Here is a 113,427-nt window from a genome sequence, read left to right as displayed (position 1 = left end):
GTCCCATCTCCTCCGGCACCACAGGCAACCGAAGTTTAACGAGTCAACCTGACGGCTACCTGAACAGCGGCAATCTCTTCTGCAAGTGGGCCTAGGTGCGCCGCCTTCAGGCTGCTGTCAGGAGATCGGCCTAGTCTGACAATGTGACCCTAATCTGGATTCACCTGGAGAAGACCATGAAAACGCCACTGCTTGTCACCACCGCACTGGCCGCCACCCTGACGGCCACAATGACCCTCGCCGATGACGACTGCCGTGACACGGTCGCCGACTGGCAGCCTCGCGACGTCCTGCGCCAGAAGCTCGAGACCAAGGGCTGGGAAGTACGCCGCATCAAGGTCGATGACGGCTGCTACGAGGTCGAGGGCCTCGATCAGGACGGCAACAAGGTTGAGGCGGACTATACTCCGGCATCGCTGCGCCTGCGCAAGCTGGAAATCGAGTACGAGGAGGATGCGGCGATACCCGACAGCCTATACAGCGGCGATAGGGATAGGGATTATGACGACGATGACGACAGAGAGGATAGCCGTCGACGCTCGAGTACCCGCACCGTCCCCAACGGCGACATCGTCAGCGGCCGGCCGTCCGTGCGCATCGAATAATTCGTCGCCTACACCTCACACTGGCGCCCCTTCCTTGCACGCCTCCCGGGGCGCCACAGCCCCCTGGCCGACGGCAGACTGAACGGATTGTCTTCCAGCCTTCAGGTGGCCGTCAGCCACCGACGTTAGATTGCCCCTACCGATACGTCATGGAGAACAGACGATGAAAAAGCGCACCCTTGCTCTCGCCCTCGGCCTTGCCGCCGCAATCGCGTTGCCGGCTCTGGCACAGGCGCGCGAGGTGACCTTTACCACCGAGTTGAAAGACTACGGCGGCGATGGCGCCTATGTAGCGCTCTACCTTACCGATGCCGACGGCCGCTATCAGGACACGCTCTGGATCGCCGGAGAGAAATCGAAATACTACAAGCACCTTCGCGACTGGGCACGGGGCAGCGGCCAGCGCAGCGCTGAATATGACGGCCTGACCGGTGCCAGCGTCGGCAGCGGACGCTCCCTGACCCTCACTCTCGATCTTGCCGATGAGCTGATCGATGCGGGGTACGAGGTGCGCGTGGACACCGCCGTCGAAGACATGCGCGACAATCGCGCCGACGTCGTCGTCCCGCTGACCACCGCGGGCGCGGGCCAGCCGGTCTCCGGCCGTGGCTATGTGCAGTCATTCCACTACACCTTCTGATTCTGACCGAACAGGGAGCACAAATACCATGCTACGCCAGCTTCATTCGCTACCCGGCTTGGTCGCGGCGCTGTTCGTCATAGTTCTCACAGTGACCGGGGCAATTCTGTCGCTCAACCCGGCCCTCGAGCGGGCGGAGACCACGGTGCTCGCCGCCGGGCAGATCAGCGTCGCCGAACTGGCCGGCAGGGTAGCGGAGTATTACCCGGGGGCCGAGCAGATCGAGCGTACGCCCTCGGGCACCCTCATCGTCTATTACACCCGAGACGATCAGGTGGGAGCCGATCGCGTGGACCCGAGGACCGGACAGGCCATCGCAGCCTATGAACCGTCGTCCTTCTCGCGCTGGGTGAAGAACCTGCACCGTTCCCTGCTGCTCGACACGCCCGGCCGCGCGGTGGCGGGCATCACGGCGCTGGCGATGGTCGTGCTGGCAATCTCCGGTGCGCTGCTGCTGACCGCTCGCCTGGGTGGATGGCGCCAGCTGCTGCGCCCGGTGCGCGGCACCCTGAGCCAGCGGCTGCATATCGAACTCGGCCGAGCGGCGCTTCTCGGCCTGCTGCTGTCGGCGCTGACCGGGACCTATCTCTCCGCCACCACCTTCGGCCTGGGCTCGGAGGGCGTGGAGGCCGAGCCCGAATTCCCGCTGGAGGTCAATGGCGGCCCTCCCGCCGCCATCGATACCCTGTCGGCCTTGAAGACAACGGACTTAAGCGACCTGCGCGAGCTGGTCTACCCCTACCCGGACGACCCCACGGACATGTATTCTCTGGGCACCGATCAGGGCGCCGGCTATATCGATCAGGCCAGCGGCGAGTGGCTCTCCTACCAGCCCCATGACGCCACTCATAAGTTCTATGAATTCATCTATATGCTGCATACCGGCGAAGGCCTCTGGTGGCTTGGCCTGATCCTCGGCCTGGCCGCCCTGACGGTGCCGGTGATGGCCGTGACTGGTTCGATCATCTGGTGGAAGCGTCAGCGCTCGAAGCCGAAGCTCGCCGCCAACAGCGGGCCGAACGCCGCGGACAGCGTGATCCTGGTCGGCAGCGAGAGCAACACGACCTGGGGCTTTGCCAAGACCCTGCACGACAGCCTGGTTCGAGAGGGCCACCGTGTGCATACCGCCCCCATGAACCGTCTGGCCTTCCGCTATCGCGGCGCAAAACGGCTGTTCATCCTCACCGCGACCTACGGCGATGGCGATGCGCCGGCCTCGGCCAGCCGCTTCCTCGCGCGGCTCGAGAAGATCACCAGGGCGCCGGAGCTCCCGGTCGCCGTGCTGGGCTTCGGTGATCGACAGTTCCCGCAGTTCTGCGGCTTCGCGAAGGAGGTCGAGACGGCGCTCACCGCCAAGGGCTGGCCGCAACTGCTGCCGCTCGACACCATCGACCGGCAGTCAACCCAGGAGTTCGCTCGTTGGGGCAACACGGTCGGCAAGGTGCTCGGCATCGAGCTGACGTTGATCCATACTCCAGTGCGTCCACGCACCACCGCGCTGGAACTCGCCGAGCAGGTCGATTACGGCGCCGACGTGCAGGCCCCCACCGCCGTGCTGCGCTTCAAGGCACCTGAAAGTGACGGCAAGAACGGCCTGCTGAGCCGTTTGCTGGGGCGCACCGGCCTGCCGCACTTCGAGGCCGGCGACCTGGTCGGCATCCTGCCGCCGGATAGCCCGGTGCCGCGCTTCTATTCGCTGGCCTCGGCCTCGAAGGATGGCACTCTGGAGATCTGCGTGCGCCAGCATCCCGGCGGCCTTTGCTCGAACTTCCTGCATGCGTTGCCAATAGGCGGCACCATCGACGCCTTCATCCATCCCAACCCGGACTTCCGCCCCGCCTCCGGCAAGGCGCCGGTGGTGCTGATCGGCGCGGGCACCGGCATCGGGCCGCTGGTCGGTTTCATCCGCCACAACACGTCGCATCACCCCATGCACCTCTACTGGGGCGGCCGCAATCCGCGGTCCGACTTCCTCTATGAGCCTGAACTGAACGCCTATCTCGCGGACAGGCGGCTGACGGAGCTGAACGCGATCTTTTCCCGCGTCGATGAGGGTGCCTATGTGCAGGACAAGATTGCCGTGGATGGCGCGGAACTGCGCCAGCTGATCGAGAAGGGCGCGCAGATCCTAGTCTGCGGTGGCCGAGATATGGCGGCAAGCGTCATGGCGGCGCTGAACGAGGTCATCGCGCCGCTAGGCATGGACGTGGCGACGCTCAAGGCCCAGGGACGCTATCGTGAAGACATTTATTGACCTCTGGATGGATGCAGGGATCCCAGGATATAGGGTCCCGAGAAAATAATATCCCGAGAAATAGGAGCAGGATCATACAGGTAGTTCCCGACACATCCTGCTGGTAAAAAGAGCTTTTCGAGATTAAGATAGTAACTGATTACTATCTTTTGGAAGATGCTCATGGCAAGAACCCATCATCTACCCGCGGAAGAACGCAAGGAGCGGACTGTGCGTGCCATGGTGGAGCTGTGCGCTGAACAGGACCCCGCCCGCATCACCACCGCCACCATCGCCGAGCGCATGAAGGTGACTCAGGGAGCGCTGTTTCGTCATTTCAGCGGCAAGGACGAGATGTGGCAGGCGGTCGTGGCTTGGATCACCGAGCGGCTCATGCGGCGTCTGGAAGCAGCCGTCGACCGCCGCGCGACGCCGTTGACGGCCCTGGAGGCCATGTTCATGGCGCACACCGATTTCATTGCCGAGCATCCCGGGGTGCCGCGTCTGATATTCGGGCAGCTGCAGCACGCGGAGCCGACAGATGCCACACGACTGTTACGCTCCATGCTTGCCAAATACCGCGAACGACTCGCGGCCATTCTGACAGAGGGCAGGGCGAGCGGTGAGCTGCGTGCTGACTTGAATATCGAGACGGCGGCCACCCAGTTCATCGGCACCGTGCAGGGGCTGGTGGTGCAATCCCTGATTGACGACGATGTCGCGCGCATTGCTGAACAGGCGCCCGAGGCCTTTCTGCTCTATCGACGCGCCGTCCAGGCCAGGGAGGAGACATGAGCTCGCGACTCAAGCGTTGGGGGCGTGGCCTGCTGATCGCGTTGGGGCTGGCGATTGGTATCCTGCTGATCGTGGTCTTCGTCATCAATCGCCAGACACCCTCGCGCGGCAAGGACGCCTTGAGGATACCCACGGTGCGCGTCGTTGCGGTCGAGTCGCTACCCTTCGTCGTCGAGGCGCGGGGCTACGGCACCGCGCGGCCCGCCCGCACCTGGGACGCCACTGCCAACGTGCCGGGACGTGTCGTCGAACGCCATGAGGATCTGGAGAGCGGCACGCTACTGGCAGAGGGCACCCTGCTGCTGGAGATCGATCCCAGCCGCTATCGGCTGGCCGAAGCCGAGGCCCAGGCGCAGCTGGCCAGCCTTGCCGCGGAGCAGGCGCAGCTGAAGCGGGAAGCGGAGAATACCCGGCACCTGGTCGCCCTGGAGCGTGAACGCCTGGAGCTGGCGGAGCAGGAGCTGGCGCGCATCCAGCGCCTGGCCAGCAGCGGCTCGGTATCCCGCTCGCGGCTGGGCGACGAGCGGCGCGCGACCCTGGCCCAGCGTCAGACCGTGCAGTCGCTGGAAAACGAGCTGCAGCTCATCCCCTCGCGCCGCCAGCGCCTGGAAGCGGAAGTCGAGCGTACGACCACGCGCCTGGATCAGGCGCGCCGTGATCTCGAGGATACGCGCTTCGAAGCGCCCTATGACCTGCGCCTGGGCGAGGTCGAGGCCGAGCTGCATCAGTACATCAACGCCGGTCAGCGCCTGTTCCGCGCCGAGGGCATCGAGGCCGCCGAGGTGGTGGCCCAGGTGCCGATGGACATGCTGCGCCGCCTGCTCGGCACCCAGACCGTTCGCGATGCCGAAGACGGGATCCTGGACATTGCCCAGCGGCTGGATTTCTCCGCCATCGATGCCGAGGTGACCCTGGTCGCCGGGAAGAGCGCGCGCTGGCCGGCCCGGGTCGTGCGCATCGCCAACGGCCTGGATCCGGCCACCCGCACCGCCCGGGTCGTGGTGCGGGTCGAGGAGCCCTACCGGCAGGTGGCGCCGCTGACGCAGCCTGCGCTGGTGCGCGACATGTACGTGCAGGTACGGCTGGCGTCCAGAGCGCCGAACCCGCGGATGGTGGTGCCGGCGACGGCGGTGCATCAGGGTGAAGTCTACGTGGTCGATAGCGATCAGCACCTCGTGCGCCGACCGGTGCGTGTCGCCTTCGAACAGCACGATCTGGCGGTGGTGACGGAAGGGCTCGAGGAAGGTGACAGCGTGATCGTGGACGACTTGGTGCCGGCCATCAACGGCATGGCGATCGATCCGCGACGCGATGAGGAATTGGCACGGCGTCTTCGTCGCCAGGCGTTGGGAGAGAAGTCATGATTCGCTGGTTCGCCGGTCATCCCACCGCCGCCAATCTGTTATTGATTCTGCTGCTGGCGGTGGGGCTGTTCGCCGTTCCCAACCTCAAGCGCGAGACCTTTCCCGACTACCGGCCCGGCGAGGTGGGCATCGAGGTGAAGTATCGCGGCGCTACCGCCGCGGACGTCGAGGATCAGATCTGTCGTCGCCTTCACGATGCGCTGACTGGCGTGGACTTTCTCGACGAGTTCGTCTGCGTGGCCCAGAACAATCTGGCCAGCGCTACAGTCACCATGGAGGACAATGGTGATATCGGCCGCTTCCTGGACGATATCTCTACCGAGGTTGAAGCCATCACCGACTTCCCCCAGCGCGCCGACCCGCCGGTCGTGCGCGAGCTGCACCGCAGCGATCTGGTGGCGGCGGTGGCGGTAGGCGGCGACATGCCGCTGTCCGACTTGGAGGATTACGCCAAGACGCTGGAGGATCGGCTGCTGCGCCTGCCCGGCGTGGCCAGGGTCGATATCCAGGGGCTTTCCCAGCGCCAGTGGCAGATCGAGATTCCCCAGCAGGTGCTGGGGCAGTACGGCCTCTCGGCAAGCGAGCTGGCGGCAACCCTGGCGCGCCAGAATATCGATATGCCGCTGGGCATTCTGGAAACCTCGAGCCAGGATATCCAACTGCGCTTCACCGACCAGCGCCACTCCCTGCGCGAGCTGCAGGATGTGGTGGTCGTCTCCGGCGCCGACGGGGGCGAGCTGACCCTGGGCCAGATCGCCACCCTGCGGGAGACACCCGAGCGCGAGGAGGAGAAGGTTTGGTTCGACGGCCAGCGCGCCCTGGTGCTGGAGGTGCACAAGACCCTGCGCGACGATGCCCTGGACGTGATGAAGGGTCTGCAGGCGGTAGCCGAAAGCGAGCGCCAGCGCCTGGACGGCGATGTTTCGCTGACCCTGACCCAGGACATGACCAGCATCGTGCGCGACCGCCTGCAGATGCTGGTCGAAAACGGCGTCATGGGGTTTGCGCTGGTGGTGCTGGTGATGAGCCTGTTCTTTCGGCCGCGATTGGCGCTATGGGCGGTACTGGGCCTGCCGGTGGCCTTCCTGGGCGCCTTTGCGGTCATGGGACTGGCCGGATTGACGCTCAACATGATCACCCTGGTGGGGCTGCTGATGGCGATCGGTATCGTCATGGACGATGCCATCGTGATCACCGACAACATCGCCACTCAGGCTCGGAAGGCCGCGACGCCGCTGGAAGCGGTAGTCGCGGGCACCCGGGGCGTACTCCCCGGGGTGGTGTCGTCGTTTCTGACCACGGCGGCGGTCTTCGTGCCGCTCGCCTTTCTGGTCGGCGAGATGGGCGAGGTGCTCAAGGTGCTGCCGGTCGTCCTGATTGCTGCCCTGGCGGCGAGTCTGATCGAAGCCTTCTTCATTCTGCCGCATCATCTGAAGGGCAGTCTTCATCGCCTGCAGGCCGAGCCGTCACGGCTGCGCGCCGGCTTCGAGCGCCGTTTCGAGCGCTTTCGCGAGGGCGTCGGACGCCTGGTCGAGGCGGCGATTCGCTGGCGCTACGCCCTGCTGGGCAGCGTGCTGATCCTGCTGCTGGGCTCCGGCGGCTATCTTGCCGGCGGCCATATCGGCAGCGAGGCGATGCCCGAGATCGATGGCGACGTGCTCGAAGCACGCATCCTGATGCCCCAGGGCACGCCATTATCACGCACCGAGGCGGTGGCTTCCCGGGTTGAGAACGCCCTGCGCGAGATCGACGAGCGGCTGACCCCCGAGCAGCCGGATGAGACGCCCCTGGTGCGCGCCGTTCAGGTACGCTTCAACCACAATCCCAGCGCTCGCGAGGCCGGTGCCCATGTGGCCACGCTGATCGTCGATCTGCTTGGCGCCGAGCGGCGCCGCCTGAGCCTGAATGAGCTGACCGCGGCCTGGCAGAAGGAGATCGGCGATATTCCCGGCTTGCTCAGCCTGATTATTCAAGAGCCGGGATTCGGGCCGGCGGGCATTCCCATCGAGGTGCGTCTGCAGGGGGAGAGTCTGGCTGGGCTGAAGACCGCTTCGCGGGAGCTCGGCGAGCATCTCGCCGGCTATGCGGGCGTCTACAACGTCATCGATGACCTGCGGCCCGGCAAGCCCGAGCGCCGCCTGTCGCTGGCCGAAGGCGCCCACGGGCTGGGGCTGAGCGCCGAAGAGATCGCCGCGCAGCTGCGCGCCGCCATGCTCGGGCAAATCAGCGACACCCTGCGCATCGGCCAGCGGGACGTGGACATCTTGGTGCGCCATGCCGAGCAGGATCGACAGAGCCTGGATGACCTTCAGGATCTGACCGTGCAGCTTCCGGGGGGAGGCCGGGTGCCCCTTGAAGTCGTCGCCAACATCGACAAGGCCCGGGACTGGGCGCGGATCACTCGGGTCGATGGCCAGCGTACCGCTACCGTGACCGCCGACGTGGATGCGACCTTGGCCAATGCCCAGGCGGTTGTCGACGATATTCGCCGGCACTGGCTGCCCGATTTCCAGACGCGCCATCCCCAGGTGGCGGTCGCTTTCGAGGGTCAGGTCGCCCGCTCCGCGGAGACCGGCGGCTCGATCCGGCGCGCGCTGCTGATCGGTCTGCTCGGCATCTTCGTCATCCTTTCCTTCCAGTTCAGAAGCTATGTCGAACCGCTGATTGTCATGCTGTCGATCCCGCTGGCCTTCGTCGGCGCGCTCTGGGGCCATGTGGCGATGGGCTTTTATCTGTCGATGCCCTCGATGATCGGCGCGGCGTCCCTGGCCGGCATCGTGGTCAACAACGCCATCCTGCTGATTCACTTCATCAAGAGCTACCGCGCCGCGGGGCAATCCGCCATCGCCGCGGCGGGCCAGGCCAGCCGCGACCGCCTGCGCGCCATCCTGATTTCGACGAGCACCACCATCGCCGGGCTCCTGCCGCTGCTGGCCGAGACCAGCGCCCAGGCGGCGGCAGTGCAGCCGCTGGTCATTGCGGTGGTGTTTGGCCTGCTGACTTCCACCGTGCTGGTGCTGGTAGTGATTCCGGCACTCTATGTGATCTTCGACGACCTGGGCTGGGCAAGGGTAGAGGAAGCTGCGTCCGACGCCAGGCTTTAGGCAAGAGAGGCGAGTTGAGACGTCTCGATGTGCTGCCCGGTGAATGCAAGCAAATCAACGTGACCGTGAGGTAGATCATGAGTAAACGACAGACACACCGCATCATTGTATCGGCTGCCGCGCTGGCTGGCCTGACATTGAGCGCTACCGTTTTCGCGGCGCAGCCGGTAGGTCCTGATTTGACCGAGAAGCTGCGTGGGCTGCTGGTCAAGGAGATGGTCGAGGTCGAGGCGGCGATGCAGGAGACCTATAGCGCTATCATCCAGGGACGGCATGATGAGGTGGCGCAGAAGGGCCTGGCCATTCACGACAGCTTCATTCTGGAACAGTCCTTGACCAAACAGGACCGTAAGGACTTGAAGGCGGCGGTTCCCGAGGCGTTTCTGCAGATGGACACGCGCTTCCATCAACTGGCGGCGTCTCTGGCCGAAGCGGGCAAACAGCAGAATACTCAGGCTCAGGTCAATACCTTCAACCGCATGACCGAATCCTGCGTGGCCTGTCACAGCCGCTATGTGACGGACCGCTTCGAGGGTCTGGAGGAGCAGTCATTCTCCGAGGCCTGGGGGAATAACGCAGGCGAAGAGCGCCCAGAGTGATTTGCAAAGGCCATCGGTCATGTGAATAGGGTCTTGACACCTTTAGCTGGAGCCGGGCGCAGGCCGAAGTGTTTTCAGCCAGTTAAGGCTCAGTAAATGGCAACGATGCGCTGTTCTGCGGCCATGGCGGCCTTATCTAGCTCAGAGAGGGAGAGCTACGAACCCATCAGCGATGTGCTGGCGACTCGACGTATACCTCAGGAAAGACCGGGAGCAGACACTCAAACGCTATATATGGCTGTAAAATCACCTTATCTCGCAAAAAGTACTGCACCATCAATTGCCGATTACTGCGATGAAAGCATGGCAGAGCCAGCGGTCTGAGTTATTTACCAAACGAATTGTCAATCACACTGGACCCGACAGCTAAAGGGTTAGGTACAGGAATGGTACTGGCGTTGATTATTGGCAGTGCCGGGGCCAGCCTAACTGAGCTGATCTTTATCGCGATCTGCCCACGATGGCCAGAAACTAGGTGGTCAACGACAGATGCGTGGCATGGGAGATGGTACCGGCGGTCAGCGAGGTTTGATGATAGCAGCGATGGCACTGGTAGAGCCCCCGCGACAGCCGGCAGCCAGTGTTGTTGCCACAGTCGGAGTGATCCCCATGGGTTAGCGATAAGAGATCTGCTTGGCACTGCGCTTCCGCGTCCTACTGCTTGAGAAATGCTGGCACGACAGGTCGGGTTGGAACTGGATAGAATTGCGTGCCATAACGCCACCTCCTGTACTAGGCATAACATCAGTATAGGAGGGACTGACGGGATGGTGGTTGATTAACATGAGTAATCAGGTAGAGCTTTCCAGCACTTAACCCTACCAGTGATATAGTCTACTGATTGTAAAAGAAATTTCAGATTCCCTTCATATACGGAATATAAGGTGACATTGTTCAGAGATGGAAATTACGTGATGAAATAATAAAAAGTTACCAACTTTATTAGTATGGAAACTGAGTTCTGGAAGAGGTGCGTTGGTTTTAGTTACCATCTTTATTTTTTAGCATGAATATTCTTTGCCGAAAAATGAGGCTTCCAAGAGTGATTTGTTACCAACTTTTTTACCATCCCACAGCCGCTCCATCTGGGGTTGCCCATGTGGGCCAACCCCGACTGGCGCGGCGGGCTCTATCCCCCTCACGGTGCCGGCCTCGAGGAGTATGCCCGAGTCTTCTCCGCCGTGGAGGGCAACACCACTTTCTATAGCGGGGCGCCAAGGCCGGAGACCGTGGCGGCTTGGGCGCGCCAGGTGCCGCCTGACTTCCGTTTCTGTTTCAAGCTGCCCGCTACCCTGACCCATGAGCGTCGCCTGGTCGGCATCGACGCCGATCTCGAGGCCTTTCTGGCGGCACTTGAGCCGCTGCACGATCGCTTGGGTCCATTGATGATCCAGCTTCCCAGGGATTTTGGTCGCGATGAACTGCCCCGGCTCGAAGCGCTGCTCGCGTGCTGGCCGGCAGGTATTCCTTGTGCCGTTGAGGTTCGGCACGGCGATTTTTTCCACAAGGGCGTGGCCGAGCGTGATCTCAACAGGATGTTGATAACTTACGGTGTGGATCGTGTAATGCTCGATGTCCGCCCGCTTTTCGCTACCCCTGCCGGTGAGCATCCTGGCCTGCGGCAGGCGCAGCGCGAAAAGCCGAAGTGTCCATTACACGTGCTTTCCACGGCGAGTCGTCCCCTGGTGCGTTTTATCGGTCACCTGGATACGGCCATTAACGAACACTATTTCGAGCCCTGGATAGCGCAACTGTTGCTGTGGATAAGTCAGGGGAAAACCCCTTTCCTGTTTGTGCATACTCCAGATAACCGACAGGCCCCTCAGTTGGCGCGACGGCTCCACGAGCGATTGGCATTACCCTCCTTGCCGGCTTTTCCCGGCGAGGTTCAGGCCAGTCTGTTCGGATCTTGAAGTCTACACCTAAAGGTGAAGCCTCGGGCCGAAGATGAGGCTGGTCATCAAGCGTTTGATCGGATAGTTTTATGGGCCGGAGCGCCATTATTCATGGATCTTGACCGGATCTGGCGCATAACCTGCGTCGATCTTGCAACTTCCTGCGCTCCGGCGTCCTGGACAGCCGGCCACCCGCCGGCTGTCTTGGGCGTAGCGGCAGTGATCCTGCCCGGATCCTGTCATGCTCTGGACGGTGTCATGAGACCCATGATGCTCTGGACGTGGCAATGACAAGCACAAGCCGCCACCGCGCCGGATCGGCCGCTGGCGACACGTACATACAGGGTGAAACATGTCCAAACTCTCCCATGCTCAGTGGTCATCGAAGATGGCCTTTATCCTGGCAGCCACCGGTTCGGCGGTGGGGCTGGGTAACATCTGGCGCTTCTCCTATATGGTGGGTGACAACGGGGGCGCCGCCTTCGTGCTTATCTACCTGGCCTGTGTGGCCCTGGTGGGCCTTCCCATCCTGGTCTCCGAGTGGCTGATTGGCCGGCGTGGTCAGATGAACCCGATCAACTCCATGCTCGACCTGGCTCGCAAGAGTGGTCGCCTGCCGGCCTGGGCCCTGGTCGGTGCCAGCGGCATCCTGGGCGCCTTCCTGATTCTCTCCTTCTATAGCGTGATCGGCGGCTGGTCGCTCTTCTACACCCTGGGATCGGTCACCGGCCAGTTTACCGGTCAGGACTCCGATAGCGTGGGCGCCATCTTCAGTGGCCTGCTGGGTAATGCCACCGCCCTGACCCTGTGGCATACCGCCTTTATGGCGCTGGTGATCTTTATCGTTGCCCGCGGCGTGACCAAGGGCCTGGAAGGCGCCGTCAAGATCCTGATGCCGGCGCTGGTCATCCTGATGATTATCCTGGCGATCTATGGCATGACCACCGGTCACTTCGGCGAGGCCATGGCTTTCATGTTCAGCCCCGACTGGAGCGCCATCAGCGGTGAGGTCGTGCTGGCCGCCATGGGACAGGCCTTCTTCACCCTGTCGCTGGGCATGGGCATCATGCTGGCTTACGGCTCCTATCTGGGTGAAGACGTCAGCCTTATCGGCACGGCGCGCACGGTGATCATCCTGGATACCGCCATCGCGCTGCTGGCCGGCATGGCGATCTTCCCCATCGTCTTCGCCAACGGCCTGAGTCCGGGTGAGGGACCGGGACTGATCTTCGTCACCCTGCCGCTGGCCTTCGGCAATATGGCGGGTGGTACCATTCTCGGCCTGGCATTCTTCCTGCTGCTGACCTTCGCCGCCCTGACCTCGGCCATCTCGCTGCTGGAGCCCACGGTAGAGCTGCTCGAGGAGCGTACGCCGCTGTCTCGCGTTGCGGCGACCCTGGTGGCCGGTGCAGGAGTCTGGGTGCTGGGCATCGCCGCACTGATGTCGTTCAACGTCTGGGACGAGTTCCTGATCATGGGGCTGAACGTCTTCGACTTCCTGGATACCCTGACCAGCAAGTTCATGTTGCCGCTGACCGGCCTGGGCGCGATCCTGTTCGTGGCCTGGCGTCTCGACCGTGACAGCGTGATCGGCGAGCTGGGTCTCTCCGCCGGCCAGGCCCAGGCATGGCAGGTGGTGTCACGCGTGGTGGCGCCGATTGGCGTCATTGTGGTGTTCGTCTATGGCTTGATTTCGTGACCTAGACCATCAAGACAGCACGCAAGCCATAACGAGCCCCGCACCCGCGGGGCTCGTTGCATGAGGAGGGTGGGTTCAGTGCATGGTATCGTCGGCCAGGTCCTCTTCCGGCAGCTCGGCGATGTCTCGAGTCAGCTGCTTGAACTCGCCGTGGAGCTCGATGCCGCGCCGGGCGCGCAGGTGGCGCTGGGCGGCGGTGCGGCTGCGTTGTTCGTGTTCCTGGACTTCCATGCTCATGAAGATGTCGAGGAGTTCGCTCTTCAGGGAGGTTAACCGTTCGGTCTTGTACATGATCGACTCTCTCCTTGGACGCTACGCGACACTGCATTTATTATTATACCTCACTTGACAGAATGGCGGCGACGTGAGCCTTTTGCCATGGTGCGGCGTCAACGTTCTCCCGGAAGGTCGTGCTGCCCATCCGACCCTGCTTTCGGGCATACTGTAGGCAGATAACATGATCCCCCCGCCAAGGAGTTTCGCGTGAGTCGTGCCCTGTTCGATGAGATGAGACGACGCATGGAGCACTTTCGTCGCTCCGAGCAGAAGGTGGCACGCTTCGTGCTGCGTAATCCCGAGGAAGTGATACATATGCGCATCGTCGATCTGGCGACCGAGGCCAAGGTCAGCGAGCCTACGGTAGTGCGCTTCTGTCGGGCGCTGGGTTGCAACGGCTTCCAGGATTTCAAGCTCAAGCTGGCGCAGATGCTGGCCTCCGGTAGTCAGTTCGCCCAGTTCTCCATGAACGACAGCGACTCGGTGGCGGAGTTTTCCCACAGCATCTTCGACTCCTCGGTGGGCACCCTGCTGTCGGTGCGCGACCGCCTCGATAACGAGGCACTAAGCAAGGCAATCAATGCCCTGGCCATGGCCAATCGGGTCGAGTTCTACGGCTACGGGGCCTCCGGCGCGGTGGCCTTCGATGCCCAGCACAAGTTCTTCCGCCTGCAGATCTCCACCGCCGCCTATGCCGACCCGCATATGCAGAACATGTCGGCGGTGACTCTCGAGGAGGGCGACGTGGTCGTTGCCATCTCCCAGACCGGCCGTACTCGGGCGCTGGTGGCCAGCGTACGGCTGGCGCGGGAGGCCGGTGCCACGGTGATCGGGCTATGTCCCAGCGGCTCACCGCTGGCCGAGGAGGTGACTCTGCCGCTTTATATCGATGTCCATGAGGACACCGCGATCTACACGCCCATGACCTCGCGCATCGCCCATCTGGTGCTGGTCGATGTGCTCGCCGTGGGTGTGGCCAAGTCCCGCGGGCCGAAGCTCGCCGAGCAGCTCCGCGAAGTGAAGAAGAGCCTGACGCCGCTGCGTTTTCCGGAGCCGGACGCTTAAGCTTGAAGAGCGTCGCTTCGCTCCTGGAAGCTGAAAGCTATGGACCAAGGGGACAGTCCCCGGCCAAACCGTCCCAACTTACCTTGATGCACCTTTCTTACGCTGTTCCCTCCGCCGGGGACTGTCCCCGAGAGGGGGACGGCATACGATGCTCCCTCCGTCGGGGCCTGTGCCCAAGAGGATTATGCTAAGCTATTCGCCCATTTTCCGAGCAGCGATGCCTTCCCATGGATGACGTCACGGCGATTCTCGACCACCTGAATGCCGCCCAGCGTGAGGCGGTCAGTGCCCCTCAAGGCAATATGCTGGTGCTGGCCGGGGCCGGCTCCGGCAAGACCCGAGTGCTGGTACAGCGAATCGCCTGGCTGATGCAGGCCGAGGGCTTATCCCCTTACGCGGTGCTGGCCGTGACCTTCACCAACAAGGCGGCGCGCGAGATGCGTACTCGTCTGGAGGTGTTGGTGGGCATGTCGTTGCGCCACGTCTGGGTGGGTACCTTCCACTCCATCGCCCATCGCCTGCTGCGCACCCATTGGCAGGACGCCCGCCTGCCCCAGCATTTTCAGATCATCGACAGCGACGACCAGCTGCGTCTGGTCAAGCGCCTGGTCAAGGAAAACGATATCGACGACGAGCGCTTTCCGCCGCGGCAGGTGCAGTCGTTTATCTCCGGCTGCAAGGAGGAGGGGCTGCGTCCCCATCAGGTGAACGTGCACGGCGACGCCTACCTGGGACAGATGGTCGAGCTCTATGAGCGCTACCAGCTTACCTGCGAGCGTGGGGGCCTGGTGGACTTCGGTGAGCTGCTGCTGCGTAGCCTGGAGCTGCTGCGCGATAACCCCGCCCTGCTGGCGCACTACCAGGAGCGCTTCGCCCATGTGCTGGTGGACGAGTTTCAGGATACCAACACCCTGCAGTATGCCTGGCTCAAGCTGCTGAGCGGCATGACCACGCCGATGACCGTGGTGGGCGATGATGACCAGTCGATCTATGGCTGGCGCGGCGCTCGCGTGGAAAATATCCGCCGCTTCGAACGCGAGTTCGCGGAGACCAAGACCGTGCGTCTGGAGCAGAACTATCGCTCCACCAGTGCCATTCTCGAGGCCGCCAACGCCCTGATCAGCCACAACGCCGAACGCATGGGCAAGATGCTGTGGACCGCCGGCGAGCGTGGCGAGTCGATCTCGGTCTACAGCGGATTCAATGACCTCGACGAGGCACGCTTCATCGTCGATACCCTGCGTGAGCGCGTCGAGGAGGGCGTCAATCGCCGCGATATCGCCATCCTCTACCGCTCCAATGCCCAGTCGAGGGTGATCGAGGAGACCCTGATCCGCCAAGGGGTGCCCTATCGCATCTATGGTGGTCATCGCTTCTACGAACGCCTGGAAATCAAGAACGCCCTGGCCTATCTACGCCTGCTGCTCAACCGTGACGATGATGCCTCCCTGGAGCGGGTGATCAATGTGCCGGCTCGCGGCATCGGCACGCGTACCGTGGAACTGCTGCGCCAGCGGGCCCGGGAGGGCAGCGTCTCGCTATGGCAGGCACTCCACGATGGTCTGGCCGATGGAACCCTCAAGGGGCGTGCCGGCAGTGCCCTGCAGGCCTTTGCCGACCTGATCGATGGCCTGGACAACGATAGCGCCGGCCTGGCGCTCCACGAGATCATCGACCATGTGATGGCCCGCACGGGGCTAGTTGAGCACCACCGTAACGAAAGAGGCGAAAAGGGCCAGGCTCGGGTCGAGAACCTGGAAGAGCTGGTGACGGCGGCCAGGGCCTTTACCCAGGGCGAAGTCTTCGAGGCACCGGAGGCCGGCGAGGGCGGCGCCGCCCTGGAGGCCTTCCTCTCCGAGGCGGCGCTTAACGCCGGCGAACATGAGGCCGATGAGTTCGAGGATGGCGTCCAGTTGATGACGCTGCATTCCGCCAAGGGGCTGGAGTTTCCGGTGGTGTTTATCGCCGGCGTGGAGGAGGGGCTCTTCCCTCATCGCATGTCGGTGGAAGAGCCGGGGCGTCTCGAGGAGGAGCGCCGCCTCTGCTACGTGGGGCTGACCCGGGCCATGCACAAGCTCTATCTGACGCATGCCGAGATTCGCCGACTGCACGGCAAGGAGACCTTCCAGCGTGCCTCGCGCTTCTTGCGCGAGATTCCCGAGGAGTACCTGGAGGAGGTGCGCCTGCGCGGCCAGGTATCACGCCCGGTCACCGCCTCGCGCCCTGCCGGGCTTCGTCAGAGCGAGGTCAACGGTGGCGATGACCTGCCCTCGCTCTCCCTGGGCCAGCGGGTCAGCCATCCGGTCTTCGGTGAGGGCGTGATCCTCAATGCCGAGGGCGAGGGGCCCCGGGCGCGGGTGCAGGTCAGCTTCGAGGGCGAGGGGGACAAGTGGCTGGTGCTGGGCTTTGCCAAGCTGACGCCGCTGTAGTTTTAGTCCTGGATATTGCACCAAGCTTCCCAAAAGCGGCATGACTTCGGTCTCGCTGGGCATGATGACACTTCGGGCCTGGAGTTGGCTCTTTCTTGAGTAGCTTCATGGGTCCGGAAACACCTTTCCCCTTCAAGCCTTATTTTCTCCATTCCGAGAATAGTACGCCGCGGCGTTACTCCTGCACCAACTGATTGGCCGGCTCCAAGAGGAGATCCGGCTCCGGGTACTGTCTGCTCTGGCATCAGCGGATGGTGCACGTGATGACGACACCGATTTGCAATGGCTTTATGACCCTTTCCCGAAGCTGGGTTGTAGTACTTTTACCGGCTTTATCTGATTAACGTTTATTCAATGAATGAGGAGGCAGCCCCGGGCCTATGGTGTTTGATGGTGAAAAAACATTTTGTGACAGTGCCAAAAATAGAGATGTTTGATATACGTCAATTAATTCTCACACAAGGTTTTCGGCCGCTAGAGTTTGGACTAAAGTCGTTAGCAGGTTAGCAAAAGCCGTACTCCGTCTATTGCGGCACCGATCGGGAGCAAGCTATGCCAAGCAAACGCAAGAAGATTTCCATCTCAGTAGCGGCCGTCGCCGCTGTCGGTGCTGCCGGTTTTCTGGTACTGACCTCGCCCTGGACCTGGTCGCTGACTCACAGCCTTCCACCGACGGCCAGTACCGACGGTCCGGCGGATATCGAGAACGGCAAGCGTGTCTTCGTCGCCTCTGACTGTGCCACCTGTCATGCCACCACCGGCCAGGACAGCCACGAGCTGCTCGGCGGCGGCAAGGTACTCGATACCGAGTTCGGCAAGTTCCATATGCCCAACATCTCCCCGGACCCGGAACACGGTATCGGCAACTGGACGCTCGAGGAGTTCGACCGCTCGGTGCGTGAGGGCGTCAGCCCCGATGGTCTTCTGCCGGATGGCAAGAACCTTTACCCGGCGTTCCCTTATACCTCCTATCAGCGGCTGAAGCCGGAAGACGTGCGGGATCTTTACGCCTACATGATGACGCTGCCGGAAAGCGGCAAGGTCGTGCCGGATCATGAGCTCAAGTTTCCCTACAATCTCCGCCGCGGCATCGGCGTCTGGCGCCTCGTCTTCCTCGATGGCAAGAGCGCGGCGGAAATCGGCGGGGATATCGCCGATCTCCCCGAAGACGTGGACCATGCCAGATACGAGCGCGGCCGTTATCTGGTGGAAAGCGCTGCACACTGTGTGGAATGTCATTCGCCGCGCACCTTCATGGGGAATATCCCAGGCGGCAAACGCTACGCCGGCGGCCCTGACCCGGAAGGGCATGGTTACATTCCTAACATCACGCCGGACGAGACCGGCATTGGTTTCTGGTCGGCGGCGGCGATCGCCAATTACCTGCATACCGGGGTTAACCCCATTGGTCGCGAGTCCGGTGGCGACATGGCGGAGGTCATCGAGAACACCTTGCAGCTGCCATGGGAAGACCTGCAAGCCATGGCGACTTATCTCAACAATATCCCGGCTGTAGACGCGCCTGCCCCGGGCATGCCCGAGCCAAACTTCACCGAAGAGGTGGTGATGCTCGATACCGCCGTGGATAATCGCCCCCCTCTGCCAACCAGCGATCCGCAACAGATTGATGAGGGTGATACGGTCTTTGTCGCCGGTACCAAGTCGCTTTACACAACCGCCGAGCTGGAGAAGGCCGAAGGCGAGGACGGTAAGCTTCTCGGAGGAACCCAAGCCAGGGTAGTTGCCAGGCAGGGCGACAAGCTACAACTCGAGATTGATGGCTGGCAACCGGAAAATGCCCCCTCGGTTATCTATCAGGCGATCGGCCAGCGCGTGATCATGGCGGCCCTCGGTGATGATGCCGTCGCCGCCACCGAGCACGGTGAAGTGGAGGTCGATCCCAACACGGATCAGGTCTGGCGCCCGGTTACCCTGCAAGCCTGGAGCGATGCAAGCGAGCTCAACCTGGATCAGGAGGTGCTCTGGAGCTTCAGCGAGAATGCCTATCAGGAAAGCTGTTCGTCTTGCCATACCCTGGCAGAGGAAGATCACTTCACTGCCAATCAGTGGGTCGGCACCCTCAAGTCCATGAAGCGTTTCACCAGCTTTACCGACGACGAGTACCGGCTGATTCTTTCCTATCTGCAGAATCATTCCAGTGACCTTGGATCCGAGAGTGGCGAAGCAGTCGTCGAACATGCCGGTGAAGGAGTGCCGCAATGAATCGCGACACTAATGCCGAAAGCCGTGTCACCGGTCCGGATACCAGCGTGCTGATTGTCGTCGCCGAATGGCTGAGCGGTATCTTCATGGCTCCGATGTCATCGCAGCAGGTGATGCAGGCAGGCACAAGGGCGGGCCAGGAGGCGTTGCGCTGGATGGGAGAACAGCTGGAAGTGTCGGCAGCAGCCGAAGCCCTCTGTCGCTCCCTAGGCCAGGATGACGCCGAAAAACTGGCCGTTCATCTACAGCGCCGTTACACGGCGCTGTTCGAAGGTATCTTCCGGCATCGTGCCGTACTGCCCTATGAAAGTGCCTGGCAAGGTAGTGAGAGGCCGGCGCTAGGCGGTGAATCCGTAGTCGAAATGAAGGCAGTGCTGCGGGCGCTCGATCGTCATGTCAGCAATGACTGCTGTGAGCCACCGGATCACCTTGCCATAGAACTAGCCGCACTATCGGCAGCGCTTCATGAAGGTCAGGATACGATCGCTACAGACTTGGTGTATCGGCTGCAAGGCTGGGTACCAGCATTCACTGAAGCGTTGTTTCGGCAGGATCCAGATGGTTTCTATGCGGGCGCCGGCAAGCTATTGCTCGCCTTGATTCACGAGGCGTCTGCCGTACTGATGGTGGAGCAACCCGCAGCGACTTTTGTGCCTGAATTTGTGCTTGAGCAACGTGAAGGAGAATTTGCATGAGTAAGAAAACTGACGAACTGCATGTTGTCTCCGACGCAGACGTTGAATCCCCAGGTCGGCGTCGTTTCCTGCAAGGTTCCGCCGCCACCGCCGCCTTGAGCGCCATGCCGTTCTCGCTCTCGTTCTTGAGCAAGGGTGCGCTTGCCCAGAGTGCCTCGAAAGAAGTCATCTCCGGTTGTCACTGGGGGGTGTTCAAGGGGGTCGTCGAGGATGGTCGCGCCGTCGAATTCAAACCCTGGGGAGGTGATCCCCAGCCTACACCCATGCTTCAGGGCGTACGGGATTCGATCTACTCCGCCTCGCGCATCCGTTATCCGATGGTGCGTCGCGCCTGGCTCGAGCAGGGGCCAGGAGCCGATCCTGACGGCCGCGGCGACGGCGATTTTGTGCGGGTCACCTGGGACAAGGCGATCGAGCTGGTGGCCAATGAAATTACTCGGGTACGCGAGCAGCATGGGCAGCAAGCGGTCTATGGCGGTTCCTATGGCTGGAAGAGTCCGGGCAAGCTGCATAACTGCAAAACCCTGCTACGCCGCATGTTGAATCTGACCGGTGGCTTTACTTCCAGTATCGGCGACTATTCAACCGGGGCGGCTCAGGTCATCTTGCCTTACGTTACCGGTTCGATCGAAGTTTACGAGCAGTGCACCACCTATCCGGTACTGGCCGAAAATACCGACCTCATGGTGTTCTGGGGCTGTGATCCCCACAACAATTCTCAGATCTCCTGGCAGGTGGCGGACCATGGCGCCTTCGCGGGCACCGAGATGCTCAAGAAAGCCGGCGTGAAGGCCATTTCCATCGATCCGCTCAAGACCCTGACCTGTGACTATCTCGACGGGGAGTGGATCGCGCCCAAACCGCAGACCGATGTTCCTCTGATGCTGGGTATCGCCCATACGCTGCTGAGCGAAGATCTGCACGATCAGGAATTTCTTGATCGCTACACCAGTGGCTTCGAGGAGTTCAAGCCCTACTTGACCGGCGAGTCCGATGGCCAGCCCAAGGACGCTGAGTGGGCAGCGGACATTTGTGGTGTCGACGCGAATACCATCCGTGATCTTGCCCGGCGTTTCGCCAATAGTCGCACCATGCTGGCGCTAGGCTACTCCATGCAGCGTCAACATCACGGCGAGCAGTCCACCTGGATGCTGGTCACCCTGGCCTGCATGCTGGGCCAAATTGGTCTGCCCGGCGGCGGTTATGGCTTGAGCTATCATTACTCCTCCGGCGGTGCGCCGACCCACAATAGTCCTATTCTCAAAGCGATCGGCGATGGGGCAGGCGGTGGTAGCGGCGGGTCGGTCGATGAGTCAGGTAGTGATGTCATGATCCCGGTCGCGCGTTTTGTCGAAACGCTGTTGAACCCCGGTAAGACCATGCAGTTCAATGGCAGCGAGATCGAGTTGCCGCAGATCAAGCTCGCCTATTGGGCGGGGGGCAATCCCTTCGCTCACCACCAGGATCGCAACGAGATGCTCAGGGCCTGGCGCGAGCTTGATACCTTTATCGTCAACGATTTTCAGTGGACGGCCACCGCTCGTCATGCGGATATCGTGCTGCCGTGTACCACTTCCTACGAGCGCAATGATATCGAGCAGGTCGGTGACTATGCACTTTCTCATATAGTGGCAATGCGGCAAGTCGTCGAGCCTCAATTCGAAGCGCGAGATGATTTCGACATCTTCGCCGCCATTGCGGACAAGCTGGGCAAGGGGTATGAGTTTACCGAAGGTCGCTCGGAAAAGGACTGGATTCGTGGGTTTTACGAATCTGCCAAGATCGAGGCTCGGGCCAAGGGTATGGAAATGCCGGTCTTCGATGTGTTCTGGGAATCCAACAAGCCGCTTGCGTTTCCGCTGGAGGACGAAAAAAAGAATTTCGTTCGCCATGCGTCCTTCCGCAAGGACCCGATTCTCGGAGCGCTGGGTACCGCCACCGGCAAGTTCGAGATCTACTCGCGAGCGATCGCCGGGTACGCTTACGATGACTGCCCGCCGCATCCGACCTGGCTGGAGCCCATCGAGCGCCTCGACGGGCCTGACACCCAGTATCCACTGAGCATCGCCAGCAATCATCCCCGCGGCCGGCTGCATTCGCAGCTCTGCGGCACGGAGTTCCGCAATACCTACGCGGTGCAGAATCGTGAACCCTGCTGGATGAATCCACGCGATGCGAAGGCTCGGAATATCAAGGATGGCGATGTGGTGCGAGTCTTCAATGACCGCGGGCAGATCCTCGCGGGTGCGGTGGTAACCCAGGACATCATGCCTGGGGTAATACGGGTGTCGGAAGGCGGTTGGTTCGATCCGCTCGATCCCCGGGAGATCGGCAGCCTGTGTTGCTACGGTGACGTCAATAACCTCACTCCGGGGATCGCCACATCCAAGCTCTCCCAGGCCAACTGTGGCCAGACCGGTGTAGGGGACGTCGAGAAGTTCGAGGGCGAGCTGCCCGAGGTGCTGGTCTTCTCGCAACCTGAAATCAGGAGCGGTTCCAGCGAGGCCAGCTGACAAGTAGTGTTTCTCAGGACTGAATGGGCCGCTAACGCGGCCCATTTTTTTGAGCACATTGCCGTGAGGCTGCCTTGTGGGGGGTACTCTGCCGGATAGTTTTGGTGGCATGACCTTTCGTTGACGTTCACGGCAGGCCCGCGGCTTGTGAGTTTGTTCGGGTCTGAAGCATACTTCGAGGTGGACACGGCCGTGCGACAGGCGCGGCACTCGCATAATAATCTGCACGGAGTCATGCCTGCATGCAACGTCGCAACTTTATCAAGACGCTGGGCGCCGGCGCCGCCGGTGTCGTCGCCGCCCCCTTCGTATCCACCGCCAAGGCCCAGGAGACCATCACCTGGAACATGGTGACCTCCTGGCCCAAGAACTTCCCGGCCCTGGGTACCGGTGCCAATGAGTTCGCCAAGCGCATCGAGGTACTCTCCGGCGGGCGCATGCGCGTCCGTGTGCACGGTGCCGGTGAGCTGGTACCGCCGCTTGAAGTGTTCGACGCCGTGGCCGCCGGCACCGCCGAGATGGGTCACTCCGCCTCCTACTATTGGCGTGGCAAGGTAGCGGCGTCACAGTTCTTCACCGCCGTGCCCTTCGGCATGACGACCCAGGAAACCAACGCCTGGCTCTATTACGGTGGCGGCCAGGAACTGTGGGACGAGATCTATGCCCAGCACAACCTCAAGCCCTTCCCGGTGGGCAATACCACGACCCAGCCCGGCGGCTGGTTCAAGAAGGAAATCAATTCCCTGGAAGACCTGCAGGGGCTCAAGCTACGCCTGCCCGGCCTCGCCGGCGAGGCCATGAATCGTATCGGCGTCACCACCGTCAATATGCCGGGCTCGGAGATCTTCACCTCCATGCAGACCGGCGTGCTGGATGCCGCCGATTGGGTCAGTCCCTACAATGACCTGGCCTTCGGCCTGCATCAGGTGGCCGACTACTACTACACCTCGGCCTGGAACGAACCCAGTGCGATCCTCGAGGGCACCGTCAACCTGGACGCCTGGAATGCCCTGCCCGATGACCTCAAGGCGGTGGTGACCGAGGCGGCGAGTGCGGCCAACCTGGCGATGGTTAGCGAGTTCACCTTCCGCAACGCCCAGGCCCTGGATACCCTGGTCAGCGAACATGGGGTCAAGCTGCGCACCTTCCCCGAGGATGTGATGAAGGCACTCTACGATGCCTCCCAGGAGGTGCTCGCCGAGCAGGTCGAGAATGATCCGGCATCGAAGAAGGTCTATGACTCCTATGTCGCCTTCCAGAAGCTGGTGAGGCCCTCCAGCGATGCAGGCGAATTCGCCTACCTCAAGGCCCGTGAGGCGGTAGGCGTCTGACGGCTGGCGTCATGTTTCGCGATGCACCGCGCGTATGCGTCCCTTGTCATCCATGGCCACCATGACGAAGCGGGCCTCGGTGACCTTGTGGAGCTCGTGGGAGTGGCGTTCATGGGGCTGGCGGATCCATACCTCGACGTCGATCCGGATGGAGCTGTGGCCGACCTCCACCAGGCGAGTGAAGATATTGACCATGGAACCGACGCGTACCGGGCACAGAAAATCCATGGCCTCGATGGCCACGGTGGCGGTGCGGCCGCTGGCTTCCCGGTCGGCGGCCAGTTCGGCGGCTTGATCCATGCGGGCGACCAGCCAGCCACCGGCGATATCGCCGTGGAGGTTGGTGTCCTGGCGGCTGGCCAGTAGCTTGAGGGTCAGCTCGCCCCGCGGGCGAGGGCTGTCATCGAGGTCTGTCATGAAGGTGTCGTCATCCTGGTTTGTTATTGGGGGCAAGAACCGAGCCCATGGTAAACTGACCCCGGTCCACCCTCCAGCCCCGCCCCGTCCTGTCAGCCCCGACGACCTGAATGCCCCTTGATCTCGACAGCCGCAAGAGACGACAGAATGCTTGATGCCCTTACGGCCCTGGCCCGCGGTACCCGCCTGGTCTACGGCGCCGGCCTGCGCCGCTATGTGTTTGCCCCTATTGCCGTGAATCTGCTGGTCTACATCGCCATGCTGTGGTTCGTGCTGGCCAACTTCGGCAGCTGGCTGGACCACTGGATGACGCTGGTACCGGGATGGCTTGCCTGGCTGGAGTGGTTGATCTGGCCGCTGTTCGTGGTCAGCCTGGTGCTGGTGGTGTTCTTTACCTTTACCCTGGTGACCCATCTCGTCGCCGCGCCCTTCTATGGTTTTCTGGCCGAAAAGGTCGAGATCGTGGCTACCGGGCGACAGCCGCTGGACGATCGTGGCCTGACGAGGACCGCCGTGGATGCGCTGGGCCGTGAACTGGTCAAGCTGGTCTATATCCTGCCACGCATGGCGGTACTGTTCGTACTCAGCTGGATTCCCGTGATCAACCTGGTGGCACCGCTACTCTGGGCGCTCTTCTCGGCGTGGATGATGGCGATCACCTATCTCGACTATCCCATGGACAACAACAAGGTCAGTTTCGTCGACATGCGCCGTCGTCTGAAGGCGCGATGGTGGCCGACCATGAGCTATGGCGGCGCGGTGACCCTGATTACCTGGATCCCGCTGGCCAACCTCTTCCTGCTGCCCGGTGCGGTGGCGGCTTCGGTACTGATGTGGGATGGCCACTACCGCGACCTGCCTAGCGTGCCTTCGACTCGTCGCTGAGGCGTGCTCGGTGATGGCCCGATAACGCCCGTCCGACTACGAGATATCTGGCCACAGGCTCAGGGCAAGGCCGGCGAAGACCAGCAGGCCCGACCAGAAGTTGTTGAGAAAGGCCTGGAAGCAGGGCTCGCGCTTGCGTTGGCGAATCAGCCAGTGCTGCCAGACGAAGGTGGCCGCCATGGCCGCCAGCCCCAGCCAGAAGAAGCCGCCCAGGGCGAGTCGTGCGCCGACCCAGGACAGCAGCAGAAGCGTCACGATCTGCAGCAGGCCGATCATGAAGCGGTCGGCGCTGCCAAACAGCACCGCGGTGGACTTGATGCCGACCTTCAGGTCGTCGTCGCGGTCGACCATGGCGTATTGGGTGTCGTAGGCGATGGTCCACATCACATTGGCCGTGAACAGCAGCCATGCTTCGACGGGCACCTGGCCCTGCACCGCGCCGTACGCCATGGGAATCGCCCAGGAGAAGGCGGCCCCCAGGAACAGCTGTGGCAGATGGGTATAGCGCTTCATGAAGGGGTAGATAAACGCCAATATGACCCCGCCGATGGAGAGCAGTATCGTGAACAGGTTGGTAAACAGCACCAGCACGAAAGCGCCGGCCACCAGCATCAGAAACAGGGCCTGGGCCTCTCCCTCGCCGATACGCCCGGTGGCCAGGGGGCGGTCGAGGGTGCGCTTGACGTAGCCATCCACATGGCGGTCGGCGTAGTCATTGATCACACAGCCGGCGGCGCGCATCAGGTAGACGCCGGCGACAAAGATCAGCAGCAGGCGGCGGCTGGGCAGCCCCTCGGCGGCTATCCACAGCGCCCACAGGGTGGGCCACATCAGCAGCCAGGTGCCAATGGGGCGGTCGAGGCGCGTCAAGCGCAGGAAGTCGGGGAGTCGGGCCAGGCCCGTGGGGCGCATCAGGGAGCGGTCCATCTCTACCTCGTGGCGTGTGGGAACATCAGAGCCTAGCGCGAAGGCAGGCCGAGGTCATCCGCCATGGCGTCGAGGAACCACTCCTGCACCAGCATGCGGAAGGTGCCATGGTAAAACATCGAGCGGCGCCCCCAGGGCCCATGGGCCGAATGGAAGCCCGCCGGGTCGCGAGTGACCTCGATCTCGCCGCGTTCGAGGTCGGGCTGGCGAAACAGCCAGCTGCCCAGTGAGCGTTCGCCGAGGTGCGCCAGGTCGTCGGCAGGAAGTCCCTCGAGTGGGGCGACCGAGCGCGCCGCCACCCAGGGCCTTCCTCCCAGGCACAGCGCCACCTCGCGTAGCCAGGCCCGACGTCCCGGCGGCAGGTCGAGCGCCCGGGCCTCGTCGTGCCGCGGCGTATCGATACGCTGGTCGAGGAGCTGGACATGCAACGGGCGTGGCCGGCCCGCGTCGGTGAGGCGCAGGGTCAACGAGTCCCGGGAGCCCACCCATTGCTGCCAGGCAGGGCTCATGCCGGGGCGAACCGCGGCCAGCGGCGACCAGCGTGTCGGGCCGTGTAGTGCTTGGGGTCTGGAATCGGACACCGTGGACTCCCTGTCCATCCTCGGGAGCAGGTAGTGTACCATGCGCTACGATTCCGCTTCCTCGACGAGGAGACCCATGATCGCCCCCCTGACCATTATCGGCAGCGGCATGGCGGGCCTTGGCCTGCTGCGCCAGCTGCGTTCCCTGGACGCCGAGCGGCCGGTGACCCTGATTACCGCCGACGACGGTGATGACTACTCCAAGCCGTTACTCTCCACCGGCTTCGCCAAGGGGCTGCCCCCCGAGCGGCTGGCGGCCCGTGATGCCCTGGCGGTGGCCGATTCGATGAATGCACTGGTGCGTACGCATACCCGAGTCGAGGCCATCGATACGGCGACTCGCACCCTGCATCTCGGCAAGGAGCGGTTGGCCTATGGCGAACTGGTGCTGGCGACCGGGGCGACACCGATGGCGCCCTTTCCGGTGCCGGAGGCCCTGGCCGGACGGGTGATGACGGTCAATAATCTGGGGGATTACCGGGCCTTTCATGCCGCGTTGAGTCGCCTTGGCCGTCCCGCTCGTGTGGCTATTGTCGGAGCCGGCCTGGTGGGCTGTGAGTTCGCCAATGATCTGTTGGCCGGCGGCCATCGGGTGACCCTGGTGGCCCCCGAAACCGCGCCGCTGCCGCGCCTGCTTCCCGAGCCACTGGGGCGAGCGCTGGGCGAGGCATTTCAGGAGGCGGGCATGGCCCTGTGCCTTGGACGCGGCGTGACCGGACTGGGGGCCGAGGGTAGCGATGCCGTTATCGGCCTCGATGACGGAGAGTCGGTAGTGGCCGACCTGGTCCTGCTGGCCACGGGCCTGAGACCGCGAACGGCCCTGGCCGAGGCGGCGGGCCTCGAGGTCAGTGCCGCGGGCATCCACACCGATCGCCTCCTGGCGACCTCGGCGCCCGGGGTTCATGCCCTGGGCGATGTGGCCTGTGTCGATGGCGTCAACGCCATGTATGTCCAGCCACTGCAGGCCGGCGCCAAGGCCCTGGCGCGCACCCTTGCCGGGACGCCCGCGCCGGTGCGCTATGGCCCCTGGCCGGTCCTGGTCAAGACGCCCTTGCTGCCGGTGGTATCGCTGCCCCCCGCGTCACCTCCCGCACGCTGGCGCATCGAGGGAGAGGCGGGGGATTTCAGCGCCCTGGCCGAGTCCGAGGACGGACGTTTGATCGGATTTGCGTTGACAGGAAGCTGCGTGCGTCGGAAAGTCGAACTGGCGCGGGCTGCACCGGCGTTGCTAGGCTAGATCGGCGATGGCGGCTCCGCGGTCGCCCGAGCGTGCCTTTCGATGTCGCTCGCCGGTTCCCGGCAAGACAGTCGGGGAGGCGAGTGACGTCTCCCATGACAACCACATTCCGGTCCATTGGCCGGGATTCAGTGTCAATACCAGGAGGGTTGTATGCGTAAGCCAGAACTCGCGACGGCTATTGCCGAGCGTGCCGATCTGTCCAAGGACAAGGCGGGCCAGGTTCTCAACGTGATTCTCGACGAGATCACCGGTAGCGTCTCCCAGGGACAGGATGTCTCCTTGATCGGCTTCGGCACCTTCGCCGTGCGCGAGCGTGCCGCGCGCACCGGAAAGAACCCCCAGACCGGTCAGCCGTTGACCATACCGGCCAGCAAGACCGTGGCCTTCAAGCCGGGCAAGGGCCTCAAGGACGCCGTGGCCAAGTAACTCCGGGGAATTGACCCCCGGGCGCCTGGCCCCTTTCCAGTGCCAGGCGTCTTCTCTTCTATTCCCCAGGGAGCCGGTGGTGATGACATGAAGCTGAAATTGATGCTCTGGGTGCTGGGCTGGCTGCTCAAGCGAGCCCTGCGTCGCAACCCACGCTTCCGCGAGTTGCTGGGCGAGATGCGCGGCCTCGACTGGGGCGTGGCCACCGAGGACCTGTCCATTGCCCGGCACTATCGTATGTCGCCCCAAGGCATCGAGCACGGGCGTGGCCTGCCGGTGGACCTCGACCTGGAGCTGCGCTTCGAGGATGCGACTACTGCTATCGAGGTGCTGCGCAAGCCGAGTCAGCAGGTCTTTCTCGATGGCATGATGGAAGGGCGCGTGCGTCTGGTGGGCGATGCCGCCGACCTCCAGCGCCTGCAGAAACTGCTGCGCCACCTCTGACGACGGCCAGCATGTCCCTGACACTGGTCCTGCGGCGTTTCTGGACTCACGAGTCTGCCGCCTACAGCCTGCGTGTGTTGATTGCCCTGGCTGGCATCACCCTGCTGTGCTGGTGGATCGAGGCCCCCGCCAGCCTGATTCCGCTGTTTCTTGGCGCCATTGCCTGCGCCCTGGCCGAGACCGATGACGACTGGCCAGGCCGGCTCGCCGCTTTGATGGTCACCCTGGTGTGTTTCGCGCTGGCTTCGCTGGCGATGGAACTGGTGTTCGCGCACCCCTGGCCCCTCGTCGTGATCCTGGGGCTGTCGGCCTTCGGCATGACCATGTTCGGCGCGGTCAGCCAGCGCTACGCCACCATCGCCAATGCCACCCTGATCCTGGCCATCTATACCCTGATCAGCCTCGAGCAGCGTGGCAGCCCGGCGCTGGGCGAACTATGGCGTGAACCCGGGTTGCTGGTGGCCGGTGCCGCCTGGTACGGGGCGATCTCGGTCGTCTGGTGCGCCCTCTTTTCCCGTCAGCCGCTGCAGCTTGCCCTGGCGCGAGTCTACCGCGAGCTGGCCCGTTATCTCGCCCTCAAGGCGGCGTTGTTCGAGCCACTGAGGGAGCTGGATGTGGAGGGGCGGCGCCTGGCCCTGGCCCGCCAGAATGGCGTGGTGGTCGGTGCCATGAATGATGCCAAGGAACGCCTCTTTCGACGCCTGGAGGGGCAGCGCGAATCGCCGCGGCTGGCACGCTATCTGCGTCTCTATTTCATCGCCCAGGACATTCACGAGCGCGCCAGCTCCTCTCACTCTCCCTATGCGGAGCTTGCCGACGCCTTCTTCCACCATGATGTCCTGTTCCGCATCCAGCGGGTGCTCTCGCGACAGGGCGAGACGTGTCGGGCCCTGTCCCAGGGCCTGCTGCTCAAGCGTGGCTTCGACGAATCACCCAGCGAGCAGGCACAGCGCGATCTGGAGGCCTCCCTGGCGCACCTGCGCGGCGAGCTGTCCGCGGAGCGCAGGGCGTTGTTGCCGGCCCTCGAGGCCGTGGCCGATAACCTGGCGACGCTGGAGCAGGCCCTGGCCAGGGCTCGGCAGCCGGAGCTCGGCGAAGACCATGATGCGGCGCTGCACGACCGCACGCCCCGTAGCCTGGGGGAGGTGGTCGAGCGCCTGCAGGCACAGCTGACCCCGCGCTCGCCGGTCTTTCGGCATGCCGTGCGGCTGGCCGCCACCCTGGTGGCGGGTTTCGGCCTGCTGCATTTGATTCATCCGACCCAGGGCTACTGGATACTGCTGACCAGCCTGTTCGTCTGTCGACCCAGCTTCGGGGCCACTCGGCGCTTCCTGTGGCAGCGTATCCTGGGCACGGTGCTGGGCCTGGTGGCAGGCTGGGCGCTGATCAGCCTGTTTCCTTCGCCGGCCCTTCAGGCGGGCATTGCGGTGGCGGCCGGGGTCGCCTTCTTCGCCCTGCGCGGGCGTCACTATACCCTGGCCACGTCGGCCATCACCCTGATGGTGTTGAGCTGCTTCAATCAGGTCGGCGACGGCTTCGGGCTGATCTGGCCGCGCCTGGTGGATACCCTGCTGGGTGCCGCCATCGCCGGGCTGGCGGTGCTGACCATCCTGCCCGACTGGCAGGGCAGGCGACTGCATCGCCAGGCCGCGGCCTCCCTGGCGGCGGGACGCGACTATCTGGCTGCCCTGGTCGAGCAGTATGCCAGCGGCAAGCGCGATGACCTGGCCTACCGCCTGGCGCGGCGCAATGCCCATAACGCCGATGCGGAGCTTGCCGCCATGCTGGCCAATATGCAGCAGGAGCCGGGGCCCTTCCGCCGCGACGCCGAGCGAGGGTTACCCTTCCAGCTCCAGGCCCATATCCTGCTCAACTATCTATCCGCCCTGGGCGCCCACCGTGGTGACAGCCCCGGGGTCTCCGCGGCGGAGAGCGCGCTGGCCGAGACGATCCTCGCGGAACTGGACGACCTGTCCCGGGCACTGGAGCGGCGGGAGGCGATCGCGCCGGCCGCGCCACCGGAGATCGCTCGGGGAGAAACGGACTCGCTGCTGGGGGCCCAGCTGGCACTGATCGCCCGCCAGCTGGTGGCGTTGCGAGAAGCCGGAACCGCGCTTTGCGCGGAGCGGTAAGCCATATGCTGTACGCGATACGACCCCCCCTTGTCGTGAGCCTTCGGCGAGAAGGGACTGTCCCCGGCATTGGTGCCGGTGCTGGCGAAGAGCATAAACACTGATCTGATGGCTCGGTCGGGGACAGTCCCTGTGAGCTTCCTGTGAGCTTCGACTGAGCCGGAGACTGTCCCTGAAGGCCTGTGGGGGCTCCAGCTTACGGCTGTCACACCTGCCCGTAGCGTCCCGCTTCTTCGCCCAGCCAGCGCCGGATCAGCGGCTGGCTGGCCTCGGGGTGGCTGGCCATCAGCGCCTCGGCCAGCGGCGCGATGCGGTCGAGCAGGTCGGCGTCACGCTCCAGGTCGGCGATCTTCATCTGGGCGAGCCCCGTCTGGCGCGTGCCCAGGACCTCGCCCGGTCCCCGCAGCTCCAGGTCCTTCTCGGCGATGCGAAAGCCATCGGTCGTCTCGCGCATTACCGCCAGACGCTCCTTGGAGTGGGCCGATAGCGGCGGGTGATAGAGCAGCACGCAGAAGCTCTGGGTGGCGCCGCGCCCCACCCGGCCGCGCAGCTGATGCAGCTGGGAGAGGCCCAGGCGCTCGGGGTTCTCGATGATCATCAGGCTGGCATTGGGGACGTCGACCCCCACTTCGATTACCGTGGTGGCGACCAGCAGATCCAGCTCTCCGGCCTTGAAGGCCTCCATGACAGCGGCCTTCTCGGCGGGCTTCATGCGGCCGTGAACCAGGCCGACGGCGAGTTCCGGCAGCGCCTCGACCAGCTCGTCCCGGGTCGCTTCGGCGGCCTGGCATTCCAGTGCCTCGGATTCCTCGATCAGGGTGCAGACCCAGTAGGCCTGGCGCCCTTCGGCGCAGGCGTGACGAATGCGTTCGACCACTTCGGGGCGGCGTTCGCCGGGCATCGCCACGGTCTTCACCGGGGTGCGGCCGGGCGGCAGCTCATCGATCACCGAGACGTCCAGGTCGGCGTAGGCACTCATCGCCAGGGTGCGGGGGATGGGGGTGGCGGTCATCACCAACTGATGGGGGGTGAGGCCGCCGGCCTCGCCTTTTTCGCGCAGCGCCAGCCGCTGGTGGACCCCGAAGCGGTGCTGTTCATCGACGACCGCCAGGCCCAGGCGCTGGAAGTGCACGTCGTCCTGGAACAGCGCATGGGTGCCCACCACCATCTGGGCACGGCCATCCTGGATCGCCGCCTTGGTGTCGAGACGCGCCTTGCCCTTGAGCTTGCCGGCGAGCCAGGCGACGTCGATGCCGAGCGGTGTAAACCAGGCCTTGAAGGCCCGGTAGTGCTGCTCGGCCAGGATCTCGGTAGGCGCCATCATCGCCGCCTGACAGCCGCCGGAGATGGCGGCCAGGGCCGACATGGCGGCCACTACCGTCTTGCCGGAACCCACATCCCCCTGCACCAGACGCAGCATGGGGACTTCCCTGGCCAGGTCGGCACCGATCTCGTCGAGCACTCGGCGCTGGGCGGCGGTCAGGGAAAAGGGGAGCTGAGTCAAGAAGCGAGCCTGCAGGCCGCGTCCCGAGGCCAGGGCCGGGGCGCCATCTTCCTGGATACGCAGGCGCACCGTCTGCAGGCTGAGGCGGTGGGCGAGCAGCTCTTCCAGTGCCAGGCGACGGGTGGCCGGGTGGTGTCCGCTGGCCAGTTGTTCGGGGTCGATCTCCGGCGGTGGCTGATGCAGGGCATGCAGGCAGCGGTGCAGTTCGGGGAGCCTGAAGCGGCTGCGCAGGTCCGGTGTGATCCAGTCGGGCAGCGCCTCGGGGGCATCATCGAGGCGCGCCAGGGCCTGCTCGATCAGCGCCCGAAGGCGGGTCTGGTGCAGGCCCTCGGTGGCGGGATAGATCGGGGTCAGATGGTCCTCCACCGGCGGGGCATCGGCCTTGAGCAGGCGATACTCCGGGTGGTAGATCTCGAGGCCGGTGGCACCGGCACGCGCCTCGCCGAAGCCGCGCACCCGGCTACCGGGCTGGAACTGCTGCTGTTGGGCCGGCGAGAAGTGAAAGAAGCGCAGGCTGAGGAGTCCCGAACCATCACGCAGGCGCACCAACAGGCTGCGTCGCCGGCCGCTCACAACCTCGGCAGCCACTACCTCGCCTTCTACGACGGCTTCATGGCCGGCGCGCAGGGTGCCGATGGGCGTAATGCGGGTACGATCCTGGTAGCGCAGCGGCAGGTGAAAGAGCAGGTCGGCCACGCTGTCGATGCGCAGTCGGGACAGCTTCTGGGTCAGGGCCTCGCCAACGCCCTTGAGCGAGGAGACCGGCGCGTCGAGGGCCTTGTTCTCGGCGCTCATGCCGGGACGGAATCGGCCTGGCGGCAACGGGCGACGGCGTCGGTAATGGCGTCGATGGCCTTGGGTCGCGGGAAGCTGGCGCGCCAGGCGATGGCGACGGTGCGTTGCGGGGCAGGAGCCACGAAGGGCAGGCTGGTGAGCAGGCCACTCTCGTAGTGGGAGGTACCAATGGCCGAATGAGGCAGTACCGTGATGCCAAGCTTGGAGGCCACCATGTGGCGAATGGTTTCCAGCGACCCGCCTTCGGCGGTGAGCGTGTTGCTGGGGCTTGCGAGTTTCTGGCTGATCGCCGGGCAGGCCTCGAGGATCTGGTCGCGAAAGCAGTGACCCTCACCGAGCAGCAGCAGGCGTTCCTGGAGCAGCTCCTCCTTGTGCACGCTGTCGCGGCCGGCCCAGGCGTGATCCGCGGGTAGCAGCACCTCGAATTCCTCCGCATAGAGCGCCTTGGTCAGCACATCGGTCTCGGTAAAGGGCAGTGCCACGATGATGGCGTCCAGTTCGCCGCTGCGCAGCTTGCGACGCAGGTTGCCGGTGAAGCCCTCCTCGATGTAGAGCGGCATCTGCGGAGCGCTGCGGGCAAGCTCCGGGACCAGATGCGGGAGGAGGTAGGGCCCGATGGTATAGATGGCACCGAGGCGTAACGGCGTGGCCAGCTGGTCACGGCCCGCGGTGGCGAGTTCCTTGATCACGCTGGTCTGCTCCAGCACCCGCTGGGCCTGTTCGACGACCCTTTCGCCCAACGGAGTGACCTGGACCGTGGACTTGGAGCGCTCGAAGAGCGGTACGCCCAACTCTTCCTCGAGCTTCTTCACCGCCACCGACAGGGTCGGTTGAGAGACGAAGCAGCGCTCGGCAGCACGACCAAAGTGGCGCTCCTGGGCCAGTGTCACGATGTAGCGGAGTTCTGTTAGAGTCATGGGTGTTGCCTGGATGGCATCCTTGTGCATTTCCAATAGGGACGTTTTATCAGGGGGCGAGGCAAAGGTGAAGACAACGACACTGATTCTGGGTTGCGGGGACATCGGCACGGCACTGGGTCGGCGCCTGCAGGCTCAAGGGCAGCGCGTGATTGGTGCGCGTCGCCGAGCCGAGTCACTCGAGGATACGGGCCTGGAAGCGGTTGCCGCCGACCTCGCCGATCCGGCAAGCCTGGCTGGCTTGCCGGATGCCGATATCCTGGTCTATGTGGCCAGCGCCGACCGCTTCGAGGAGGCCGCCTATCGTGCCGCCTACCCCGAGGGGCTGGCGACCGTCCTGGCCGAATTCGGCGCGCGGGATAAGGTTCCGCGCCACGTCTTCTTCGTGTCCTCTACCAGCGTCTATGCCCAGTGTGACGGCGAGAGCGTGGATGAATCCAGCCCCACCGAGCCGACCGGCTTTTCCGGCCAGTTGATGTGCGAGGCCGAACGGGCGCTGAGCGATCACTCCCTGCCGGGTAGCGTGGTGCGTTTCTCGGGGATCTATGGCCCGGGCCGCGACCGGCTGATTCGTCAGGTCGGCGAGGGGCGGATTGCCCCGCCAAGCCCCGCCATGTACACCAACCGCATCCACCGAGACGACTGTGCCGGGGTGCTGGCGCACCTGATCGACCGGGTACTCGCCGACAAGGCCGTCGAGGCGCTCTATCTGGCGACCGACTGCGAGCCGGCGCCGCTCCATGACGTCATGTCCTGGCTCGCGAAGCAGCTCAAGGTGGAGGCCACCGATACCATCCAGTCTCCCCTGCGCCGCCGTGCCAGCAAGCTCTGCAGTAACGCCCGGCTGCTGGAGAGCGGCTACGTCTTCCGCTATCCCAGCTTCCGTGAGGGGTATGCCCAGGTGCTTAAGGAGGGGGGCTTCCTGCCGGAGAAAGCCTAAGCTGTCCGTAGAGAGCTTAAGCCGTCCGTAGAGAGCTTAAGCCGTCCGTAGAGAGCCTGAACTGTCCGTAGAAAGACTGAGCTATCGGAGAGGGCCCGAGGGTAAAAGCCCTCGGGCCCTCATGCCGAGTGAGTCGGGGCCGCGTAGCGTGCCCCGTCCTGCTCGGTAAAGGCGAGCCGTCGCGTCAGTCGCCGATGATCATCACACCCTCGGCCTCGAACTGCGCGCCCTTGGGCAGTGCCTTGACGCCGATGGCGGCCCGCGCCGGATAGGGCTTCTCGAAGAACTCTTCCATCAGGGCGTTGACGACCGCGAACTGCCCCAGGTCGACCAGGTAGAGGTTGAGCTTGACGATGTCCTGCAGGGAGCCCGCGGCTTCCTCGCAGACGGCGCGCAGGTTGGTGAAGACCTGGCGAGCCTGGGCCTCGAAATCATCGGACACCAGCTCCATGGTGGCCGGGTCGAGGGGGATCTGGCCGGAGAGGTAGACGGTATTGCCGGCCTTGATGGCCTGGGAGTAGGGACCGATGGCGGCGGGGGCCTTCTCGGTATTGATCACTGCCTTGTTGCTCATAATGTGCTCCATCATGTGGTGGGTGTTCGTCAATGATAAACGGCCCGCTCGCCCCCAGGGGGGCGAGGCCGGGCCGGTCGGGAAGGCATCAGTTGCCGAGGCGGTGAATGCGCTCGACGTGCATGAGATTGCGTAGTCGCTTGATGATGCGCGCCAGATGAACGCGATCGCGTACCGCGAGTACCAGATTGACCGTCGCCAGGCGGGCATCGCGTTCCTCGATGCCGATGCGCTCGATATTGGCCTCGGCATCGGTGATGACGCCGGCCAGCTCGGCCACCAGTCCACGGTGACTCTCTACCTCGAGACGCAGCGCTACCAGGAAATCCTCATCGATGGAATCGGCCCACTCCAGTGGGAAGAGTTTCTCGGGGTCGGCCTTGAGCTCACCCAGGTTACGGCACTCGGCGCGATGTACCACGATGCCCTTGCCCGCCGAGAGGTGTCCCACCACGGGGTCTCCGGGCAGCGGATGGCAGCAGCGGGCAAACTTGATAATCATGCCTTCGCCGCCGCTGATCATGATGGGACCGAGCTGGCGGCCCTCCTGGGTGTGCTGTTTCGTGGCATCGCCGTGCTGCAGGTCCATCAGGCGCCGGGCAATGACGTGGGCAACCCGTGAACCGAGGCCAATGGACTCCAGCAGGGCCTCCTCGTTCTTCAGGCCCAGCTCCCCGAGCAGGCCGGACAGCAGGCCTTCGGGCAGCTCCTCCAGGCTGGTCTCGAATTCACCGAGGGCCTTGTTGAGCAGGCGACGACCCAGCTGCACCGCCTCGGTATGCTGTTGATGCTTCAAGGCATGGCGGATCGCCGAACGCGCCTTGGCGGTGATCACGAAGTTGAGCCAGGTGAGGTTGGGGCGTGCCCCGGGCGCCGTAATGACCTCCAGGGTCTGGCCGCTCTCCAGCCGGGTCGAGAGCGGCGCCAGATGCCGGTCGATACGACAGGCGATGGTGCTGTTGCCGATGTCGGTGTGCACGCTATAGGCGAAGTCGATCACCGTGGCGCCCTGTGGCAGCTCCATGATGTCGCCCTTGGGCGTGAACACATAGATATCATCGGGGAAGAGATCGTTCTTGACGTGCTCGATAAATTCCAGCGAATCGCCGGCATGGCGCTGCATCTCGAGCAGTCCCTTGATCCAGGAGCGGGCCCGGGCGCGGCTGCCCTCGGCGATGGGATGGTCGGTCTGGCCCGCCTTGTAGAGCCAGTGAGCGGCGATGCCATTGTTGGCCATGGCCTCCATCTCACGGGTACGGATCTGTACCTCGATGGGCATGCCACCGGCGCCGAACAGGGTGGTATGCAGGCTCTGGTAGCCGTTGGCCTTGGGGATGGCGATATAGTCCTTGAAGCGCCCGGGCACCGGCTTGTAGAGGTTATGTACCACCCCGAGGATGCGATAGCAGCTGTCGACGTCGTCGGTCAGGATGCGAAAGCCGAAGACGTCCATGATCTCGTTGAACGACTTTCGCTGGTCGCGCATCTTGCGGTAGATCGACAGCAGATGCTTCTGGCGCCCGACCACCGTGCTGGGCAACTCCCCATCGTCGAGGCTCTGCTGGAGGGTGTTCTGGATCTGGCGGATCGCCGAGCGTCGATGGCCACGGGCGCTGGAGACGGCTCGCTTGATGCGTTCGGCGCGCATCGGGTGCAGGGCATGGAAGGAGAGGTCCTCCAGCTCCACGCGGATGGTGTTGATTCCCAGCCGGCTGGCGACGCGGGCGTAGATCTCCAGGGTCTCGCGGGCGATGCGGCGCTTCTTCTCGGGGCGCAGGGCACCGAGGGTACGCATGTTGTGCAGGCGGTCGGCAAGCTTGACGATGATCACCCGGATATCCCGGGACATCGCCAGCACCATCTTCTGGAAATTTTCTGCCTGGGCGACCGCCTTGTCCTCGAAGGCGATCTGGGTCAGCTTGGAAACGCCATCCACCAGCTCGGCTACCGGTGCGCCAAACTGCAGGGCCAGGGCTTCCTTGTCGACGCCGGTATCCTCGATCACGTCATGCAGCATGGCGGCCATCAGGCTCTGATGGTCCATATGCATGTTGGCGAGGATGTTGGCGACCGCCAGGGGGTGGGTGACGTAGGCCTCGCCGGAACGCCGCCGCTGGCCGTCGTGGGCCTGCTCGGCATAGTAGAAGGCGCGCTTGACCTGCTGGATCTCGCTCTGAGGTAGATAGCCGCCGAGACGGTCGGCCAGGTCATCGATGGTGAACATGCGGCGCGCCCTGACTCCTGGGTGAGTGTCCGGAAGGGGAGAACGGCGCCGGAGCGCCGTCGGGGATCACTCCTCGGTAAAGCTGCCGTATTGCGGCTGAGGCGGGCGGACCAGGGCCTCGATGGGCTCGTCGAGCACACTGGAGTCGACCTGACCACCGGCGATCTCGCGCAGGGCCATGACGGTGGGCTTGTCGTTATCCCACGGCAGCTGGGCGTCGCGGGAGCCGCGAGCCAGCTGGCGGGCGCGGTGGGTAGAGATCATCACCAGCTTGAAGCGGTTTTCGACGTTTTCCAGACAATCTTCGACTGTGACTCGCGCCATGGATGCCTTCCTGAAATGCTGACGGGACCCCCGATATCAAATCACGCGGTAAGCGTGTGACGAGTGTCCGCTATGGGTAGACAGGATAGGTTACTCGACGCCTGGCAGCGCTGACAAGCGCCACGAGCCTGGCTCTCAGGCGAGGAGCGCCTGGAGCAGGGCGGCGTGGGTGGCGCCGGCGCGTTGGCGGGCCAGGCGGCGGGACACCACCAGGGCGCGCAGTTCGTCCAGGGCGGTGGTGAAGTCGTCGTTGATCAGCAGGTAATCATACTCGTCGTGATGAGACATCTCGCTCACCGCATCGCGCATGCGCCGCTCGATCACCGCGTGCTCGTCGGTGCCGCGCCCGGAGAGCCGGCGTTCGAGCTCTTCCCGCGAGGGCGGCAGGATAAACACCGATACCGCCTCGGGAAGCTGCTCGCGTACCTGGCGGGCACCCTGCCAGTCGATCTCCAGGATCACGTCCTGACCGGCGGCCAGTGCCGCCTGTACGGCCGGGCGCGAGGTGCCGTAATAGTTGTCGAACACTCGGGCATACTCGAAGAACTCGCCGCGTTCGATCATTGCCTCGAAGGCCGGCACGTCGACGAAGTGGTAGTTGACGCCGTCGATCTCGCCTTCGCGGCGGACACGTGTCGTGTGAGAGGTCGACACCTGGATGCCGTCGAGACTCTCGACAAGCTCGCGTACCAGGCTGGTCTTGCCGGCGCCGGAAGGGGCGGAAACGACGAACAACGTACCTTGCGACATGCGCATCTCCGGATTGGCTAACGGTCTGCAGACCGGGATGAGGCCGATAGTGGAAGGTGGCGGAGTATCGCATACCCGCGTGGTGCCTGCATCCGACTACCCAAGGGTGCCAGAAGAGGCGGGGCGTCGTCGCTCGAGGCGGCGTCCCAGGGTGAAGATTGCCAGGCCACCCAATGCCAGGCCGGCACCCACCAGCCCGGTGGTCGACCAGACGGCGCCGTTCTTGACGGTGACGCCGCCCAGCCAGGCGCCGAGGGCGTTGGCACAGTTGAAGGCGGCATGATTCATCGAGGCGGCCATGGTCTGGGCATTGCCGGCGACATCCATGAGACGCGCCTGTAGTGCCGGCCCCAGGGCGATACCGGTACCCACCAGAGCGACGAAGAGCAGCCCCGTCAGCAGATGGTTGGCGGCCACATAGAAGCCCAGCTGTACCAGCAGGCTCCACACCAGAATGCAGGGGATCGCCCCCACCGGATGGCGGTCGGCGAGCCTGGCACCCATCAGGTTGCCGACAATGCTGCCGAGGCCGAAGATGGCCAGTACCCAGGGGCCCAGGGCCTCGGGCATGTCCGCCTGGTCGCGCAGGGTGGGCACCGCGTAGCTGAATACCGCGAACATGCCGCCGAAGCCGATGGCGGCGACAGCCAGGGTCGCCAGTACACGTTGACTGGCGAGGGCGCCGAGTTCACGGCGCGGGCTCGCGGCACGATCGCCAAGCTGGAAGGGCACGAACAGTCGAATCATGAGCATGGTGGCGATGGCCACGCCGCCCACGGCGAAGAATGCGAAGCGCCAGCCCAGTAACTGGCCGGCCCAGGTGGCCAGGGGGGCGCCCACCACGATGGCGACGCTCAGCCCCAGCATGACCCGGCCGACCGCGCGGGCGCGTTGATCCACGGGTACCGCCGCCGCGGCCACCAGGGCGGCGACGCCGAAGAAGGCGCCGTGGGGCAGGCCGGCGACGAAACGCAGGGCCACGAAGGAAACGAAGTCGGTGGTCAGGGAGCTGGCCACGTTGCCCAGGGCGAACACCAGCATCAGGCTGATCAGCAAGGCCCGGCGAGGCACGCGTGCCGCCAGTGCCGAGATCAGGGGGGCGCCTACCACCACCCCCAGGGCGTAGGCGGAGATGGCATAGCCAACGTCGGCGGTGGCCACCTCGAGGTTGGTGGCTACCTGTTCCATCAGGCCCATGATCACGAATTCACTGGTGCCGATGCCAAAGCCCCCGAGGGCCAGAGCGAGTTCCGCCAGGCGCGGATGGCGCGCCGCGGCGGGTGAGGGGGTGGGCATGGGGCTCTCCGCGCAAAAAGGCGACCCCGGCGGATGGCCAGGGTCGCGAGGGGAAACGAAAGTCAGAAGAACGTCAGTATAGAGCAGAGTGATTAGGAGGCGAAGCGCCCTCGCTTACTCGATATTCTGGATCTGCTCACGCATCTGCTCGATCAATACCTTGAGCTCGACGGCGCAGCGGGTGCTCTCGGCCACCACCGATTTCGACGACAGGGTGTTGGCCTCGCGGTTGAGCTCCTGCATCAGGAAGTCGAGGCGCCGGCCCACCGGGCCCTTCTGATCGAGCTGGCGCCTTACCTCGGCGACATGAGTGGCCAGACGGTCGAGCTCTTCGTCGACGTCGGCCTTGTTGGCCAGCAGGGTGAGCTCCGCCTCCAGGCGCTGAGGGTCGAGGCCGGAGGCGACTTCTTCCAGCCGCTCGAGCAGCTGGGCGCGCTGACGCTCGAGGATCTGTGGCATCAGGGTGCGTACCTCGGCCACCTGGGCCTCGATGCCGGCGAGTCGATCACCGATCAGCTCGGCGAGCTTGTCGCCCTCCCGGGCGCGGCCGGCGATAAGGTCGTCGAGGGCGCGTTCGAACAGGGCCATGGCGGCTTCCTTGACCGTTGCGGTGTCGGGGCCGCGATTCTCCAGTACGCCGGGGTAGTCGAGTAGGGCCAGGGCGTCGGGTGGGGTCGCCTCCTCCACCGCCTGGCGCACCTCACCGAGGGCCCGGGCGAGCTCGGTGAGCCGTGCCCGATTGACGGCGAGTCCGGCGCTGTCGCCGGAGGCCTCGAAGCGCAGGCTGACCTCGACCTTGCCCCGCGCCAGACGGGTGCGCAGCGTCTCACGGAAGGTCGGCTCCAGGTCGCGCAGGCTCTCCGGCAGGCGAAAGTGGGGCTCCAGGTAACGCTGATTCACCGAGCGCAATTCAAGCTGCAGGCTGCCCCAGGCGGCGGCGTGTTCCTGGCGGGCGAAGGCGGTCATGCTGTGAACCATGGCAGGGCTCCCGGGATGGCTGGTCTAAGGGGTGGCGCGTGGAATGAACAGGCAGGAGTGTAACCGATTCGCCGTCAGCTCCGGGCCAAGCGTGTAGAATGGCTGCCAGCCGAAACCCAGGCATTTCTTATTTTCTGTCAACGACGAGGCACCATGGCCAACGATTTTCGACGCCCCAGCGGGCGTGCACCCGAAGCCCCCCGCGAGATCCGCCTGACCCGCGACTACACTCGCCATGCCGAAGGTTCGGTGCTGGTGGAGTTCGGTGATACCAAGGTGCTGTGCAACGCCAGCGTCGAGCCCGGTGTGCCGCGCTGGTTGCGCGGCAAGGGACAGGGCTGGGTCACCGCCGAGTACGGCATGCTGCCCCGGGCCACTCATACCCGCGGAGGACGTGAGGCCGCGCGTGGCAAGCAGGGCGGTCGCACCCTGGAGATCCAGCGTCTGATCGGTCGCTCGCTGCGGGCGGCGGTCAATCTCAAGAAGCTGGGTGAATTCACCATTACCGTGGACTGTGATGTGATCCAGGCCGATGGCGGCACGCGCACCGCGTCCATCACCGGCGGTTGTGTGGCGCTGATGGATGCCATTCGTTACCTGCAGCGCAACAAGCTGATCAAGGGGGATCCCTTCAAGCAGCTGGTCAGCTCGGTATCGGTGGGCATCTTCAAGGGAGTGCCGGTGGTGGATCTGGACTACCCCGAGGACAGCGGCGCCGACACCGACATGAACGTGGTGATGACCGAGGGAGGCAGCCTGATCGAGGTGCAGGGCACCGCCGAGAAGGGTGCCTTCAGCCGCACCGAGCTCAATGCCATGCTGGAGCTGGCCGAGAATGCCGGCGTGCAGCTGTTCGACCATCAGCGCGAATCGCTGGGTATCCCCCGCTGATAGCGGCGACCTCTCACTAATGCACAGTGCCGGCCAATGATGGCCGGCACTGTGCGTTTCGATAGACCGGAACGGCGACGGAGAGGGGCTTAGAGCGGCAGGTCGTACTCGATGATCAGCGGCGCGAACTCCGAGAAGGTGGCATCGTAGTCGATCCAGGCATCCACCACGTGACGGCGGAAGTTGGGCCCCACCACCTGGTAGTCGACGCGCCAGCCCTCCTGGCGAGACCGCGATATTTCCTGGTCGAGCTTGGGCCACCAGGTATATTCACCGGCATCGCGGTTGATCTCGCGGAAGGTGTCGATAAAGCCGGTGGGGCCGAATACCTGGTCCATCCAGGCGCGCTCCTCGGGGGTGAACCCCGGGGTTCCCTGGTTGTCGGCCCAGTTCTCCAGGTCGATGGTCTTGTGGGCAACATGCCAGGTGCCGCAGATGATGTACTCGCGGCGCTTGCGGGCCATCTTGCTCAGGTACTCCTGATACTGGGCCATGAAGGTCTGCTTGGCGGCGGGGTCGCTGCCGTCGGGCATCAGGAAGCTGGCGATGCTGAAGCGGTCATAGTCGGCCTGCAAAAAGCGCGCCTCATGATCGCACTGGGGAAAGCCCAGCCCGTACATGATGGCCTTGGGAATCTTTCGGCAGTAGAGCCCCACACCGGAGAAGCCATCCTGCTCGGCATCGAGGAAGTATCCCTCGTAGCCTTCCGGGTAGAGGATGCTGTCGTCCAGTTCGAAGCTCTTGGCCTTGAGATTCTGGACACAGACGACATCGGCGTCCTGATTGGCCAGCCAGTCGAGAAAACCGCGTCCCACGGCCTCACGGATGCCGTTGACGTTGATGGTTGCTATTTTCATACGTGGTCCCTTTTCCGTCGCGCGTGTATGATACCCGACGTTTCGACGTATGGGTAAATGGCCAAGGCCAATAAATGTGATAGGAGGCCCCGTGGCAAATCAGCACATGCAGCCCTACCAGCGTGAGTTCATCGAGTTTGCCATCGACCAGGGCGTGTTGCGCTTCGGTGAGTTCACCCTCAAGTCCGGCCGCGTCAGCCCCTATTTCTTCAACGCCGGACTATTTCGCACCGGCGCCGCCCTGGCCCGCCTGGGACGCTTCTATGCCCGCGCCATCGCCGAGCGTGCCCCGCAATGCGATGTGCTCTTCGGCCCCGCCTACAAGGGCATTCCCCTGGCTGCCACCACCGCCGTGGCGCTGGCTGACCACCACGGTCGTGACCTGCCCTATGCCTTCAATCGCAAGGAGGCCAAGGCTCATGGCGAAGGCGGCACCATCGTCGGTGCCGAGCTGGCCGGCAATATTCTCATCATCGATGACGTGATCACTGCCGGTACCGCGATTCGCGAGGTGATGACGCTGATCGATGGGGCCGGGGCCCGGGCCGCCGGGGTGGTGATTGCCCTCGACCGTCAGGAGCGCGGCAGTGACAAGGTCGACGACAAGGGCCTGAGTGCCATTCAGGAAGTCGAGGCTCGCTATGCCATGCCGGTCGTCAGCATCGTGACGCTGGACATGGTCTTGACCTACCTTGAAGAGCATGCCGGTGATTCGCTGCGTGGCTACGCCGCCGCCATTCGCGACTACCGCTCTCGATATGGCGTTTCCACTGTGGCGTGATCGCCGATTGCGCTAAGCTCTACAAGAGCCATACAGGATGTGCCGACGGCACAGGACAGGATAAGCATGATGAGATCGAGACAGACGCTGCTGGCGTGTCTGGTGCTGATAGCCAGCTTCGGCGCCGTTCAGGCCGCTAGCCTGGACCTCAATCTGGGGTCGGATGCCGTTCAGTTCGAGGCGGCTGGTGAGCTGGTGAAGGGCATTCAGCTCGGCGGCGGCGTGACGAACAGCGATTATCGCGAGGATGCGACCGTCTATCACGCCCAGTTGATGGGTAGCCAGCACACCTCACGCCGTGAGTTGGGCGTCGGTGCCCGCTGGACCCAGTATGACACCGATATCGGCGATGGCGGCGGCCTGGGTCTCGGTGGTTACGGGTATGTCTACCTGCCCAATATGCCGGCGGTCTCGCTGGGTGGTTATGGTTACTATACGCCCGACGCCATGACCACCAGCGAGCTGGAGGAAGGCTATGAAGTCGGCCTGCGTGCTCGCTATGCCTTCACCCCCAACGTGGATGGTTATCTCGGACTGCGTCAGCTGGATGCCGACTTCGATGAAGAGCGTGGCAGCCGTACCCTGGATCGCGGTGCCCAGGCCGGTGTTCGTCTGCGTTTCTGATTGTCCTTCTGCGCCGATGAATGCGGGCCCCGGCATGGGGCCCGTCTGCATTCCATCGGGTCTCACAGCGGATAAGCCATGCTCCATGTCGTCCTGTTTCAGCCCGAGATTCCCCCCAATACCGGCAATCTGATTCGGCTGTGCGCCAATACCGGTTTTCACCTGCATCTGATCGAGCCACTGGGCTTCGAGCTCGATGACAGGCGCCTGCGCCGCGCCGGTCTCGACTACCATGAGTGGGCGGCGGTGCGCGTGCACCGTGACTGGCCGGCCTACCTCGAGGCGGCCGGGCCCGAGCGTGTCTTCGCGGTATCGACGCGTGGGCGCCGTGGTTACCATGAGCCCGATTATCGGGCCGGCGATGCCCTGGTGTTCGGCCCCGAGACTCGCGGTCTGCCCCGGGAGATGCTCGATGCCCTGCCCGACGCCCAGCGGCTGCGAATCCCCATGCGGCCCGACAGCCGCAGCCTGAATCTCTCCAATGCCTGTGCGGTGCTGGTCTATGAAGCCTGGCGGCAGCTGGACTTCGCCGGCTCGGCAGAGGTAGACATCATGAGGTAAGCCCCTTGAGTGCCCCCAGCTCCATCCAGCAGCGCCTCGCCGGCCTTAACCCTCGGCAGCAGGAGGCGGTGCGCTATATCGACGGCCCCTGTCTGGTGCTGGCCGGCGCCGGTTCCGGCAAGACCAGCGTGATCACCACCAAGATCGCCTATCTGATTCAGGTCTGCGGCATGAGCGCCCGCCGCATTGCCGCGGTGACCTTTACCAACAAGGCCGCCCGGGAGATGAAGGAGCGGGTAGGGGGGATGCTCAAGGGCAAGGAAGGGCACGGGTTGACGGTTTCCACCTTCCACACCCTGGGACTCAATATCATCCGTCGCGAGCTCAAGGCGCTGGGCTACCGCCCCGGTTTCTCGCTGTTTGATCCCGAGGATGCCAAGGCGCTGCTACGCGACCTGATGCACAAGGATGCCCAGGTCGATGCCGACCAGATCAATGCCGTGCAGCATCGCATCTCCGAATGGAAGAACGACCTGATACTGCCGGGCCAGGCGATGTCCCATGCCGCCGACGAGGACGAGCTGTTTGCCGCCCGGGTCTACGAGGCCTATAACCGCCACCTCAAGGCCTACAATGCGGTGGACTTCGATGACCTGATTCTGCTGCCGGTAGTGCTGCTGCGCGATGACCCCGAGGCCCTGGCGCGCTGGCGCAAGCGCATCCACTACATGCTGGTGGATGAGTACCAGGATACCAATGTCAGCCAGTACCAGCTGGTCAAGCTGCTGATGGCCGAGCGGGCCACCTTTACCGTGGTGGGTGACGATGATCAGTCGATCTACGCCTGGCGCGGGGCGCGCCCCGAGAATCTGGTCACCCTGGGTGAGGACTTTCCGCGCCTGGACGTCATCAAGCTCGAGCAGAACTATCGCTCCACCGGCACCATCCTGCGTGCCGCCAATACCCTGATCAGCAATAACCCCCATGTCTACGAGAAGACCCTGTGGTCGGACATGGGCGAGGGCGCGCCGATTCGTGTGGTGGTCAACCGGCATGAGGAGGCCGAGGCGGACCGGGTGGCCAGCGAGATCCTCACCCGGCGCATCAAGGAGCGCGCCGAGTGGCGTGACTTCGCCGTGCTCTACCGCGGCAACTTTCAGGCCCGGCTGCTGGAGCTCAAGCTGCAGCACTACCAGATTCCCTACAAGCTCTCGGGGGGCACCTCCTTCTTCTCGCGCAACGAGATCAAGGATGCCATGGCCTACTTGCGGCTGCTGATCAACCCGGCGGATGACAATGCCTTCCTGCGTATCGTCAATGTGCCGCGCCGGGAGATCGGCCCCGGTACCCTGGAGAAGCTGGCCAACTACGCCAATGAACGCGGCATCGCCCTGTTCGCCGCCTGCCATGAACTGGGCCTTGCCGACCAGCTGCCGGCCAGGGCCGTGGAGCGCCTGGGGCGGTTTACCCACTTCATCGATGGCGTGCGCCGGCGCATGGATGGCGGCGATGCCATCGCCGCCATTCGCGACATGCTGGGTGAGATGGACTACGAGGCCTGGCTCTATCAGAACGCCAGCGCCCCGACCATCGCCGAGCGGCGCATGGCCAACGTCTGGATCCTGATCGACCAGTTGGAGAAGTCGATGGAAGCCGACCCGGAGGAGAGCACGGCCTCCGAGGAGACCGAGACCGATAGCGTGGAGGCGGCCATCTCGCGGCTGGTGCTGCGCGATATCCTCGAACAGCAGGCCGAGGAGGACGACTCCGATCGCGTTCAGCTGCTGACCATGCACGCTTCCAAGGGCCTCGAGTTTCCCCATGTCTACCTGATGGGCCTGGAGGAGGAGCTGCTGCCCCACCGCAATGCCATCGAGGCGGGCACGGTGGAAGAAGAGCGGCGCCTGGCCTATGTAGGCATCACCCGGGCGCGACGCACCCTGACGTTGACCCTGGCGCGCCAGCGCAAGACCTACGGCGAACTGATGGACTGTGCCCCCAGCCGTTTCCTGGACGAGTTGCCCGAAGCGGATCTGGAGTGGGAGGGACGGTCGGACCGGGAGGATCCGGAGAAGAAGCAGGCCCGGGGGCAGGACGCCATCGCCGGGCTGCGCTCGCTACTCGGCTAGCCGGGTCGTTATCGGTAGCCGACGCCACCCAGGACTGTGCATTCAAGCCTGGGTGGCATCGGCGCCGGGGCGGCTTAGCGCGGCTGCTGGTTGTAGTAGTTAGCGATGTCCGTTATGTCTTCATCGGACAGGGAGGCTGCCATCGGGGTCATGACTGCCGACATGCCGCCCTGGCGCTGGCCATCGCGATAGGCCTTCAGGGCGTTTACCAGATAGTCGACATTCTGGTCCGCGAGGTTCGGATACATCGGTGCGGTGCCGTGTCCGTCCTGGCCATGGCAGGCCACGCAGGTACCGATCTTGTCGGCACCGGGAAGGTCAGCGGCAGCGACTTCGGTTGCCGTGCCATCGGCGGCGGCGTCATCGGCAGCAGCAGCAGCGGCGTCATCGGCAGCAGCAGCAGCGGCGTCATCGGCGGAGGCGTCATCGGCAGCAGCAGCGTCATCGGCGGTGGCGTCACCGGCCGACTCGGCACTGGTCTCTTCTTCCGACTCGGCGGTGGTGGCGTCTTCCTGGGCAGCGGCGTCGGTCGCCGAATCGGTATCCTCTTCGGAAGAGGCCGCCTCTGTCGTGCCTTCCTCGGCCGGCGATTCCTCGGTAGATGCCTCGTCACCACCACCCAGCTCCGGTACGTCCATCACCGGTTCCACCATATAGGCGGTGACGGCCTCCATCTCGGCGTCGGAGAGGTTGGGGTTGCCGCCGCGTGCCGGCATGGCGTTGAAGCCGTTCATGGAGTGGTCCAGCAGGGTCGCGAAGCCCTTCTCCACACGATCGGCCCAGGCCGCCTCGTCGCCGCGGACCGGGGCACCGGCGGCACCGGTCTCGTGACAGGCCATGCAGACGTTGTTGTAGATGCCGGCACCGTCGATATCGCCGCCGCCACCGCTGGATGCGCTGTCGTCAGCGCCGGCGCTGGCACTAGCGGAGCCGCAGTCTTCGCCCTGTACACAGAGCTCGCCCACCGGCTTCAGGCGCTCGGCGATGGCGTCACGCTCGGCGTCGTCTTGTGCCAGGGCCGTAGCGGCGCTGGCGGTCAGGCCCAGGGTGGCCAGACACCCCATGATCAGCTTGCTGGTTTTCACGTTCACTACCTCTATGACGGTCTGTAATCGATCTCGCTTCTGATGCCTCACCGGCGCTATGGCGGCTTGGGCAGCCTAGATTTGTAGAATGGGGCTTAGTATACCGACAACGCAAACCTCAGGAAAACGCCGAGCGACCCGTTTGTCGCTCCCGTGGCAGAAGACGGCGACGAGCGGTGGACACGAGTCCTTACCCCGGTTACGATACCGACCGCTTCATCAAGCGCTATGCGCCCGTAGCTCAGTTGGATAGAGTATCGGCCTCCGAAGCCGAGGGTCGCAGGTTCGAATCCTGCCGGGCGCGCCAGACAAGACAAGGGCCTACAGCAGTGCTGTAGGCCCTTTTTTCCTGACGCCCAAGCCCATGCGCCTCGATTATTCCGGCCCAATTCCCGAGCTCGTCGGTTTCCTGCTTCTGCCACACTTCTCGATGATGGCCTTCTTTTCGGCAGTCGAGCCGCTGCGAATCGCCAACCGTATCAGCGGTCGCCCGCTCTTCGACTGGCGGCTGATCAGCGAGGATGGTGGCCCCGTGACCGCGTCCAATGGCATGACGCTACTCACCGATCAGAGCATCGATTCGATACACCACCTTCCGTCGCTGGCGTTATGCAGCGGCTTCGATCCCGAGCTTCATCTGAGCCGCGCCCTGAAGCGCTGGCTTCACCGTCTCGACGTCGCCGGCTGCGCGCTGGGTGGTATTGATACCGGGTGCTTCCTGCTGGCGGAAGCGGGGCTGCTGAACGGCGAGCGCGTCACGCTGCACTGGGAGAGTCTCCCGTCCTTCAAGGAGCGCTTTCCGTCGATCGCCACCTCAAACGAGCTGTTTGAACTCGGTGCGCGACGCTTTTCATGCGCAGGAGGCACTGCCTCCATGGACATGGCCCTGGACGTGATCGCTCGCCGTCACGGGCAGCGCTTGGCCATCGACGTTTCCGAACAACTCGTCCACGAGCGTATGCGCACGCGTCACGACCAGCAACGAATGACCGTGGCGCGACGGCTTGATACCCACAATGCCCGGCTGGTGGAAGCGGTTGACCTGATGGAGCGTCACCTGGAAGCGCCACTGGCACTGGCCGATATTGCACGACGCAGCGGGATATCGCTGCGTCAGTTGCAACGTATCTTTGAACAAGAACTCGGCCGCTCGCCTCACGACTGGTACCTGGGGTTACGCTTGCAGCGAGCGCACTACCTGTTAACGGAAACCGACCTTGATGTGCTGACGGTCGGCCTGGCCTGTGGCTTCACCTCGAACTCCGGCTTTTCCCGGGCGTTTCGCCAACGCTACGGCTGTTCGCCCAGGCAGCTGCGATCAAGCTGAATCAACGCTGTTTCGGTATCCCGATACGGCGTCCGGCAAGCGGCGGCCAGGCGTCATGGGCAGCGCTAGGAAGCCTGCCAATGGCCTCCTCGACGGGTGCCGGAAAGGACGCTGGCCGACCGGCCTGGCTGTCGATGCCCATCAGCATCTGCTCGCTGGTCGCCAGCAGGTTGCCTTGCTCGTCGCTCAGCTCCAGGAATATGTGCAGCCGCTTGGCATCGCGATCCAGCAGGGTCACGGCGACGCTTAGCGGCTGCCCTTCGTGGGCCTCGCGGCGATAGCAGAGGTGCGTTTCCAGGGTGTAAATCGTATAGCCGTGGCGTTCGCGGCCGGCGGCGTCCAGGCCGACATGGTCCATCAGCGCTTCCAGCGCCAGGGAGAACACTCGAGCATACTCGGCGTCGTTCATGTGGCCGTTGTAGTCCACCCACTCCGGCGCGACCCGGGTTTCCAGCAGCGCCATCAGATGCGTCCTTCGAGGCCTTCGGCCTCGGGCCAGTACTTCTGCACCAGGCCGAGCAGTTCGACCAGGAAGTCGTCGCGGCGGCGGTCGAGCTCGGCAACAGGTCGGTCGGCCGCCTGAAATTCGCAGCCTTCGACGACCTTGTCGATCAGCTCGTCGGTAAGCTCCGGGGCTTCGAGCTTGGTCCACGGCAGTTTCAGCGCCGGACCGAACTGCTCGAGCATGTGGCGCATGCCCGCGTCGCCGCCGGCCAGGTGGAAGGTCAGGAAGGTTCCCATCAGCGACCAGCGCAGGCCACAGCCGTAGACCACGGCGGCGTCGATTTCCTCGGTGGTGGCCACGCCGTCGTTGACCAGATGCAGCGCCTCGCGCCACAGTGCCTCCATCAGGCGGTCGGCGATGTGCCCTTCGATCTCGCGACGTACCACCAGCGGCCGCATGGCCAGTGCCTGGTAGAGCGACTGGGCGCACTCGATGTGCGCCGTCATGGTGGTGGCCTCGCCGCCTACCAGCTCCACCAGCGGCAGTAGATAGACCGGGTTGAAGGGGTGAGCGACGATCACTCGTCCGGGAATATTGGTGCAATCCTGTTGAAGATCGCTGGGCTTGAAACCCGAGGTGGACGAGCCGATGATCGCCTCCGGCGCCGCAACGGCATCGATGTCAGCGAGGATCTCGCGCTTGAGCTCGAGACGCTCGGGCACGTTTTCCTGGATCAGGTCGGCGCCTTCGACCGCCGCTTCCAGGCTGTCGACAAAGGTCAACCGCTCGGGACTTGCACCCTCGGCCAGCCCTGCACGAGTCAGTGAGTGCCAGGCGTTGGCAACGAATTCCCGGGTGCGCACCTCGGCCTCCGGGGCCGGGTCAAAGGCGATCACGTCCCAACCCTGGGCCAGCGCCCGGGCGATCCAGCCGTTGCCGATGACGCCGGTACCGATAACGCTCAGTTGCTGGCTCATGCCTCACCTCCCGCGATCTTGCCGGTGCTCGGGTCGCGCAGCTTGAGGTGCGCGCGAGTTTCGGCCGGAGTCATGACCCGTCCGCCGAGGTTTTCGATGATGCCACCGGCCTTCTCGACCAGGCCACCGTTGGTCGCCAACTCACCTTTCTTGAGCATGAGGTTGTCTTCCAGGCCGACCCGGGCATGGCCACCGAGCAGCATGGCCTGGGCGACCATGGGCATCTGATGACGGCCGATGCCGAAGGCTGCCCAGTTGGCGTCTTGTGGCAGCTTGTTGCGCATGGCCAGCATGGTCTCGGTATCCGCCTCGGCGCCCCAGGGAATGCCCAGGCACAGCTGGTAGAGCGGATCGCCGTCGATCAGCCCTTCCTGCTGCAGCTGGCGGGCAAACCAGACGTGGCCCAGGTCGAAGCATTCCAGCTCCGGCTTGACGCCGGCCTGTTGCACCAGGCGCGCATGTTCGCGTAGCCAGTCGGCGGTGTTGACGTAGACCATGTCGCCGAAGTTGAGGCTGCCGCAGTCCAGAGTACACAGCTCCGGCAGCAGCTCGCCCACCGGCTCGTGGCGCTGGGCCGGGGTCTGAATATCGGTTCCCGGACCGCCGCGTGTCGGGTCGCTGGGGTCCGGCGTCCAGTCGCCGCCGCCGCCGGCGGTGATGTTCATGACAATGTCGGTATCCGCCTCACGGACCCGCTCCATCACCTCACGAAAGTGATCCACGGAATGGCTGATACCGCCGGTTTCCGGGTCGCGTACATGGATGTGCGCGATGCTGGCACCCGCTCGAGCGGCTTCGATGCAGCTGTCGGCAATTTGCCTGGGCGTCACCGGGACATTGGGATTCTTGCCGGCAGTATCGCCCGCGCCGGTAACGGCGCAGGTCAGGATGACGTTACGGTTCATAGGGACCTCCTTGCGAAACATTGCAGAGAGTGTCCCCTAGATACGTGATCGATAAAGCACAAAAGGCGACTCTTAGTTGTCGAAAAGCGCCTAATGTGACAATGGTCTTGCTCTCGCCATCTTGACCCGACTAATTCGCCAGCCAGCCCTTGAGCGCCGCTTCCAAAGGGGGCAGGCTGGCGCTCACTCTTCTTTCGACAATCCCTGGAGGCTTCGCATGGCCATCACCAACTTCTCCGATTTGCTCAACGAGGCGCGTCTGCAGCCCGACGCTCAGCGCCTGCTGTTTGTCTTCACGCGTGCCGAGTTGCCGGATAATCCCACCGCCGAGCAGCGTGAGCGCTTCGAGCAGGGTGAAGGAGGCGTGCTTACTCCGGCGCTGTGTGTCGACAAGGCACCCGAGGAGCTTACCGACATGACCGGCCTGGTGACGGAATCGCAAAATACCGGTGTGGAGTGGGATATCGTCTTCGTCGGAGCCCTGTCCGGACAGGGTGGCGAAGCGCCGAGCGCCGAGCAGGCCGAGGCGCAGCTCGAGCGCATGGTCGAGTCGCTGAAGATGGGTAACGTCGACGCCTTCCTGGCGCTGGACCGCCGGGGCGAGGCCGTGAGCATCGGTTGACGCGCCCCACCATCGCCATAGGGTTGAGTTATCAAGCTGATGCCCCCATTCAATTTATACTATCGAGCAATACGGGCTAACATGCCTGTGTATTCCAGCCATCCCAAGGCAACATCAAAAAGGAGCATTACCGAATGTCCCTGCTTAACACCGAAATCAAGCCGTTCAAGTCCACCGCCTATCACAACGGCGAGTTCGTCGATCTGAACGAAGAGCAGATGAAGGGTCAGTGGAGCATCTTCTTCTTCTATCCGGCCGACTTTACCTTCGTCTGCCCCACCGAGCTGGGTGACCTGCAGGACAACTACGAAGAATTCAAGAAGTTGGGCGTCGAGATCTACAGTGTCTCCACCGACACCCACTTCACCCACAAGGCGTGGCACGACAGCTCCGAGACCATCGGCAAGCTGACCTATCCGATGCTGGCCGACCCGACTCACACCATCTCGCGCAACTTCGAGGTGCTGATCGAGGAAGACGGCATCGCCGAGCGTGGCACCTTCGTGGTCGATCCCGACGGCAAGATCCAGATCATCGAGCTGAACGCCGGCAACATCGGCCGTAACGCCGAAGAGCTGCTGCGCAAGGTCAAGGCCGCTCAGTACGTGCGTGCCAACCCCAACGAGGTCTGCCCGGCCAAGTGGGAAGAAGGCGAAGAGACCCTGGCGCCGTCACTGGACCTGGTCGGCAAGATCTAAGCCCCTCCCCGTGGCGAGGCCCCTTTCTCGGGTCCTGTCACTCCACCCCGGGCACTCCCCGCCCGGGGTCCCGTTACGCATCACGAGCCCCATGGCGCTGCCAGCCGGCAGCGGCACGCCGAGCTCGTGACCTCAAATCCCGAACATGAAGGAAAACGCTGTCATGTTGGACGACAATCTGAAAACTCAGCTCAAGGCCTATCTGGCCAAGGTCACTCAGCCCTTCGAGATCGTTGCGTCCCTCGATGACGGCGCCAAGTCGCAAGAGCTGAATGGCCTGTTGAACGATATCGTCGGTCTGACCGACAAGATCACCCTCAAGCTGGATGGCCAGGATGCACGCCGCCCCTCCTTCGCGATCAATCGCCCCGGTGAGGAAACCGGCGTGGTCTTCGCGGGCATTCCCATGGGGCACGAGTTCACCTCCCTGGTGCTGGCGCTGTTGCAGGTGGGGGGGCACCCGCCCAAGGCCAGCAGTGATGTGATCGAGCAGATTCAGGGCCTGGAAGGCGAGCTGACCTTCGAGACCTACTTCTCGCTCTCCTGCCAGAACTGCCCGGACGTGGTCCAGGCGTTGAACCTGATGGCGATCCTCAATCCGGGGATCCGGCACGTGGCCATCGACGGGGCACTGTTCCAGGACGAGGTGGAAGAACGCCAGGTGATGTCGGTACCCAGCATCTACCTCAATGGCGAGCCCTTCGACCAGGGTCGCATGAGCATGGAGCAGATCCTGGCCAAGGTGGACACCGGTGCCGCCGAGCGTGAAGCCGCCAAGCTCAGCGACAAGCCGGCCTTCGATACCCTGATGATCGGGGGTGGTCCCGCCGGTGCCGCGGCGGCCGTCTATGCCGCCCGCAAGGGCATTCGTACCGGCGTCGCCGCCGAGCGCTTCGGTGGTCAGGTGCTGGATACCATGTCCATCGAGAACCTTATCTCCGTTCCCCATACCGAAGGCCCCAAGCTGGCCGCGGCGCTGGAGGAGCATGTCAAGGAGTATGAGGTCGACATCATGAACCTGCAGCGTGCCGTCGAGCTGGCGCCCGGCCAGCCGGGTGAGGAGCACGAGGTACGGTTCGAGTCCGGTGCGAGCCTCAAGAGCAGGACCCTGGTATTGGCCACCGGTGCCCGCTGGCGCGAGATGGGGGTGCCCGGCGAGGCCGAGTATCGCAACAAGGGAGTGGCCTATTGCCCCCACTGCGATGGTCCGCTGTTCAAGGGCAAGCATGTGGCGGTGATCGGCGGCGGCAACTCCGGCGTCGAGGCGGCCATCGACCTGGCCGGTATCGTCGGCCATGTCACCCTGATCGAATTCATGGACGAGATGCGCGCCGATGATGTGCTGCAGAAGAAGCTGCGCAGCATGCCCAACGTGGAGATCATCCTGGGGGCCCGTACCACCGAGGTGAACGGTGATGGCAAGCGCGTCAACGGCCTCACCTTCGAAGAACGCGCCAGCGGCGAGATCCGCAAGATCGATCTGGAAGGGGTATTCGTGCAGATCGGCCTGGTGCCCAATACGGAATGGCTCCAGGACTCGCCCATCGAGCTCTCCGAGCGTGGCGAGATTGTCGTCGACGCCCGCGGCATGACCTCGGTGCCGGGCATCTTCGCCGCCGGCGACGTGACCACCGTGCCCTACAAGCAGATCGTCATCGCCATGGGCGAGGGTTCCAAGGCCGCCCTGGGCGCCTTCGATCACCTGATCCGCAGCTGATTCAGGGAGCCCCTGGCTTGCGCTTCACGCCCCGTCGGCCATATGGCCGGCGGGGCGTCGTCGTATGGGGGGCCAGGTATCAGTCGATCAGGCCCAGGAAGGGCAGCAGGGTAAGGGTCAGAATCACTGCCAACGCCAGGGAAACCAGCAACATGCGCGCGGGATGTTGGCGCAGGCGGCCCCACAGGGTTGGTACTTCACCGCGCTCGGCCAGTTCGTCGCGCTCCTCGCGAATCCGCTCGGAGAGCTCCTGTTGATAGGTGTCCAGTATCTCCCTGGCGGCCTCGTAGTCGACCTTGTCGCGCAGCCAGATGGCCGCTACGCCCAGCCCCCAGAAGCCGGCACGGCTCTCGAAGGTGTCGAAGCCGTGTTGCTCGAGCAGGTGACGTACCTCGTCGGCCTCCTCCTCGGGCACGTTACCCAGTCGGAACAGCAGTGTCGCCACGCCGGCCCCCTCCTTTAGCGCTCGCCGACCACGTCGGCGCCCTCGATGACGACCGGCGTCCTGGGCACGTTCTGATGCGGCCCCTGGTTGCCGGTGGGCACGCGCTTGATGGCGTCCACCACCTCCATGCCGTCGATGACCCGGCCGAACACCGCATAGCCCCAGGTGCGTCCCGATTGTGTGCTGACATGATCCAGGGAGGCGTTATCGGCGACGTTGATAAAGAACTGGGAGGTGGCCGAGTGGGGAGCCCCGGTGCGGGCCATGGCCAGGGTGCCGCGACGGTTCTTGAGGCCATTGTCGGCCTCGTTCTCGATCGGCTCGCGGGTCGGTTTCTGTTCGAAGTCGGCGTCGAAGCCGCCGCCCTGAATCATGAAGCCGTCGATCACCCGGTGAAAGAGGGTGCCGTCGTAGTGGCCTGATTCGGCGTAGGCGAGGAAGTTCTCGACGCTTTGTGGCGCCTGCTCCTCGTAGAGCTCGATGCCGATGTCACCCTCGCTGGTATGCAGCACCACATCGGGCTTGTCGGCGGTTTGGGCCAGGGCCAGGCCGGGCAGGGTGGCCGTCAGGAGGGCTAGGGCTAGGCGTCGCATGGGCGGTCCTCGGGATATGTCCAATGATGATGGCACCCAGCATACGGCGCCTTGGCACCGCTGTCAGCGGGCGCTTATTCTCGGGGGCGACAGGCTTGCATCATGCGATCCATGGCCTCGCCGGCGCCGTCGAGGGAGAAGACCATGAACCAGGGATCGTCGGGGCCGCGCATCAGGCGCAGGCGAAGAATCTCGCCCCGGCGCATCTCGTCGAGCAGCAGCGGCTGCTCCGGCAGGTCGAACTGCACATAGAAGCCATCGTCGCCGCGTTCGGTGCGAAAGTCGGCCTGCCCCGAGTGAATGGTCTTTTCATCGACCCGGATATCGGCGGCCACACGGTTTACCCGGCGGCTTTGGGGCTGGTATTCGCCGAGGTCGGCGCGTAGCTCCAGCCAGGGGGCGTCGCAGGCGCCGGGGCCGACATTGACGCTGAAGTGGGCGTCGGCGTAGTTATCGCCTTCCAGGGCGCGGTAGAGACGCTCTTCGCCGAGGCTCAGGGTCATCGACTGCCAGGCGCCGTGGCGTTCGACCTCGGCGACGTTGAACTGCACGGCGGCGGCCGGCCCGGCCAGGACCAGGCCTGTCAGGGCGGCAGCGAGACGAAGACGGCGTGACGGCATCCTGGGGTTCTCTCCTCGGGTGACGGTGCACCGAGGCTAGCATGCCGGCCCCCACCGCGCAGCTCGCGAGGACCGTGGCTCGCTCTACTTAGTGTGCGTGTTGCATGTCGCCCATGCCGTCTCCGAGCTCGCCGCGACCCAGGCGGCCCAGCAGCTCGAGGTCGATTTCGTCGAAGCCGACCAGCTCGCCGCCGTGCTCCTCGCGGAATGTCTCGGCGTCGGCTCGGTCGGCGAACGAGGCGAGGGTGTGGCCCATGGCGCCGCGTTGGTCATGGCCCACCAGGTACCACGCCTCGCTGGCCAGTACGAAGGCCTCGTCATCCGGGGTGGCCCAGGGGGCCGCCGCCACGTCATGCACATAGGCGTGGGAGACCCGGGTCTCGTTCTCGGGCTGCTTGAGGAAGGCGAACAGGTCCATGGTGGAGCAGAACTTCAGCGGCTGCTCCTGCTTGTCCATGAAGGCCTCGCCCTTGGGGCCCGGTTGCTCGGAGATCAGCATGCCGCAGACGTGGCAGCTGTCACCGGCCTCGATGGGCTGGGCGGTGGCCAGCGTTTCGGGCTCGGATTCGCCGCAGGCGGAGAGCAGCAGGATGGAGAGCAGCAGGAGTGGCAGGACGAGTCGCTTCATGGCGGTGTCTCTTGTCGGCAAGGTGGTGAAGAAAGCATGGGACGATCTAGGCGGCGCGCCGCCGGAAGCGTAGCAGTGCCAGCCCCAGAGGCACCGCGATCCAGGCCACCAGGATGGCGGTGACCATGGCGGGCCGGAAGGCGCCGCCCTCGGCGATGGCGGTCAGGCCGCTATAGCTGCGGGCGGCCTCGAAGCCGGCCAGGTTGATCAGTCGGAAACACTCGGTGGGGTTGAGCAGCAGCAGCCAGGGCAGCCAGTCGCCGCCCCGCTCGACGCTGACCAGCAGCGCCAGCAGGCCCAGGTCGAAGACCAGCACGAACAGGAACCACACCACCAGCGCCAGGCCGGCGGCGCGGGCCTTCTCGCTGACCCAGACGCTGATCAGATAGGCGAAGGCGATAAACACCCAGCCGAGCAGTATGCTGCTGCCGATCAGCAGACCCATGCCGGCGGCCAGTTCGCCGAGCGCCACGCCCTTGGCACCCATCGCGATCACCGCCCCGGCGAAGGAGAAACCCAGCGCCGTGGCGGCACCCAGGATCAGGCCGTGGCCGAGGAACTTGCCGAGCAGCAGCTGGGTGCGGCTGATGGGGTAGGTGAGCAGCAGCAGCAGGGTGCCGGCCTCCTGCTCGCCGACCACGGCGTCGTAGGCCAGCAACAGGGCGATCAGCGGGATCAAAAAGACCGCCAGGGTGGCCAGGCTGACCAGGGTCGTGGCCAGGGATGTGAAGCCCAGCCCGCCGCTGGCGGCGGCACCGAACCAGGCGATCCCCACGGCGAGGAAGGCCAGTACCAGGGCGATGGCCAGCACCCAGCGATTGCGCAGGCCGTCACGGAACTCCTTGCCGGCGATGGTCAGGATGGCGTTCATTCGGCATCTCCTCGTTGCTCGGGCGAGAGTTCGGCGGAGAAGTGGGTGTAGAGGTGCTCCAGGGTCGGCGGCAGCAGCTCGATATCCTCGACCCCGGCGGTATCGGTGATTCGACGCAGGACGGCGAGCTTGGCGTCCGGGGGTACCGTCAGTGCCACCTCATGGCCGTTGAGGGAAGACATCTCGATGCGCGGATCATCCCAGCCGGCCAGGCGCTCGGCGAGGGCACTCCCGGCGTTATGACTGCGGGCGCGTACGGTGATCGGCAGGGCCGCCTCCCCGCGCAGCGCCTCCAGGCTGCCCAGCGCCAGGCGGCGGCCGCCGCCAAGAATCAGCGCACGGTCGATATAGGGCTCCACTCCGGGCAGCACATGGGAGGAGAGCAGCACCGTACAGCCACGATCGCGCAGGCCACGCACCGTGTCATAGAAATCACGGGTGGCGGCCGGGTCGAGGCCGGTGGTGGGTTCGTCGAGCAGCAGCAGGCGTGGGTCGCCGAGCAGGGCCTGGGCAAGGCCGAGGCGCTGGCGCATGCCCTTGGAATAGGTCTTCACCCGGCGATGGGCGGCATGGCCCAGGCCGACCCGGTCCAGCAAGTCGCCCACCTGTCCAAGGTCGACCCGCTTGAGGCGGGCGAAGTACTCGAGTACCTCCTGGCCGCTCAGCTGTTCGTAGAAGCTGACGTTCTCGGGCAGGTAGCCCAGGCGGCGGCGCAGGGTCTCGGCATCGGCCCCGTCGGGGGCACCTCCGAACACCGCCACACTTCCCTCGCTGGGCGAGAGCAGGCCGAGGATCAGGTGCATGGTGGTGGTCTTGCCGGCGCCATTGTGGCCCAGCAGGGCCAGTATCTCGCCTTCGTTTACCTGGAGGTCGAGGGCATCGAGGCGTACGAGTCCACCGTCGCGGCGGGTCACGCCCTGGAAGTCGATCACCGCTGTCATGCGTCGGCATCTCCGATGTTGTATTGATTCGAGCCGGTATCATTCATGTCGGGTTCGTCCATCAGCGGATGGCTGTCCTTGACCCCCTGGGGGCGGAATACCGGGAACTGGCGCTGCACCCAGCGCAGCGCCAGGACGGCGGGGCTGTGCATCAGCAGCCGCGCCACCGGATAGCGCCACAGCAGGCGGTCCATGGCATCGTTGGGCTCGTAGGAGGTATCGCCCACGCCATCGCCGTCCAGATCCCATCCCAGGTAATCGCTCCAGTAGTTGCCGTGCCCCGCCTCGGACCATTCCTGGGAGCGGGTGGCCACGTACATCACCTGCTGACGGTTGTCGACGAAGGCGTTGCCGACCAGCTCGTTGTCCTCGGAGCCGGCGGTGAGATGGATGCCGATATCGCTGTCGGCCAGGCGGTTGGCTTCGAAGCGGTTGTACTGGGCGTTGTAGACGAACAGCGCCTTGCCCTCGGCGCCGCTGACCAGCCCCTTGCCCTGGGCATCGCGACGCTGATGCACCCGGGTGATGTGGTTGTCGCGCAGCAGGGAGTCGGTGATGTTGTTCAGCAGTATGCCGTAGTTGCGATCACCCTCCGAGCGATTGCCGATGACCCTGAGGCGCTTGGACTGCATCAGGGCGTAGCCGGTACGGGTACCGCGGGTGGTGTTCTCCTCCACGCGGTTGTCGTAGGCATACATGTAGTGCACGCCGTAGCGCAGCGCCTGCATGTGATTGCCGCGCAGCAGGCACTGGCTGCTGGTGTCGATATAGATCCCGTCGCGGGTGTGGCGGATATCGTTGCCCTCCACGGTGACATTGCGGGAGTTGAACAGGTGCACGCCATTGCCGCGGTCCTGGGAGCGTAGTGCGGTGTCGCCGCGAATCACGTTGTCGAGCACCCGGACGTCGCTGACGGCATCGAGCCAGATACCGAAGCCCGGGCCGGCGAGGCGTGAATCACGGATCACGCTGCCGGTGGCGCTCTCTTCGACGAAGATGCCGGCATCCATGTCGGTGAGGTTGGCGCCCCAGTTCTCGATGGTCACGCCCTCCAGCACGCTGTCCGGGGCGTCGAGTACCACGGCATGGCCGTTTCCGCCGCCGTCGATCACGGCACCGGGCTCTCCCGATAGGGTCAGCGTGCGGTCGATTAGCAGCGGGCCCGGATAGTGGCCCCGGGGCAATATCAGGCGGTCGCCGCTGGCGGCGCGTTCGATCAACGGCTGCAGCGGCTCGCCCGGGCTGGCCGTCAGTTCGGCGGCCAGCAGTCCGCCCGGCAGCCCACCCAGTAAACACAGGAGCAGCCAGGCGACGAGAAGGAATCGGGGGACGACGCGAGGTTGTCGTCGGGTCATGCGTTTCTCCGTGAACAAGCGGGGCCGGGCGTCTGCCCGGCCCCTCAGGGTGCTATCAGGCCTTCTCGACCAGCATGCGGCCGGTCATCTCCATATGCATGGCGTGACAGAACCACTGGCAGTAGTACCAGTGCACCCCGGGCCGGTCGGCGGTGAAGGTGACACTGGCGGTCTGCTGGGGGCTGATCTCCATGACGGCGCCGTGGTTGGTCATGGTGAAGCCGTGGGTGACGTCCTCGACCTGGTCGAGGTTGGTGACCACCACGGTGACCTCGTCGCCCTGCTTGACCTTGAACTCGGTGATGCCGAACTGCGGTGCCACCGAGGTCATGTAGACGCGCACCTGGTTGCCGTCGCGCACGATCTTGTTGTCGGTCTCGAGGGTGACGCCGTCCTCCTTGGCCATGGCCACGGTCTCGGCGAAGAAGGGGTCGTCACGGTCCCAGACCTTCTTGGGATTGATCTGGTCGGCGCGTACCAGGATGCAGTCGTGGGGCTCGGCGAAGGCGGGGCCATCGTGGACCAGCTTCATCTCCTCGCCGGAGATATCGATCAGCTGGTCGTTCTCGGGACGCAGCGGGCCCACCGGCAGGAAGCGGTCCTTGGAGAACTTGGAGAGCACCACCAGCCACTTGCCGTCGGCGTCCTTGGTCTCGGTGAGGCTGGCGTGGTTGTGCCCCGGCTGGTAGTGAACGTCCAGCTTCTGGCGCAGATAGTTCACCTCTTCGCCGTTGTAGGCGCGAATGGCGTCCTCGATGTTCCACTTGGCGATCTGGCTGTCGATAAACAGTGTGGTGTAGGCGTTGCCGCGGCCGTCGTAGGTGGTGTGCAGCGGCCCCAGGCCGAGTTCCGGCTCGCCGACCACGGCGTCGCGCGGTTCGATGGCGTCGTCGAACAGCTCGGGAAGCTTGTCGATGGCGATGATCGAGCAGGTCGGCGAGAGCTTGCCGTTGGCGATGAAGTACTTGCCGTCCGGCGAGGTGTTGAGGCCGTGGGGGTTCTTGGGAACCGGAATGTAGCGGGTCAGCTTGGAGCCCTTGCGGCCGTCGAGGACCGGCACCTCGCTGTCGCCCAGGGTCTCGAAGTCACCGGCTTTTGCGGCGGCCTCGATCGCCTCGACGTCGAACACCACGACCCAGTCGCGCTCGGCGCGCATGGTGTCGGCCAGGGTCATGCCCTTCTCGGAGTTGTAGCAGGTCGAGGCCACGAAGCGACCGGTATAGTCGGCATCGGTGTTGTCGAGGTTGCCGTCGACGATCACCTGCCACGCCACCTCCATGCTCTCGGCGTCGATGCCGTTGAACATGGTGTAGTAGTTCTCCGTGTCTTCCAGGCCGCGGCCGTCGTTGACCTTGCCATCGCTGTGGTGGGGGATGGGGAATTCGGCATTGGCGAAGACGTACTTGGTGTGCGGCGCCTTCTGCAGGCGCAGGCCATGAATCGCCTGGACGTTGGGAATGGTGGTGATCCTGTCCGTCTTCATGATGTCGAGGCGGATGCGGGCCACCCGGGTATTGGCCTTGTCGTTGATGAACAGGTATTTGCCGTCGTAGCTGCCATCGGTCATGGAGATATGCGGGTGGTGGGAGTCGCCGTTGATGAACTTGACCGACTCGCCCAGCACGCGCCGGGACTCGTTGGTGATGCCCCAGCCGGTGGCGCCTTCCTGGTTGAACACCGGGATGCGCATCAGTTCGCGCATGGAGGGGATGCCCACCACGCGAACCTCGCCGGACTGACCGCCGCTCCAGAAACCGTAGTACTCATCGAGCTCACCCGGGGCGACCTCGATGCTGCTTTCGCTGGCGGCCTGGGCCTTGCCACTGCCGCCGAGCAGGGTGCCGGCGCCGAAGCCGCCGGCCAGGCCCGCCCCGGCAACGCCGGTTACCGCGCTGTTGCGCAGGAAGTGGCGGCGTCCGAGATTCTCGATCTCTTTCTTCTTGTCACTCATGGTCAATCCTCCTGGTAGGTCGGAATCCGCTGCAGCCGAGCGCTGGCGGGGTCGTGGGTCTCGACGCCTCGCTTGCCCGAGGACAGTCGCGACGCCTTTTCGAAGCGTTTGCGTCGCTTGATCATCGGCGGGCAGCGCTTGTCGTCGTGATAGGTGATCTGACAGTCGAGGCAGTAGTGGCACTCGTTGGCGTTGATGCGTCCATCCGGGTGGATGGAGGCGACTTCGCATTCGTTGGCGCAGATCTGGCATGGGGTGCCGCAGTCGCCGCGGTGCCGCTTCAGCCAGTCGAACAGACGCAGGCGGGCGGGAATCGCCAGGCCGGCGCCCAGGGGGCAGACGTAGCGGCAGTAGAACTTGTGGTTGACGGCGGAGATCGCCACCAGCACCAGGGCGTAGAGCAAGAACCCCCACTCGCGCTGGAAGCGCAGGGTGATGGCGGTCTTGAAGGGCTCCACCTCGGCGTAGCGCTCGGCGGTGCCCAGCGAGTGCAGGGAAACGGCGAACAGCCCCAGCAGGATGATGTACTTCAGCGCCCAGAGACGCTCGTGGAGGCCGAAGGGCGGCTCGAACTGCTTCACGCCGAGCCAGCGGGCGGCCTTGTTGACCAGGTCCTGGAGGGCACCGAAGGGACATAGCCAGCCGCAGAATACACCGCGGCCCCACAGCAGCAGGCTTACCGCCACGAAGGACCAGAGGATGAACATCATCGGATCGATCAGGAAGGAGCCCCAGCTGAAGTCGGTGATCAGGGCGTTGGTAAAGGTCAGGATATTGACCACCGAGAGCTGGGCCAGGGAGTACCAGCCGATAAATACCAGGGTGTAGACCAGAAAGCCCAGGCGCAGCGGCCGCAGGATGCGCGGGTGCTTCACCAGTACGTCCTGGAACAGCATGATGCCTGTCAGCACGAGCAGGCCGGCGATGAGCACGGCGATCTGGAAGGCCTTGTCGTGCCACACCTCGACCCAGATCGGCACCTCCTCGGGCGGTTCGGGACGCTCGATATAGGCCTCGGGGACGCTGTAATCGGCGCTGAAGCGGCTGAATTCAGTGTCCAGGGGGCCCGAGGCGCGGCGCACCAGCAGCTCCAGCTGCCAGGGCTGGCCGGGGTCGAAGGCGGCCGCGTCGCGAATGATGAAGATATCGCGCTCGTCGAAGGCGGGGGCGCCGTCGATGCCCAGGTTTCCCAGGCGAAGGTGATCGCGGTCGTGAAAACTGATGGCGTTGCCGTTCTGGGAGAGTTCGAGGCGATCGAAGATGCCGCCGCGCACATAGCCTGACCCCTTGAAGGAGTAGTCGCCGCGGCCCATCACCGCGATGGCATGCTCGCCTGGATCAAGCCGCTCCATCAATTGATCGTAGCCGTTATCGCCAAGCAGGTTGCGCCCGGCGGTAGGCGGGTTCAGGTAGGTGTAGAAGAGCTCGATAAAGGGACGATCCGCCGGCCGGGGCGTGTGCATGTAGTCCTCGGCTGGGGTGCCGACGAAGGACTCATCCACCTCGCCATGAGTCAGGTGCAGTCGGCGAATGGTGCCGTCGCCGGTCAGCGTGGCCCAGTCGGCGGGTGAGAATACCTCCTGACGCACCGTGGCCGGTGGTGCGGCCGAAGGGTCGGCGATCAGTCCCTGCTCGGCTGCCACCTGGCGTGCGGCGCGCATCACGGTATCGCTGACCACGATCACGGTGACGGTGGCACCGGAGATGGCATCCAGATTGTCGCCTACCTTCATGCGATCGTTGACGTGGGCGCCGACGTGGTCATCGGCGAAGCCCTCGAGCTTCGACTCGGGGATGCCTACCAGCATGATAGGTTCTTCGTGACTGATGACGTCGGCCTGGACGATGTTGCCCTCGAGATCGAAGCCCACCAGCATGTTGACGGGCTTGCCGGAGTAGGCGGGGATCGGCGCCATGTCGACGCTCTCGAAGGCGTAGCCGAGCAACTCCTCGCCGGCCATCACCCGGCTGACCGGCCATTGGGATTCGGCGGGCTCCAGTCGGTCGGCGGCGGGGAAACCCTCGCGCACCTGGCCGAGCTCCAGGGCCTGGAGCGGCAGGCTGATCAGCAGGCATAACAAGGCCAGCAGCAAGCCGATAAAGCCGGCTGGCCGAGGAGAAGATTCGGGCATGGGAGGGTCCTTGTGGGCGAAAGCCTCGGCGGCGATTGCCGCCGCCCATCAGGAGAGGGGCCGGCTCGGTGCCGGCCCCTGGCCTTTACTCCTGACTTGAATAGTACGCGGCGATATCGGCGATATCCTCATCGGAGAGGCCCTGGGCCATGGGCGTCATCAGCGCGGCGTTGCCGCCCTTGCGCTGGCCGTCACGGTACGCCTTGATGCTGCTCTCGAGGTAGGTGGCCGACTGGCCGGTCAGGTTCGGGTAGATGGGAGCCAGGCCCTGGCCATCGGTGCCGTGGCAGGCGACGCAGGTGCCGATCTTGTCTTCACCGGCGGCGGCGTCACCGGCGGCCTGGGCGTCCATGGCCAGCAGGGCGCCACCCAGCAGGGCGGTCGCGAGAATCAGTTTCATAAGCAATCTCCAGAATGCATCTTCATTTGTTTGATAAGGCCCGGTAGCGACAATCGGCCTCACCGGGCAACTATTGCCATCATGCCAGCCGGCGCGCTGCCCCGGATTGACGTGTGTCATATACATGCTAGACCCACGAAAAGAAAAAGCAAAAGAAATGCCTAATAAAGTATGAGAGAGAGCATTGTGAAGAAGTGCCGGGCGATGGGGTGCCGGTGCGATGATCGTCCGGGATGGGCCCGGGTGCAGCCGCTTCAGACTTGGGCCATGCAGAAGGCGGGATAGGTCGTCAGGCGGCGGGCGTATCGTCCAGGTTCAGCAGGCTGATCAATGGCTGGCGTTGAGGGCCCAGGAGATCTTCCAGAGTGTAGTCGTCGAGCACCGCCATAAAGGCCTCGAGGGCCTCGGCGAGGACATGCTTGAGGCGACAGGCGGAGGTGATCACGCATTCGTTGCCGTCGCCGAAACACTCTACCAGCGTCAGGTCACGCTCGGTTCGGCGTATCAGCTCGCCCAGCACGATGGTATTCGGCTCGCGCCTCAGCAGCAGGCCGCCATGCTTGCCGCGGATGGAGGTGATATAGCCGTGGTGACTGAGATCCTGAACCACCTTCATCAGATGGTTGCGTGATATCTGGAAGCGTTCGGCGATCTCGGTGATGGTGGAGCGACGCTCGCCCTTGACCGCCAGGTAGAGCAGCACGCGCAGCGAGTAATCGGTGAAGCGGGTCAGGTGCATGAGAGAAAGCATCGCCTCGTGTTGTGTTTCGAATCAGTTTTGGGCCCTGGAGTGGAGCACCTTGTCGGGAAGCGGCGTCGTGTCATTAGGGCGGGTCAGCACGAAGCCGGCTACCGCAACAAACAGCAGCCCCGACGCCATCAACCCCGGGGTCGGTACGCCGCCGGCCCACAGCATCGCCCAGCTGACGGTCAGCAGCATGACCGCCAGTGCCTTGGCGCGTCGTGGTATGGCGCGCCGCTCGCGCCATGCCAGCAGAATGGGACCGAAGCGCCGGTGGGTGTGCAGCCAGCGGGACAGCCGCGGCGACCCCTTGGGTGCCGACCAGGCGGCCAGCAACAGGAAAGGAGTGGTCGGCAGCAGTGGCAGCACCATTCCGGCAGTACCGAGTCCGATGCAGCCGTAGGTAAGGCTACACCAGGCAATACGTGAGACAGCTCCTGCCATGTGATGACCTCCCCGGCCCGGGGGCGTAGACTGTGAAACGGTAATCTACATACATCTTAGCACTACGCGCAATGCGGGGGTTGCGTCATGTCAACAAAAACCGACGTCTCGCACCCCAAGACGCTGGCCTGGCGGCTGTTCTTCCCCTTGGCGGCGCTGCATGCGGCCGTGATGGTGCCACTCTCACTGCTGGCATTTTATCATGGGGCCCCTCTGGGGTTGCTCGACTCCCCTGCGGCACATGGTCGCGAATTGCTGTTTGGCTTCGCGCTGGCGGTGATCGCCGGCTACCTGCTGGGGCCGATGCCGCATCGTCGGCTGCTGGGGATGGTGGTGCTCTGGCTCGCCGCCAGAGGCGGCGGCCTGGTCTGGCCCGAGGCACTGCCGGTGCTGCTGGCCGATGGTCTGTTTGCACTACTGCTGGCCTGGCGGCTGGTGCCGCGCTTCCTGGCCGCGAAGAAATGGCGCAACCGAGTGTTATCGCCGCTGCTGGGACTGCTCTGCCTGCTTGCCGTGGCAAGCCTGGTGGGCCGGCTTGTTCAGCAGGACGCGTTGCCCTCCGCGCTGATGCATCACGCCGTGCTGTGGCTGGTGCTGTTGATGGCTCTTATGGGCGGTCGCGTGCTGGCGCCGGCGATCAATGGCCATCTGATGGCGAGTCGACGCCAGACCGGCGCCGGTGTTCAGCCGCGCCTGGAGGCGGCACTGATCATACTGCTGGTGGCGGCCCCGTTGTTGGCACCCTGGCCGGCCACCGCCGGCCTGGCAGCCCCCCTGACGGCGGCGGCGGGGCTGCTGGTGCTGTGGCGGCTATGGCGCTGGGGCCCCTGGGCATGCCGGCGGCGTCCCGACCTGCTCGGACTGCTGATGGGCTATGCCTGGCTGGGGGCCGGGCTCTTGCTTGCGGCACGGACGCTTTGGCTGGGCCTGCCCCTGAACGGTGTGCTGCATGCCTTTACCGTGGGGGCCCTGGGTACCCTGGCAAGCGGGATCATGTTGCGCCAGGCCATTCTCAGGGCCAAGGGCCGGCCCGAGAGGGAACCGGTATTGCCGCTGTTGGCGTTGCTGTTCACCCTGGCCGCCGTGCTGCGCCTGATGGCCTTTCCCGCGGGCGGGGCCTGGCTATCGCTGCTGTGGGCCTCTGCCCTTGTCTGGAGTGTGGCATGGCTGCTCGCCGCCTGGCGGTTGGTCGTGTGGTCCCGGCGTGGGTCGAATCGGCCCAGGATTTGATCGGGGTCAACTACCTCCACAAGGGTACCGACGCGCCGGCTACGGGCTGGCATACTGCGCACCATCGGGCATCGCCAGGACGATGCCAAGGCATTCAACGAGGCCGTTTGATCATGCAAGACCACCAGCTCTTCAACCGTCCCCTGGTCGAGAAATATGACCGCCCCGGGCCACGTTACACCTCCTATCCCACGGCGCCTCAGTTCCATGCGGCCTTCGCCGAGGATGATTATCGTGCGGCCGCCCAGCGCAGCAACGGGGCCGCCGTGCCCAAGCCGCTGTCGGTCTATGTGCATATTCCCTTCTGCAAGAGCCTCTGCTACTACTGCGCCTGCAACAAGATCATTACTCATAATACCGAGCGTGCGGCGGAATACCTGGCCTGGCTTCAGCAGGAGATCCGTGTGCAGGGAGCGCTGTTCGACGAGACACGGCGCATGACCCAGCTGCACCTGGGCGGGGGGACGCCGACCTACCTGAGCAATGCCCAGCTGGGCGAACTGATGGCGAGCCTGGATGATGCCTTCCACTTCGCACCGCCAGAGGAGCGCGAGTTCTCGCTGGAGGTGGACCCGCGCACCGTCACTCCCGAACAGATCCATGAACTGCGTGCGCTGGGCTTCAACCGCCTGAGCTTCGGGGTGCAGGACTTCGACCTCGACGTCCAGAAGGCCGTCAACCGTGTGCAGAGCGAGGAGGATGTCATCTCCCTCATGCACGCCGCCCGCGAGGCGGGCTTCGAGTCGATCAGCGTCGATCTGATCTATGGCCTGCCGCTGCAGACGGTGGCCAGCTTCGATACCACCCTGGACAAGATCATCGCCCTGCGCCCGGATCGCATCGCCACCTACAGCTATGCCCACCTGCCGGAGCTGTTCAAGGCCCAGCGTCTGATTCGTCCCGAGGACATGCCGCCGCCGGAGCGCAAGCTGGAGCTGCTGGAGCTGACCATCCGTCGGCTGACCGAGGCCGGGTACGTCTATATCGGCATGGACCACTTCGCCCTCCCCGAGGATGAGCTGACCCTGGCCCGGGAGAACGGCACCCTGCAGCGCAACTTCCAGGGTTACTCGACCCATGCCGACTGCGACATGATCGGCCTGGGCATCACGTCCATCGGCAAGGTCGGCGACACCTACAGCCAGAACGTCAAGGAGACGGCCCAGTATCAGCATCGCCTGCAGGAAGGGCGCCTGGGGGTATTCCGCGGCTACCGGCTCAGCGACGATGATCGCCTGCGTCGCGACGTGATCAACGCCTTGATGTGCCATAACCGCATCGACTTCGCCGCCATCGAGGACGAACACGGCATCGTCTTCCGTGACTATTTCGCCGATGCCCTGAGCGAGCTTCAGGAGATGGCCGATGACGGCCTGCTGGCGATCCACGAGGCCGAGATCGAGCTGCTCCCGGCGGGTCGGTTGATGATGCGTAACGCCGCCATGGCCTTCGATGCCTACCTGGCCCACAGCAAGGGGCGCTATTCGCGCACGGTATAAGCAAAAAAGCCACCCTCCGAGGAGGGTGGCGCAAGACCGTGACTAGCAATGAGGAGGGAGAAACCAGGGCAGGAGACTGGCGGGTCCTGCCCGGTGACGGCGCCTCATCAACGCCGACAAGGAAAGAGTAATCGTTCTCGTTTGTTTCGTCAACACAAATGCGAACGTTTTTTATTAAAGCGTCTCTCAGGCTCCCGCCAGGCGCAGCCACAGTGGCAGGGTCGCCATGGCCAGCAGGGTCTGGCCGGTAATCAGGGCGGCCATCATCTCGGCGTCTCCGCCCAGCTGGCGGGCCAGGATATAGGCCGAGGTCGCGGTGGGTAGCGCCGCGAACAGCAGCACCACATCGCGGCTCACTGGGTCGAGCCCTAACAGCAGGGCCAGGATCAAGGCCGTGGCCGGCATCAACCCCAGCTTGACCAGATGGCTGGCCCAGATGCCACGGTCGCGGCGAACCAGGGCGGCGGGACGCAGCGCTACCCCTACCGCGACCAGGCCCAGGGGCAGGGCCGCGCGCCCCAGCAGCTCCACCGTGGCTTCGCTCCAGCCCGGCAGGCCGATGCCGCCGATATTGAGCCCGATGCCGACCAGGCAGGCCAGGATCAGCGGGTTGCGACTCAGGGCCGCCAGGCTCTTGCCCAGGCTGCCGCGGCCCAGGGTGCCCGCGGCGATAAAGCTGCCGACGCAGAGGACGTTGACCACCGGCACCATCAGCGCCACGGCCACCGCGGCCACGGTCGCCCCCGGCGCTCCATGCAGGGCGGCGGCGCCGGCCACGCCCACATAGGTATTGAAGCGCAGTGCGCCCTGGAAGGCGGAGGTGAAGGCCGCGGCCTCCATGCCCAGCCAGCCGCGCATTCTCCACAGCAGTGCGGCGAAGGTCACCATGGCGCCCAGCAGGGCGATTGCCACCCGGGTGACCGGCACCTGGCTGACATCGGCGGTGGCCAGGGTCGCGACCAGCATGGCGGGGAACAGCAGGAAATAGATCAGCCGCTCCAGTTGTGGCCAGAAGTCGGCTCCTGGCTGACGCAGCCAGCCCAGTACGCTGCCCAGCAGGATCAACAGGAACAAAGGCCCCAGTGCACCCGCAATCTCCGCCATGTCGGCCTCCTTGGTCTTGTTGCCTGCGACATCGTTCCGCAGTCTGCCACAAACGAATGCTGGTAAGCTTGCCGATATTCGTTCTCCAGCGTGATGACCACGACCCCCCCATGGCAGATTCCACCATGACATCGACTCCACGTCCGCCGCTGTTGCGCCTGCTGGTGCTGTTTACCCTGGGCACGGTGATCGTGGCCCTGTTCTTTTTGGTCAGCCATCAACTGCGTGACGTGGGGCAGGTACGCTGGTATCCCGAAGTGCCCGAGTGCGAGCTGAGTGCCGGGCCCTGCCAGGCCGAGTTGGGTGATGGGCGTCGGCTGACACTCGACCTCGGGGTGCGGGGCCGGATTCGAGCCCTGCAACATATGCCGCTCGAGGTATCCCTGGAGGGCGTGAATGCCGAGCGCGTGGTGGTGGATTTTGTCGGCCATGACATGGACATGGGGCTGCATCGCTACCCCCTGAGTGCCGACGACGACGGGCGTTATCGCGGCGTGGGGCAGATACCGATCTGCACCGAGGCGGTGATGCCCTGGCGGGCGCGTGTCATTGTCGAGACGGCCGATGGTAAGCTGGGCAGCGGGTTCGATTTCGAGGTAGAGGAGGACGCGCCATGAAGCGCAAGGGAGTCTGGGCCGGCATCGCCCTGATCGGGCTGCTGCTGGCGCTGGGTGGCGTCGGCTGGTACCAGCAGCAGTTGGGCACCGGAGCCGACGGCGCGCCCGTTGGCGGGCCGATAGAGCTGCCCTCGACCCGGGGAGGGGACTTCAGCCTCGAGCGCCTGGACGATGATCAGCTGGCGGTGGTCTTCTTCGGCTACACCCATTGCCCCGATGTCTGCCCCATGAGCCTGGCGGTGGTGCGTCAGGCGCTGGCGGAGCTCGAGCCCGCCCAGCGCGAGCGGGTCGTGCCGCTGATGGTCTCCGTGGATCCCGAACGCGACAGCCTCGAGCGGCTGGACGAGTATCTGGCCTTCTTCGGTGAGCGCTTCATCGGCGCTACCGGCAGCCCGGCGCGGCTCGAGGAACTGGCGGAACGCTATGGCGTCGTGTGGCGCCGGGTCGAGGCGCCGGACTCGGCCATGGATTACTCCATCGACCACAGCTCGTCACTCTACCTGGTGGATAACGAGGGCGAGATTCGGCGGCGGGTGCTCTACTCTCCCTCGCATCAGGGCCTGCTCGTCGCGCTGCGCGAGGCGCTCTAGGCTCTTTTCCAGTCTCTCGCACGGAAGCCTGCGCGGCACGAGGCGTCCTGGATAGGCCCTCGTGCAGCGCCGCCGATCAGCGTGTCCGGGGCGTGTCCTGAAGCCGCTCCAGCATGGCCATCAAGGCACGCGTCTGGGTGCCCTGACGGCTATCGTGCATGGGGTCGATCTGCCAGGTGCTCTCCGCATAGCCCCACCAGTCCCAGCACGCCTGGGGGTTGCCCAGGCGAGTCTCGGCCTGGGGGTAGACCACGATACGGCGGTTCTCCGCCGCCCAGGCATTGAGCCCGGAGTGGCGAACGAAGGCCTCGCCGATCTGTTCGGCGGCCATGCTGCAGCCATGCAGGGCCATGCTGACCCGACAGCCACCCGCCTCGCATCCTTCCGGGACGAACAGATAGCCGGTATCGGCAAGCCCCTTGGCGTCGTAGTCGCCCTGGTCGAAGCGTTGCAGCTCGCCGGGAGGCGCACCGCCCGTGGGGGCGGTTTGGTCACCGTGCAGCCAGTGCAGGGCATCACCGGCGATATCCAGCCCGCAGGCCAGCAGATGGGGGGGGCCGGCGTCATGGCAGTCGGCCAGCTCGTCGCCATCGGCATGAGCCACCGTGGTGTCGACGGGCCAGCCATGGCCCACCTCGGCATCCTGGCGCAGCTGGAGCTGCGAGGGGTCCTTCAGCCAGCCGCGGAACTGCTCGGCCAGCGCCTCTCCCAGCCGTGGTTCGACGACCTCGTCGGCGCCGCCATGCCAGACATAGACCCTGAGTGCCTCCAGCGCCTCGGCCTCGCCGACCAGGTCGCGCTCACGATAGCCTGCAAGGCGCTGTGTCAGCGCCTGCATATCGGGCATGCCGCGCCGGGTGGACATGCACTGACCCAGCGCCAGCCCCAGTGAGCCCTGGGCACAGGACCAGGGGCCGGCGGCCAGGACGCCAAGCCCGGTGAAGCGTTCAGGCCAGGCCACGGCCAGCTGAGTCGCCATATAGCCCCCCGAGGAGACGCCGAGCACGCTGGTCTCTGCGGGGCTGGCGGCCAGCGCCGGGAGTGGCTGGGGGGGCGGCGTATCGGCGAGCAGCGAGGCCGCGGGCAGCGCGGCAAGCATGGCGAGGGCTGCCCGCGTGCCCGACCGAGGCTTACTCACTCGCGTCGCTAGCGTCGGCGGCATCCTCGTCGCCCTCGTCAACGCTCGCGTCGGCGCTGTCGCCGGATGACGTCTGGGCGTCGTTGATGCCCAGCAGCTCGACCTTGAACGTCAGGGTCTCATAGGGTCCGATGGGCCCCTGGCCCTGGGCGCCATAAGCGAGCTCATGGGGAATGGTGATCTCCCAGGTGTCTCCCACGCTCATCAGCTGCAGGGCTTCCTGCCAGCCTTCGATCACCTGGTCGACGCGGAAGCTGACCGGCTCGCCACGCGCATAGGAGCTGTCGAAGACGGTGCCGTCGATCAGGGTGCCCTCGTAGTGCACCTCGACGCTGTCCTGGGCGCCGGGGCTGGCACCCTCGCCGGACGCCAGTTCACGATACTGCAGGCCGGAGTCGGTCGTCTCGACGCCGTCGCGCTCGGCGTTCTCGGCCAGATAGGCCTCGCCTTCGGCGCGGTTGGCTTCGGCGGCGGCCGCGGCTTCTTCCTGGCGTGCCGCCGCGGCCTGCTGCTGGAAGGTCATCAGCGTCTCGGCCATCTCCTCGTCGCTTAGCTCGAGGTCATCGCCGGCGAAGACATCCTGAATCGCCTGGGTGAAGGCGTCGACATCGAGGCTCTCGACATCCTGCTGGATGCTCTGTCCCAGGGTCACCCCCAGGCTGTAGCCCAGTTTCTCTTCGTCACTTTCCGGGGCACCGATCGCCAGGGGCGCGGCGCCCATCAGGGCGGCGAGGGAGGCGGTCGTCAGCAGTCGTTTCATGAAACTCACTTGTGATTCCGGCGCCAACGGCGCCTGACATGAATGGAAATAAAGCGTGAAAACCTCAGACCATAACAGGGTCGGCAGGGTTCCGCACCCCGGTGCAGAGACCCGTGACAGGACGGCGGGCCGGGCATTATGGCACGCCGACCGGGGGCGCCCCCGGCTTGACATGGGGATGACTTTGCTCTTCTCTAAAGTTACATCAACAAGAGAGGAACGACGCATAATGAACATGAAACTGAGCAAGATCGCCCTCGGGGTTGCCGCCGTTGGCATGATGAGCGCGGCGACATCGGCCAGCGCCGAGACGTGGCGTTTCGGCCTCGAGGAAATCGAGGGCAGCGTTCAGCACGGCTATGCGGTGGAGTTCAAGAAGCTGGTCGAGGAGAAGACCGACGGCGAGGTCACCGTCGAGCTGCTTCCCTACGGCTCCTGGGGTTCTACCTATTCGGCTCTCTACGATGCGATCCAGGGCGGCTCGATCCCGCTGGGCTTTGGCTCGGGTGCACTGGGCGGCACGGTTCCCGAAAGTCAGCTTCTCAGCCTGAACTTCGTCATGCCCGCGGATCAGATGAAAACGGTGGAAGTGCTTAACTCGCCGGAATTTCTCAAGAGCGATCCCTGGCAGGAAGCCTTCCGCGAGCGCGGTCTCGTTCCACTCGCCGAACTGGCCGAAGGCTACCAGGTGTGGACGACCAACAAGGCGATCGAAGAGCCGGCCGACATGGACGGCCTGCAGATTCGCGTCATGGACAACAGCCTGCTGCGCGAAGCGTACAAGGCTTACGGAGCCGCTCCCATCTCTATTGCCTACGGCGAGCTCTACAGCGCCCTGCAGCAGGGTCAGGCGGAAGGCAATATCCAGCCGGTATTCGCCCATGAAGAGATGGGTTTCTACGAAGTTCAGGACTACATGATCTTTGCCAAGCAGGCGCAATTCGTGGCCACGCTGATGGGCAACAGCGACTGGTATGAAGGCCTGGACGACGAGCACCAGGCGATGCTCGACGAGGTGACTGCCGAGCTCGTTGAGACGGGTCACGACATTCAGAGCGAGTTCAACTCGACTCGTCTGGATACCATCAAGGAAAACAGCGACATCAATATCATCGAGCTGAACGACGAGCAGCGCAAGAAGTTCCGCGAAATGGCCGACCCCGTTCGCGACACCTTCGCCGAGGACGTCGGCGAGCGCGGCAAGAAGGCACTCGATATTCTGGTCGAGGAGTTCAACTCCGACGACGCCGAATAAGGTCGCACCCTGGTCGAAGGGCCCAGGCACTTCGACACGGTGATACCGGGTGGTTGAACGGACAGGGTTCCGTGAAACCGCCCGGTTTTTTTGTGGTTCAGCGCCGATCAGCGTGACGCCGCAGGATAGGTGGAATCGGTCCGCCGCAGCAAGCGTCTGCGCATCGCGACCGGAAGCCACTCGCCTCCCGCGGTAGCCGCTCAAGATCAGGCAACGTCACCGAGGCGCCTAGCGGCGCCAGTCGTCCGGTGTGCCCGGTCGACTACCGCTTCACGCCAGTTTACGAAGAACCCAAAGAGAGGGGGAGGCTGCATCAGCCTCCCCCGTTTTCCATTCCGGGTCGCCCGGGATTGTCGCCTAGTTGCTGCCCAGTGAAGGCAGCAGCAGCGAGATCTGTGGAAACAGGATCAGAATGAAGGTAGCCAGCACCATGATTGCGATGAACGGCGGCGTACCGCGCACAACGTCCATGTAGGGCCGGCGGAAGACGGCAATGGCGGTGAAGATGTCGCAGCCGAAGGGCGGGGTCGCCGAGCCGATGGCCGCCTGTAAGGTCACGATCACGCCGACGTGAATCGGATCCAGCCCTGTGGCCATGACCAGCGGCTTGAAGATCGGCACCAGTATCAGGATGACGACGATGGGATCGACGAACATACAGCCGATGAAGAAGGCCGCGGCGATCAGCATCAGCGCCAGTATCTGGCTATCGCCAATGCCTTCGATGAGCGGGCTGAGAAGCTGCTCGGGAACGCCGGCCGTCCCCAGGGTCTGCGAGAACGCGGCGCCGATGGCCACCAGGATGAAGACGACGGCGGTAATCATGCCGGTCGAAAGTGCCAGGCCGCCGAGATCGCGAATGGAAACCTGACGGTAGATCACGACCTCCAGGATCAGCGCATAGGCGACTGCCACCGCGGAGGCTTCGACCGCGCTGAAGAAGCCGCCGTAGATGCCGCCGACCACCAGTACCGGAAAGCCGAGCGGCAGGATGACCTTGCGAATGGCCTTGATGCGTTCCTTCCAGGGCGCGCGTTCCTCCGGCTCGATGCCCTTGAGCCGCGCATCGATATAGCAATAGGCCGCGAACATCATCAGGATCAAAAAGCCGGGCAGGATGCCGGCGAGGAAAAGATCGCCGATCGAGGTCTTCATCACCACGCCGTAGATGATGAAGCCGATGCTGGGAGGAATCAGCAGGGCGATATCGCTGGCGTTGATAATCAGCGCAAGGGTGAAGTGATCGGTGTAGCCCTTGGCCAGGAGGCGAGGGCGCATGGGGCCGCCCATGGCTACCACCGTCGCCTGAGTGGAGCCGGAAACGGCGCCGAAGAGGGCGCAGGAGGCGGCCGTCGTGATGGGCAGCCCGCCGCGGATATGGCGGGTGAAGGTGTCGACCACGTCCAGCAGCCGGTTAGCGGTGTGCCCCTTGGTCAGGATGTCCGCGGCGAAGATGAACATCGGCACCGCGGCAAGCACCCAGCTGCCCACGCCGTTGATCATCCAGCTGACGGCCTGATCGGGACCGAAGAAGGTCATGTCGGTGAACATCATGTACAGCGTACCCGCCGCCAGCGGAACCATCATCGGGAATCCGAGAAGCAGCAGCACGAGCATTATAATACCTAGCCAAGCCAGCATGCGGTTATCCTCAGCGTTGTTTTTGCTATGTCGTTAATCATGACGCGCGTCTCCCCCGGAAGGCGGCATCGGAGATATGCGGCCCGACCGTGCTGCGGCTGTCAGTCGTCCGTTGGCACATCTGAGTACTCTTCCTTTTCCCTGAAGTTGCGGTAGATCTCCTTGCTGATCAGGTTGCGTGTAGCGGTCAGGAGGTACTGAATGCCGGCGAGGCTGAAGCCGATGGGCAGTGCCGTATATACCATCCACATGGGGATATGCAGCGAGGAGCTGGTGCGCCCGCGCTCGTGGAGTACCGAGACGTAGCCGATGGACTTGTAGGCAAAATAGAACATCAGGACGGCCGTGCCGACGCAGATGACGATCAGAAGAATCTTGCGGAGTCGCCCGCTGAGCTGCTCGTAGAGGGCGGACATGCTGATGTGACGCGCGTGGCGTGCCGCGTAGCTTACCCCCACGAAGGTGATCACCACGATCAGCATTTCGGTGACTTCGTAGGTTCCCGGAATGCCCTGCTGGAAGACCAGGTTGCTGACCACGTGGGTGCTCATCAACAGTGCCATGGCGAGAATACTGCCGGCCAGGATGGTCTTTTCTACCGCACCCAGCCACCAATCAAGAATATTAAGCATGCCTAGCAGGCTGTTTGGACGCTTTTGGGGCTTGCCGCTGGAGGAGGTTCGATTCATGTTGCACGCTTTCCTTGTTGTATCAGGACGACGCGAACCGGACCGCGTTCGCCTTGTGCCTGAAAGTCATAGACAGCATTGCTCGTGCATCAAGGGTAGTCCTTCACTTTTGAACTTACAGGCTTTGTGAACGCAGTGCCACATGCTGGCGGACCCGAAATGGCTAGAGGAGTCAACGCGAAATCATCGCGGCAGGCGATTCGCCAGCGCTGTCAACGAGCCGACAAGTGCGGTATCGAATGGTGCCAGATGCCGGTATAGACGGGTGTAGAGGTCGCCATCCTGCCGGCGCCAAAGGCGCACACCTTCTCCGCGCTCGGTTATCGCCTGCAGGCGGGCCAGCGCCTGGCGTTCGGCGGCCAGTTCGGCGCGCTTGAGGCGTTCACGCCACTCCTCCAGCGGTGAACCAGGGCGGGCGATGGGTTTCAATGCGCGCCGCCGAGCGCGCAGAGGACGAGTCCTGCAAGCCTGATGCAGACGAATCGGAGCCAGGACCGCGGCTGCATCGGCGTCCGGTACCCGGCCGAGATGATCGAGCCAGCCCAGCCACAGCAGTTCGCATACGTCGGCACCGGCGCGATCCTGGAGCTCGAGGCAGGCATCGGCAACCGTTGGGTCGCCATATCGTGCCAGGGCGTACTGCCAGAGAGCATCGGGGATGCTCAAGGCATAGGGTGATTGGGTAGAATCAGCTGTCATGACACGGTTGTCGCCTTTGCCGAGGGGCAGCCTTACATATTGTCGAATGGAGCCTGCATGATCTCACTGCGTCAAGTTTCCCTGCAACGCGGCACCCAGGCCCTGCTGGAGGGCGCTGACCTTACCCTGCACGCCGGCCACAAGGCGGGGATCGTCGGCCCCAACGGCGCCGGAAAGTCGAGCCTGTTCAAGCTGCTGCTCGGCGAACTGATGCCGGATCGCGGCGATGTCGAGATGAGCGGCGGCCAGCGCATCGCCCATATGGCCCAGGAGGTGGAGGCGCTGTCGCGCTCGCTGCTCGACCATGTCCTCGACGGCCACGCCGAACTGCGCCGTGCCGAGCAGGCTCTGGAGGCGGCCCGCCAGGCGGGCGACGACCACCGCGAGGCCGAGCTGCATGGGGTCATCGAGGCCCTGGACGGCTACAGCGCGCCGGCCAAGGCCGCCCAGCTGCTGGTGGGCCTCGGCTTCTCGCAGCAGGATCTGGATCGACCCCTGTCGTCTTTCTCCGGGGGCTGGCGGATGCGCGTCAACCTGGCGCGCACCCTGTTCATGCCCTCCGACCTGCTGCTGCTGGACGAGCCCACCAACCACCTCGACCTCGATGCCCTGCTGTGGCTCGAGCAGTGGCTTGCGCGCTATCCCGGGACCCTGCTGCTGATCTCCCACGACCGCGACTTCCTGGACGCGGTGTGTGACTGCATCGTGCATTTCGATCGCCGCTCCCTGGAGCTCTATCGTGGTAACTACACCACCTTCGAGCGTACCCGGGCCGAGAAGCTGGCGCTGCAGCAGGCCGAGGCCGCCAAGCAGCAGGCGCGGCGGGAGGAGATCGAGCGCTTCGTGGCACGCTTCCGCGCCAAGGCCACCAAGGCCCGCGCGGCCCAGAGTCGCCTGAAGATGCTCGAGCGCATGGGCGATATCGCCGTGGCCCACGCCGATTCGCCCTTCCACTTCAGCCTGCCCGCCGCGGACAAGACGTCCCATCCGCTGCTGGTGCTGGACGAGGCGCGGCTGGGATATCGTCCCCGGGGCGAGGCGCCGGGGACAGAGAAGGTCCAGCTCGACGGCGTCAAGCTGACGCTGCTGCCTGGCCAGCGCATCGGCCTGCTGGGCCCCAATGGTGCCGGCAAGTCGACGTTGATCAAGACTCTCACCGGGGAGCTTGCGCTGCTCTCCGGCAAGCGCATCGCGGGCGAACACCTCAAGGTTGGCTACTTTGCCCAGCACCAGCTGGAGGGGCTGGATCTCGCCGCCACGCCCTTCATGCATGTGCAGCGCCTGTCGCCTACCGCCAGTGACCAGGAGATCCGCAACTTCCTGGGTGGCTTCGGGTTCCCGGGCGACGATGTCTTCGGTGAGGTGGGGCGCTTCTCGGGGGGAGAGAAGGCGCGCCTGGCGCTTTCCCTGGTGGCCTGGCAGAAGCCTAACCTGCTGCTGCTCGATGAGCCGACCAACCACCTGGACCTCGAGATGCGCGAGGCGCTGACCGAGGCCCTGGCAGGCTTCGAGGGCACGGTGATCATCGTCTCCCACGACCGCCATCTGCTGCGGGCCAGCGTGGACGAGTTCTGGCGGGTGGCCGATCACCGGGTGGAGCCCTTCGACGGCGACCTCGAGGACTATCGCGCCTGGCTCAAGGCGCGTCTGGAGGGTGAGCGGCGCGAGGCTCGAGGCGACAAGGCGGAGCGTCAGGCCGAGGAAGGCGCGCCCCGGGAGGATCGCAAGGCGTCGCGTCGCGCCGCCGCCGAGTTGCGCGAGAAGCTGCGCCCGTTGAAGAAGCAGCGCGACCGCGCCGAGCAGGCCATGGAGAAGATCCAGGCCGAGCTCGCCGGGGTGGAGGAGGCCCTGGGCGATGCCGAGCTCTATACCGACCCCGCCCGCAAGGACGAGCTCACCACGACCCTGGCCCGCCAGGGCGAGCTAAAGTCCCGGCTCGACGACCTGGAGGCGGACTGGCTCGCCGCCGAGGAGGCCCTGGAAGCCATGGAGGCCGAACTCGGTGGCTGAGGTGTCTGTGTCTGTGTCTGGGAGAGCCGGGCAAGCACGAAAAGCGACATATACCCCGGGTTGCTGGCGCAAGCGAAGCGACGTCCGGCGATCGCCAGGGATGGCGAGCGAGGGTCACCCGTGAGGGATTATGTTGTGACCCGACGGACAAGTCGCGAGCGAGGCGGCAGGGTTTCAACCCGGGGGTCGCGACTCGTGCTTGCCCGGCGATGCTCAGGGGGCTGGCCTTCGGCCCCCGTCAGCTTTCCAGCAGGAAGGTCACCGGGCCGTCATTGACCAGTGCGACCCGCATGTCGGCGGCGAATTCCCCGCTGGCGACCTTCGGCCAGGCGGCCTCGGCACGCTCCAGCAGTCGATGGAAGAGGCGGTCGCCATCGGCGGGCGGGGCCGCGCTGGAGAAACCGGGGCGCAGCCCCTTGCGGGTGTCGGCGGCCAGGGTGAACTGGGACACCAGCAGCAGGCCGCCGTCTACCTGCTGCAGGTTGAGGTTCATCTTGCCTTCGGCGTCGCCGAATACCCGATAGTGCAGCAGCTTGTGGAGCAGCCGCTCCACCGCGGCCTCGTCGTCGCCCTTCTCGACTCCGACCAGGGCCAGCAGGCCGTGGTCGATGGCGCCCACGACGCGGCCTTCCACCTCGACGCTGGCGTGGGTCACTCGCTGGATCAATGCCTTCATTCTTGCCTCCTCTTCTAGCCTCCTGTTTATTCTTGCCGCCCTGGAATCATGAACGCCGCGCAGCGTCGCACCGGCCGAGCGGATCGTCGGGCTGGAGGCTACCACCAGGCATGGAAGTGGTGCACCGGCCCGCGCCCACTCCCGACATCCAGCCGAGGGCTCGCGACCAGCGCCGCGCCCAGCCAGCGCTTGGCCGAGGCCACCGCTTCCTGGAGGGATTCGCCCCGGGCCAGGCGTGCGGTGATCGCCGAGGAGAGGGTGCAGCCGGTGCCGTGGAGGTTGGCGGTATCGACCCGGGCGCCCTCGATCCAGGTGGCCGCCTCGGCGGTGACCAGCAGGTCGGGGCACTCCTCGCCGCGTAGATGCCCCCCCTTGAGCAGGGTGGCCCCGGCGCCCAGTTCGCGCAGTGCCGGGGCCATCGCCAGCATGCCGGCTCGGTCGACCGGGGCCGGGGCGTCCAGCAGCACCGCGGCTTCGGGCAGGTTGGGAGTGATCAGATCCGCCATGGGCACCAGCACCTCGCGCACCGCACGGATACCGGCGTCATCGACCAGGATATCGCCACTCTTGGCCACCATGACCGGGTCGAGCACTATCCAGCTCGGGCGGCGTTGCACCAGGGCATCGCGGATCACCTCGGCGACCTCACGGCTGGCCACCATGCCGATCTTGGTCGCATCGAGGCGGACGTCGTCGAGCAGGGCCTCGAGCTGGGCGGCGATAAAGTCCGCGGGTACCGGATGGACCCCGCTGACGCCGCGAGTGTTCTGGGCGGTCAGGGCGGTGATGACGCTGGTCGCATAGGCACCCAGCGCCGAGAGGGTCTTGAGGTCGGCCTGGATGCCGGCGCCGCCGGAGGGGTCGGAGCCGGCGATGGTCAGGGCGTTGGGAATCGGGTCGGAGAGAATCATGGCTTCCTTGTCGTCACTGGATCTATGGAGCGATATCGGAAGATTACACCACCGAGGGTAGCCAGGTGGCGAGTTGCGGGAACAGTGCCAGGGCCAGCAGCATGCCGAGCTGGATCAGGATGAAGGGGATCACCCCGCGGTAGATCGCCGAGGTGGGCACCGACTCAGGCGTGACGCCGCGCAGATAGAAGAGCGCGAAGCCGAAGGGTGGTGTCAGAAACGAGGTCTGCAGGTTCACCGCGATCATGATGCCCAGCCAGATGGGGTCGAGCCCCATGGCCAGCAATACCGGGCCGATGATGGGGACCACCACGAAGGTGATCTCGATAAAGTCGAGAATAAAGCCGAGAAAAAAGATTACCAGCATGACCACCAGGGTGGCGCCCACTACACCGCCGGGCAGCGAATCGAACAGCTCGACGATCAGTTCCTCGCCGCCGAAGGCGCGAAATACCAGCGAGAACAGGGCGGCACCGATCAGGATCAAGAACACCATGCTGGTGACCTGAGCGGTGGAGTGAACCACATCGCGCAGCATCCTGAGGTTCAGACGCCGATTGGCCAGGGCCAGCAGGAAGGCGCCGAAGGCGCCCACCGCCGAGGCCTCGGTAGGGGTGGCGAAGCCGCCGAGGATCGAGCCCAGTACGGCGACGATCAGCAGCACCGGCGGCAGCAAGCCCTTGAACAGCAGTGGCCAGATGCTGCCACTGTGACCCAGCTCCTCCATCAGTGCCTGGCGGTCCACCGGCGGGGCCAGATCGGGCTTCAGCCAGGCGGTAAGGGTCACATAGAGCATATAGGCCGCCACCAGCAGGAGTCCCGGAATCAGCGCACCGATAAAGAGGTCACCCACCGAGAGAGTCTTGGGGCTCCAGACGCCCATCGCCAATTGAGCCTGCTGATAGGCATTGGAGAGCACATCGCCGAGCAGCACCAGGGCGATGGAGGGGGGGATGATCTGCCCGAGGGTGCCGGTGGCGCAGATGCTGCCGGTCGCGAGTGACGGCGAGTACCCGCGCTTGAGCATGGTGGGAAGCGACAGCAGCCCCATGGTCACCACGGTGGCGCCGACGATACCCGTGGAGGCGGCCAGCAGGGTGCCGACCAACACCACGGCGATGCCCAGCCCACCGCGCAGGGCGCCGAAGGCCAGCGCCATGGCATCGAGCAGCGTCTCGGCGACACGCGACTTCTCCAGCAGAACTCCCATCAACACGAACAATGGGACTGCCAGCAGTGTCTGATTCGTCATGATGCCATAGAGGCGGTTGGGCATGGCGCTCAGGTAGCCCGCCTCGAAGGGAACGGGGACTCCCAGGTGAGTCAGCGTCACGCCGAGGCCGGCAAAGAACAGGGCGGTGCCCGCAAGCGACAGGGCCACCGGATAGCCGAGCATCAGTACGCCGCAGATAGTGACAAACAGCAGCAGGGGAAAGAGTTCAAGCAGCATCGTCAGCATCATGACTCTTCCTCGTGGTGCGGAGCCCCAGAAGGAAGCCGGCTGCGGCGGACCAGAGTCTGGCGAATCAGCTGGGCGATGCCCTGCAGTATCAGCAGTGTGGCCATCACCGGGATCAGGCTCTTGAGCAGGAAGACGCCGGGGATGCCGCCGTCCGGAGATCGCTCGAGGATCGCCCAGCTGCTGCCGGCATAGCCCAGGCTGCCGAGCAGAATATAGAACGAGACCGGCAGCAGCAGGAAAAGAGTGCCGAACAGATCGACGCCGGCACGGCTACGCGGCGAACGCTTGCGATAGAAGATATCCACGCGCACATGGCCGTCGTGGTGAAGGGTCCAGGCGGCGCCGAGCATGAACACCATGGCGTGCATGTACGTCACCGACTCCTGCAGGGCGATACTGTGGATACCGAAGACGTAGCGCATCACCACGATGGCGAACTGCACCACCATCATCACCAGTACCAGCCAGGCGGTAGTGCGCCCTATCAGGTCGGTCACGGCATCGAGCCCTCTGAGCAAGGCCGATGGATGATTATCAGGCATATCGCCTCCTGCAGGATGGTCAGGAGGCGCATCTTCGCCGATTCGACATCAGACGTCACCCACTGCCGGCTCCTGGGCCTAGCCGGTGGTGTCTTGCGGCCGCGCGAGAAGCGTCTCCAGGCAGGCGGCCGGCAGGCGAACGTCCACGGCGATCGGCAGGTGATCCGAAAACAGGTGGTCGAGCACGCGAACCTCATCGGCCTCCAGGGAGTTGGAAAGCAGGATATGGTCCAGGGCGCGGCGCGGCTGCCAGGAGGGGTAGCTCAAGGGGGGGCGCACGGGGTGAAGCGGCAGCGAGGCCGAGAAGCGCTGATGGCCACGGAGCTGCTCGGGGGTGCAGTTGAGGTCGCCCATCACCACCACGTGGCGTAGCGGCTGGATGATCTCGGAGAGATAATCGAGCTGGCGAACCCGGCCTCGATGACTGAGGGCCAGGTGGGCGACGAACAGGTGGAGTGCGTCGGGACCCTCGCCGAAGCGGGCGTGGATGGCGCCGCGCCCGGGTAGGGTACCCGGGAGCTGGTGCTCCTCGACATGGGCCGGGGGAAGCCGCGACAGCAGGCCATTGCTGTGCTGAGCGATGCGACCCAGATTGCGATTGAGCTGCTGGAAGTGGTGGGGGAAGCCGCCATGGGTGGCCAGGTACTCCACCTGGTTGACGTGGCTGGAGCGGAAACTGCCGCCGTCCACTTCCTGGAGCCCCACCACATCGAAGCGCCCCAGCACCTCGCTGACCATGTCCAGGCGATGCAGCCGCCGAGGATGGGGCAGCAGATGCTGCCAGCTACGGGTCAGGTAGTGGTGGTAGGCCGAGGTCTGAATGCCCACCTGAAGATTGAAGGTGAGCAGCTTGAGGTGGCCGCCCTCCAGGGGCGGCATCCTTGCTTCGGCCAGTTGGAGCATCTTAGTTTTCACGCTCCTCGCGAACTTTATCGACCAGTGCCTCGGCGATCTGCGGCATATTGGCCAGGCTACCGGCGCTGCTCGGGGTCACCAGATAGCGGCCGTCGACCATCAGGGCGGGCACGCCCATCAGGCGCATGCTGCGCATGCGGGCATTCGCCTGGTTGACGCGGCTCTTCACCGCGAAGGAGTTCAGGGCCTGTTGGGCCTCGTCCTCGCTGACGCCGTAGTCGCTGAAGAAGTCGGCAATGGCGCCGACGTCGGTCAGGCTGCGCTTCTCCTCATGAACGGCGTGGAAGAAGTCACTATGGGTGTCATCGAGGATACCCAACTCGTCGGCGGCGTAGAAGGCCAGGGCATGTTGGTTCCAGTCACCGCCCATGGTGGCCGGCATGCGCTGGAAGTCGATATCGTCGGGAAGGTCGGCGATCCAGGCGTTGAGCGGCTCTTCGAGGTTGTAGCAGTGGGGGCAGCCATACCAGAAGGCCTCGGTGACCTCGATCTGCCCCTCGTCCACCTGGGTTTCCACGGCCTCGGGCAGCACCTCGTAGTGCTCGCCCTCCACCAGGTTCTGGGCGCTGGCCAGGCCCGGTAGTGTCAGGCCGGCGAGCACAAGCATAAGGGGCTTCAACATGGGCATCTCTCTCCTTGGGATGAGTCACGTTCCGGGGTATCCGGGTATCGCTGCCTTTGAACGTGGCGATGAGCCAGGGTTCCCGACAGGCGTTACGATATATATGACAGGGGCGGCCCGAAGGCCGCCCCGAATGATGTCTTGCAGGCCAAAAACGGCGGCCTCAGTTCAGGTCCGGCACCTCAGTTCAGGCCCAGTACATAGTTGGCCACGGCTTCCATGTCGCGATCGCTCATCTTGGAAGCGATATCACGCATGATACTGGCAGGATCATTGGCGCGATCACCGGCGGCGAAGTCCTGCAGAGTAGCCATGGTGTAGTCGGTATGCTGGCCGGAGAGCGCCGGGTAGACCGCCGTGCCGATACCCTGACCGGTCGGTGTGTGGCAGGCGGCACAGGCCGGGATGCCCTTGGCCATGTCGCCGGCACGGTAGAGCTCACGGCCGTGCTCGACCAGCAGTTCGTCGGAATCGGCCTGGCCCAGGGCGGCGTTCTTGTCGGCATAGAACTTGGCCACGTCCCAGGCATTCTGGTCGGAGAAGCTGTCCACCTGGCCGGCCATCTCGGGCACCACGCGGTTGCCATCGCGGATATCCATGATCTGCTTGGCCAGATAGGAGGCCTGTTGGCCCGCCAGGTTGGGGAAGGCGCCCGAGGGGCTGATGCCTTCCTGGCCGTGGCAGGCGGCGCAGGCCACCGCCTTTTCCTTGCCCGCTGCCGCATCGGCATCGGCCTCGAGGTCCGCGTGGGCGGCGCCGACGGCGCCCATGGTGATTGCCAGGCTTGCCAGTAACTTTCTCATCGCTAATCCACTATGCCGTTACGTTGTTGACCGGTACGTACCCTGGGTGTCGCCCGGATCGCGACGCCGACCGGCCTCTGTTCTATCCTGAGCGGGCCAATCGCGGACGTCGTGGGCGCGGTGGTACACTAGCGTGCCCCGGGTCGCAGACAAAAGACACTGTATTATACCGAATCACCCCGTCGGCGGGAATGCAAGCCGACGGGCCCTTGATCAATGTCAGGAATTCTTGCCCATGGCGCGACTCAACTATCAGACCGCCCGCTTCCTCATCAGCGCTCCCACCCTGGCCCACTGCCCGGATAACAGCGGCGCCGAGGTAGCCTTCGCGGGTCGTTCAAATGCCGGAAAATCAAGTGCCATCAATGCATTGACGCGTCAGAAGGCGCTCGCAAGAACCTCCAAGACGCCCGGCCGCACCCAGTTGATCAACTTCTTCTCGCTGGGTGATGACCGTGACCGGCGCCTGGTGGACCTGCCTGGCTATGGTTACGCCAAGGTGCCCGAGTCGGTCAAGCTGGAGTGGCAACGCCACCTTTCCGACTACCTGAGGCGTCGTGCCTCCCTGCGCGGCCTGGTGTTGTTGATGGATGTTCGCCACCCGCTCTCGGAGTTCGACGAGACCATGCTCGGGTGGGCCGATGAGCAGGAGATGCCGGTGCATATCCTGCTGACCAAGGCCGATAAACTCAAGCGTGGCCCGGCGGCCGGCGCCCTGCAGCAGGTACGCTCTCGGCTGCGTGAGTGGGAGGACCTGGTGACCATTCAGCTGTTCTCGTCGCTCAAGGGCCAGGGCGTCGAGGAACTCGAGGCGCGCCTCGATGGCTGGTTGCTGGACTAGTCCCGCGCCTCCAGCCAGTCGATCAGCTCGGGTAATTCGCGAACATGGCTCAGGCGATGGATGCCGGCAGGCAGCGAGCGATCATCGGGGCCGATCCAGGCCGCTTGCATGCCCAGGCGGTGAGCGGGCAAGGCATCTTCTTCCCAGGAATCTCCCACATGGAGTGCCCGCTCGGGGTGTGTGCCCAGGTGGGAGAGGGCCAGCAGGAAGGGGCGCGGATCGGGCTTGGGGGCAAGCAGCTCGCCGGCGGCAATGGCCACCGGGAAGTGGCGCCCCAGCGCCAGGCGGGTCACCTCGACGTTGCCGTTGGTGATGCTGGCCAGGCCATAGTGTCGGGCCAGGCCCGTGAGCAGTCGTTCCACCTCGGGGTGCGGCTCGACTTCGTGGCGTAGCTCCATGAAGCGTTCCATGGCGCGCTGTGCCCAGTGTTCGGCGTGCTCCTTCGCCAGCCCGTATTCTCCCAACAGCTCGGTCAGTGCTCGCTGTCGCAGCCAGGTGAAGTCGCCGCGACGCGGGGGGTGAGCGATGGCCAGGGCCTGGCGCCGTGCCACGAACGCTTCCAGTGGGAAGCGGGCGGCGAAGCGCTCGGCAGACTCCAGGGCCTGCCATTCGGCGAGTGCCGCATCGAGCCAGGTGTAGTGGCCGTGCTCGGTCCGGTGCATCACGCCGCCGTTGTCCCACAGGGTGTCATCCAGATCGAAGGTGATTGCCTCGAGATTCATGTCGGGGTCTCGTCGCTGCGTCGACGCCGTGCACGAGGGTGTGCGGCATCGTAGCTGGCCGCCAGGTGCTGCCAGTCGAGGTGAGTATAGACCTGGGTGGTGGAGAGGTTGGCGTGACCGAGCAGCTCCTGAACGGCACGCAGGTCCTGGCTGGACTCCAGCAGGTGGCTGGCAAAGGAATGGCGCAGGCGATGCGGATGCAGGTGCTCGTCGAGGCCGCGGCGGCGAGCAATCAGCGCCAGGCGTTGCTGGATGGCACGATGACCCAGCCGTGTCCCGCGGTTGCTGATGAACATCGCCTGCTCGCCCGCGGCCGCCATGTTCATGCGCAGTTGTAGCCACGCCTCCAGGGCCTGACGGGCCCGCGACCCCACCGGGACCTGGCGTGGCTTGCCGCCCTTGCCCAGCACCCGCACCCGCTCGCCGTGTAGATCGACCAGGTTCAGCCCGGCCAGCTCGGCCAGGCGCAGGCCACTGGAGTAGAAGAGTTCGAGCATTGCCTGGTCGCGCACCGACAGGGGGGAGCCGTCGTGGGGGGTGTCCAGAAAGCTCGCCAGGCGATCCACGTCTACCGGACGGGGCAGGTGGCGCGGCTGGCGAGGGTTGCGCACCAGCGCTACCGGGTTGTGCTCGAGCAGACCCTTGGCAAGCAGGTGGTCCGCCAACTTCGAGCAGGCCGAGCGGCGCCGGGCGAGGCTGCGCGGGCCCAGGCCCCGGGCTCGCTCGCCGCCCAGGAAGCGGCGCAGCAGCCCGGCATCCAGCTGGTGCCACGACGCGATCCCCTGCTCGTCCATAAAGTCGAGCAGGCCTGCCAGGTCGCGCCGATAGGCATCCAGGGTGGCGGGGCTGGCGGTGCGCGAAAGCTGGGCCAGGAAGGCCTCGATCTCGGTGCCGAGTGGCTCCTGGCTAGACATGGTCGGGGCCGAGGCTTATCAGCAGCCGTGCCACCACATCGCCCACGTATTCCGTGAACAGGGTATCCATGCTGGCCCTGAAGTGCTCGGGGTCGGGACTGGCGAGCACCAGATACCCCAGTGGTTCTCCCAGGCTCAGCCGGGTGATGGCGCATGACCCGGAACGACGCGGTGCGCCGGCGTGTGGCAGCAGCCGTTTCCAGTCGGTGGGCGTCAGGCGAGTACAGCGGCTGGTGCGGCCGTCGAGCAGGGAGGAGAGCCGTGAGCCGGCATGTTCGTCGAGTACCTGGCGAGGCGCCTGGGGCGGGTGTGGCTCGTTATCGGAGAGGCTGGCCGGGCACCATAGCGCCACCGCCGGCGTGGAGAAGTGCTCGCCGAGCTGGGTCGCCAGTGCCTGCCCCAGGGCGTCGCGGTCCTGGGCCGCCACCAGCGCCAGCACCAGTTCCCGCGTGCGTCGATACTGGGCCTCGTTGTGGCGCGCCGACTCCAGCAGCTGCTCCAGGCGGCCCTCGGCCTTCTCGGCACGGGCCCGCAGGTCGTGCACCAGGCGCTCCAGCAGCGAGGTAGCCCCGCCCGCTTCGGGATGGGGAACCTTGAGCTGTTGCAGCAGGCCCTCACGGCCGACGAAGAAGTCGGGCTGGGTGGCCAGCCATTCGGCGACCCGATCCGGGTCGAGGGTCTTGAGCGGTTCTGGTGCGACTCGTGACATGCCATCTCCTCGCGGAATCAGGAATTAGTAGAGCAGCAGGCGGCCATCGAAGACGCGTTCGGCGGGGCCGGTCATCGACAGGGGGGTGCCGGGGCCTTGCCACTCGATGGTCAGCTTGCCCCCTGGCAGGTGTGCGGTCACCGGACTGGCTAGCCGCGCCTGGCGAATGCCGCTGGCCACGGCGGCGCAGGCACCGGTGCCGCAGGCCAGGGTCTCCCCGTTGCCCCGTTCGTAGACGCGTAGCCGAATCTCGTGCGCCGACACCACCTGCATAAAGCCCACATTGACCCGCTTCGGGAAGCGTGGATGGCACTCGATGGCCGGCCCCAGGCGTTCGACCGGGGCGCCGTCGACATCGTCGACCGACAGCACCGCATGCGGGTTGCCCATGGACACCACGCCCATTTCGACGGGCTCGCCGTTCACGTCGAGGGTGTGTAGCACCCGGTCGGCCTGGGCGTCGAAGGGCAGCGTGGCGGGGGCGAAGCGTGGTTCGCCCATGTCGACGCGGATGCGGCCGTCGTCTTCCACCTTCAGCACCAGGGGACCGCCAGCGGTCTCCACATGGATCTCGCGCTTGTGAGTGAGTCGCTGATCGCGCACGAAGCGGGCGAAGCAGCGCGCACCGTTGCCGCAGTTCTCCACCTCGCTGCCGTCGGCGTTGTAGATGCGATAGCGGAAGTCCATGTCGGGGTCGCGAGGCGGCTCGACCACCAGCAGCTGGTCGAAGCCGACGCCGAAGCGGCGGTCGGCCAGGCGGCGGACCTGGTCATCGGTGAGGCGGGCGCGCTGGGTCACCAGGTCGACCACCATGAAGTCGTTGCCGAGGCCATGCATCTTGGTGAAGTGCAGCAGCATCAGCGTGGGCCCTCGGCCAGGGAGGCTTCCGGCAGCAGGGCCTCACCCGCCCACAGCTCGGTGAGGCGCTCACGGCGACGCACCAGATGGGGTTGGTTGTCGTCCACCATGACCTCTGCCGGACGCGGGCGGCTATTGTAGTTGGAGGCCATCACGAAGCCGTAGGCGCCGGCGGAACGCACCGCCAGCAGATCGCCGGGGACAATCGCCAGGTCGCGTTCCTTGCCCAGGAAATCGCCGGTTTCGCATACCGGGCCTACCACGTCATAGGTCGCGCTTTGCCTGGCCTGGCGGGTATCCACCGGCAGGATCGCCTGCCACGCCTGGTAGAGGGCGGGGCGGATCAGATCATTCATGGCGGCGTCGACGATGGCGAAATTCTTGGTCTCGCCGGGCTTGAGAAATTCCACGCGGGTCAGCAGGACCCCGGCATTGGCCGCGATGGAGCGGCCCGGCTCGAACAGCAGGGTCAGCCGTTCGCTGCCCTGCCAGCCCGAGAGTCGCTCGAGCAGGGCACTGGCATAGTCGAAGGGGGCGGGGGGCCGCTCGTCGCGGTAGGGCACGCCGAGTCCGCCGCCGAGGTCCAGATGCTCCACCTCGATGCCGCGGCGGCGCAGGGTCTCGAGCAGCAGCAGCAGGCGGTCCAGGGCGTCCAGGAAGGGGGCGATCTCGGTGAGCTGGGAGCCGATATGGCAGTCCAGGCCGGTCACACGCACATTGGGCAGCGTGGCGGCCAGTTCGTAGACGCCCAGGGCCTCGTCGACCGGGATGCCGAACTTGTTGTCCTTGAGCCCGGTGGAAATATACGGGTGTGTGCCGGCGTCCACGTCCGGGTTGACCCGCAGCGACACCGGGGCCACCTTGCCGAGTCGCCCGGCCACGGCGTCGAGACGCTCGAGCTCCGGGCGCGACTCGACGTTAAAGCACTTGATGCCCACTTCCAGCGCCCGGGCCATCTCGGCTTCCTGCTTGGCCACGCCGGAGAAGACCACCTTGGCCGGGTCGCCGCCGGCAATCAGCACCCGCTCCAGTTCACCGACCGAGACGATATCGAAACCGGCGCCCAGGCGAGCCAGCAGCCCCAGCACCGCCAGGTTGGAGTTGGCCTTGACCGCATAGCAGATCAGGTGCGGGTGGCTGCCCAGCGCCTCGGTGTAGGCGCGGAAGTGGCGGGTCAGGGTCGCCTTCGAATACACATAACAGGGCGTACCGAACGACTCGGCGATGGCGGTCAGCGGAACCTCTTCGGCGTAGAGCACCCCGTCGCGATAGTTGAAGTGGTCCATGGCTACTCCTCCGTGTCCTGGGGCGCGGTATCGTCGCGCTCATCGCTGCTCTCGGTTTGGGCATCGCGAGGATCATACCGCTCGGCCGCCTGCTCGTCGCCGGGCAGGTATAGCGGTCCCTTCTGGCCGCAGCCGGCCAGGCCGATGGCCAGCATCAGGGCCAGGGCGGCGGGAGCCAGGCGGCCCATCAGGCACCTCCCGCGAGGGCCGAGAGCGTATCCCGAGCCCGCTGGGCCGCGGCACGCACCTGGTCGGGGGCGGTGCCGCCGATATGGTTTCGAGCCGCCACCGAGCCTTCCAGGGTCAACACCTCGAAGACGTCCTGCTCGATGGTGTCGGAGAACTGCCGGAGTTCATCGAGGGTCATCTCGGAGAGGTCCTTGCCTTCCGCCAGGCCGAAGGCGACCGACTGGCCGACGATCTCGTGGGCGTCGCGGAAGGCCACGCCCTTGCGCACCAGGTAATCGGCCAGGTCGGTGGCGGTGGAGAAGCCGCGGCGGGCGGCCTCGGCCATCTGCGCCTTCTTCGGCTCGATGGCCGGCACCATGTCGGCGAACGCCTTGAGGCAGTCCTTGACGGTGTCCACGGCGTCGAACAGCGGCTCCTTGTCCTCCTGGTTGTCCTTGTTGTAGGCCAGGGGCTGGGACTTCATCAGGGTCAAGAGGCCCATCAGGTGGCCGTAGACGCGGCCGGACTTGCCTCGGACCAGCTCCGGGACGTCGGGATTTTTCTTCTGCGGCATGATGGAGGAGCCGGTGCAGAAGCGGTCGGGCAGGTCGATAAAGTCGAACTGGGCGCTGGTCCACAGCACCAGCTCTTCACTCATGCGCGACAGATGCATCAGCAGCAGGCTGGCGAAGGCGGTGAATTCGATGGCGAAGTCGCGATCGCTCACCGCATCGAGGCTGTTCTCGGCGGGACGCTCGAAGCCGAGCAGCTCGGCGCTGACATGGCGGTCGATGGGGTAGGTGGTGCCGGCCAGCGCCGCGGCGCCCAGGGGCATCACGTTGACCCGCTTGCGGCAGTCGAGCAGGCGCTCGTGGTCGCGGGCCAGCATCTCCTGCCAGGCCAGCAGATGGTGGCCGAAGGTCACCGGCTGGGCCGTCTGCAGATGGGTGAAGCCCGGCATGATGGTGTCGGCCTCGCGGTCGGCCAGCTCGATCATGCCGGCCCGCAGGCGGGCCAGTTCCATGGCGACCCGGTCGATCTCCTCGCGCAGGAAGAGGCGAATATCGGTGGCGACCTGGTCGTTGCGCGAGCGTCCGGTATGCAGCTTCTTGCCGGTGATGCCGATCTTCTCGGTCAGGCGTGCTTCGATATTCATGTGCACGTCTTCCAGCTCGACGGACCACGGGAACTCGCCGCGCTCGATCTCGCCGCGAACCTCGTCGAGGCCGTTGATGATGACATCGCGCTCGGCTTCCTCGAGCACGCCGACCCGGGCCAGCATGGTGGCATGGGCGATAGAGCCCTGGATGTCGTGGAAGGCCAGGCGGCGGTCGAACGCCTCCGAGGCGGTGAAGCGGGCGACGAAGGCGTCGGTGGGCTCGCTGAAGCGGCCACCCCAGGACTGGTTGGTGCCGGGGCTGGAAGAGTTCGAGGTCATCGGCTTGGGATCCTGCATGACGGGTTGCGATTGGCTGGGGCTGTCGCCCCCGCGGCCACCGGTCTCGCGGCGGCCGGCGCGATATGGCAGGAGTGTACCAGAGTCGCCGTGGCAGGCGAGGGCCGCACTGCCTCAAATACGGCCTTTCAGGCCTGGGCTCGACGGCTCGTGAGTTTTTCCTCTCTGGCCGGGTGCTTTATGATGAAGGTTATCGTGCGTGATGCATGCCAGCTTCGCCGGATATCGGCGCTGGCTCGAACCGGTACAGGGAGAATTTCGTGCAATCCATCACCAAGCTGCGTATCGCTACGCGCAAGAGTCAACTGGCCATGTGGCAGGCCGAATACATCCGGGACCGGTTACTGGCTCTACACCCCGGCCTCGAGGTGGAGCTTGTGGCGATGTCCACTCGCGGTGACAAGATCCTCGATACGCCGCTGGCCAAGGTGGGCGGCAAGGGGCTGTTCGTGAAGGAGCTCGAGGAGTCGATGCTCGACGGACGTGCCGATATCGCCGTGCACTCCATGAAGGATGTGCCCATGACCTTTCCCGAGGGGCTCGGTCTGTCGGTGATCCTGGCCGGTGCAGAGCCCACCGATGCCTTCGTGTCCAACGCCTATTCCAGCTTCGAGGAGCTGCCCGAGGGGGCAAGGGTCGGCACCTCCAGCCTGCGCCGCGGCCTGCAGGTCAAGGAGGCACGCCCCGACCTGGAGATTCTCAGCCTGCGTGGCAACGTCCAGACGCGCCTGGGCAAGCTCGACGATGGCGAGTTCGATGCCATCATCCTGGCCACTTCAGGTCTGCGTCGCCTCAAGCTCGATGCGCGCATCGCTCAGGAGCTGCCTCCCGAGGTATGCCTGCCGGCCTGCGGTCAGGGCGCCCTGGGCATCGAGTGCCGCCTCCATGATCCCGAAATGATCGGCCTGCTGGCGCCGCTGGATGACCCCGACACCGCGACACGGGTGCGCGCCGAGCGAGCCATGAACACGCGTCTCGAGGGGGGGTGTCAGGTGCCGATCGGCGGCCATGCCATCTTCGAGAATAACGGCGAGACCCTCTGGCTGCGTGCCCTGGTCGGCCGGCCGGACGGCACTCGAGTACTGCGTGCCGAGGGCCGTGGCTCGATCTACGAGCCGGAGGCGCTGGGCATCCGCGTCGCCGAGGACCTGCTGGAAATGGGCGCCGGCGATATCCTGGCCGAGGTCTACGGCGCCGACTGATGGCTACCTCGGCGCCGGTGATCATCACTCGTCCGGGCGAGCGTGGCGACATTCTCGCCGAGGCGATCGAAGCGTGCGGCCATTCGGTGGCGCGCCTCGAGATGATGTGCCTCGAGGGGCTGCCTGAGTCTCCCGAACAGCGCGCGGCCTGGCTCGATTTCGACCAGTTCCGGCGCGTGGTGGTGGTCAGCCCCTTCGCCGTCGAGTGTCTCGCCGCGGCGCTTGATCGCTTCTGGCCCCAGCTGCCGGTGGGTGTGGATTACTATGCCGTGGGGCAGGCCACCGCCTCGGCGCTGAATGCGCACCTCGGCGTGCGGGTTCATGTGCCGCCGGCGAGCGTCGGTGAGGATACCAGCGAGGCCCTGCTGACCCTGGGCTCGCTGCATTCACTGGATAACGAGAAGATCCTGCTGGTGGCCGGCGAAGGGGGGCGTACCCTGCTGGCCGAGACGCTCGCCGCACGCGGGGCCCGGGTGACTCGCCTGGCCCTCTATCGGCGCACTCTTCGGCCCCCCGTACCGGCCATGGCAGAGCGCCTCGCCACCGGCGACTTTCGTGCGTTGGTGGTCAGCAGCGGAGAAATGCTCGAATATCTGGCAAGATGGTGCGCAGGCGCCGCCTTGAACCAACCGCTAATCGTTTCCAGCGCCCGGTTGGCTACACTGGCCGGCAAGCTGGGGTTTCGCGACGCCGTCGTGGCGCGTGGCGCCACCCCGGCGGTTCTGGCGGCGGCTGTGGCCAATGCCTGTGACCCGCAGGAAGCCGATGTCGATCAAGACGATCTCGAAAAGGGCTAGCGACAAGATGAGCAAGCAACCACACGAGCAGGAAGAACAGAAGGCGTCTGACGGCGCGCAATCGGCGACCTCGGGTGACGAGGCCAGCAGGGGCAGTAGCTCCGGCAAGCGCCGTTCACGCCGGCATGACAAGACCCACCAGGGTGGCGGCACCGCCAAGGGCGAGACCGCCCAGAACGGGAACGAGGCCGCCAAGGCCGATACTGCCCAGAGCGATGCTGCCCAGAGTGATACCGCCAAGCCGGCGGCGAGCCAGGCATCCGTCGGGCCGTCTGGCCCCGACAAGGCTCCCAACAAGGCGACGTCAAGCAAGCCGGATGCCGGCAAGAAGGCCGACAAGAAGGCCGCCGCCGGCAAGGCCGAGTCGATTCCTTCCCGAGCCGGCAAGTCACAGCCGGGCGGTGGAGGCGCCAAGGGTGGCACCGCCGCCGGCGGTGGCGGTGAAGGGAAGGGTGGCAAGGCCGGTGTGACAGCGATCGTGCTGGTCATCCTGCTGGCCATCGCCGCCGGTCTGTTCGGCTGGCAGGCATGGCAGAAACTTGACGCCCAGCAGGCCCGCATCGCCGAGCTGGAGTCACGGACCAGCCAGGCCGCGACCACCGGTGACCTGAACCAGCTGCAATCGCGCTTCGAAGAGGCCGAGAGCGAGCGTCAGGCTGCTCTCGAGGAGGCCGTTACCTCTCTGGAAAGCGAGTTCGCCGATTACCGCGGTAACGTCGACGAGACCCTCGACCGCGTGCTGGCCGAACTCTCCAGCGAGCAGCAGACCGATGGACGCGACTGGCTGCATGCCGAGGCCGCTTACCTGCTGCGCCTGGCCAATCAGCGTCTGCAGCTGGAGCGCGATGTCCAGGGTGCAGCCGCCCTGCTGCGCACTGCCGACAAGCGCCTCAAGGAGGCCGATAATCCGGCGCTGGTGCCGGTGCGTCGTGAAATTGCCAGTGAGCTCTCCAGCCTGGAAGCGGTCCCCCGGGTGGATCGCACCGGCCTGTGGCTGACGCTCAATGCCCAGCAGGAGCAGATCGCCGGACGCCCGCTTTCCCAGGACATCGACGAGATCACCGCGAGCTCCGAGATGGAGGAGGCTCCGAGCGGCTCCTGGCAGAAGCAACTGTCCAGCTTCGGCCAGGAGCTGAAGAGCCTGGTGACCGTGCGCAAGCACGATGAGGCGCTGGAGGCGCTGATCTCTCCGGAACAGGAGTCCTATCTTCGCCAGAGCGTGCGCCTGGTGATCGAACAGGCCCAGCTGGCCCTGCTCAAGGAAGAGGGCGAGCTCTTCGAAGCCAGCCTCGACAAGGCCATTACCCTGATCGAAGGCTACTACGATACCGATGACAGCGGCGTACAGTCGGTGCTCGACCGTCTGGGCGAGCTGAAGGGTGAAGCGGTTCGCCCCGAACTCCCCGACATCAGCGGTTCCCAGCAGGCACTGGCGACCTTCATCGAGCGGCGCTTCGAGTCGCGCCAGGGAGATGAGGCATGAGAAAGCTGATACTGATCATCGTCCTGGGCCTGGCCATCGGTGCGCTGTTCGGACAGCTGATGATGTCGGTGCCCGGTTACTGGCTGGTGCGGGTGGGAGGCACCTCCTTCCAGACCTCCTTCTGGTTCGGCCTGGTGCTCCTGCTGGCGGTTTTTCTGGTCTTGCACTTTGCGCTGCGCCTGCTGATGCGGCTGTCTCGCCCGGTGTCCCGGTTCAAGGTGTGGAACAGCCGCACTCGCAATCGCAATGCCATGAAGCGCACCGTGCGTGGCCTGGTGGCGCTGGCCGAGGGCCGCTGGAAGCGGGCCGAGAAGTCACTGGTCAAGTCGGCGGATGATTCCAGCACCCCGCTGGTCAACTACCTCTCTGCGGCCCTGGCGGCCCACTACCAGGGACGTTTCGACCAGGCCGACACCCTGCTCAAGCGTGCTCATCTCAGCACCGAAGGCGCCGATACCGCGGTGGGGATGGTACAGGTGCAGCTGCTGCTCGACCGCCAGCAGTTCGAGGAAGCGCTGGCGATCCTCACGCGGCTCGACCGCCAGTTGCCGAATCATCCTCAGGTGCTCAAGCAGCTCAAGCAGGCGTATCTCAGCGTCAGCGACTGGGATGGCCTGCGTCGCCTGATGCCGCGTCTGGGTGCCCAGCAGCTGATTTCTCCCGAGGAGCGCGGCCAGCTCGAGCGACGCGCCTACCGTGAGCTGATCGTGCGTGAAGCTCGGGAAGGCAGCGATATCGAGACGGTGCGTAGCCTCTGGGCCGACATGCCCGACCACCTGCGTGGCGATGTCGAGCTCATTGTGCTCTATATCGAAGCACTGGTACGCGGTGGTCAGGACCCGATCGCCGAGCGGCTGTTGCGTCACTCTCTCAAGGAGAACTGGGACAGCCGCCTGGTGCTGCGTTATGGCCTGCTCGATGTGGATGCCTCGCGTCAGCTGGTCACTGCCGAAAAGTGGCTGCAGGAGCGACCCAACGACCCGGACCTGCTGCTGACGCTGGGGCGCCTGGCGCTGCGTAATGCCTACTGGGGCAAGGCCCAGGAGTACTTCGAGGCGAGCCAGCGACAGCGGTCCAGCGGGGTGGTCTGTGCCGAGCTGGCACGGCTCTTCGCCAACCTGGGCGAGCACCAGAAGAGCCAGCTCTACTATCGCCAGAGCGTGGAGCTGCTCGACAAGTCGCTTCCCTCGCTGCCCCAGCCCAGCGAGGACAGGGATGTGCTCGACGAGAAGCGGGCGAAGAAGGCCTCCTGACGGCAGGTCTTCTCCATGACGGAAGGGGGCGCTTCGGCGCCCCCTTCGTGTATCTGGGGCTGCCGGCGGGCACCAAAGGGCTACTTGCCAACAGTGTGACGCTGCCTTGGAGAGGGTCGAGGCCACGAGTGAGTGGTGCCGATCGGCACTTGGGTGACGTTGTCTGATCCCGAGCGATTGCCGCGAGGGGCTGCGACCATCAGTTGTGATGCAGAGTCGAACGCCCTCATCTAGTTGTGATCTCTCTATAGGTTGTTCATCCGGAACCAACCCGGAAGACTGGAGATGCGAACCAACCAACCGCTCCAGGAGGCCCGGATGAACACCCATAAGAATGCCCGTCTCACTCCGCATGGTCGAGCCCTGCTGGCCGCTCGCGTCATCGATGAAGGGTTGCGGCCCAGAGAGGTTGCGCAAGCTCAAGGCGTCAGCGTGAGAACAGTCTATAAGTGGGTGCGTCGTTTCCGAGAGGAAGGACAGGAGGGGCTCCAGGACCGTCGGTCACGCCCGGCCCGAAGCCCGTTGGCGACAGACGCAACGACGGTGGAGCAGATCGTCGAGCGTCGTCAGCGACGCCAAACCTATCGCCAGATTGCTCAGGCGCTGGGGGTTGGCCAGAGCACAGTGGCGCGCATTCTCAAGCGCAAAGGGCTGAATCGTCTGGCGGCGCTGACGCCGCCAAGGCCCGATAATCGCTATGAGCACGCCGCCCCCGGGGATCTCTTGCATCTGGATATCAAGAAGCTCGGTCGCTTCGAGCGCCCGGGCCATCGGGTCACCGGCGATCGCCAACAGGCCACGCGTGGCGCAGGGTGGGAGTATGTCCACATCGCTATCGACGATCACTCGCGGGTGGCCTTCGGCACCCGCTATCCAGATGAAACCGGCTGGAGCGCGTGTTACGCGCTGTTGAAGGCCATACGCTATTACCGAGGGCTGGGGACGCGCTTCACGCGGGTGCTCACCGACAATGGCGCCTGCTACCGATCCAGGATATTTCACCGCCTGTGCCGGCGGCTGGGGCTGAAGCACAAGCGCACTCGCCCCTATACGCCCCGCACCAACGGCAAAGCAGAACGCTTCATTCAAACCGCTCTGCGCGAATGGGCCTATGCCCGGTCGTACAAGAGCTCGAAGGAGCGGGGCCAGCATCTGCTCGCCTGGCTCCATCAGTACAACTGGCATCGACCGCATGCCAGCCTGAATTATCAGCCTCCGGTGAGCCGGTTGGGGCTTTCCGTGAACAACCTGGTGGGTTTACACATCTAGTGAAAGCGCTTTACGTCAGTCTGCCAAGAATCGAAAAAAGCGGGGCCGCCCTAAGGCGGCCCCGCTGCCGTGCTACACATGGACTATCGCGCCGAGATCAGGGCTCGTCGACATCGCTGCCGCTGGGCTTCTTGTTCTCGGGGTCCACCTGCTCATGACGTGGATTGATGCGCTCGCTCGCCGAGGTGGTAGCGCCTTTCCGGACAGGGATGAAGCGGTCGTCGGTGGCCGTGTCATCGCCTCTGGGCTGCCCGGCCGGGCTGCCGTCGATGGTGAAGTCCTGCTGCATGACGCGCAGGTTGGCGGGCGGTGCGGTACCGGACTTGTCCTGTCCGAAGTAGAGCGTGGTGTGCGGGAAGGGAATCTCGATACCGGCCTCGTCGAAGCGCAGCTTGACCAGGCGGTTGTAGGCGCGCCCCACGGCCCATTGATCTCCGGGGGTGGTCTTGATGATCACCCGGATATTCACCGAACTGTCGGCCAGGGCGGTGACGCCTGCGACATCGAGGGGAGCCAGCAGCTTGTGGCCGTGCTCGTCGCTGGCCTTGAGGTCCTGGTAGGCGAGCTGCAGCTGTTCGATGGCGGTGTCGATATTCTCACGATAGGCGATGCCGTATTCGCCGACATGGTTGCCGAAGCCGCGCATATAGTTGGAGACGGTATCCACGCTCGAGAAGGGCACCAGGTGGTAGGTGCCCGAGAGGTCGCGAATGCCCACCGAGCGGATATTGAGCTTCTCGGCGGTGCCGGTGATGCCGCCCACCGTGACCACGTCGCCGGTGTTCATGGCGTTTTCCACCTGGATGAAGATGCCGGTGATGATGTCCTGCACCAGCTTCTGGGCGCCGAAGCCGATGGCCAGGCCCAGAACCCCGGCACCGGCGATCAGCGGGCCGATATTGATGCCGATCTCGGCCAGCACGATCATCGCCGTCATGGTCACCAGGGCGATGGCCAGGGCGTTGCGGAACAGCGAAAGCAGCGTCTGGGCACGCGCCGAGGGCATGCCGCCACCGGTGTCGGGGTTGAGCTTGTGTTCGATCAGGCTTGTCAGGGCCAGCCATACCATGAGTGCGATGGCCAGGATCGTCGCCACACTGACCAGCTTGCCGACCAGATTGCGACCCACTTCCGAGGCATACCAGGCGGCAAGGTCGAAGGCGCCCCAGGCGTTGAGCACCACCATGATGATCAGCACCACGATGAGGGTGCGGATCACCCGCAGGGCATTGGGTACATAGCTGTTGAGGCGTGGCTCGAGCAGCGGCAGCTTGCGGCGCAGGTCATCGGAGAGGCGGATGCGGCGACCGATGGTCTGGGTCAGGAAACTGGAGAGCAGCAGGCCCACCACCACGGCGCCGATGCTCTTCAGGGTGGCGAAGAGCACAAAGGGCAGGGCATCTTCGGGGCGTGCTAGAGTCAGTACCAGCACCATGGTGAAGTAGGCTAGGGCGAAGAGGTGCCAGGTGCGTGCAAACAGCTGCAGCGAGACGCGACTGGCGGCCATGGTGGTCTGGTGGGCCTTGGCATCGAAAGCGTCACGCAGACGCTTGCGATTCTTGAGCACCACCACCACGGCATACAGAAAGGCAGCGACCATGATCAGGGTGCCCAGGCCCTTGCCTACCGCCGGTGACAGATAGACGGTGACCAGCGGCACCACGACCATCAGGCCGTAGCCGACCAGGCCGATCAGCCGGGCGATCCAGCGATTCCAGTAGGAGGCCTCTTCCGAGGAGATGGGCAGCAGCCGCAGGCCGTCGTAGCGTGAGGCAAACAGCATGCGCACCCCGGCCTTGAGCAGCTCGATCACCAGGAAGGCGTTGAGGAACAGCGAGGCCTGGGTGGAGAGCTCGCCGGTCTGGCCGATGGCGAAGGTGGCGATCAGATTACCGCCCAGATACGCGAGAGACACGATCAGCACATCGACCACGGCGGCCAGTGCCACGCAGATGATCAGGCGCAGGATCGGGGTCAGGCCGCGGCCGTTCAGCGACCACTGACTGATGCTGGTGAATAGCGGCCTGGCCAGGCGTCTAACGGCGATAAACAGCAAAAAGGTCGCCAGGATCACCAGACCCAGGTTGATGGCGGCGCTGGTGAAGGCCCCCATGTCGAAGGTGCTCTCCAGGTCGCTCGCGAACATGCCGCCAATGGCCGAGGCGATGGCCTCGAGCTGGCTGCCGATATCGCTGGCGACACGGCTGGTCAGCTCTGCCAGCTGGCGTGGCAGCGAGGGGGCGGCGCTGGCGGCTTCGCCGGGGGTCGATTCGGCCACGTCGCCGGCCATGCCGCGCAACTGGTCGATCAGCTCCTGTCGGGTCTCCTGGTTCTCGAGCAGGTCGGCCAGGGTCGAGTAGGCGGGTGGCTCACTGCTACCGCTCGCCTGCTGTGCCTGGGCAGGAGCTGCCAGCATCAGCAGTGCCAGTAACAGCCAGCCGAGCATCAGGGGTAGGGCTCGCTTGGGGTTCACGCTGTGACCTCCATCTCTTGGCGTGTGGGCGGTAAATTGTCTCAGGATAGCCATGATACGGACTTTCGCGCAGGGTCACGAGTCCGGCGCCGTGCACGGTTTTCATGTACAGCCATTGTACGTGTGAGCTGGGGTGTGTCACATTTGTCGAGACGGCGGAACTGCTGTCGGTACGGCAAGCATGCGATACTCGTTCGCCACCTTCGGGTGGCACTTTTCGTTCACGGGAGATAGCCAGGCATGCTGGAAGCACTGTCGGTGCTGGTCGGTGGGGCCCTGGGCGGCATGCTGCGGCTCACCATCGGCGATGCCGCGGGGAGATGGCTGGGCCTGGGCTTTCCCTGGGGTACCCTGGTGGTGAACGTCAGTGGTGCCCTGGCCATGGGGCTGCTGGCCGGCTGGCTGGGCTTCCCTGCCGAGGGGTCGCCCTCCGGGGCCTGGCTCCTGCTGGGTACGGGGCTGCTGGGCGGCTATACCACGGTGTCATCCCTCAGCCTGCAGACGCTGTCGTTATGGCAGCAGGAGCGCGGCCCCGCGGCCATCGGCTATATGGCGGCGACCCTGGCCGCGGGGCTTGCCGCCCTGGCGCTGGGTGCCTGGCTCGCGGGAGCTCTGGCATGAGCGCCTGGCGTGCCTATGCGGCCGTCGGCCTGGGCAGTGGGCTGGGTAGCCTGGCGCGCTTTCAGTTCGGTGTATGGCTGGCAGCCCCCGGCTTTCCCTGGGCGACACTGCTCGTGAACCTGGTGGGCTCCGGGCTGATCGCCCTGCTTGCCGCCTACGCCGCGGCTCGCCCTCATGGAGGTGTGGCACGCCGGCAGCCCTTCCTGGTCGCCGGCTTCTGCGGTGGCTTTACCACCTTCTCGCTGTTCGGCCTGGAGACCCTGACCATGTTGAGCCAGGGCCATCTGATGATGGCTCTGACTTATATAGTGCTGAGTCTCGTGGGGTGGCTGGGGGCTGCCTGGATCGGCCATCTTGGTGGAGGCCGGCTGGCCACGCTGCTGGAGTAGCGGGGCTCGACAGCCCTTCAGTGTGGCGGCTTCACTGGTCCTCCTGCGGGGATATCCGGCCCGAGACCCAGGCGCCGGCGTCGGGAATGTTCATCGTGTAGTCCCGATCGAGCCATGGCGAGCTGATCATAAAGTCGGCGCTGGCGGCGTTGCAGGCCACCGGGACGTTCCACAGCGCCGCCAGGCGCAGCAGTGCCTTGACGTCGGGGTCGTGGGGTTGGGGCGAGAAGGGATCCCAGAAGAAGATCAACAGATCGAGCCCCTGCTCGGTGATCAGGGCGCCGATCTGCTGGTCACCGCCCAGTGGGCCGCTCATCAGGCCCTGGACCGGCAGACCAAGGGTTTTCGATACCCGACTGGCGGTGGTGCCGGTGCCGATCAACTCATGGCGAGACAGTGTCTCGTGCCAGCGTTGTGCCCACTCCAGCAGCTCCGTCTTCTTGCCGTCGTGGGCGATCAGGGCGATGCGCTTGCGTGCCGGCAGAGTGCGCTGGACGTTGCGGCTGGGGCGAGGATGGCTCATGGGTTTATACCTCCAGAATCTTCAACGTGTTGGTGCCGCCATGGGCGTTCATCTCGTCGCCCCGCGTCAGCATCACGTGGTCTCCCGGCTCGGCGATGCCCTTCTCCACCAGCAGCGCCAGGGCCCGGTCGTTGAGCTCCTCGGCCGTCATCTCGCTGGTATTGAAGGGCAGCGACACCACGCCGCGATAGAGTGCCATGCGTCGCTGGGCGATGGCGCTATGGGCCAGGCCGATGATGGGCAGCCCCGAGCGGATGCGCGAGGCGATCAGCGGCGTGTAGCCGGTCGATGTCATGCAGGCGATGGCCGCCACGCCGGAGAGGTGGTTGGCGGCGTACATGGCGGAGAGCGCGATGGTCTCGTCGACCTGGGTGAACCCCTCGTGGATGCGGTGGCCCGATTCCTGGGCAATCCTCTCGCGCTCGGCGCCCAGGCATACCCGGTCCATGGCCTCGATGGTCTCCACCGGGAAGTCGCCGGCGGCGGTCTCGGCGGAGAGCATCACCGCATCGGTGCTGTCGAGAACGGCGTTGGCGACGTCGAACACCTCGGCGCGGGTGGGCAGCGGCGACTCGATCATCGACTCCATCATCTGGGTGGCGGTGATCACCGCGCGGTTCAGGCTGCGTGCCCGCTTGATGATACGCTTCTGGGTGCCGATCAGCTTCTCGTCGCCGATCTCCACGCCGAGATCCCCGCGGGCCACCATCACCGCCTCGCAGGCCTCGATGATGCCGTCCAGGGTCGCATCGTCGGCCACCGCCTCGGCGCGTTCGAGCTTGGCCACCAGGCCGATCTCCTTGCCGGCCTCGCCCAGCAGCTCCCGCGCCTCGGTCATGTCGGCGGCGTGGCGGGGAAAGGAAACCGCCAGATAGTCCACGCCGATGTCGACGGCGGTGGTCAGGTCGGCCCTGTCCTTGTCGGTCAGCGCCGGCGCCGAGAGCCCGCCGCCAAGCTTGTTGATGCCCTTGTTGTTGGAGAGCCTGCCGCCCACCGTCACCGTGGTGTGGATCTCCTGACCCACCACGGCGGTGACGTCGAGCACCAGCCGGCCATCATCGAGCAGCAGGCGGTCGCCGGGGGCGACGTCGTCGATCAGCTGCTGGTAGTCGCAGCCCACACGCTCCGCGTCGCCGTCATCGCTGCCCAGTGCCATGTCGAGGATAAAGGAAGCGCCCTCGGCGAGCTCCACCGCGCCCTCGCGGAAGCGGGCGGTGCGGATCTTGGGTCCCTGCAGGTCGCCCAGGGCGGCGACGCTGCGGCCCTGTCGAGTGGCGATCTCGCGGACCCGCTCGAGGCGGCGACGATGATCGTCGGCGCTGCCATGCGAGAAGTTCAGGCGCACCACATCGACGCCGGCGGCGATCATGGCCTCGAGCACGCCGTCGTGGTCGCTGGCGGGGCCCAGGGTGGCCACGATCTTGGTGCGGCGGATGGGGTCATGGATGAGCTGTGTCGACATTGAGCGGGTCTCCCGTTGCGTGCGTGTTGCTAGACTACCAAGAATAGTGACTAAAAAGTATTTTTACTACGAATGGGGCGCGGCAACTGGCTCTTCGAGTCGGTTTTTTGGTGGTTTCTACGCATTTTCCGCCGGATTTCAGGAGGGGTTTGTTGATTCTAGTGATTCCGGGAGGCCGATTTGTTCAAAATTGTTGTAAAATTACTTAAAGACCTTGAGTCTCTGACCGGTTTGCGTCACATTGTGGTACATGACACGAGCCGCAGGTCATGGAACCTATTTCGGAACAGTCCGAGACCTCTGCCCAGCGGGCTCGATTGATATTCCCACTCGACGCCATTTGGAGGAGTAGAGGAGATGACGCTCAAGATTGCCATCAACGGATTCGGCCGCATCGGCCGTAACGTGCTGCGAGCCATCCACGAGAATGGCTACCGTGATCGTGTGCAGGTCGTGGCGATTAACGACCTGGGCGACCCCGCCCTCAATGCCCATCTGCTGCGCCACGACACCGTCCATGGCCACTTCCCCTTCAAGGTCGAACACGACGAAGAAAGCATGAGCGTGGACGGTCAACGCATCGCCATCCTCTCCGAGCGCGACCCGAAGGCCCTGCCGTGGGCCTCGCTGGGCGTTGACCTGGTGATGGAATGCACCGGCCTGTTCACCAAGCGCGAGGCGGCGGCCAAGCACCTGGAAGCCGGTGCCAAGCGGGTACTGGTCTCCGCGCCCAGCCCCGACGCCGACGCCACCGTGGTGTATGGCGTCAACGAGGAGGTGCTCACCGCCGAGCATCGCGTGGTCTCCAACGCCTCCTGCACCACCAACTGCCTGGCACCGGTGGCCAAGGCGCTCAATGATGCGGTGGGCATCGAGAACGGCCTGATGACCACAGTGCACGCCTACACCAACGACCAGAACCTCTCCGACGTTTATCACAAGGACCCCTACCGGGCCCGCAGTGCGACTCACTCCATGATTCCCACCAAGACCGGCGCCGCCGCCGCGGTGGGGCTGGTGCTGCCGGAGCTGGCCGGCAAGTTCGATGGCCTGGCCGTGCGTGTGCCGGTGATCAACGTCTCGCTGGTGGATCTGACCTTCACCGCCGGCCGCGATACCTCTCCCGAGGAGATCAATCAGATCGTGGCCAAGGCCGCCGAGGCCTCTCCGGTGCTGGCGGTCAACGCTCAGCCGCTGGTCTCCATCGACTTCAACCACGATGCCCACTCCTCGACCTTCGATGCCAACCATACGCGGGTCAACGGTCGCCTGGTCAAGGTAATGGCCTGGTATGACAACGAGTGGGGCTTCTCCAATCGCATGGTGGACACCGCCCTGGCGATGCACGCTACCGGTTAAGCACTACGCGAGCACCATCGAGGCTTGGAGATGACGCCGGGGCGGGAAACCGCCTCGGCGTTTCTGTTCGATCCTGTTACTCTGCCGCCCTTGCACCCCACCTCCCTACCACCCCACCACCCAAGGATGCCATGACGCTGCCCGACTACTCCTGGCTCGCCTGGAGCCTGATCATCGCCTCCGTGTATCTCACCGGAGTTTCGAAGGGCGGCTTTGCCGGCGGCTTCGGCACCCTCTCCGTCCCGTTGATGGCCCTGGCGGTGGGACCCATCGAGGCGGCCGGGCTTCTCTTGCCCCTGTTGCTGGTGATGGACGTCTTCACCGTGAAGGCATGGTGGGGGCATCACGATGCCAAGGAGCTGTATCGCTTACTCCCGGGGCTGCTGGTGGGTGTCGTCGTGGGTACCCTGCTGGCAGGCACCCTCGATGAAGACGGTGTGCGATTAGTACTGGGCGTGCTTTCCCTGCTGTTTGCGGCCTACATGTTGATCAAGCCGGCGGCAGGGCGACCCATTTCGCCCCGTTGGGCGCTGCCGGCGGGCATGGGGTGTGGTTTCACCAGCTTCCTGGCGCATGCCGGGGCCCCACCGCTTAACCTCTACCTGATGCCGCGGCGTCTCGGAAAGGAGGCCTTCATCGCCACCAGTGCGCTGTCCTTCGCCGCGGTCAACCTGATCAAGCTGCCGCCCTACCTGTGGCTGGGCGAGATCAACCTGACCAGCGCCTGGGCCTCACTGGCGCTGGTGCCGGTGGCCTGGGTCGGAGTGAGAAGCGGGTTGTGGTTACAGCACCGTGTCAACGAGACGCTCTTCTACCGGCTGGTCATCGTCGCCATGGCCATCGTTGGCGTGCAACTGCTGGTCAAGGCGACGATATAGGCAGTGCCGAGCGGCGTCAGCTCAACCGCTGCCTATAGTCTTCATAGCCGAAGGTCTTCACCGTGCGGATCGCGCGGCTGGTCTCGTCGATACGGCAGATCGAGGGCAGGCGGATGCCGTTGAAGGTGGTGGTCTTGACCATGGTGTAGTGGGCCATGTCGGTGAACACCAGGCGGTCGCCGATGGCGAGGGGCGCATCGAAGCTGTACGCGCCGACGATATCCCCGGCCAGGCAGGTCTGGCCACCCAGACGGTAGGTATGGGCCTTCTCGCCCGGCTCGCCGCCGCCGATGATCTCGGGGCGGTAGGGCATCTCCAGCACGTCTGGCATATGCGCCGTGGCGGAGGTGTCGAGGATGGCGATGGGGCCGTCGTTGTCGACGATATCCAGCACCGTGCAGACCAGGTAGCCGGTATTGAGGGCGATGGCTTCGCCCGGCTCCAGGTAGACCTCCAGGTGTGGGTGGCGCCCACGGAAGTCACGAATCACCCGCACCAGACGTTCGATATCGTAGTCGTCGCGGGTGATATGGTGGCCGCCACCGAAGTTGACCCACGCCAGGTCGGCGAGATACCCACCGAACTTGGCCTCGAAGGCCGCCAGGGTCGACTCCAGGTCGTCGCTGTTCTGCTCGCACAGGGTATGAAAGTGCAGCCCCTCGAGCCCCTCCATCGCCTCGGGGGAGAGCTCCCGGGCCCGAGTGCCCAGCCGGGAGCCCGGCGCGCAGGGGTCGTAGAGCGGCACGTCGCCGGTGGAGTGCTCCGGGTTGACCCGCAGCCCGCAGGAGACCCGGCGTGGCGCCGCCGCGACCGTCTCACGGAAGTGTTGCCACTGGCTCGGCGAGTTGAAGCTGAGGTGGTCGGCGTAGCGCAGCACCACGCCCATCTCCTCGTCCCCGAAGGCCGGTGAGAAACAGTGCACCTCGCCGCCGAAGGCCTCAAAGCCCAGGCGGGCCTCGTCCTGGCCGCTGGCCGTGGTACCCACCAGATACTGGCGCACCAGCGGGAAGGTGTCCCACATGGCGAAGCCCTTCAGCGCCAGCAGTATCTTCGCACCGCTCGCCGCCTGGACGTCGCCGAGGCGCTCCAGGTTACGGCGCAGCAGGGCGTCGTCGACCACATAGGCGGGCGAGGGGCAGGCGCGAACGTCGAAATCGAGCTCGGCGTTCGAGGCCGCATCGTGAGTGTTCGCCATGGTTCAGGCCAGCGGGTCGTGGTCGGGGTCGAGTTCGACCACCTGCCAGGGCAGGCCCATCTCGCCGATGCGCTCCATGAAGGGGTCGGGGTCGAGCTGTTCGACGTTGAACACGCCGTCTCCCTTCCAGATGCCTTCCAGCATCAGTATGGCGCCGGTCACCGCCGGCACGCCGGTGGTATACGACACGGCCTGAGACTTGACCTCCGCATAGCACTGCTGGTGGTCGCAGATGTTGTAGATATGCACCTTGCGACGCTTGCCGTCCTTGATGCCGTCGGCAATGATGCCGATGTTGGTCTTGCCCTTGGTGCGCGGGCCCAGCGAGGCCGGGTCGGGCAGCACCGCCTTGAGGAACTCCAGCGGAGCGATCTCGGTGCCGTTTACCTCGACCGGCTCGATTCGGGTCATGCCGACGTTCTCGAGCACCTTGAGATGGGTGATGTACTGGTCGGAGAAGGTCATCCAGAAGCGGATGCGCTCCAGTCCCTTGATGTTCTGGCACAGGGATTCCATCTCCTCGTGATACAGGAGATACAGGTCCTTCTCGCCGATGCCGTCGAAGTCGAAGGTGCGCTTCTCGGCCAGCGGCGCGGTCTCCTTCCACTCGCCCTTTTCCCAGTAGCGACCCTTCGCGGTGATTTCGCGAATATTGATCTCCGGGTTGAAGTTGGTGGCAAAGGGGTAGCCATGGTCGCCGCCATTGGCGTCGAGGATATCGATGCGATGGATTTCGTCGAACAGGTTCTTCTGGGCGTAGGCGCAGTAGATATTGGTCATGCCCGGGTCGAAGCCGCAGCCCAGGGTGGCCATGTTGCCGGCCTCGGCATAGCGCTCCTGGAAGGCCCACTGTTCCTTGTACTCGAACTTCGCCTCGTCGGGATGCTCGTAGTTGGCGGTATCCAGGTAAGGCACCCCGGTGCGCAGGCAGGCCTCCATGATGGTCAGGTCCTGATAGGGCAGGGCCACGTGGATCAGCACATCGGGCTTGAAGGACTCGATCAGCGCGACCAGCGCGTCGACGTCATCCGCATCCACCGTGGCGGTCTGGATCGGGCGATCCAGCTGTTCGGCGATGGCCTGGCACTTCGCCTCGTTGCGACTGGCCAGCATGATCTCGCTGAAGACTTCGGGGTGCTGGGCGCACTTGTGGGTAACCACACCGCCGACGCCGCCGGCGCCGATAATCAGGACTTTGCTCATGGGTACGAATCCAGATCGAGTAAAGAGGAAGTGTCTTGGCCTCGCTCGATTCCCCGGCAGGGAGTGACGAGAGGGCGCTGATAATGGCGCCCTCAGAGGCTGGTATCAAGTGGTTTTCGCGTCAAGCTCAAGGCGAGAGTCATGAAGTGGCCTTTACCCTGATATGGACGGTATGCAGGACCGTTGCAGCGTGTTTGCGGCAGTAGCCTTCGGTGCCTCCGCATGCAGTGTCATGCTCGATCGCCACGGCGTCTCAGCCGTCTTTCTGGTCGGTGGCCAACTCCCTTTAGAATAGCACCTGTTTGAAAGCAAGAAATGGATGTTTCTTCTTGAATATAATGGTAATTGCCTAACGGTCTGTTAACCTTGGCATAGTAATGAAAGATTAATGATAAGCACATGCGCCATGACGTGTGTCGCAGTCGTGTCAGTTGGCCTGTGAGGGGGATGTATGGCAGAGGGCAAGAGCGAATCGGGCTCTGTGGGCAAGCGACGCGAGTGGCTTGCCTTTCTTTTTGTGGTGGCGATCGGCGTACCGCTGCTGACGATCGCGGTGGTTGGCGGTTATGGCTTCGTGGTGTGGATGCTGCAGGTCTTCGTGCTGGGGCCGCCCGGGCATGGCGGTTGACCCCTTAGTGACTGAGAGAGACGAGACATGAAGATCATCGCAATCCTGTGGAATACCCTGAAGAAGCCCCCGGTGCATATCAGCCTGGGGGTCATCATTATCGTCAGCTTCCTCGCCGGTATCGTGTTCTGGGGCGGCTTCAACACGGCCATGGAGTACACCAATACCGAGAAGTTCTGCGTCAGCTGCCACGAGATGGAGGATAACGTTTATCAGGAGCTGCAGAGCACCGTGCACTGGTCCAACCGTACCGGGGTGCGTGCCATCTGCTCGGACTGCCACGTGCCCCACGACTGGACGGCCAAGATCGCTCGCAAGATGCAGGCCAGCAAGGAGGTATGGGGCGCCATCTTCGGCACCATCGATACCCCCGAGAAGTTCGAGGCCAAGCGCCTGGAACTGGCCCAGCACGAGTGGTCACGGTTCAAGGCCAACGGTTCCCTGGAGTGCCGTAGCTGTCACGATTACAACAGCATGGACTGGGACAAGATGTCCGACGAGGCGCGGCGCTTCATGGAGCCCGCCGCCGAGCGTGACCAGAGCTGTGTGGACTGTCACAAGGGTATCGCACACAAGCTGCCCGACCAGATGGGCAGCACGAAGGACCCCATGCTGGCACGCCTGGTGCGTGAAGCCACCTCGGTCAGCCTGGACGAGGGGCAGCAGTACTATAGCGCCAAGTCCGTGGACCTGTTCACCGACTCCGAGCTCACCGAGCGCGCGGGCGTCCTGCAGGTGGCCACCGAGGTCAATATCATCGAGACACGGGGCGATAGCGTAAGGCTGGAAATACCGGCTTGGCGCAAGGAAAAAGGCTTCGGGCGCGTGCTCTACGAGGACTTTGGCCAGAATATCAGCAGTGCCGTTCTCGACAAGGAAGTCGCCCAGAACGACTCCCTGATCGAGGTCCGGGAGACCGAGGTTGTCGATGACATGACGGGCCTGCCCTGGGGCAACGTGGACGTGACGCTGTGGGCCGAGAAGGGCGCCTATCTCGAAAGTCGCGATGCCCTCTGGGAGACCGCCGGTCAGACCTATCGTGATGCCTGCAGCGTCTGTCACACCGAGCCGGCGCCCGAGCACTTCGATGCCAACACCTGGCCGGCGATGTTCTCCGGCATGGTGGGCTTCACCAACCTGAGTGCCGGCACCCAGGAACTGGTGCTCAAGTACCTGCAAATGCACTCCTCCGACTATGTCGAAGGCGCTCACTGATATGCCCAAGGAGCTCTCATGACTATCAGCCGTAGAAGTTTCCTCAAGGGAGCCATGGCCGGCTCCGCTGCTTCGCTGGTCGGCCCTGGGCTACTCACCAGCACCGCGGCCGCCGCTGCTGGTGTGACCGAGCAGGGCGTCTGGAAGACAGCCGGATCTCACTGGGGCGCGATGAACGCCCTGGTGAAGGGGGGCAAGGTGGCCGAGGTGAAGCCGTTCGGTGCCGACCAGTATCCCACCGAGATGCTCAACGGCATCAAGGGGCTAATCTACAACCCGTCGCGCATTCGCTACCCCATGGTGCGCCTGGAGTGGCTGAAGAATCGCCATAATGGCGATCGCACCACCCGTGGCGACAACCGCTTTGTGCGCCTGACCTGGGATGCCGCGCTCGACCTCTTCCACGAGGAGCTGGAGCGCGTCCAGACCGAATATGGCCCCTGGGCACTCTATGCCGGGGCCACCGGCTGGCGCCAGACCGGCCAGATGCACAGCTGCGGCAACCATATGCAGCGAGCGGTGGCGATGCATGGTCACTTCGTCAAGAAGGTGGGTGACTACTCCACCGGCGCCGGACAGGTCATCCTTCCCTACGTGCTGGGCTCCACCGAGGTCTACAGCCAGGGTACCTCCTGGCCACTGATCCTCGAGAACAGCAAGACGGTGGTGCTGTGGGGCAACGACCTCTACAAGAACCTGCAGGTGGGGTGGAACTGCGAGACCCATGAGTCCTACGCCTATCTGGAGCAGCTCAAGGCCAGGGTGGCGGAAGGCAGCATCCGCGTGATCAGCGTGGATCCGGTGCGCACCAAGACACAGAAGTATCTTGGGTGCGAGCAGCTCTACGTCAATCCGATGACCGATGTGGCCTTCATGCTGGGCATGGCGCACACCCTCTACAACGAGGCGCTGTACAGCCAGGCGTTTATCGACGCCTATGCGCTGGGCTTCGATGACTTTATCGCCTATGTCCAGGGCGAGGCCGAGGATGGCGTAGCCAAGACGCCGGAATGGGCGGCGGAGATCTGCGGCGTTTCGGCCGAGGATATCCGCGACTTTGCCCGCCTGCTGGCGGCCGACCGCACCCAGCTGCTGTTCGGCTGGGCCATACAGCGTCAGCAGCACGGCGAACAGCCCTACTGGATGGGCGCCGTGCTGGCCACCATGCTGGGCCAGATCGGCCTTCCCGGCGGAGGCATCAGCTACGGCCACCACTATAGCTCCATCGGCGTGCCGTCATCCGGGGCGAGTGCACCGGGAGCCTTCCCGCGCAACGTGGATGCCGGCAAGACGCCCGTGCATAACAACACCGACTTCCAGGGGGCCGCCTCGACCATTCCGGTGGCGCGCTGGATCGACTGCCTGCTCAACCCGGGAGACACCATCCAGTACAACGGCGCCGAAGTGACCTTCCCGGATGTTCGCATGTGCGTCTTCAGCGGCTGCAACCCCTGGCATCACCATCAGGATCACAACCGCATGAAGCAGGCGTTCCAGAGGCTGGAGACGGTGGTGACCGTCGACTATGCATGGAACGCTACCTGTCGTTTCTCCGACCTGGTGCTGCCGGCCTGCACGCAGTTCGAGCGCAACGATATCGATATCTACGGCACCTACTCCAGTCGCGGCGTGCTGGCCATGCACAAGCTGGTGGACCCGCTGTTCCATTCCCGCAGCGACTTCGACATTTTCACCGACCTGTGTCGTCGCTTCGGGCGTGACGAAGAGTATCGCCAGGGCCTGGACGAGATGGGCTGGGTCAAGAGGCTCTACGATGAGTGTCGCGAGGCGAACAAGTCCTTCAGCCCTGCTTCCGGTGACGGGGAGGCGTCCTCGCCGATGCCCGAGTTCGCCGAGTTCTGGAAGGAAGGCTATGTCGACTTCGGCCCGGGGGAAAACTGGGTGCGCCATGCCGATTTTCGTCAGGCGCCCGAGGTCAATGCGCTGGGCACGCCCTCCGGCTTTATCGAGGTCTCCAGCCGCAAGATCGCCCGCTATGGCTACGATGATTGCCGTGCCTACCCGACCTGGATGGAGAAGGCGGAACGTTCTCACGGGGGGCCCAATTCGGATCGCTACCCGCTATGGCTGCAGTCGGTGCACCCCGACAAACGCCTCCACTCCCAGATGTGCGAGTCCGAGGAACTGCGGGCCACTTACGCCGTGCAGGGGCGTGAGCCGATCTACATGAGCCCGCAGGATGCCTCGGAGCGCGGGATTCAGGGCGGCGACCTGGTGCGTGTCTTCAACGACCGAGGACAGTTGCTGGCGGGGGCGGTGGTATCCGATGACTTTCCCCCCGGCGTGGTGCGCATACAGGAGGGGGCCTGGTACGGGCCCGTCGGACCGGAAATCGGGGCCCTGGACACCTACGGTGACCCCAACACCCTGACCCTCGATGTGGGCTCCTCCAGGCTCGCCCAGGCGCCGAGTGCCAATACCTGCATTGTGGAGATGGAGCGCTTCGAGGGCGAGGTGCCCGAGGTCACTGCCTTTGGTGGGCCGAGCGTGGTGGAAATATGACGGAACCAGCATCGTCCCTGGCCGCCGCCCGCCCGGAGGCGGGTGGCGGTTCGCCAGTCGACGGGGAGTCGGAGAGCCTGCTGTGTCGTTGGCTGGCGACCGTTCTCGGCGCGGAGCTGGATGAGGCCTCGCTGGAGCGTTACCGCCAGGGGGAGGCGGCCCCTTTCCTGGATTACCTGCGCGATGCCCACGGCATCACCGATGAGGTGGAGCGTCTTCAGGAGGCGCTGTCACGGCTGGTGATGTTCACGACCCCGCGTCTGGAGCTGGCGGCGGACTTCACCGAGCTCTTCCTGGCGGATGCACGGAGCGGGGCGCCGCCCTATGCGTCCTTGCATGCAGGCGACAAGCAGGGCTTTCACGGTAAGGCGGCAGAACGCATGGAGGCGAGACTCGCCGCGGCGGGGTATGCGGTCAGGCGTGATGTGGCCGAACCCGCCGACCATCTGGCCGTGATGCTCGACTACCTCGCCACGCGCCTGCAGATACTGGCCGAGGCAAAGGCCCCCGACCGCGAGGGTTGGCGTCAGGATCTCGAAGCATTCGTGGAACATGAACTATGCAGCTGGCTGCCCCGGCTAGTCACCAGAAGCGCCGGCGTAACGACCGCCAGCGATTTCTATCCGGCGCTGCTGGCCCTGCTCGAGGCCTACTGTCGCCGCCTCGTGGAGGAGCTGAGGCCCGCTTAACCGGGCCGCGTAATCTCTCGGCCGGTGTCGGCGCATCACGCAAGGTCGAGCGGTCATTCCACCTGGACTACCGACCGGCCGAGCAGTTCCTGGCCGGCAATATCCAGGAACCGGACCTCATAGACCCCCGCCTCATCGGGCATTGTCAGCTCCATGGTGTCGGCGTCGCCGATGGACTGGACGCTGATCCAGCTGAAATCCGGCTGATTCTTCCGGGCCAGGGCGATTCGCTGGTCGGCGCTGTCGTTCCCTCCGGTCCAGCCGACGGTGATCGTGTCACCCGGCGCGGCTGATGGCGGCACCGAGAGCCCGGCACCATCATCCAGTGGCGCGTCGGTGCCGACGACTTCGAGGGGTATGCTGGCCAGGGTCTTCCTGCCTTCGTCCAGGATATAGCGGATCTCATAGAGCCCCGTTTCGGCCGGGGCGGTCAGTCGAGTCTCCGTCATCTTGCCGGTGCGTCGGTAGTTGCCGCGGGAGCCCTCGTCGGCGCCGGCCGGCACGATGGCGACCATATCGCTGGGGTGAACCGTAGAAGACCACGAAATATCCACATCGCCCTCCGCTCGAACGATGTCGGGTCCGGAAATACCCACTTCCGGGGCGACGACCTCGATAGGGGCCGTGGCCAGGGTCTTCTTGCCCTC

Annotated in this window: 104 protein-coding genes, 1 tRNA gene and 3 pseudogenes; 52 read left to right on the top strand and 56 right to left on the bottom strand. The window is 64.6% G+C overall.

Annotation, left to right across the window (positions count from 1 at the left end):
- Nucleotides 1-176: 176 nt before the first annotated feature.
- From Q358_RS0114760 to Q358_RS18990, 8 genes and pseudogenes are all read left to right on the top strand, one after another.
- Nucleotides 177-605 carry a PepSY domain-containing protein gene (locus tag Q358_RS0114760; protein ID WP_027962679.1) on the top strand — a complete coding sequence of 143 codons (429 nt, stop codon included), beginning with the start codon at nt 177-179 and terminating at the stop codon, nt 603-605.
- Nucleotides 606-768: 163 nt separating this feature from the next.
- Nucleotides 769-1,245, top strand: coding sequence for a DUF2271 domain-containing protein (locus Q358_RS0114755; protein WP_027962678.1), 477 nt, complete (start codon nt 769-771; stop codon nt 1,243-1,245).
- Between the two features lie 28 nt (nt 1,246-1,273).
- Entirely contained in the window at nt 1,274-3,499 is a 2,226-nt protein-coding gene (locus Q358_RS0114750) for a PepSY domain-containing protein (RefSeq protein WP_027962677.1), read from the top strand.
- Nucleotides 3,500-3,661: 162 nt separating this feature from the next.
- Complete coding sequence (locus Q358_RS0114745; RefSeq protein WP_027962676.1) at nt 3,662-4,273, top strand: TetR/AcrR family transcriptional regulator; 612 nt, start codon at nt 3,662-3,664, stop codon at nt 4,271-4,273.
- On the top strand, nt 4,270-5,637 hold the full coding sequence (locus tag Q358_RS0114740) for an efflux RND transporter periplasmic adaptor subunit (protein WP_027962675.1): 1,368 nt from the start codon (nt 4,270-4,272) through the stop codon (nt 5,635-5,637). Before Q358_RS0114745 ends, Q358_RS0114740 begins: the two co-directional genes overlap by 4 nt.
- Nucleotides 5,634-8,741: an efflux RND transporter permease subunit gene (locus Q358_RS0114735; protein ID WP_027962674.1), complete on the top strand. Its 3,108-nt coding sequence runs from the start codon at nt 5,634-5,636 to the stop codon at nt 8,739-8,741. The genes Q358_RS0114740 and Q358_RS0114735 overlap by 4 nt, the downstream gene beginning before the upstream one ends.
- 77 nt (nt 8,742-8,818) lie before the next feature.
- Nucleotides 8,819-9,340, top strand: a complete 522-nt coding sequence (locus Q358_RS0114730) for a cytochrome c (RefSeq protein WP_084286595.1) — start codon at nt 8,819-8,821, stop codon at nt 9,338-9,340.
- A gap of 165 nt (nt 9,341-9,505) precedes the next feature.
- Nucleotides 9,506-9,710 (top strand): annotated as a pseudogene (locus Q358_RS18990) (IS481 family transposase); the annotation flags it as partial.
- Nucleotides 9,711-9,814: 104 nt separating this feature from the next.
- Here the strand turns inward: Q358_RS18990 and Q358_RS18430 are convergent.
- A pseudogene (locus tag Q358_RS18430) lies at nt 9,815-10,056 on the bottom strand (IS1595 family transposase); the annotation flags it as partial.
- Nucleotides 10,057-10,437: 381 nt separating this feature from the next.
- Here Q358_RS18430 and Q358_RS0114725 point away from each other — a divergent pair.
- On the top strand, nt 10,438-11,253 hold the full coding sequence (locus Q358_RS0114725; RefSeq protein WP_043488530.1) for a DUF72 domain-containing protein: 816 nt from the start codon (nt 10,438-10,440) through the stop codon (nt 11,251-11,253).
- A 334-nt stretch (nt 11,254-11,587) separates the two neighbouring features.
- Nucleotides 11,588-12,934, top strand: coding sequence for a sodium-dependent transporter (locus tag Q358_RS0114720; RefSeq protein WP_027962671.1), 1,347 nt, complete (start codon nt 11,588-11,590; stop codon nt 12,932-12,934).
- Nucleotides 12,935-13,009: 75 nt separating this feature from the next.
- Here Q358_RS0114720 and Q358_RS0114715 read toward each other — a convergent pair whose 3' ends face one another.
- Entirely contained in the window at nt 13,010-13,225 is a 216-nt protein-coding gene (locus tag Q358_RS0114715) for a PA3496 family putative envelope integrity protein (RefSeq protein WP_027962670.1), read from the bottom strand.
- Nucleotides 13,226-13,417: 192 nt separating this feature from the next.
- Between Q358_RS0114715 and hexR the strand changes: the two genes are divergently transcribed.
- The 6 genes from hexR to Q358_RS0114685 all read left to right on the top strand — a co-directional run bounded on the left by hexR (nt 13,418) and on the right by Q358_RS0114685 (nt 23,466).
- Entirely contained in the window at nt 13,418-14,275 is an 858-nt protein-coding gene (gene hexR, locus Q358_RS0114710) for a transcriptional regulator HexR (RefSeq protein ID WP_027962669.1), read from the top strand.
- Nucleotides 14,276-14,502: 227 nt separating this feature from the next.
- Complete coding sequence (uvrD, locus tag Q358_RS0114705) at nt 14,503-16,704, top strand: DNA helicase II (RefSeq protein WP_027962668.1); 2,202 nt, start codon at nt 14,503-14,505, stop codon at nt 16,702-16,704.
- Nucleotides 16,705-17,256: 552 nt separating this feature from the next.
- The gene (locus Q358_RS0114700) at nt 17,257-18,927 is read left to right on the top strand and encodes a c-type cytochrome (protein WP_027962667.1); all 1,671 of its coding nucleotides are present in this window, start codon (nt 17,257-17,259) and stop codon (nt 18,925-18,927) included.
- Nucleotides 18,924-19,622 carry a TorD/DmsD family molecular chaperone gene (locus tag Q358_RS18050; RefSeq protein WP_051530434.1) on the top strand — a complete coding sequence of 233 codons (699 nt, stop codon included), beginning with the start codon at nt 18,924-18,926 and terminating at the stop codon, nt 19,620-19,622. Before Q358_RS0114700 ends, Q358_RS18050 begins: the two co-directional genes overlap by 4 nt.
- Nucleotides 19,619-22,135: a trimethylamine-N-oxide reductase TorA gene (gene torA, locus Q358_RS0114690; RefSeq protein ID WP_027962666.1), complete on the top strand. Its 2,517-nt coding sequence runs from the start codon at nt 19,619-19,621 to the stop codon at nt 22,133-22,135. The genes Q358_RS18050 and torA (Q358_RS0114690) overlap by 4 nt, the downstream gene beginning before the upstream one ends.
- Before the next feature lie 242 nt (nt 22,136-22,377).
- Nucleotides 22,378-23,466, top strand: coding sequence for a TRAP transporter substrate-binding protein (locus Q358_RS0114685; RefSeq protein ID WP_027962665.1), 1,089 nt, complete (start codon nt 22,378-22,380; stop codon nt 23,464-23,466).
- Between the two features lie 9 nt (nt 23,467-23,475).
- Here the strand turns inward: Q358_RS0114685 and Q358_RS0114680 are convergent, their stop codons facing one another.
- Complete coding sequence (locus Q358_RS0114680; RefSeq protein WP_027962664.1) at nt 23,476-23,883, bottom strand: acyl-CoA thioesterase; 408 nt, start codon at nt 23,881-23,883, stop codon at nt 23,476-23,478.
- A 147-nt stretch (nt 23,884-24,030) separates the two neighbouring features.
- Here Q358_RS0114680 and cysZ point away from each other — a divergent pair, with 147 nt between their 5' ends.
- Complete coding sequence (cysZ, locus tag Q358_RS0114675; RefSeq protein WP_027962663.1) at nt 24,031-24,768, top strand: sulfate transporter CysZ; 738 nt, start codon at nt 24,031-24,033, stop codon at nt 24,766-24,768.
- Nucleotides 24,769-24,804: 36 nt separating this feature from the next.
- Here cysZ and ubiA read toward each other — a convergent pair whose 3' ends face one another.
- Both ubiA and Q358_RS0114665 read right to left on the bottom strand, forming a co-directional pair.
- A complete protein-coding gene (gene ubiA, locus Q358_RS0114670) occupies nt 24,805-25,695 on the bottom strand; it encodes a 4-hydroxybenzoate octaprenyltransferase (RefSeq protein WP_027962662.1) in 891 nt (296 codons plus the stop codon).
- A 32-nt stretch (nt 25,696-25,727) separates the two neighbouring features.
- Nucleotides 25,728-26,276: a chorismate--pyruvate lyase family protein gene (locus tag Q358_RS0114665; RefSeq protein ID WP_342665563.1), complete on the bottom strand. Its 549-nt coding sequence runs from the start codon at nt 26,274-26,276 to the stop codon at nt 25,728-25,730.
- 76 nt (nt 26,277-26,352) lie between these two features.
- Here Q358_RS0114665 and Q358_RS0114660 point away from each other — a divergent pair, with 76 nt between their 5' ends.
- The 4 genes from Q358_RS0114660 (at nt 26,353) to yccS (ending at nt 30,518) form a co-directional block, all read left to right on the top strand.
- Entirely contained in the window at nt 26,353-27,513 is a 1,161-nt protein-coding gene (locus Q358_RS0114660) for an FAD-dependent oxidoreductase (RefSeq protein ID WP_027962660.1), read from the top strand.
- A gap of 153 nt (nt 27,514-27,666) precedes the next feature.
- The gene (locus Q358_RS0114655) at nt 27,667-27,942 is read left to right on the top strand and encodes an HU family DNA-binding protein (protein ID WP_027962659.1); all 276 of its coding nucleotides are present in this window, start codon (nt 27,667-27,669) and stop codon (nt 27,940-27,942) included.
- A gap of 87 nt (nt 27,943-28,029) precedes the next feature.
- The gene (locus Q358_RS0114650; RefSeq protein ID WP_027962658.1) at nt 28,030-28,386 is read left to right on the top strand and encodes a hypothetical protein; all 357 of its coding nucleotides are present in this window, start codon (nt 28,030-28,032) and stop codon (nt 28,384-28,386) included.
- Nucleotides 28,387-28,397: 11 nt separating this feature from the next.
- Complete coding sequence (yccS, locus tag Q358_RS0114645) at nt 28,398-30,518, top strand: YccS family putative transporter (RefSeq protein WP_027962657.1); 2,121 nt, start codon at nt 28,398-28,400, stop codon at nt 30,516-30,518.
- A gap of 205 nt (nt 30,519-30,723) precedes the next feature.
- Here the strand turns inward: yccS and recG are convergent, their stop codons facing one another.
- Nucleotides 30,724-32,817 (bottom strand): ATP-dependent DNA helicase RecG, encoded by a 2,094-nt coding sequence (recG, locus tag Q358_RS0114640; protein ID WP_027962656.1) that lies wholly within the window; start codon nt 32,815-32,817, stop codon nt 30,724-30,726.
- Entirely contained in the window at nt 32,814-33,734 is a 921-nt protein-coding gene (locus Q358_RS0114635) for a hydrogen peroxide-inducible genes activator (protein ID WP_027962655.1), read from the bottom strand. The genes recG and Q358_RS0114635 overlap by 4 nt, the downstream gene beginning before the upstream one ends.
- Nucleotides 33,735-33,801: 67 nt before the next feature.
- Between Q358_RS0114635 and Q358_RS0114630 the strand changes: the two genes are divergently transcribed.
- Nucleotides 33,802-34,674, top strand: coding sequence for an SDR family oxidoreductase (locus tag Q358_RS0114630; protein ID WP_027962654.1), 873 nt, complete (start codon nt 33,802-33,804; stop codon nt 34,672-34,674).
- Nucleotides 34,675-34,858: 184 nt separating this feature from the next.
- On the opposite strand, the gene Q358_RS0114625 is transcribed toward Q358_RS0114630, so the two are convergent.
- From Q358_RS0114625 to Q358_RS0114600, 6 genes are all read right to left on the bottom strand, one after another.
- A complete protein-coding gene (locus tag Q358_RS0114625; RefSeq protein WP_027962653.1) occupies nt 34,859-35,248 on the bottom strand; it encodes a RidA family protein in 390 nt (129 codons plus the stop codon).
- 88 nt (nt 35,249-35,336) lie between these two features.
- Nucleotides 35,337-37,472 carry a RelA/SpoT family protein gene (locus tag Q358_RS0114620; RefSeq protein ID WP_027962652.1) on the bottom strand — a complete coding sequence of 712 codons (2,136 nt, stop codon included), beginning with the start codon at nt 37,470-37,472 and terminating at the stop codon, nt 35,337-35,339.
- Between the two features lie 66 nt (nt 37,473-37,538).
- Nucleotides 37,539-37,796: a DNA-directed RNA polymerase subunit omega gene (rpoZ, locus tag Q358_RS0114615; protein WP_027962651.1), complete on the bottom strand. Its 258-nt coding sequence runs from the start codon at nt 37,794-37,796 to the stop codon at nt 37,539-37,541.
- Nucleotides 37,797-37,931: 135 nt separating this feature from the next.
- Nucleotides 37,932-38,546 (bottom strand): guanylate kinase, encoded by a 615-nt coding sequence (gene gmk / locus Q358_RS0114610; protein WP_027962650.1) that lies wholly within the window; start codon nt 38,544-38,546, stop codon nt 37,932-37,934.
- Between the two features lie 96 nt (nt 38,547-38,642).
- Nucleotides 38,643-39,842, bottom strand: a complete 1,200-nt coding sequence (locus Q358_RS0114605; protein WP_027962649.1) for an MFS transporter — start codon at nt 39,840-39,842, stop codon at nt 38,643-38,645.
- 114 nt (nt 39,843-39,956) lie between these two features.
- Nucleotides 39,957-40,820 (bottom strand): YicC/YloC family endoribonuclease, encoded by an 864-nt coding sequence (locus tag Q358_RS0114600; RefSeq protein WP_027962648.1) that lies wholly within the window; start codon nt 40,818-40,820, stop codon nt 39,957-39,959.
- Between the two features lie 153 nt (nt 40,821-40,973).
- Between Q358_RS0114600 and rph the strand changes: the two genes are divergently transcribed.
- The gene (gene rph, locus Q358_RS0114595; RefSeq protein WP_027962647.1) at nt 40,974-41,711 is read left to right on the top strand and encodes a ribonuclease PH; all 738 of its coding nucleotides are present in this window, start codon (nt 40,974-40,976) and stop codon (nt 41,709-41,711) included.
- Nucleotides 41,712-41,800: 89 nt separating this feature from the next.
- On the opposite strand, the gene Q358_RS0114590 is transcribed toward rph, so the two are convergent.
- Nucleotides 41,801-42,568: an exodeoxyribonuclease III gene (locus Q358_RS0114590; RefSeq protein ID WP_027962646.1), complete on the bottom strand. Its 768-nt coding sequence runs from the start codon at nt 42,566-42,568 to the stop codon at nt 41,801-41,803.
- Between the two features lie 106 nt (nt 42,569-42,674).
- Here Q358_RS0114590 and pyrE point away from each other — a divergent pair, with 106 nt between their 5' ends.
- The 4 genes from pyrE to rep all read left to right on the top strand — a co-directional run bounded on the left by pyrE (nt 42,675) and on the right by rep (nt 46,603).
- On the top strand, nt 42,675-43,349 hold the full coding sequence (pyrE, locus tag Q358_RS0114585; protein ID WP_027962645.1) for an orotate phosphoribosyltransferase: 675 nt from the start codon (nt 42,675-42,677) through the stop codon (nt 43,347-43,349).
- A gap of 66 nt (nt 43,350-43,415) precedes the next feature.
- Complete coding sequence (locus Q358_RS0114580; RefSeq protein WP_245598334.1) at nt 43,416-43,973, top strand: YfaZ family outer membrane protein; 558 nt, start codon at nt 43,416-43,418, stop codon at nt 43,971-43,973.
- A 78-nt stretch (nt 43,974-44,051) separates the two neighbouring features.
- Nucleotides 44,052-44,534 carry a tRNA (uridine(34)/cytosine(34)/5-carboxymethylaminomethyluridine(34)-2'-O)-methyltransferase TrmL gene (gene trmL, locus Q358_RS0114575; protein ID WP_027962643.1) on the top strand — a complete coding sequence of 161 codons (483 nt, stop codon included), beginning with the start codon at nt 44,052-44,054 and terminating at the stop codon, nt 44,532-44,534.
- A 5-nt stretch (nt 44,535-44,539) separates the two neighbouring features.
- Entirely contained in the window at nt 44,540-46,603 is a 2,064-nt protein-coding gene (gene rep, locus Q358_RS0114570) for a DNA helicase Rep (RefSeq protein WP_027962642.1), read from the top strand.
- 74 nt (nt 46,604-46,677) lie between these two features.
- Here the strand turns inward: rep and Q358_RS18425 are convergent, their stop codons facing one another.
- The gene (locus Q358_RS18425; RefSeq protein ID WP_156940947.1) at nt 46,678-47,688 is read right to left on the bottom strand and encodes a c-type cytochrome; all 1,011 of its coding nucleotides are present in this window, start codon (nt 47,686-47,688) and stop codon (nt 46,678-46,680) included.
- 230 nt (nt 47,689-47,918) lie between these two features.
- On the opposite strand from Q358_RS18425, the gene Q358_RS0114560 reads away from it, so the two are divergent.
- Both Q358_RS0114560 and Q358_RS0114555 read left to right on the top strand, forming a co-directional pair.
- A tRNA-Arg gene (locus tag Q358_RS0114560) sits at nt 47,919-47,995 on the top strand.
- Nucleotides 47,996-48,052: 57 nt separating this feature from the next.
- The gene (locus Q358_RS0114555) at nt 48,053-49,015 is read left to right on the top strand and encodes a GlxA family transcriptional regulator (protein WP_027962640.1); all 963 of its coding nucleotides are present in this window, start codon (nt 48,053-48,055) and stop codon (nt 49,013-49,015) included.
- 1 nt (nt 49,016) lies between these two features.
- Here the strand turns inward: Q358_RS0114555 and Q358_RS0114550 are convergent, their stop codons facing one another.
- The 3 genes from Q358_RS0114550 to Q358_RS0114540 are packed head-to-tail and all read right to left on the bottom strand — an operon-like array spanning nt 49,017 to nt 51,342.
- A complete protein-coding gene (locus Q358_RS0114550) occupies nt 49,017-49,478 on the bottom strand; it encodes a thioesterase family protein (RefSeq protein ID WP_027962639.1) in 462 nt (153 codons plus the stop codon).
- A complete protein-coding gene (locus tag Q358_RS0114545; RefSeq protein ID WP_027962638.1) occupies nt 49,478-50,437 on the bottom strand; it encodes an L-carnitine dehydrogenase in 960 nt (319 codons plus the stop codon). The genes Q358_RS0114550 and Q358_RS0114545 overlap by 1 nt, the downstream gene beginning before the upstream one ends.
- Entirely contained in the window at nt 50,434-51,342 is a 909-nt protein-coding gene (locus Q358_RS0114540) for a beta-keto acid cleavage family enzyme (RefSeq protein WP_027962637.1), read from the bottom strand. The genes Q358_RS0114545 and Q358_RS0114540 overlap by 4 nt, the downstream gene beginning before the upstream one ends.
- A 217-nt stretch (nt 51,343-51,559) precedes the next feature.
- Between Q358_RS0114540 and Q358_RS0114535 the strand changes: the two genes are divergently transcribed.
- From Q358_RS0114535 to ahpF, 3 genes are all read left to right on the top strand, one after another.
- Nucleotides 51,560-51,964, top strand: coding sequence for a hypothetical protein (locus Q358_RS0114535; protein WP_027962636.1), 405 nt, complete (start codon nt 51,560-51,562; stop codon nt 51,962-51,964).
- A 134-nt stretch (nt 51,965-52,098) separates the two neighbouring features.
- Entirely contained in the window at nt 52,099-52,662 is a 564-nt protein-coding gene (gene ahpC / locus Q358_RS0114530) for an alkyl hydroperoxide reductase subunit C (protein ID WP_027962635.1), read from the top strand.
- A gap of 163 nt (nt 52,663-52,825) precedes the next feature.
- On the top strand, nt 52,826-54,379 hold the full coding sequence (ahpF, locus tag Q358_RS0114525) for an alkyl hydroperoxide reductase subunit F (protein ID WP_027962634.1): 1,554 nt from the start codon (nt 52,826-52,828) through the stop codon (nt 54,377-54,379).
- 79 nt (nt 54,380-54,458) lie between these two features.
- Here ahpF and Q358_RS0114520 read toward each other — a convergent pair whose 3' ends face one another.
- The 12 genes from Q358_RS0114520 to Q358_RS0114465 form a co-directional block, all read right to left on the bottom strand.
- Nucleotides 54,459-54,824: a DUF6164 family protein gene (locus tag Q358_RS0114520; RefSeq protein WP_027962633.1), complete on the bottom strand. Its 366-nt coding sequence runs from the start codon at nt 54,822-54,824 to the stop codon at nt 54,459-54,461.
- 14 nt (nt 54,825-54,838) lie between these two features.
- On the bottom strand, nt 54,839-55,417 hold the full coding sequence (locus Q358_RS0114515) for a peptidylprolyl isomerase (RefSeq protein WP_027962632.1): 579 nt from the start codon (nt 55,415-55,417) through the stop codon (nt 54,839-54,841).
- Nucleotides 55,418-55,491: 74 nt separating this feature from the next.
- Complete coding sequence (locus tag Q358_RS0114510) at nt 55,492-56,037, bottom strand: invasion associated locus B family protein (RefSeq protein ID WP_027962631.1); 546 nt, start codon at nt 56,035-56,037, stop codon at nt 55,492-55,494.
- A gap of 88 nt (nt 56,038-56,125) precedes the next feature.
- Complete coding sequence (locus Q358_RS17720; RefSeq protein ID WP_043488525.1) at nt 56,126-56,665, bottom strand: nitrous oxide reductase accessory protein NosL; 540 nt, start codon at nt 56,663-56,665, stop codon at nt 56,126-56,128.
- Nucleotides 56,666-56,711: 46 nt separating this feature from the next.
- Nucleotides 56,712-57,536, bottom strand: coding sequence for an ABC transporter permease (locus Q358_RS0114500; protein ID WP_027962630.1), 825 nt, complete (start codon nt 57,534-57,536; stop codon nt 56,712-56,714).
- Entirely contained in the window at nt 57,533-58,477 is a 945-nt protein-coding gene (locus Q358_RS0114495; RefSeq protein WP_027962629.1) for an ABC transporter ATP-binding protein, read from the bottom strand. Before Q358_RS0114495 ends, Q358_RS0114500 begins: the two co-directional genes overlap by 4 nt.
- Complete coding sequence (locus tag Q358_RS17715) at nt 58,474-59,832, bottom strand: nitrous oxide reductase family maturation protein NosD (RefSeq protein WP_051530428.1); 1,359 nt, start codon at nt 59,830-59,832, stop codon at nt 58,474-58,476. Before Q358_RS17715 ends, Q358_RS0114495 begins: the two co-directional genes overlap by 4 nt.
- Before the next feature lie 55 nt (nt 59,833-59,887).
- Nucleotides 59,888-61,783 carry a TAT-dependent nitrous-oxide reductase gene (nosZ, locus tag Q358_RS0114485; RefSeq protein ID WP_027962628.1) on the bottom strand — a complete coding sequence of 632 codons (1,896 nt, stop codon included), beginning with the start codon at nt 61,781-61,783 and terminating at the stop codon, nt 59,888-59,890.
- Nucleotides 61,784-61,785: 2 nt separating this feature from the next.
- Nucleotides 61,786-63,915, bottom strand: a complete 2,130-nt coding sequence (gene nosR, locus Q358_RS17710; protein WP_043488523.1) for a transcriptional regulator NosR — start codon at nt 63,913-63,915, stop codon at nt 61,786-61,788.
- 85 nt (nt 63,916-64,000) lie between these two features.
- The gene (locus tag Q358_RS0114475; protein ID WP_027962627.1) at nt 64,001-64,315 is read right to left on the bottom strand and encodes a c-type cytochrome; all 315 of its coding nucleotides are present in this window, start codon (nt 64,313-64,315) and stop codon (nt 64,001-64,003) included.
- A gap of 289 nt (nt 64,316-64,604) precedes the next feature.
- Nucleotides 64,605-65,054 (bottom strand): RrF2 family transcriptional regulator, encoded by a 450-nt coding sequence (locus tag Q358_RS0114470; protein WP_027962626.1) that lies wholly within the window; start codon nt 65,052-65,054, stop codon nt 64,605-64,607.
- A gap of 33 nt (nt 65,055-65,087) precedes the next feature.
- Entirely contained in the window at nt 65,088-65,501 is a 414-nt protein-coding gene (locus Q358_RS0114465; RefSeq protein WP_027962625.1) for a YbaN family protein, read from the bottom strand.
- Nucleotides 65,502-65,588: 87 nt separating this feature from the next.
- Between Q358_RS0114465 and Q358_RS0114460 the strand changes: the two genes are divergently transcribed.
- Together Q358_RS0114460 and hemN are read left to right on the top strand one after the other, a co-directional pair.
- Nucleotides 65,589-66,731, top strand: a complete 1,143-nt coding sequence (locus Q358_RS0114460; protein ID WP_051530426.1) for an NnrS family protein — start codon at nt 65,589-65,591, stop codon at nt 66,729-66,731.
- Nucleotides 66,732-66,844: 113 nt separating this feature from the next.
- Nucleotides 66,845-68,230, top strand: a complete 1,386-nt coding sequence (hemN, locus tag Q358_RS0114455) for an oxygen-independent coproporphyrinogen III oxidase (protein ID WP_027962623.1) — start codon at nt 66,845-66,847, stop codon at nt 68,228-68,230.
- 186 nt (nt 68,231-68,416) lie between these two features.
- On the opposite strand, the gene Q358_RS0114450 is transcribed toward hemN, so the two are convergent.
- Nucleotides 68,417-69,334, bottom strand: coding sequence for an AEC family transporter (locus Q358_RS0114450; protein WP_027962622.1), 918 nt, complete (start codon nt 69,332-69,334; stop codon nt 68,417-68,419).
- A gap of 110 nt (nt 69,335-69,444) precedes the next feature.
- Between Q358_RS0114450 and Q358_RS0114445 the strand changes: the two genes are divergently transcribed.
- Nucleotides 69,445-69,951: a hypothetical protein gene (locus tag Q358_RS0114445; RefSeq protein WP_027962621.1), complete on the top strand. Its 507-nt coding sequence runs from the start codon at nt 69,445-69,447 to the stop codon at nt 69,949-69,951.
- Nucleotides 69,948-70,541 (top strand): SCO family protein, encoded by a 594-nt coding sequence (locus tag Q358_RS0114440; protein ID WP_027962620.1) that lies wholly within the window; start codon nt 69,948-69,950, stop codon nt 70,539-70,541. The genes Q358_RS0114445 and Q358_RS0114440 overlap by 4 nt, the downstream gene beginning before the upstream one ends.
- Nucleotides 70,542-70,617: 76 nt before the next feature.
- Here Q358_RS0114440 and Q358_RS0114435 read toward each other — a convergent pair whose 3' ends face one another.
- Together Q358_RS0114435 and bamJ are read right to left on the bottom strand one after the other, a co-directional pair.
- Nucleotides 70,618-71,640, bottom strand: coding sequence for a poly(3-hydroxybutyrate) depolymerase (locus Q358_RS0114435; RefSeq protein WP_051530424.1), 1,023 nt, complete (start codon nt 71,638-71,640; stop codon nt 70,618-70,620).
- A gap of 31 nt (nt 71,641-71,671) precedes the next feature.
- Nucleotides 71,672-72,439 (bottom strand): BamJ family beta-barrel-assembly machinery protein, encoded by a 768-nt coding sequence (bamJ, locus tag Q358_RS17705; RefSeq protein WP_051530422.1) that lies wholly within the window; start codon nt 72,437-72,439, stop codon nt 71,672-71,674.
- Nucleotides 72,440-72,668: 229 nt separating this feature from the next.
- Here bamJ and dctP point away from each other — a divergent pair, with 229 nt between their 5' ends.
- Nucleotides 72,669-73,694, top strand: a complete 1,026-nt coding sequence (dctP, locus tag Q358_RS0114425) for a TRAP transporter substrate-binding protein DctP (protein WP_342665562.1) — start codon at nt 72,669-72,671, stop codon at nt 73,692-73,694.
- 357 nt (nt 73,695-74,051) lie between these two features.
- Here the strand turns inward: dctP and Q358_RS0114420 are convergent, their stop codons facing one another.
- The 3 genes from Q358_RS0114420 to Q358_RS18420 all read right to left on the bottom strand — a co-directional run bounded on the left by Q358_RS0114420 (nt 74,052) and on the right by Q358_RS18420 (nt 76,723).
- Complete coding sequence (locus Q358_RS0114420; protein ID WP_027962617.1) at nt 74,052-75,335, bottom strand: TRAP transporter large permease; 1,284 nt, start codon at nt 75,333-75,335, stop codon at nt 74,052-74,054.
- 101 nt (nt 75,336-75,436) lie between these two features.
- Nucleotides 75,437-76,024 carry a TRAP transporter small permease gene (locus tag Q358_RS0114415; RefSeq protein ID WP_027962616.1) on the bottom strand — a complete coding sequence of 196 codons (588 nt, stop codon included), beginning with the start codon at nt 76,022-76,024 and terminating at the stop codon, nt 75,437-75,439.
- A gap of 183 nt (nt 76,025-76,207) precedes the next feature.
- Nucleotides 76,208-76,723 carry a TIGR02444 family protein gene (locus Q358_RS18420; RefSeq protein WP_084286593.1) on the bottom strand — a complete coding sequence of 172 codons (516 nt, stop codon included), beginning with the start codon at nt 76,721-76,723 and terminating at the stop codon, nt 76,208-76,210.
- 57 nt (nt 76,724-76,780) lie between these two features.
- Here Q358_RS18420 and Q358_RS0114400 point away from each other — a divergent pair, with 57 nt between their 5' ends.
- Nucleotides 76,781-78,733: an ATP-binding cassette domain-containing protein gene (locus Q358_RS0114400; protein ID WP_027962613.1), complete on the top strand. Its 1,953-nt coding sequence runs from the start codon at nt 76,781-76,783 to the stop codon at nt 78,731-78,733.
- Nucleotides 78,734-78,971: 238 nt separating this feature from the next.
- Here Q358_RS0114400 and dtd read toward each other — a convergent pair whose 3' ends face one another.
- From dtd to Q358_RS0114365, 7 genes are all read right to left on the bottom strand, one after another.
- A complete protein-coding gene (gene dtd / locus Q358_RS0114395) occupies nt 78,972-79,409 on the bottom strand; it encodes a D-aminoacyl-tRNA deacylase (protein WP_027962612.1) in 438 nt (145 codons plus the stop codon).
- A 98-nt stretch (nt 79,410-79,507) separates the two neighbouring features.
- Nucleotides 79,508-80,320 (bottom strand): bifunctional hydroxymethylpyrimidine kinase/phosphomethylpyrimidine kinase, encoded by an 813-nt coding sequence (thiD, locus tag Q358_RS0114390; protein ID WP_027962611.1) that lies wholly within the window; start codon nt 80,318-80,320, stop codon nt 79,508-79,510.
- A gap of 43 nt (nt 80,321-80,363) precedes the next feature.
- Complete coding sequence (locus tag Q358_RS0114385) at nt 80,364-81,779, bottom strand: TRAP transporter large permease (protein WP_027962610.1); 1,416 nt, start codon at nt 81,777-81,779, stop codon at nt 80,364-80,366.
- Nucleotides 81,779-82,324: a TRAP transporter small permease subunit gene (locus tag Q358_RS0114380; RefSeq protein ID WP_027962609.1), complete on the bottom strand. Its 546-nt coding sequence runs from the start codon at nt 82,322-82,324 to the stop codon at nt 81,779-81,781. Before Q358_RS0114380 ends, Q358_RS0114385 begins: the two co-directional genes overlap by 1 nt.
- Nucleotides 82,325-82,402: 78 nt before the next feature.
- Complete coding sequence (locus Q358_RS0114375; protein WP_027962608.1) at nt 82,403-83,227, bottom strand: endonuclease/exonuclease/phosphatase family protein; 825 nt, start codon at nt 83,225-83,227, stop codon at nt 82,403-82,405.
- A 1-nt stretch (nt 83,228) separates the two neighbouring features.
- Entirely contained in the window at nt 83,229-83,861 is a 633-nt protein-coding gene (locus Q358_RS0114370) for a thiol:disulfide interchange protein DsbA/DsbL (RefSeq protein ID WP_027962607.1), read from the bottom strand.
- Nucleotides 83,862-84,043: 182 nt separating this feature from the next.
- Entirely contained in the window at nt 84,044-84,664 is a 621-nt protein-coding gene (locus Q358_RS0114365) for a c-type cytochrome (protein WP_027962606.1), read from the bottom strand.
- Nucleotides 84,665-84,899: 235 nt separating this feature from the next.
- Here Q358_RS0114365 and yihA point away from each other — a divergent pair, with 235 nt between their 5' ends.
- The gene (gene yihA / locus Q358_RS0114360) at nt 84,900-85,505 is read left to right on the top strand and encodes a ribosome biogenesis GTP-binding protein YihA/YsxC (protein ID WP_027962605.1); all 606 of its coding nucleotides are present in this window, start codon (nt 84,900-84,902) and stop codon (nt 85,503-85,505) included.
- Here the strand turns inward: yihA and Q358_RS0114355 are convergent.
- The 7 genes and pseudogenes from Q358_RS0114355 to argH all read right to left on the bottom strand — a co-directional run bounded on the left by Q358_RS0114355 (nt 85,502) and on the right by argH (nt 91,600).
- Nucleotides 85,502-86,227: an HAD family hydrolase gene (locus tag Q358_RS0114355; protein ID WP_027962604.1), complete on the bottom strand. Its 726-nt coding sequence runs from the start codon at nt 86,225-86,227 to the stop codon at nt 85,502-85,504. The two genes, yihA and Q358_RS0114355, sit on opposite strands and share 4 nt — an antisense overlap.
- Entirely contained in the window at nt 86,224-87,141 is a 918-nt protein-coding gene (locus Q358_RS0114350; RefSeq protein ID WP_027962603.1) for a tyrosine recombinase XerC, read from the bottom strand. Before Q358_RS0114350 ends, Q358_RS0114355 begins: the two co-directional genes overlap by 4 nt.
- The gene (locus tag Q358_RS0114345; protein WP_027962602.1) at nt 87,134-87,850 is read right to left on the bottom strand and encodes a DUF484 family protein; all 717 of its coding nucleotides are present in this window, start codon (nt 87,848-87,850) and stop codon (nt 87,134-87,136) included. Before Q358_RS0114345 ends, Q358_RS0114350 begins: the two co-directional genes overlap by 8 nt.
- Before the next feature lie 24 nt (nt 87,851-87,874).
- Nucleotides 87,875-88,708 (bottom strand): diaminopimelate epimerase, encoded by an 834-nt coding sequence (gene dapF / locus Q358_RS0114340; protein WP_027962601.1) that lies wholly within the window; start codon nt 88,706-88,708, stop codon nt 87,875-87,877.
- On the bottom strand, nt 88,708-89,994 hold the full coding sequence (lysA, locus tag Q358_RS0114335; protein WP_027962600.1) for a diaminopimelate decarboxylase: 1,287 nt from the start codon (nt 89,992-89,994) through the stop codon (nt 88,708-88,710). The genes dapF and lysA overlap by 1 nt, the downstream gene beginning before the upstream one ends.
- A gap of 77 nt (nt 89,995-90,071) precedes the next feature.
- A pseudogene (gene lptM / locus Q358_RS19135) lies at nt 90,072-90,182 on the bottom strand (LPS translocon maturation chaperone LptM); the annotation flags it as partial.
- Nucleotides 90,182-91,600 carry an argininosuccinate lyase gene (gene argH / locus Q358_RS0114325; protein ID WP_027962598.1) on the bottom strand — a complete coding sequence of 473 codons (1,419 nt, stop codon included), beginning with the start codon at nt 91,598-91,600 and terminating at the stop codon, nt 90,182-90,184. The gene argH and the pseudogene lptM, both read right to left, overlap by 1 nt.
- A 278-nt stretch (nt 91,601-91,878) precedes the next feature.
- Here argH and hemC point away from each other — a divergent pair, with 278 nt between their 5' ends.
- The 5 genes from hemC (at nt 91,879) to Q358_RS0114300 (ending at nt 97,622) form a co-directional block, all read left to right on the top strand.
- Nucleotides 91,879-92,820 carry a hydroxymethylbilane synthase gene (gene hemC, locus Q358_RS0114320; protein ID WP_027962597.1) on the top strand — a complete coding sequence of 314 codons (942 nt, stop codon included), beginning with the start codon at nt 91,879-91,881 and terminating at the stop codon, nt 92,818-92,820.
- Entirely contained in the window at nt 92,820-93,617 is a 798-nt protein-coding gene (locus tag Q358_RS0114315) for a uroporphyrinogen-III synthase (RefSeq protein WP_027962596.1), read from the top strand. The genes hemC and Q358_RS0114315 overlap by 1 nt, the downstream gene beginning before the upstream one ends.
- A gap of 7 nt (nt 93,618-93,624) precedes the next feature.
- Nucleotides 93,625-95,100, top strand: coding sequence for a uroporphyrinogen-III C-methyltransferase (locus Q358_RS0114310; RefSeq protein WP_027962595.1), 1,476 nt, complete (start codon nt 93,625-93,627; stop codon nt 95,098-95,100).
- Nucleotides 95,097-96,353 (top strand): heme biosynthesis HemY N-terminal domain-containing protein, encoded by a 1,257-nt coding sequence (locus Q358_RS0114305; protein WP_027962594.1) that lies wholly within the window; start codon nt 95,097-95,099, stop codon nt 96,351-96,353. Before Q358_RS0114310 ends, Q358_RS0114305 begins: the two co-directional genes overlap by 4 nt.
- A gap of 318 nt (nt 96,354-96,671) precedes the next feature.
- Nucleotides 96,672-97,622 (top strand): IS481 family transposase, encoded by a 951-nt coding sequence (locus Q358_RS0114300; protein ID WP_027962593.1) that lies wholly within the window; start codon nt 96,672-96,674, stop codon nt 97,620-97,622.
- A gap of 97 nt (nt 97,623-97,719) precedes the next feature.
- On the opposite strand, the gene Q358_RS17700 is transcribed toward Q358_RS0114300, so the two are convergent.
- The gene (locus Q358_RS17700; protein WP_051530420.1) at nt 97,720-100,095 is read right to left on the bottom strand and encodes a mechanosensitive ion channel domain-containing protein; all 2,376 of its coding nucleotides are present in this window, start codon (nt 100,093-100,095) and stop codon (nt 97,720-97,722) included.
- 240 nt (nt 100,096-100,335) lie between these two features.
- Between Q358_RS17700 and Q358_RS0114290 the strand changes: the two genes are divergently transcribed.
- Nucleotides 100,336-100,716 carry a CrcB family protein gene (locus Q358_RS0114290; protein WP_027962592.1) on the top strand — a complete coding sequence of 127 codons (381 nt, stop codon included), beginning with the start codon at nt 100,336-100,338 and terminating at the stop codon, nt 100,714-100,716.
- Nucleotides 100,713-101,105: a fluoride efflux transporter FluC gene (locus Q358_RS0114285; RefSeq protein ID WP_027962591.1), complete on the top strand. Its 393-nt coding sequence runs from the start codon at nt 100,713-100,715 to the stop codon at nt 101,103-101,105. Before Q358_RS0114290 ends, Q358_RS0114285 begins: the two co-directional genes overlap by 4 nt.
- A gap of 31 nt (nt 101,106-101,136) precedes the next feature.
- Here the strand turns inward: Q358_RS0114285 and Q358_RS0114280 are convergent, their stop codons facing one another.
- Entirely contained in the window at nt 101,137-101,628 is a 492-nt protein-coding gene (locus tag Q358_RS0114280; protein WP_027962590.1) for a methylglyoxal synthase, read from the bottom strand.
- A 4-nt stretch (nt 101,629-101,632) separates the two neighbouring features.
- Nucleotides 101,633-103,090, bottom strand: coding sequence for a pyruvate kinase (gene pyk, locus Q358_RS0114275; RefSeq protein WP_027962589.1), 1,458 nt, complete (start codon nt 103,088-103,090; stop codon nt 101,633-101,635).
- A gap of 357 nt (nt 103,091-103,447) precedes the next feature.
- Between pyk and gap the strand changes: the two genes are divergently transcribed.
- Nucleotides 103,448-104,449, top strand: coding sequence for a type I glyceraldehyde-3-phosphate dehydrogenase (gene gap / locus Q358_RS0114270; protein ID WP_027962588.1), 1,002 nt, complete (start codon nt 103,448-103,450; stop codon nt 104,447-104,449).
- 131 nt (nt 104,450-104,580) lie between these two features.
- Complete coding sequence (locus tag Q358_RS0114265) at nt 104,581-105,327, top strand: sulfite exporter TauE/SafE family protein (RefSeq protein ID WP_027962587.1); 747 nt, start codon at nt 104,581-104,583, stop codon at nt 105,325-105,327.
- A gap of 16 nt (nt 105,328-105,343) precedes the next feature.
- Here the strand turns inward: Q358_RS0114265 and nspC are convergent, their stop codons facing one another.
- Both nspC and Q358_RS0114255 read right to left on the bottom strand, forming a co-directional pair.
- Nucleotides 105,344-106,522: a carboxynorspermidine decarboxylase gene (gene nspC, locus Q358_RS0114260; RefSeq protein ID WP_027962586.1), complete on the bottom strand. Its 1,179-nt coding sequence runs from the start codon at nt 106,520-106,522 to the stop codon at nt 105,344-105,346.
- Nucleotides 106,523-106,525: 3 nt separating this feature from the next.
- On the bottom strand, nt 106,526-107,725 hold the full coding sequence (locus tag Q358_RS0114255) for a saccharopine dehydrogenase family protein (RefSeq protein WP_027962585.1): 1,200 nt from the start codon (nt 107,723-107,725) through the stop codon (nt 106,526-106,528).
- A gap of 451 nt (nt 107,726-108,176) precedes the next feature.
- On the opposite strand from Q358_RS0114255, the gene Q358_RS18415 reads away from it, so the two are divergent.
- Genes Q358_RS18415 through torD form a run of 4 tightly spaced genes read left to right on the top strand, consistent with a single transcriptional unit; the run spans nt 108,177 to nt 112,780 of the window.
- On the top strand, nt 108,177-108,353 hold the full coding sequence (locus Q358_RS18415; RefSeq protein WP_084286592.1) for a periplasmic nitrate reductase, NapE protein: 177 nt from the start codon (nt 108,177-108,179) through the stop codon (nt 108,351-108,353).
- Between the two features lie 27 nt (nt 108,354-108,380).
- Complete coding sequence (torC, locus tag Q358_RS0114245) at nt 108,381-109,568, top strand: pentaheme c-type cytochrome TorC (RefSeq protein ID WP_027962584.1); 1,188 nt, start codon at nt 108,381-108,383, stop codon at nt 109,566-109,568.
- Between the two features lie 18 nt (nt 109,569-109,586).
- Complete coding sequence (gene torA, locus Q358_RS0114240; protein WP_027962583.1) at nt 109,587-112,091, top strand: trimethylamine-N-oxide reductase TorA; 2,505 nt, start codon at nt 109,587-109,589, stop codon at nt 112,089-112,091.
- Nucleotides 112,088-112,780 carry a molecular chaperone TorD gene (gene torD, locus Q358_RS17695; protein ID WP_051530417.1) on the top strand — a complete coding sequence of 231 codons (693 nt, stop codon included), beginning with the start codon at nt 112,088-112,090 and terminating at the stop codon, nt 112,778-112,780. Before torA (Q358_RS0114240) ends, torD begins: the two co-directional genes overlap by 4 nt.
- A gap of 53 nt (nt 112,781-112,833) precedes the next feature.
- On the opposite strand, the gene Q358_RS18835 is transcribed toward torD, so the two are convergent.
- A partial coding sequence (locus Q358_RS18835; RefSeq protein WP_027962582.1) for a hypothetical protein occupies nt 112,834-113,427 on the bottom strand: 594 nt, incomplete at its 5' end.

Source organism: Halomonas halodenitrificans DSM 735 (assembly GCF_000620045.1).
GTDB classification, from domain to species: Bacteria; Pseudomonadota; Gammaproteobacteria; order Pseudomonadales; family Halomonadaceae; genus Halomonas; species Halomonas halodenitrificans.
This window is presented reverse-complemented; position numbering and strand designations above follow the sequence as displayed.

Coding starts and splice junctions, on each gene's coding strand:
- Q358_RS0114760 (WP_027962679.1), top strand. CDS start 177: ATGAAAACGCCACTGCTTGTCACCACCGCACTGGCCGCCACCCTGACG.
- Q358_RS0114755 (WP_027962678.1), top strand. CDS start 769: ATGAAAAAGCGCACCCTTGCTCTCGCCCTCGGCCTTGCCGCCGCAATC.
- Q358_RS0114750 (WP_027962677.1), top strand. CDS start 1,274: ATGCTACGCCAGCTTCATTCGCTACCCGGCTTGGTCGCGGCGCTGTTC.
- Q358_RS0114745 (WP_027962676.1), top strand. CDS start 3,662: ATGGCAAGAACCCATCATCTACCCGCGGAAGAACGCAAGGAGCGGACT.
- Q358_RS0114740 (WP_027962675.1), top strand. CDS start 4,270: ATGAGCTCGCGACTCAAGCGTTGGGGGCGTGGCCTGCTGATCGCGTTG.
- Q358_RS0114735 (WP_027962674.1), top strand. CDS start 5,634: ATGATTCGCTGGTTCGCCGGTCATCCCACCGCCGCCAATCTGTTATTG.
- Q358_RS0114730 (WP_084286595.1), top strand. CDS start 8,819: ATGAGTAAACGACAGACACACCGCATCATTGTATCGGCTGCCGCGCTG.
- Q358_RS0114725 (WP_043488530.1), top strand. CDS start 10,438: ATGTGGGCCAACCCCGACTGGCGCGGCGGGCTCTATCCCCCTCACGGT.
- Q358_RS0114720 (WP_027962671.1), top strand. CDS start 11,588: ATGTCCAAACTCTCCCATGCTCAGTGGTCATCGAAGATGGCCTTTATC.
- Q358_RS0114715 (WP_027962670.1), bottom strand. CDS start 13,225: ATGTACAAGACCGAACGGTTAACCTCCCTGAAGAGCGAACTCCTCGAC.
- uvrD (WP_027962668.1), top strand. CDS start 14,503: ATGGATGACGTCACGGCGATTCTCGACCACCTGAATGCCGCCCAGCGT.
- Q358_RS0114700 (WP_027962667.1), top strand. CDS start 17,257: ATGCCAAGCAAACGCAAGAAGATTTCCATCTCAGTAGCGGCCGTCGCC.
- Q358_RS18050 (WP_051530434.1), top strand. CDS start 18,924: ATGAATCGCGACACTAATGCCGAAAGCCGTGTCACCGGTCCGGATACC.
- torA (WP_027962666.1), top strand. CDS start 19,619: ATGAGTAAGAAAACTGACGAACTGCATGTTGTCTCCGACGCAGACGTT.
- Q358_RS0114685 (WP_027962665.1), top strand. CDS start 22,378: ATGCAACGTCGCAACTTTATCAAGACGCTGGGCGCCGGCGCCGCCGGT.
- Q358_RS0114680 (WP_027962664.1), bottom strand. CDS start 23,883: ATGACAGACCTCGATGACAGCCCTCGCCCGCGGGGCGAGCTGACCCTC.
- cysZ (WP_027962663.1), top strand. CDS start 24,031: ATGCTTGATGCCCTTACGGCCCTGGCCCGCGGTACCCGCCTGGTCTAC.
- ubiA (WP_027962662.1), bottom strand. CDS start 25,695: ATGGACCGCTCCCTGATGCGCCCCACGGGCCTGGCCCGACTCCCCGAC.
- Q358_RS0114660 (WP_027962660.1), top strand. CDS start 26,353: ATGATCGCCCCCCTGACCATTATCGGCAGCGGCATGGCGGGCCTTGGC.
- Q358_RS0114655 (WP_027962659.1), top strand. CDS start 27,667: ATGCGTAAGCCAGAACTCGCGACGGCTATTGCCGAGCGTGCCGATCTG.
- Q358_RS0114650 (WP_027962658.1), top strand. CDS start 28,030: ATGAAGCTGAAATTGATGCTCTGGGTGCTGGGCTGGCTGCTCAAGCGA.
- yccS (WP_027962657.1), top strand. CDS start 28,398: ATGTCCCTGACACTGGTCCTGCGGCGTTTCTGGACTCACGAGTCTGCC.
- recG (WP_027962656.1), bottom strand. CDS start 32,817: ATGAGCGCCGAGAACAAGGCCCTCGACGCGCCGGTCTCCTCGCTCAAG.
- Q358_RS0114635 (WP_027962655.1), bottom strand. CDS start 33,734: ATGACTCTAACAGAACTCCGCTACATCGTGACACTGGCCCAGGAGCGC.
- Q358_RS0114625 (WP_027962653.1), bottom strand. CDS start 35,248: ATGAGCAACAAGGCAGTGATCAATACCGAGAAGGCCCCCGCCGCCATC.
- Q358_RS0114620 (WP_027962652.1), bottom strand. CDS start 37,472: ATGTTCACCATCGATGACCTGGCCGACCGTCTCGGCGGCTATCTACCT.
- rpoZ (WP_027962651.1), bottom strand. CDS start 37,796: ATGGCGCGAGTCACAGTCGAAGATTGTCTGGAAAACGTCGAAAACCGC.
- gmk (WP_027962650.1), bottom strand. CDS start 38,546: ATGTCGCAAGGTACGTTGTTCGTCGTTTCCGCCCCTTCCGGCGCCGGC.
- Q358_RS0114605 (WP_027962649.1), bottom strand. CDS start 39,842: ATGCCCACCCCCTCACCCGCCGCGGCGCGCCATCCGCGCCTGGCGGAA.
- Q358_RS0114600 (WP_027962648.1), bottom strand. CDS start 40,820: ATGGTTCACAGCATGACCGCCTTCGCCCGCCAGGAACACGCCGCCGCC.
- rph (WP_027962647.1), top strand. CDS start 40,974: ATGGCCAACGATTTTCGACGCCCCAGCGGGCGTGCACCCGAAGCCCCC.
- Q358_RS0114590 (WP_027962646.1), bottom strand. CDS start 42,568: ATGAAAATAGCAACCATCAACGTCAACGGCATCCGTGAGGCCGTGGGA.
- pyrE (WP_027962645.1), top strand. CDS start 42,675: ATGCAGCCCTACCAGCGTGAGTTCATCGAGTTTGCCATCGACCAGGGC.
- Q358_RS0114580 (WP_245598334.1), top strand. CDS start 43,416: ATGATGAGATCGAGACAGACGCTGCTGGCGTGTCTGGTGCTGATAGCC.
- trmL (WP_027962643.1), top strand. CDS start 44,052: ATGCTCCATGTCGTCCTGTTTCAGCCCGAGATTCCCCCCAATACCGGC.
- Q358_RS0114555 (WP_027962640.1), top strand. CDS start 48,053: ATGCGCCTCGATTATTCCGGCCCAATTCCCGAGCTCGTCGGTTTCCTG.
- Q358_RS0114550 (WP_027962639.1), bottom strand. CDS start 49,478: ATGGCGCTGCTGGAAACCCGGGTCGCGCCGGAGTGGGTGGACTACAAC.
- Q358_RS0114545 (WP_027962638.1), bottom strand. CDS start 50,437: ATGAGCCAGCAACTGAGCGTTATCGGTACCGGCGTCATCGGCAACGGC.
- Q358_RS0114540 (WP_027962637.1), bottom strand. CDS start 51,342: ATGAACCGTAACGTCATCCTGACCTGCGCCGTTACCGGCGCGGGCGAT.
- Q358_RS0114535 (WP_027962636.1), top strand. CDS start 51,560: ATGGCCATCACCAACTTCTCCGATTTGCTCAACGAGGCGCGTCTGCAG.
- ahpC (WP_027962635.1), top strand. CDS start 52,099: ATGTCCCTGCTTAACACCGAAATCAAGCCGTTCAAGTCCACCGCCTAT.
- ahpF (WP_027962634.1), top strand. CDS start 52,826: ATGTTGGACGACAATCTGAAAACTCAGCTCAAGGCCTATCTGGCCAAG.
- Q358_RS0114515 (WP_027962632.1), bottom strand. CDS start 55,417: ATGCGACGCCTAGCCCTAGCCCTCCTGACGGCCACCCTGCCCGGCCTG.
- Q358_RS0114510 (WP_027962631.1), bottom strand. CDS start 56,037: ATGCCGTCACGCCGTCTTCGTCTCGCTGCCGCCCTGACAGGCCTGGTC.
- Q358_RS17720 (WP_043488525.1), bottom strand. CDS start 56,665: ATGAAGCGACTCGTCCTGCCACTCCTGCTGCTCTCCATCCTGCTGCTC.
- Q358_RS0114500 (WP_027962630.1), bottom strand. CDS start 57,536: ATGAACGCCATCCTGACCATCGCCGGCAAGGAGTTCCGTGACGGCCTG.
- Q358_RS0114495 (WP_027962629.1), bottom strand. CDS start 58,477: ATGACAGCGGTGATCGACTTCCAGGGCGTGACCCGCCGCGACGGTGGA.
- Q358_RS17715 (WP_051530428.1), bottom strand. CDS start 59,832: ATGACCCGACGACAACCTCGCGTCGTCCCCCGATTCCTTCTCGTCGCC.
- nosZ (WP_027962628.1), bottom strand. CDS start 61,783: ATGAGTGACAAGAAGAAAGAGATCGAGAATCTCGGACGCCGCCACTTC.
- nosR (WP_043488523.1), bottom strand. CDS start 63,915: ATGCCCGAATCTTCTCCTCGGCCAGCCGGCTTTATCGGCTTGCTGCTG.
- Q358_RS0114475 (WP_027962627.1), bottom strand. CDS start 64,315: ATGAAACTGATTCTCGCGACCGCCCTGCTGGGTGGCGCCCTGCTGGCC.
- Q358_RS0114470 (WP_027962626.1), bottom strand. CDS start 65,054: ATGCACCTGACCCGCTTCACCGATTACTCGCTGCGCGTGCTGCTCTAC.
- Q358_RS0114465 (WP_027962625.1), bottom strand. CDS start 65,501: ATGGCAGGAGCTGTCTCACGTATTGCCTGGTGTAGCCTTACCTACGGC.
- Q358_RS0114460 (WP_051530426.1), top strand. CDS start 65,589: ATGTCAACAAAAACCGACGTCTCGCACCCCAAGACGCTGGCCTGGCGG.
- hemN (WP_027962623.1), top strand. CDS start 66,845: ATGCAAGACCACCAGCTCTTCAACCGTCCCCTGGTCGAGAAATATGAC.
- Q358_RS0114450 (WP_027962622.1), bottom strand. CDS start 69,334: ATGGCGGAGATTGCGGGTGCACTGGGGCCTTTGTTCCTGTTGATCCTG.
- Q358_RS0114445 (WP_027962621.1), top strand. CDS start 69,445: ATGGCAGATTCCACCATGACATCGACTCCACGTCCGCCGCTGTTGCGC.
- Q358_RS0114440 (WP_027962620.1), top strand. CDS start 69,948: ATGAAGCGCAAGGGAGTCTGGGCCGGCATCGCCCTGATCGGGCTGCTG.
- Q358_RS0114435 (WP_051530424.1), bottom strand. CDS start 71,640: ATGCTTGCCGCGCTGCCCGCGGCCTCGCTGCTCGCCGATACGCCGCCC.
- bamJ (WP_051530422.1), bottom strand. CDS start 72,439: ATGAAACGACTGCTGACGACCGCCTCCCTCGCCGCCCTGATGGGCGCC.
- dctP (WP_342665562.1), top strand. CDS start 72,669: ATGAACATGAAACTGAGCAAGATCGCCCTCGGGGTTGCCGCCGTTGGC.
- Q358_RS0114420 (WP_027962617.1), bottom strand. CDS start 75,335: ATGCTGGCTTGGCTAGGTATTATAATGCTCGTGCTGCTGCTTCTCGGA.
- Q358_RS0114415 (WP_027962616.1), bottom strand. CDS start 76,024: ATGAATCGAACCTCCTCCAGCGGCAAGCCCCAAAAGCGTCCAAACAGC.
- Q358_RS18420 (WP_084286593.1), bottom strand. CDS start 76,723: ATGACAGCTGATTCTACCCAATCACCCTATGCCTTGAGCATCCCCGAT.
- Q358_RS0114400 (WP_027962613.1), top strand. CDS start 76,781: ATGATCTCACTGCGTCAAGTTTCCCTGCAACGCGGCACCCAGGCCCTG.
- dtd (WP_027962612.1), bottom strand. CDS start 79,409: ATGAAGGCATTGATCCAGCGAGTGACCCACGCCAGCGTCGAGGTGGAA.
- thiD (WP_027962611.1), bottom strand. CDS start 80,320: ATGATTCTCTCCGACCCGATTCCCAACGCCCTGACCATCGCCGGCTCC.
- Q358_RS0114385 (WP_027962610.1), bottom strand. CDS start 81,779: ATGCTGACGATGCTGCTTGAACTCTTTCCCCTGCTGCTGTTTGTCACT.
- Q358_RS0114380 (WP_027962609.1), bottom strand. CDS start 82,324: ATGCCTGATAATCATCCATCGGCCTTGCTCAGAGGGCTCGATGCCGTG.
- Q358_RS0114375 (WP_027962608.1), bottom strand. CDS start 83,227: ATGCTCCAACTGGCCGAAGCAAGGATGCCGCCCCTGGAGGGCGGCCAC.
- Q358_RS0114370 (WP_027962607.1), bottom strand. CDS start 83,861: ATGTTGAAGCCCCTTATGCTTGTGCTCGCCGGCCTGACACTACCGGGC.
- Q358_RS0114365 (WP_027962606.1), bottom strand. CDS start 84,664: ATGAGAAAGTTACTGGCAAGCCTGGCAATCACCATGGGCGCCGTCGGC.
- yihA (WP_027962605.1), top strand. CDS start 84,900: ATGGCGCGACTCAACTATCAGACCGCCCGCTTCCTCATCAGCGCTCCC.
- Q358_RS0114355 (WP_027962604.1), bottom strand. CDS start 86,227: ATGAATCTCGAGGCAATCACCTTCGATCTGGATGACACCCTGTGGGAC.
- Q358_RS0114350 (WP_027962603.1), bottom strand. CDS start 87,141: ATGTCTAGCCAGGAGCCACTCGGCACCGAGATCGAGGCCTTCCTGGCC.
- Q358_RS0114345 (WP_027962602.1), bottom strand. CDS start 87,850: ATGTCACGAGTCGCACCAGAACCGCTCAAGACCCTCGACCCGGATCGG.
- dapF (WP_027962601.1), bottom strand. CDS start 88,708: ATGCTGCTGCACTTCACCAAGATGCATGGCCTCGGCAACGACTTCATG.
- lysA (WP_027962600.1), bottom strand. CDS start 89,994: ATGGACCACTTCAACTATCGCGACGGGGTGCTCTACGCCGAAGAGGTT.
- argH (WP_027962598.1), bottom strand. CDS start 91,600: ATGACCTCGAACTCTTCCAGCCCCGGCACCAACCAGTCCTGGGGTGGC.
- Q358_RS0114315 (WP_027962596.1), top strand. CDS start 92,820: ATGGCTACCTCGGCGCCGGTGATCATCACTCGTCCGGGCGAGCGTGGC.
- Q358_RS0114310 (WP_027962595.1), top strand. CDS start 93,625: ATGAGCAAGCAACCACACGAGCAGGAAGAACAGAAGGCGTCTGACGGC.
- Q358_RS0114305 (WP_027962594.1), top strand. CDS start 95,097: ATGAGAAAGCTGATACTGATCATCGTCCTGGGCCTGGCCATCGGTGCG.
- Q358_RS0114300 (WP_027962593.1), top strand. CDS start 96,672: ATGAACACCCATAAGAATGCCCGTCTCACTCCGCATGGTCGAGCCCTG.
- Q358_RS0114290 (WP_027962592.1), top strand. CDS start 100,336: ATGCTGGAAGCACTGTCGGTGCTGGTCGGTGGGGCCCTGGGCGGCATG.
- Q358_RS0114285 (WP_027962591.1), top strand. CDS start 100,713: ATGAGCGCCTGGCGTGCCTATGCGGCCGTCGGCCTGGGCAGTGGGCTG.
- Q358_RS0114280 (WP_027962590.1), bottom strand. CDS start 101,628: ATGAGCCATCCTCGCCCCAGCCGCAACGTCCAGCGCACTCTGCCGGCA.
- pyk (WP_027962589.1), bottom strand. CDS start 103,090: ATGTCGACACAGCTCATCCATGACCCCATCCGCCGCACCAAGATCGTG.
- gap (WP_027962588.1), top strand. CDS start 103,448: ATGACGCTCAAGATTGCCATCAACGGATTCGGCCGCATCGGCCGTAAC.
- Q358_RS0114265 (WP_027962587.1), top strand. CDS start 104,581: ATGACGCTGCCCGACTACTCCTGGCTCGCCTGGAGCCTGATCATCGCC.
- nspC (WP_027962586.1), bottom strand. CDS start 106,522: ATGGCGAACACTCACGATGCGGCCTCGAACGCCGAGCTCGATTTCGAC.
- Q358_RS0114255 (WP_027962585.1), bottom strand. CDS start 107,725: ATGAGCAAAGTCCTGATTATCGGCGCCGGCGGCGTCGGCGGTGTGGTT.
- Q358_RS18415 (WP_084286592.1), top strand. CDS start 108,177: ATGGCAGAGGGCAAGAGCGAATCGGGCTCTGTGGGCAAGCGACGCGAG.
- torC (WP_027962584.1), top strand. CDS start 108,381: ATGAAGATCATCGCAATCCTGTGGAATACCCTGAAGAAGCCCCCGGTG.
- torA (WP_027962583.1), top strand. CDS start 109,587: ATGACTATCAGCCGTAGAAGTTTCCTCAAGGGAGCCATGGCCGGCTCC.
- torD (WP_051530417.1), top strand. CDS start 112,088: ATGACGGAACCAGCATCGTCCCTGGCCGCCGCCCGCCCGGAGGCGGGT.